Genomic DNA, 111703 nt, shown 5'->3' on the forward strand with positions numbered 1-111703 from the left:
CACCACGCGGAGCACCGTCGTCGTCATCGTCGTCGTCCCGCGCAGCCGACCCACCCACGCCGGTATCCACCCCACCACGCGGAGCACCGTCGTCGTCATCGTCGTCGTCCCGCGCAGCCGACCCACCCACGCCGGTATCCACCCCACCACGCGGAGCACCGTCGTCGTCGCCGTCGTCGTCCCCGCCGCCGTCGTCATCGTCGTCGTCGACCGCGGTGCTGGTGGTGTGGACGGCCGCCTGGGCGACCGACGCCTGAGCGGAGGTGGCGGTGAAGAGCGTGCCGATGGTGCCCAGGCCGAGTGTGACCGTGATGGCGAGCAGGACCCGCCTCAACGTCTGACCCATGTGAATGACCCTCCTGATGCCGGGCCGCGAGTTCTTCGCGACTGGTTTCAGAGTGGTTGGCGGCCGTTGGACCACCATGAGGTCGAGATGAAAGGACTCTCACCGCGACCGGCCCACGCGACAGCACTCGCCGCGAGCGGGTCCGTGCGCGAGGGCCCGTGCGCGAGGGCCCGTGCGCGAGGGCCCGTGCGCGAGGGCCCATGCGCGAGGGCCCGGGCGAGGCGGCACGGGCGACACCGGCGGCACCCGTGATCGCGGTATTCGTCCCCTCGGCGTGAAAGCATTCCTCACGTAGAAAGAGCGAGTGCTGTGGAGGCAGGAGTGGCTGACGAGTTCGACGTCATCGTGATCGGTGCCGGGCCGGCGGGCGAGAACGTGGTGGATCGGGCCGTACGCGGCGGCCTGACCGCGGCCATCGTCGAGGACCGGCTGGCCGGCGGCGAGTGCTCCTACTGGGCCTGTGTGCCGAGCAAGGCGCTGCTGCGACCGGTGGACCTGGCGGGCGAGGTGGCGCGGGTGCCCGGCCTGTCGCTCGGCGAGGTCGACGTGGCCAAGGTGCTGGCCCGCCGCGACGAGGCCGTCTCGAACTTCGACGACGCCGGCCAGGTGCGCTGGATCGAGAGCGTCCCCGCCGAGTTCGTACGGGGCCGCGGCCGCCTCGACGGCCCCAGGCGGGTGCGGGTGACCACGGCGGACGGCGGCGAACGCGTCCTGACCGCCCGCCAGGCCGTCGTGCTGGCCACGGGCAGCACCGCGGTCGTGCCGCCGGTGCCGGGCCTGGCCGAGGCGTCCCCGTGGACGAGCCACGAGGTGACCGCCGCGACCGCGGTACCCGAACGGCTTGTCATCCTCGGCGGCGGCGTGGTCGCCTGCGAGATGGCGCAGGCCATGCACGGGCTGGGCGCGCGGCAGACGACCGTCCTGGTACGCGGCGGCCGGCTGCTCAACCGCATGGAGCCGTTCGCGGGTGACCTGCTCGCCGAGTCGTTCGCCGACTCCGGCATCGACGTACGCACCCACACCGACCTCGTCAGGGTCGAGCGTCCCGAGCCCGGCGGGAAGGTCACCGCGCATCTGTCCGACGGCCCGCCGGTGGAGGCCGACGAGCTGCTGGTGGCCACCGGCCGCCGGTCCGCCACCCGCGACCTGGGGCTGGGCTCGGTGGGCCTGCCCGACGACGCCCCCGTCGAGGTGGACGACAGCATGCGCGCCACCGCGGTCGCCGACGGCTGGCTCTACGCGGTGGGCGACGTCAACGGGCGGGTGCTGCTGACGCACATGGGCAAGTACCAGGCCAGGGTCTGCGGTGACGTGATCGCCGCGCGGGCCAGGGGCGACGAGCTGCCCACGATGCGCGACCTGGCGGGCGGCTACGGTGCGCCGCAGGTCGTCTTCACCGACCCGCAGGTGTGCGCGGTCGGCCGTACGGAGGCGGTGGCCCGCGCCGAAGGCTTCCGGGTACGCGTCGTCGACTACGACATGGGCAAGGTCACCGGGGCGTACCTGCTGGGCGACGGCTACCGCGGCAAGGCCAGGGCCGTCGTGGACGAGGACAGGAAGGTGCTGCTCGGCGTCACGTTCGTGGGTCCGGGTGCGGCGGAGCTGCTGCACGCGGCCACGATCGCGGTGACCGCCGAGGTGCCGCTCGACCGGCTCTGGCACGCGGTGCCGTCGTTCCCGACGGTGAGCGAGATCTGGCTGCGGCTCCTGGAGGCGTACGGACTCTAGCGAGGTACGGCGGCGGACCTGGCCTGCGGCGAGGCTCAGACGGCCACAGGAAACGCGCGGGCGGCAGCGGCAGCGAGGGGGGGCAGGGGTCACTCGTCGAGCGGCGGGCCCTCGTCCTGATCCGGCCGCAGGCGCAGGTCGGCGGGCGTGTTGGTGCACGTCATGGGTGGCGCGGCCCCCGTCGGGCCGGAGGTGGCGGAGTCTCCGGCCTGCAGGGTCAGCTCCGCCACCGTCTGCTCGACGCTGTCGCGCAGCTCCACGTGCGACAGCAGGTCCGTGATCCGCAGCACCGACAGCAGGTGATCGGAGGGCCGGACGAGGATGATGCGTCCACTGCCCTCCTCCTCCATCCGCTGCATGACCGTGGCCAGCACCCCGATGATCGACGAGTCGTAGAAGTCCAGCTCGGCCAGGTCGAGGACGAGCACGGGACCCGCCGACCAGTTCCACACGGCGTCGATGCGGGCGCTGAAGCGGACGCGGCCGTCGTGATCGAGCACACCGCTCGCTCGGATGACCGTGCATTGCAGATGCCTGGTCGTCTCGATCAGCAAACCGCTCCTGCCCACATACACACCCTGCCCGGTGAGCGCGCTTTTCACGGTTGATCGCCATTTTTCCCGGCCCATTGGGCCGCGCCGTCCCCCCGTCTGCCGCGTGGTCCGCCGCTCAGGGCTCCAGCGCGGTGCCGTACTCCAGGATCGGGACGGCGTCCGGGCAGGGCGCCAGGAGCACCAGCAGCGGCGAGCCCGACGGGCCGGGCAGCTCCAGCTCGGTCACGTTGCCGCGGGTGACCTGCACCGGGGCCCCCATGTCCCCGTCCCGGACGCTGAGGACCCGGGCCACGGACGGCGCGGCCGAGTGCAGCAGCCTCCTGGTGGCGTGGCGCAGCCAGCGCAGCTCGCTGTTGACCCGCCGCCACGTCGCGGGGATCACGCTCACCGCCTCCGCCTTGGTGCCGAGGCGCAGCGCGAGGCGGCCGCTCGACCCGAACCGGTCCTTGAGCACCGGGTTGACCACGAACATGCCCGAGCGCAGGGCACGCGGGCCCTGCCGGTTGAGGTTGACCAGGCCGCCCGCGCTGATCAGCGAGTACAGCTCGCAGCGGGAGCCGTCGAGCGTGTCGGGGTCGTAGTCGACCGCCGGCGGCTCCTCGAACACGATCTTGTCCAGCCGGACCCCGGCCACGCCGTCGGGGGCGACGCGTCCCGACACGGCCGCGCGCAGCTCCTCGCTGACGCCGTCGCCCTCGGCGATGTCCAGCACCTCGACGCAGATCAGGCCGTCGTCGGGGATCTCCTCCGGGGTCAGGTCGAAGGCCACTCTGGCGTGCGTCCTCTTGCCGCGCAGCAGTACGCACTGGCGCAGCCGTCCCTGGGAGCGGACCTGGATGAACCGCGGCAGCGGCCCCACCTCGGCGCGCCCGGACTGCCACCCGCTCACCGACCGCTCGTCCGCCGACAGCGACACCTGCACCCGCAGCGCCCGCCCCTGCGCGGACACCTTGATCCCGGCCAGTCCCGACGACTCGAACCTGCCCACGATCTGACTGCCCCGGCGCAGGCCGTCGGTCACCTGCAGCGCGGACACCTGTCCGCTGGTCACGTGCACGGGCGGAATGACCGGAAGGATCACCTGGTCCAGGTCGGTGCCGGATCCTGAGCTGCTCATCGGACGCTCCTCCAGGGGGCGAGTACGGCGCCCGGCCCGTCCGGGTCGTCGAAGTCGAATCGGGTGAGCACGGGTTCGCGCCGCTCCCACATGCGGCCGACCGCGCTGAAGAGGGGGTCGCCGTCGCGTTCCACGTGGCGCAGGTTGACGGTGAGCGCGCGGGCGTAGTCGTCGCCGTGCTCCCAGTGGGGCAGGAGCTGGCTGGGCACGTCGGCGCCGCAGTGGCGCAGCCAGAGCCACAGCCGGGCGCGTTCGCGCTGTTCCTGGCCGAGCATGGACTCGCCCTTGCCGTGCCTGGCGACGGCCTCCTCCAGCAGCAGGCGGTGCTCCTCCGGCGAGCGCGGCACGTGTGCGGCGCCGCAGGCGCGGCCCTCCGACCAGCCGGCCTGGATGACCGGGATGCCGTAGGCGGGCAGATCGCTGTCGCCGAACGCGATGCCCACGTCGGCCATGCTCCACAGCAGGTTGGCGGACATCGTGCCGTTCACGCGCCTGATCCTGGGATGGGAGGTGGCGGGAACGGGGTCGTGGAAGAGCCAGTTCGCGCAGTCGTCGGCGACCGCGTACGCCGCCGTCAGCTCGAACAGCTCGTCGTCGCGCCCCGGCACGTGCCCGAAGACCGCGATCGTGGGACGGTCGGCGTCGATGCCCAGGCGGGCGCAGCCGTGGTGGCGGAGCTGGCGGCGTTCGGTGTCCGTACGGATCTGGTAGCCGCTCTTCGCCCGCCAGGCCACACGTTCCGCGCTGGGTCTGATGGCCTCCCGGTGCGGCCAGACGTACCGTTCGAAGAACGCGCCGACCTTGGCGGGCAGTTCCTCCTCGATCGAGCGCGGCCCCTGGTCGGGGAAGAGCGCGTACGCCTTCAGCGTCCCCGTGCCGTGCACGTGCACGACGGGGACCTCCCTGGGCACGGCGGGGTCGGCGCGGCTGGTGACGAGTGCGCGGGGCGGCACCTCGGGCAGGATGTCACCGGTGGCGCCGAACGCCTTGGCCAGTCGCGTCCACTCCGGCCGGGTCAGCGCCACCAGCCGGGCCCTGAGCAGGCCGCTGACCGCCCTGGCCACCAGCAGCGTACGCGCCACGACCCGCAGGTCCTCGTCGTACGTCTCCGCCACGACGCATCCGTCACCGCCGGGGCTGCCGCCCCAATAGGCCCTGGCGGCGGCGAGCAGCCGATCGACGCGCTCGCCATCCCCGATGCGACGCATAAAGCCCCTCCACCCAGGCGCAGGAAAAAATGCCCGGCTCGACGTTGCCAGATCGGCGCGTCACCACCGCGCGGCCGACACGGTCCTTTGCCGTGGCCTGGCGGAAACAGGGACGCCGGAGGGGACGGGGCCGCACTCGTCACACCCGTCTCTGGGGCCCCAAGCAGCACGAACCCGCCCCAAAACCCAGATTCAGCAAAAAACCCGGCACCACATCGAACAATCGCGTCCCACGAGACATCCAAGTTTTTACCCGGAGTACGTCATGCCCGGGTTTAGGATGCAGCCAATTGCCACGAGGGGGAGGGTCTACCACCATGGGTACCCGTTTGTCGAGTGTCGCGCGCCTGACTGCGGTCGCGACGGCGGCCGGTGTCGTGGCCGCCGCCATCGCGCTGCCCGCGGTCGGGGGTTCAGGAGCGATGTTCGTCTCGGCATCGGAAGAACTCGGCATCAAGCCCGAGGAACTCGTGGAGCCCCCGCTGGCCGAGCGCACGACGGTCCTCGACGCCAAGGGCAACGAGATCGCCTGGTTCTACGAGGAGTACCGCGAGAACGTCACGCTCGACCAGGTGGCCGAGGTCATGAAGACGGCCATCATCTCGATCGAGGACTACCGCTTCTACGAGCATGGCGCGATCGACATCGAGGGCACCATCCGCGCCCTGGCCAAGAACCTCTCCTCCGGCGGCATCGCCCAGGGCGGCTCCTCCATCACCCAGCAGTACGTCAAGCAGGTGCTGCTCAACTCGGCCACCACCGAGAAGGAGAAGAACGCCGCCCTCGAGGCCAGCTACGCCCGCAAGCTCAAGGAGCTGCGCTACGCGATGGCGGTTGAGGACAAGTACACCAAGGACGAGATCCTCGGGAAGTACCTGAACATCGCCTACTTCGGCGCCGGAGCCTACGGGGTGGAGGCGGCGGCCAAGCGCTTCTTCGGGGTCAGCGCGTCCGATCTGACGCTGGCGCAGGCCGCGACGCTGGCCGGCGCCGTGCAGGACCCCAACGCGACCGACCCCAACCTGGGCAAGGACCAGCAGAAGAAGCTGCTGTCGCGGCGCAACGTGGTGCTCAACCGGATGGCGGAGCTGAAGAAGATCACCCCGGAGCAGGCCACCGAGGCCAAGGCGGAGAAGCTCGGCTACAAGGGCACCGCGATCCCGGGCGGCTGCGGGACCAGCGAGGTGCCGTACTTCTGCATGTACGTACGCAACGAGGTGCTCAGCAACAAGGTCTTCGGCAAGACGGCCAAGGCCAGGAGCCAGTTCCTCAACCGGGGCGGCCTGACGATCCAGACCACCCTCGACCCGAAGATGCAGAAGGCCGCCGACAACGCCATCAAGAAGCACGTGTTCGCCTCCGACAACCCGGTCGCCTCCGAGGCCCTGGTGGAGCCGGGCACGGGCGCGATCAAGGCCATGGCCGCCAGCCGCAAGTACGGCAACAACAAGCGCAAGAAGGAGATGTCGTACAACGTCGTGGCCGACGCGGTGCACGGCGGCGGCGTCGGCTTCCAGGCGGGCTCGACGTTCAAGACGTTCACGCTGATCACGGCCCTCAAGGAGGGCATGAAGATCAACGACGGGTTCAGCGTCAGCAGCGGCTACCGGGCGCCGTACTACTCGACGTTCAAGAACTGCAAGGGCGAGAGCATCGGCGACCCCACCCACACCGTCACCAACGACGAGGGCGGCGGCGGCTTCAAGACGCTGGCCACCGGCACCTGGGGCTCGGTGAACACGTTCTTCATGGTGCTGGAGCAGAAGGTCGGCCTGTGCGACACGGTCAAGACCGCCAAGTCGCTGGGCATCGAGCGGTCCGACGGCCTGCCGCTGACCGAGTTCGAGACGTTCACGCTCGGCACCAACGAGATGGACCCGGTGACCGTCGCCAACGCGTACGCCACCATCGGCGCGCGTGGCAAGTACTGCGAGCCCATGGCCATCACCAAGATCACCGACCGTGACGGCAAGGTCAAGAACTACGAGCCCGAGTGCAAGCAGGCCCTCGACCCCGGGGTCGCCGACGCGGCGTCGAACATCCTGTCGGGCGTGTTCACCGAGGGCACGATGAGGAGCGTCGGCGGCATCGGCCGGCCGGCGGCGGGCAAGACGGGCACCACGGACGCGCAGGCCACCGCCTGGTTCGCGGGCTTCACCCCCGACCTGGCGGGCGCGGTCAGCATCGGCGACCCGCGCGGCGCGCAGGACTACAAGCTCAACAACATCACCATCGGCGGCCAGTACTACGGCTCGGTCTTCGGCGCCTCGATCCCCGGCCCGATCTGGAAGGACACCATGATCGCGGCGCTGAAGGGCACCCCGCCGAGCGAGTTCACCCCGGTGGACAGCTCCCGCTTCGGCGGCTGCGGCTCGGGCTGCCGGCCGGTGGTGCGGGTGCAGCCGGACAGCGGGGACGACGACTCCGACGGCCGGCTGGAGGACGCCGACATCGCGGACTTCGGCTGATCACGGGCGGGGAGGTTTTCCTGATCGTCGGATAAGACGAATCGGGCACGGAAATATGCCGTGATCCACCTCGGGAACGGCGGCTCCGCCCGCCGTCACCGCCCCTAGCTGAGCCGATGCCGAGCGCGGGCCGAACAGACAGGGAGTGCGTCCGCACAGCGGGACGCACTCCCTGCAAAGGCCCTATTAACAGCGCCGAAACATTGGTAACGTGGGAGCGCTCCCAGGATCTTTCCGTGAGGTGCCCCATGACCGAGCAGCCCACACTGGCACAGGTGGCGGCCGCTGCAGGGGTCTCCCCCGCGACCGCATCTCGAGTACTCACAGGCTCGGTGCGGGTCAGTACCTCGACCCGCCGCCAAGTCTACGACGCGGTGTCCCGCATGGGATACGTCCGGCAACGCGCACCCCGGGGAACGTCCGCCAAGACCATGGCCGACGGCGTCACGGCGGTGATCTGCGACCACCTCCCCCGGCTCTTCTCCGAGCCCTACTACGCCAGGCTCCTGTCCGCGGCCGGCGCGGTGATCAGCGAGCACGGCACGCACCTGATGGTGACCACCGTCACCCCCACCTCCGCCACGCTGCCCGCGCTGTCCGGCGCGGTGCTGATCGTGGGCGCGCGAGAGCGCCACCCCCTGGCGATCAAGTTGTCCACCTCGGGCGTGCCGGTGCGCAACATCGGCCGTCCGCCCCACGACCTCAGACTCCCGTACGCCGACGTCGACAACCTCGACGGCGGCCGGCAGGCGGCAGAACACCTCCTGCTGTCGGGCCGCCGCAACGTGGCCGCCATCGGGGGCCCGCCCTCCTTACCCGGCGCCCGTGACCGGCTGGAGGGCCTCGTACGCACCCTCCGGACGGCAGGCGCACCCGACGTACCGGTCGCGTACGGGGACTTCACCGCCGCCTCGGGCACCCACGCCATGCAGTGGCTGCTGCGCCACGCCCCTGGCCTGGACGCCGTCTTCGTGGCCTCCGACCTGATGGCGGCCGGCGCGATCCAGGCCCTGCGCAGGGCCGGGCGCAAGGTGCCGTCGGACGTCGCGGTGATCGGGTTCGACGACGCCCCGGTCGCCAGGCGCACCATCCCGGCCCTGACCACCGTCCGCCAGCCCGTCGAGGAGCTCGCCACGGTCGCCACCCGGCTGCTCCTGACGGGGGCCGCGGGGATCGACCCCGTCCTCCCCACGGAACTGGTCGTCCGTGAGTCGGCTTGAGTCCGGGGACGTCCTGGCCCGCAGGTATCTGTTGCTGGACCCGCTGGCCCGCGGGGGCATGTCGGTCATCTGGCGCGCCTTCGACCAGTCGCTGCACCGGATGATCGCGGTCAAGGTGCTCACGGCCTCGCTGCACACCGACCCGGGAGGGCGGGTCAGCGTGCGCAGCGAGGCCCGTGCGGCGGCCACGTTCCTGCATCCCGACTCGATCGACATCTACGACTACGGCGAGACCGTCACCACGAGCGGCGGCGTCGCGGCCTTCGTGGTGATGCCGCTGCTCGACGGCACGCCGCTGGCCGAGCGCGTCGAACAGGGCCCGCTGCCGTGGACGGAGGCCGCGGCCATCGCCCTGCGGCTGGCCAGGGTGCTGATGGCCGGGCACGCCCGCGGCCTGGTGCACAGGGACGTCACCGCGGAGAACGTGCTGCTCACCGCCGACGGCCCCAAGCTGCTCGACTTCGGCATCGCGGCCTGGGCGGGCGACCCCGACGACGACCGCGGCACCCCTCCCTACGTCGCCCCGGAACGGCTGCTCGGCGCGGCCACCCATCCCGCGGTGGACGTGTACGCGCTGGGCGTGCTGCTGCACACCATGCTCACCGGGCGCACGCCGTACCCGGAGACGACGTGGGAGGAGATCGAGGCGGCCCGCAGGACGGAGCCGCCTCCCCGTGTCCCCGGCGTGCCGTACGCGCTGGCCGCGCTCTGCCGCCGCTGCCTGGCGAACCGGCCGGAGGACCGTCCGACCGCCGCGCAGATCGTCTCGGCCCTGACCGCCGCGCTGGACACCGCGACGCTGGGCAGGAACGTGCGGCGCGGCATCACGGTGGCCGGGTCGGCGGTGCTCGCGCTGTCGGCCCTGCTGTGGTTCCAGCAGACGGCGGTGCCGCCGCAGCAGCCGGAGCGGACGGCCAAGCCCCCGCCGTCCCCCACGGCCACGGCCCGGCTGCTCGAAAGCTCCCCGGCGGCGAGCGCCACCGCCGGGCGAACGGTCGAGCAGACGGTCGAGCAGGCCGCCGCCGGGTTCCGTACCGTGCTGGAGGCCAGGACTCCGTGCGGCGCCACGGACGACGACGTCGTGCTCGACCTCAAGCAGGTGCTGGAGGCCGCCGTGTCGCCCAGGCGCGGCCCGCCGGAGTCGCGTACGGACGGCCTGCGCCGCAAGCTCTCCGACCGCCTGCGGGAGGGCCGGCTCGCCCCCGCCTGCCTGAGCGAGCTGCAGGCCAGGCTGGACGTCATCGAGGCGGCCATCCTGCGGGACTGACGACCGTGACCGAGATCGGCTGAAAGTTTCACCCGACGTTGTCGGATCGCGAACGGGCGTGGTTCAATGCGCAGGCCGGGCGGGCAGGTCGTGGGCAGGTTTCCTCTGTCGTCAGCGCAAGGGAATCCCCATGAGATCTTTCAAGTCGGCGGCGCTGACCGCCGTCCTCGTCCTGATCACAACCGTCTTGATGGTGCCCACGCAGGCGCAGGCCCACGGAGTGTCGATGTTCCCCGGCAGCCGTACGTTCCTGTGCTGGCAGGACGGCCTGCGTGAGAACGGCCAGATCCTGCCCTACAACCCCGCGTGCGCGGCCGCGGTCAACCAGAGCGGCGCGACTCCCCTGTACAACTGGTTCGCGGTGCTGCGCTCCGACGGCGCCGGCCGGACCACCGGATTCATCCCCGACGGCCAGCTCTGCAGCGGCGGCACCGGCGGGCCCTACGACTTCACGGCCTACAACGCGGTCCGCTCCGACTGGCCGCTGACCCACCTGACGTCCGGCACCGGCATCCAGATGCGGCACAGCAACTGGGCCGAGCACCCCGGCGCGTTCAACTACTACATCACCAAGAACGGCTGGAACCCCAACGGGCCGCTGAAGTGGTCCGACCTGGAGCCGTTCGGCAGCGTCACCAACCCACCCAAGTCCGGCGGCCCCGGCGGGCTCAACTACTACTACTGGAACGCCCAGCTCCCGTCCGGCAAGAGCGGGCGGCACCTGATCTTCACGCACTGGATCCGCGCCGACAGCAACGAGAACTTCTACAGTTGCTCCGACGTCGTCTTCGACGGCGGCAACGGCGAGGTGACCGGGGTCGGCCCCGGCGGCAGCACGCCCGGCCCCGACCCGACCGTCACCCCGACGAACCCGGCGCCCACCGGGGCCTGCACCGCCACCTGGAAGGCCACCGACACCGGCTGGGCCGGCCACTTCCAGGGCGAGGTGACCGTGAAGAACACGGGCACCGGCTCGCTCAACGGCTGGACGGTCAAGTGGAGCTACGGCGGCGGCCAGGGCTTCGAGGGCGCACCGTGGAACGGCGTGCTGTCGGCGCAACCTCCCGACGTGACGGTCAGGAACGCCACGTACAACGGGCAGCTCGCGCCGAACGCCACCACCTCGTTCGGGTTCAACGCCACCGGCTCGATCCCGAGCCCCGCGCCTGCCCTGACCTGCACCAGCCCGTGACCGGAACGCGTCGCGGACTCGTCGCGGCGACCATCACCCTGGCCGGGCTGAGCCTGGCCGGGGTGATGTTGTTCGCCCAGCCGTCCGCTGAGCTGGACGAGCAGCTCGCCGCCCAGGTGACCCTGATCCTGGAGCGGGCCTCCCCCGGCGAGCACCATGCACACGGGCACGGCTTCGACTCGCGCGCCGTGTGCGCCGTGGAGCCGTTCGGCACCGAGCCGCCGGACGCCGCCTCGCTGGTGGAGGTGGAGTGGGTGTACGCGCGGCACATGTGCGCGATCACCGGGGAGAGCACCGACTGGGCCGCCTCCGTACGCGCGTCGGGGCCGATCGCCGTCAAGCTCGGCATCCCGCCCCAGGTCGAGGTCCCGGAATCGGGCGCCGGCTACCCCGACCGGGTCAGGCGGCTGATCCCGGAGCGCTACCACCGGCAGGCGTTCGAGGACTTCCAGGACGACACGGCCATCGAAGCGGCCCGCCAACGCTTCGCCCTGGCGACCTCCTCCACCGCTCATTAGCCTCCCGACAACGGAAAACGGACGCGGCCGACTGGGGGAATCGGCCGCGTCCGTCCCATCCGGGCGGGGATGGTGTGGGGCAGGGCTTGCTGGTTTCCGGCCTCACCTCCTCATACGCACCCGGGCTCATACGCACCGGGATCGGGGGCGGTTCGGTTCTGGCGGGACTACGGGAAGAGGCGGCCGTACTCGGCGAGCGCGACGGCGACGTCCACCTGCGCCCAGAACCGGTGGTAGTTGAAGACCGGCGCCGGGCCCGTGCCCTTCAGGAAGGCGTCGACCTTCGGCCAGTCGGGGTCGTTCCGGTAGAAGGACCTGATCGAGATGAAGGTCGAGGCGGAGTTGATCGTGTCGCCGTTCGGCATGCGGCCGCTCCAGCCGGCGGGCACGTACACCGGGTCATCGACGCGGTTGTAGTCGGTCTTGGTCTCCGGCACCGACACGCCCTTGGCGTCGCGGTTGCGCCAGACGCCGTCGAGCAGCGCCTTGGCCGTGTCTCGCGCCTCGGCGTGGCCGGCCCTGGCCGCGTAGTACATCAGCGCCTTGGCGTACGAGCCGGCGACGCCCACGTCCTGCGTGTGGTCGGCGACGGTCACGTGCAGGCCGGGGTTGGCCGGCGGCATGCCCGTGGTCGCGTTGAAGTCGCCCGCGGGCTGGCCCGTCCACCGCAGGGTGGAGGGGATCTGGTAGCTGCCGTCGGAGCCGATCGTGGTGTTGTCCAGCGCCCACGTCACCCACTTGTCCAGCAGCGCCTTGGCGTCGGCGTTGCCGGTGGCGTAGTACAGCTCGGCCACCCGCTCCATCGTCCACGCCTGGAAGCCGAACCACTGGTTCGAGGGCGGGTCGTGGTAGACGGGCTGCCAGTCGTAGGTCATGCCGTGGAACTTCGGCAGCCCCGCGGGCGGTGTGGCGTAGTGGCCCTCCCAACTGTTGGTCGCGCCACCGGCGATGGCGCCCTCGGCCGACTGCAGCCACGTGTAGAACTGGAGCTGGCGGGTCAGGCTGGTGCTCCAGTCGGCGGCGCCGGTCGCGCTCCTGGGCTTCAGCTCGGCCACGTTGGCCAGCGCCCAGGCCGCGAACGGGTTCTGGTAGCCGGAGTGGTTGTGGCTGGAGCCGATCCGCCAGGCCCAGCCCGCGCTGGAGTCGGTCGCGCCGCCCCAGGCGTAATACCACGACAGCAGGTAGTTCGACGCGTCCTTGCCGGTGCCCGGCGCGCACGACGGGCTCGTGCAGCCGGGCTTCTTGAAGTACTTGTCGTACATCGCGTACCGCAGGTAGTCGCCCATCTTGGCGGCCTTGGCGACCGTGGCCGAGATCTGCGACTCCTTGCCCTGCGCCTTGGCCCAGGTCTGCGCCCAGTACGCCACCTGCACCGCGCGGGCGTCGGCGTCGGGGGCGTTGGTGTACTTCCACTGCCTGGCGTACGAGGAGTCCTTGATGAACAGGTCCAGGTAGCCGTTGGCGCCGCCGTGCCTGAAGGTGTCGCAGGACGGCTGCGGGATCGTCTCGAAGACCGACTCCTCCGGGCCGCGCTGGTAGGTGTTGATGTAGGCGGGTCTGGTGGTGCCGTCGCCGCAGCGGCCGAAGCCGTAGGTGTTGTCGACGTCGAGCAGCCAGTGCATGCCGTAGACGTCGCGGGTGCCGTACGCGCTCTGCAGCTCGGAGGCGATCGGGTCGGTGCCCACGCTGACGCCGGAGTCGATCTGCGTCGGGTAGCTGCTGATCGTGTTGTACTCGGCCGCGTACGTGGCCGGCTTCGAGGCGTTGTAGAACGAGTTCGTCGGCTGGTCGGCCGCGGCCGGGATGATGTACCTCTCCATCGAGGCCCACGCGTTGTTGAACTTCGTCCAGTCGCCGGTCACCTGCCCGTAGGTGGCCTCCAGCCACAGGTAGTAGCTGTAAGCCTCCGACGTGGTCTCGTGCCCGTGGTCCGGCGCCTCGACCATGAACGTCTCGATCGAGTGGTACGGCACCCCCTCGGGCGAGAAGTAGCCGTTGGCCGGGTCGTGGATCTCGTTGTAGAGCTCCACGAAGCGCCGGACGTACTCGTTGTCGCCGCCGACGTCGTTGTCCGCCTCGCTCGCGGTGACGTCCACCGGGGTGTAGCCGGTGGCGCTGACCCGGAAGACGGCCGAGCCGCTCGTCGTGTCGGCGTCCTCGGCCGCGGCCAGCGTCACGTTCTGCGCGGTGTTCCAGTTGGACGGCGTGAAGGTCCTGGTCGCGCCGCCCGAGACCGTGAGGTCGGCGTCACCGCTCGCGCGCGCGACGGAGACGGTCACGTTCGAGGAGGGCGCCTGTGACAGCTTGACCCCGAAGCTCGCGGTGCCCGCCTCCGGCACGGACAGCGTGGTCGGGCTGACCACGAGCGCCGGGCCGGTGCTCGGCGAGACCGTGATCCCGACCGGCGACGAGGTCGTGGCCAGGCCGGAGTTGTCGGTCGCCCTGGCGGTGATCGAGTAGCTGCCCGCCGCCACGTTCGCCCAGTTGTAGGCGTAGGGCGCCGAGGTGTCGGTGCCCAGCAGGGTGCTGCCCTGGTAGAAGTCGACCTTGGCGACGGTGCCGTCGGAGTCGGCGGCGTTCGCCGCGATCGGCACGGTGGCCGGGGCGGTGAACGTCTGGCCCGCGGTCGGCGAGGTCAGCGCCACGGTGGGCGCGGTGCCGGTGCCGGGGCCGCCACAGGCGACCCCGTTCACGCTGAACGCGGTCGGGCTGGGGTTGCTTCCCGTCCAGGTGCCGTTGAAGCCGATGCCGGCCGAGGCGCCGGTGGCCAGGCTGCCGTTCCACGGCATGTTGGTGGCCGTGACCCTGGTGCCCGACTGGCTCCAGTTCGCGCCCCAGCCGGTCGGGGTGTACTTCTGCGTGGTGGTCGGGAAGTCGAAGGCGAGCGACCACGAGGTCAGCGGGTCACCGGTGTTCTTGAGGGTGATGCTCGCGGTGAAACCGCCCGAGCCCGAGCCCCACTGGTTGGCCGCGTACGTCACGTCGCACGACACGGCCGCCTGGGCGGGTGCGGCCGACAGGGCCGTGGTCGCGCCCGCGACGAGGACGAGGGCCGTGGCCACGGCGAGCCGCCTCGACAAGCGCGTCAAGAGGATGGGAGGTCTGTGCTTCACGGGGTCTCCATGGGAGTAGGGGGTATGGGAGCGCTCCCACAGTGGATTGTGGGTGCGCTCCGGCGGATGTCAACGGAACGGCCGCCCGGCGGCCCTCGCGCTTCCCCTCACCAGGCTGCCCGGGATGAAAGTTTCATCCCCTTTCCAGGGCATTCGGCAAGCATGCGGAGCGACAGCCACCCCGCCGCCGCCCGCCCTCTGTACACGGCCGGGAGCACGGCTCACTATGGGAGCGCTCCCAGCCATCTAACACTGGAGATGATCGCCCGTGAGACTCCACCGCGGCCTCCGCACATGGGCCGTGACCATGACCGCCGCGAGTTGCGCGGCCCTGGGGCTCGTCGTCGGCCAGAGCACGGCCGCGAACGCCGCCGTCGCCTGCGACGTGACCTACACAGCCAACTCGTGGACGAGCAGCCCTGGTCAGGGCGGTTTCACCGCGAGCATCACCCTCAAGAACACCGGTGACCCGCTGACCTCGTGGTCGCTCGCCTTCGACTTCCCGACCACCACGCAGAAGTACACCCCGACCGGCTGGGGCGCCAACTGGAGCCAGTCGGGCACCCGCGTGACCGGCGCCAACATGCCCTACAACGGCAGCCTGGCCACCGGCGCCTCGGTCTCCATCGGCTTCAACGGCACCTGGACGGGCACCAACCCGAACCCGACGGCGTTCAGCGTCAACGGCACGAGCTGCGGCGGCACGAACCCGGGCACCCCGTCGGTGGTCACCTCCGCCAGCGCGGTCGCGGTGAACGAGGGCGGCACGGCCACCTTCACCGCCAGGCTCTCCGCCGCGCCCGGCGCGAACGTCACCGTCACCACCGCGCGCACCAGCGGCGACACCGACCTGACGGTCAGTTCCGGCGTCTCGCTCACCTTCACCCCGGCCAACTGGAACACCCCGCAGACCGTCACCCTGGCCGCCGCCCAGGACGCCGACACCACCGCGGGCACCGCCGCGTTCAGCGTCGGCGGCACCGGCGTCACCGGGGCCACGGTCACGGCGACCGAGGTGGACGACGACGCCACCGTGGAGCAGTCGCTCATCGTGACGCCGACCGCGGTCACCGTGCCCGAGGGCTCGACCGGCGCCTACACGGTGCGCCTGGCCGCGCAGCCGTCCGGGAACGTGACCGTCACCACCACGGCCGGCAGCGGCGACGCCGACCTCACCGTCTCCGCCGGGGGCGGCCTGACCTTCACCCCGGCCAACTGGAACACCCCCCAGACCGTCACCCTGGCCGCCGCCCAGGACTCCGACACGGCCAACGGCAGCCGTACGTTCACCGTCGCCTCCTCCGGCCTGACCTCGCGTACGGTCACCGCCACCGAGGCCGACGACGACGGCGGCACCAACCCGACCCACGTCGAGAACCCGTACGCGGGCGCCACCGGCTACGTCAACCCGAACTGGAGCGCCAAGGCCGCGGCCGAGCCCGGCGGCTCGGCGGTCGCCAACACCTCCACCGCCGTGTGGATGGACCGCATCGCCGCCATCGCCGGCACCTCCGGCGCCATGGGCCTGCGCGCCCACCTGGACGAGGCCGTCAGGCAGGACGCCGCCAACGGCGCCGCCCCCCTGACGATCCAGGTCGTCATCTACAACCTGCCCAACCGCGACTGCTCGGCCCTGGCCTCCAACGGCGAGCTGCTCATCTCCGAGAACGGCTTCAACCGCTACAAGGCCGAGTACATCGACCCGATCGCCGCCATCCTCCGCGGCTCGGCCTACGCCGGCCTGCGCATCGTCACGATCATCGAGCCCGACTCACTGCCGAACCTGGTCACCAACCTCAACGCCTTCGAGAAGTGCCGCGAGGCCAACGGCGCCGGCGGCTACCGCGACGGCGTCCGCTACGCGCTCAACCAGCTCCACGCCATCCCGAACGTCTACACCTACGTCGACGCCGCCCACCACGCCTGGCTCGGCTGGGACACGAACTTCACCCCGTCCGTGAACCTCTTCTACGAGACCGTCGCCGCCACCACCGCCGGTGTGGACAGCGTGGACGGCTTCATCGTCAACACCGCCAACTACTCGGCCACGACCGAGCCGTACTTCACGATCAACAGCACCGTGAACGGCCAGACGGTCCGCCAGTCCAAGTGGGTGGACTGGAACTACTACGTGGACGAGCAGACCTTCGCCACGGCCCTGCGCAACGCCCTGGTCGCCAAGGGCTTCCGCCAGGGGCTGGGCATGCTGATCGACACCTCGCGCAACGGCTGGGGCGGCAGCGCCCGCCCGGCGGGGCCGAGCACCTCGACGAACCTGGACGAGTTCGTCAACCAGTCACGCGTCGACCGCCGCATCCACGCGGGAAACTGGTGCAACCAGAACGGCGCGGGCCTGGGCACCCGGCCGACCGCCGCCCCGGCCGCCGGCTTCGACGCCTACGTGTGGATCAAGCCTCCCGGCGAGTCCGACGGCGCCAGCCGGGACATCCCGAACGACGAGGGCAAGAAGTTCGACCGGATGTGCGACCCGACGTACACCGGCAACAACCTCAACGGCAACAACATGTCGGGGGCGCTGGCCGACGCGCCGCTGTCGGGGCAGTGGTTCTCCGCCCAGTTCCGTCAGCTCCTGCAGAACGCCTACCCGCCCGTCAACTGAGACCCGTCAACTGAAACACCGTCAACTGAGACACCGTCAACTGAACGCCGCCGACCGTTGATCCAGACGGCCCGCTGAGACGCGGCCGGCCGGGGACCGCCTGACCCGAGTCCCCGGCCGGCCCGAGGGCCTGTGCAAGGCCGGTGCGAGGCCGGTGCGAGCAGGGTCAGCGGCGGGCGCGGCGCCACTCGGAGACGATCTCGTCCACGTCGAACGGCATCAGGTTGAGGGGCGGCCCCGACAGCCCGGTCCTGATCGCCTCGCGGATCCGGTGGTTGATCTCCTCCACGATCCGCCGCGCCTCGGCCTCCGACCGGGCCCCGCGCGCCTCGGCCAGCGCCTCCTCCGCGTCCTTGCGCAGGGCCAGCGTGGGCGGCAGGGGCATCGAGAGCCCCTCGCTCGCGATCTTCTGCTTGATCCACCACATCTCGTCGAGATGCCGATCGACCCCCGGCAGCGGCTGCCCCCTGCCCGGCAGGTCGTCGAACTCGCCCCGCTCCTCCGCCTCCCGGATCTGCCGGTCGATCCACGACTCGAAGGGCATGCCGACGGGCTTGCGCTCGGTCACGTACGGCTCCTCCTCACGCGAGGTTGTGGCTGGGCGCCACCGGGCCGCGCCACCCGAGCACGGCCTCGGTCATGCGTACGGACGCGACCGTCGCGGCCACGTCGTGCACGCGCAGGATGCGTGCGCCCTTGAGGACGGACACGACGTTGGCGGCGATCGTGCCCTCTTTCCGCTCCCCCTGGGGCCGCCCGAGCGTCTCCCCGATGAAGTCCTTGTTCGACAGCGCCACCAGGGTCGGGTATCCGATCGAGGTGATCTCCTCCAGCCGGCGCGTCAGCTCGAGGGAGTGGAAGGTGTTCTTGTTGAGGTCGTGCCCGGGGTCGATGATGATCCTGTCGGCGGCGATGCCCGACTCCAGCGCGTACGCGACCCGCTCGCGCAGGAACGCGGCCACGTCGGAGACCACGTCGGCGTAGCTGGGCCGGAAGACCCGCTGCCCTGGGCCGCCGAGGCTGTGGGTGACCACCACGCACACGCCCGCCTTGGCCGCGAACTCGGCCAGGCCCGGCTCGCGCAGGCCGTTGGTGTCGTTGATGACGTCAGCGCCGGCCTCGACGGCGGCCCGCGCCACCTCGGGCCGGTGGGTGTCGACCGAGATCACGGCGTCGGTGGCGGCCCTGACCCGGGCGATGACGGGCGCGACCCGGTCGATCTCCTCCGCCACCCCGATCCGCGCCTGGGCGGCGCTGAAGGCGAAGCCGCCGATGTCGACCCAGTCGGCGCCGTCGTCCACGGCCTTGGTGGCCGCCGCGACCGCGCTGTCGAGCTCGAACGTGCGGCCCTGGTCGTGGAAGGAGTTGGGTGTCCTGTTGACGATGGCCATGATGGCGACCTGGCGCTCGAAGTCGAACCGCCGCCGCCCGATGCGCCGGACGGGAGAGATGATCCCCGGGGAAAGATTTTCGCCGCTCAACGTAGTGATCCCCTTCCGTCCCTACGAGACTACCTGCCGCCCCGCCAGGTCAGACGGAGGGCCACGGGACGTTCGGGCGGCATCGGGCAGCACGGAGGGCTACGGCAGGGACTCACGGCGTCACGGCGTCAGGTGCGGCCGCCGATGCCGGTGGCGAACTCGCGTACCCGGCTGACCGGGCCGCGGTCGGGAGCCAGCGGCGGGGTGTCCATGCCTGCGCCCTCGTGCAGCCCGTCGAACAGTTCCCGCATGGCCTGCAGCGAGGAGTGCCGCGGCTGCCAGCCCAGCACCTCCCTCGCCCGCTCGACCTTCATCACCGGGATGCGCAGGACCAGCTCCAGCAGGCCGGGCGCGGCGGGCGCGAGCCGCAGGTGCCAGCCGGCGGCCATGGCCGCCCTGGCCAGCCCTCTCGGGACCGTCACCGTACGGGTGCCCAGCAGCGCGGCCAGGTCGGACGCGTCCAGCACGGGCTCGGCGGCGAGGTTGAACGCCCCGTGCACGGGCCTGGTGACGGCCAGCCGGTACGCCTCGGCCGCGTCGTCGGCGTGCAGCACCTGGAGGCGCAGCCCGGGGATGTCCGGCACGAAGGGGACCCGGCCCGTCCTGATGAGCCACCGCGGCACGAACGGCCCGCCGAACAGCCTGCGCTGCTCGGTCGCGGCCGCGCGCTGGAAGGTGAAGCCGGGCCGCATCCGCACGACCCTGATGTTCGGGTGATCGTGCTCGAAGACGTCCAGCACCCGCTCGACGTAGGCTTTCTCCCGCCCGTACGCGGCCCCCGGCCAGCCGTGCGTGGGCCAGCTCTCGTCCACCGGCCGGTCCTTGGGCCCGGGCGAATACGCCCCCACCGACGAGGCGTGGATCAACGCGGGCACCCCGGCCTCCGCCACCGCGCGGAAGACCCGCATGCTGCCCAGCACGTTGGCCCGCCAGGTGATCGCCGGGTCCCTGGCCGGCTGGAACAGCCAGGCGAGGTGCACCACCGCGTCGGCGCCGTCGAAGATGCGCGTCAGGTCGGCGGCCGCCACGTCGGCCTGCCGCCAGTCGGTGCGGTCGACCCGCCACCCGGGCAGCCGCCGGGCGACTCCCACGATCGACGTCACGTCATCGTCCGCGGCCAGCGCTCGCACCAGGCTGGTGCCCACATTTCCGGTGGCTCCCACCACAACGACTCTCATGGCTGCCCCGCTGCCCCCCGCCGGGACCGCGAAACCCGAGGTCAGCGCCGCTGGACCGGCACAACACCGCCGCGGCAGGACCTTCCGCCTAAACTGCGGCGCATGGAATCCATGCCCCTCACCCCAGAGGAAGAGGTCCGCTTCCAGCACTCCATGTCCGAGTGGCTGGCCAGGTCGCTGCTCGAGAACGGCTCGGTCCGTCTGGCCGCCGTCGACACGCCCGAGAAGCAGCGTCGTTTCCAGGAGGTGGCGCACCGGGTGAGCGAGGTGCTCCGGCGGCCTGTGATCACGATGGCCAGCAGCCACGGCATGACTTTCGAGCTCGGCGGCGAACAACTGCCTGCCCAGGAGCCATCCCCCATATCACCGCGATAGGGGCAATTTGCCACGACCACTCCTCGTATCCGTTCCCGTACGGTAGCGAAACCCCCCCAGTACGAGGAGAGTCCACGAATGCTCCCAAGAAAGGCCCTGACGGCCGGCCTGGCCCTGGCCGTCACGCTGATCGCCGTCCCGGCCGTCGCGCTCGCCGCCAAGGGCGCCGCGGCGCAGGGTGACACCGACGACAGCCTGTTCGCCGTGGCCAGGGCGAGTGCCACCGTCGCGGCCGACCCCCCGCCCGGCCTCGTCGAGGCGCTCTCGCGCGACCTCGGCGTCACCGGCGCGCAGGCCGAGGAGCGCCTGGTGAACGAGGCCGCCGCGGCCGGCGTCGAGCCCAGCCTCCGGGCCATGCTCGGCACGTCGTACGCCGGCACCTGGGTCACCGGCCCCACCTCCACCCCCGTCGCCGCCACCATCGACCCGTCGAAGGCGGCGCAGATCACGGCCGCCGGCGTCACGGCCCGCGTGGTCACCCGCTCCCTCGACCTGCTCGACCGGGTCAAGGCCACCCTCGACCAGGCGTCGGCCAAGGCCCCGAAAACCGCCCCCGTCTGGTACGTGGACGTCGTCGAGAACACCGTCGTCGTCCTCACCTCCACCCCCGCCAAGGCCACGGCCTGGGTCAAGGCCAGCGGCGCCGACACCTCGGCCGTCCGGGTCGTGCGCTCGGACGAGCGACCCGAGCTGTTCTACGACGTCCGCGGCGGCGACGCCTACTACATCGGCACCGGCTCACGCTGCTCGGTCGGGTTCTCGGTGACGCGGGCCGGTTCCCAGGGCGGCTTCGTGACCGCCGGCCACTGCGGCACCACGGGCGCGACCACGTCGGGCTCGAACCGGGTGGCCCAGGGCACGTTCCGCGGCTCGTCGTTCCCCGGCAACGACTACGCCTGGGTCGAGGTCAACACGCAGTGGACCCCGGTCGGCGTGGTCAACGGCTACAGCTCGGGCATCCTGCCCGTACGCGGCTCGACCGTGGCCCAGCCCGGCTCCTCGATCTGCCGCTCGGGCTCGACCACCCAGTGGCGCTGCGGCTCGGTGCAGCAGCTCAACACCAGCGTCACCTACCCGCAGGGCACGGTCAGCGGCGTGACCAGGACCAGCGTCTGCGCAGAGCCGGGCGACTCCGGCGGCTCGTTCATCTCGGGTGACCAGGCCCAGGGCGTCACCTCGGGCGGCTCGGGCAACTGCAGCTCGGGCGGCACGACGTACTTCCAGCCGGTCAACGAGATCCTCTCGACGTACGGGCTGACCCTGACCACCCAGGGCGGCGGGCCGACCGGTTCGCCGACCGTCTCCCCGACCGTGCCCGGCGGCACGTGGGCGCCGAACACCGCGTACGCGGCGGGCGCCACCGTCACCTACGGCGGCGCGTCGTACCGGTGCCTGCAGGGCCACACCTCGCAGACGGGCTGGGAGCCCCCCAACGTGCCGGCGCTCTGGCAGCAGGTCTAGCCAGGCCCAGAAACAGCCACAGGAAAGCCGATCGGCCCAGGCCGGAGAGCCCCTCTCCGGCCTGGGCCTGTTCGTGCCCGCTCGCCGGCTCTCGACCCCCCGCACGGCAACGCCTTCATGGCCGCCCCCAGGGCCGTGGGATCCCCGTGGCAAAAGAAAACTTGAGCCACAAAAGACACTTTACACGCTCCGTATTCAGTGAGTAACTAGGGGTAGTTCTCGACTGACAGGACGGAGCCGCGCGCATGCCGGTGGGCTTCACGCAGCATTCCCTTGGTTCGCGGATTGACGAACGACTGAGCGGTTTCCTGGAAACCTGGCGGAACCCCGTTTCCGACCCGGGCGTCGACGCGGCCTACGGGCTGCTGTCCGACTTCATCCTCGGCGGCGGCAAGCGGGTACGGCCGCAACTGTGCTACTGGGGCTGGCGCGGCGCCGGCGGGGACGACTGTGAGGAGATCATCAGCGCCGCCGCCGCCCTTGAGCTGTGTCACGCGGGCCTGCTGATCCACGACGACATCATGGACGGCAGCGACCTGCGCCGCGGGCAGCCCACCGTGCACCGCAGCCTGGCGGACCTGCACCACGGGGCGGGCGCCGAGGCGTTCGGCCGGGCCGGCGGCATCCTGCTCGGCACGCTCAGCCTGGCCTGGTCCGACACGTTACTGTCCGCGTGCGGGGTGGAGCCGCCGCGCCTGCGTGCCGCCCACCACCTCTTCGACGCCATGCGCACCGAGGTCATCAGCGGCCAGTACCTCGACGTCCTCAGCCAGCTCCGCTCGGGCGCGACCGAGGCCGAGGCGCTGACCGTGATCCGCTACAAGAGCGCGAAATACACCGTCGAGCGGCCCCTGCAGATCGGCGGCGCGCTGGCCGGCGCCTCGGCGGAGCTGCTCGACTCGTACTCCGGCTTCGGGGTGCCGCTCGGCGAGGCGTTCCAGTTGCGCGACGACGTGCTCGGCACGTTCGGCTCCACGCCGGAGACCGGCAAGTCCTCCCTCGACGACCTGCGCGAGGGCAAGCAGACAGTGATGTACGCGCACGCCGTGCAGCACGCCTCCCCCGTCCAGCGCGACCACCTGAAGACCTGGCACGGCAGCCCGGCGCTGACCGAGGAGCGCGCCGCCGAGCTGCGGCAGATCCTCGTCGAGACGGGGGCGCTGGCCAGGGTCGAGTCAATGATCGAAGACCGGGTGCGCGAGGCCGTGTCGGCCCTGGCCGAGGCACAGATCAAGCCCGAGGCCGCCACCGTGCTGGCGGCGATGGCCGACCAGCTCGCGCACCGCGACAGGTAAGGGGCTTCCCGATGAGACGGGTACTTCTCGCGGCCCCGCGCGGCTACTGCGCGGGCGTCGAACGCGCGATCGTCACGGTGGAGGAGGCGCTGAGACGCTTCGGCCCACCTGTCTACGTGCGAAAACAGATCGTTCACAACACCTTCGTGGTCGACGAGCTGACCAGGCGCGGCGCGCTCTTCGTCGACGAGCTCGACGAGGTGCCCGACGGCTCGCTGGTCGTCTTCTCCGCCCACGGCGTCTCGCCCGTGGTGAAGGGGGTGGCGGAGGAGCGCGGGCTGCGGACGATCGACGCCACCTGCCCGCTGGTCACCAAGGTCCACAAGGAGGCCGTACGGATGGCCGAGGCGGGCTACGAGATCGTCCTCATCGGCCACGCCGAGCACGAGGAGGTCGAGGGCACGCTGGGCGAGGCCCCCGACCGCATCCAGGTCATGGACCCGGCCAGGCCGGAGGAGCTGACCGCGGGCGGCGGCCGGATGAGCTGGCTGTCGCAGACCACGCTGGCCGTGGACGAGACCATGCAGGCGGTCGCCGAGCTGCGCAAACGCTTCCCCGACCTGATCGACCCGCCCAGCGACGACATCTGCTACGCCAGCCAGAACCGCCAGGAGGCGATCACCGCCATCGCGCCCCGGTGCGAGCTGGTCCTCGTCGTCGGCTCGGCCAACTCCTCCAACTCCCTGCGCCTGGTGGAGGTGGCGCTGAACGCCGGCGCGCGGGCGGCCCACCTGATCGACCGGGCCGCCGACGCCGACGAACGCTGGCTCGACGGGGTGGAGAGCGTCGGCGTCAGCTCCGGCGCCTCCGTGCCGGAACGGCTGGTCTCGGACCTGCTGGACTGGCTCGCCGGCCACGGATTCGCCGACGTGGAACCCGTCACCCTGACCGAGGAGACGCTGACCTTCTCCCTGCCACTCGAACTCCGAGCTTTCCGCAACCAAGGCTAGGCCCCACATCGAGATTGGTGGTGCACCACGATGACCGAAACGACCCACTCGACCGCCCCCGAGGACGCCAACGGCAACGGCCAGCTCAGCCTGAGCACCGATGCCGCCAAGCAGCTCTCCACCACGACCAAGACCCCGCCGCAGATGCAGGAGATCACCTCCCGCTGGCTGCTGCGGCTGCTGCCGTGGGTGCAGTGCTCCGGCGGCGTGTTCCGGGTCAACCGGCGGCTGACGTACACGCTGGGCGACGGACGGATCACTTTCAGCACCGCCGGTGCGGAGGTGCGGGTGATCCCGGCGGAGCTGACCGAGCTGCCCATGTTGCGCGGCTTCGACGACATGGAGGTGCTCGAAGCGCTGGCCGATCGCTTCACGCAGTTCGAGGTCCAGGCCGACCAGGAGATCGTCGCCGAGGGCGGCGAGGTGGACCGGCTCGTGCTGATCGCGCACGGCCGGGTGGTCAAGATCGCGCACGGCGCGTACGGGGACGACCAGAACCTCGGCGTGCTGGCCGACGGCGACTATCTCGGTGAGCAGGCCCTGGTCGACGGCGGGCAGTTCGCGTACACCGCCCGCGCCAAGACGGCCACCACCGTGCTGACGCTCTCCCGGCGGGACTTCGAGCAGATCGCCGAGCAGGCGCCGGCGCTGCGCGAGCACGTCGCGCGCTGGCGTACGAGCGGCGACCACGCCCAGAACGACTACGGCGAGGCCGCGATCAACCTGTCGGCCGGCCACGTCGGCGAGGCCGTGCTGCCCGGCACGTTCGTCGACTACGAGCAGAGCCCCCGCGAGTACGAGCTGAGCGTGGCCCAGACGGTCCTGCGCGTGCACAGCCGGGTCTCCGACCTGTACAACCAGCCGATGAGCCAGCTCGACCAGCAGCTCCGCCTCACGATCGAGGCCCTGCGCGAGCGCCAGGAGGACGAGCTGGTCAACAACCGGGAGTTCGGCCTGCTCCACAACGCCGACTTCGGCCAGCGCATCCGCACCCGCTCGGGCCCGCCCACCCCCGACGACCTCGACGACCTGCTGTCCACGGTGTGGAAGGAGCCCTCGTTCTTCCTGGCCCACCCGCAGGCCATCGCCGCGTTCGGGCGTGAGTGCAGCAAGCGCGGCATCTACCCGCAGTCGAGCGAGGTCAGCGGCCACCGGGTGCCCGCCTGGCGGGGCGTGCCGATCTTCCCCTGCAACAAGATCCCGGTCTCCGGCACGCGGACGACGTCGTTCCTGCTCATGCGCACCGGCCAGGAGAACCAGGGCGTCGTCGGCCTGCACCAGACCGGCATCCCCGATGAGTACCAGCCCAGCCTGTCGGTCCGTTTCATGAACATCAACGAGAAGGCCGTCATCTCCTACCTGGTCAGCGCCTACTACTCGGCGGCCGTCCTGGTGCCGGACGCGCTCGGCGTGCTGGAGGACGTCGAGCTCGGCAGGAACGGGTAACCGCGGCCCTCCCCGTCCGTCCGGCCCACAGGGATTGGTGGTGTTCATGTCAACGGAGTTCGACGAGCGGCTGAGTCTCGGCACCGGGGCGGCGCGCCTGCTCGCCACGACGACCAAGACGCCCCCGCAGATGCGGGAGATCTCGCCCCGCTGGCTGCTGCGGGTCCTGCCGTGGGTGGATCTGGCGGCGGGGGTCTACCGGGTGAACCGGCGGCTCACGTACCGGGTCGGCGGCGGCCGGGTGAGCTTCTCGAACTCCGGGGCTCTGGTCAGGGTCGTCCCGCCGAGCCTGACCGAGCTGCCGCCGCTGCACGGGCTCGAGGACGACCGCCTGCTCGACACCCTCGCCGGGCTGTTCGAGCAGCGGGAGTTCGACCGCGGCGACCCCATCGTCCGGGCCGGACGGCCGGCGGAGGAGCTGATCCTCATCGCGCACGGCAAGGTGACCAAGCTCCAGCCGGGCGAGTACGGCGACCCGCTCGTCCTCGGCTCGCTGGCCGGCGGCGACCACGCCGGCTCCGAGCCGCCCGACGAGGGCGAGGTGTGGCCGTACACGCTGGAGGCCGGCACCGCGTGCACGGTGCTGACCCTGCCGTGGGAGGTGATCCACGCGCTGGGCGACCGGTCGCCGGCACTGCGCGCCCGGCTCGACCTCCATCGGGCGCGCCGGGCGGCGCCGCAGAACAAGTGGGGCGAGGCCGCGATCGTCACCGCCGCCGGGCACCGGGGCGAGACGGTGCTGCCCGGCACGTTCGCCGACTACGACCCCGGGCCGCGCGAGTACGAGCTGGGCGCCTCACAGGCCGTGCTGCGCGTGCACACCCGGGTGAGCGACCTGTTCAACGGCCCGATGGACCAGAAGGAGGAGCAGCTCAGGCTGACCGTCGAGTCCGTACGCGAGTCGCAGGAACGCGAGCTGATCAACAACCGCGACTTCGGGCTGCTGCACCAGGCCGACCCCGGCCAGCGGATCCACACCCGGACGGGCCCGCCGGGCCCCGACGACCTCGACGAGTTGCTGTGCCGCAGGAAGAAGTCGCGCTACTTCCTGGCCCACCCGCGCCATCGCCGCCTTCCACCGCGAGTGCAGCGCCACGGGCGTCTACCCCGACAGCGCCGAGATCGGGGGCACCCGGGTGACGGCCTGGCGCGGGGTGCCCATCCTGCCCTGCGACAAGATCCCGATCAGCCGGGCGGGCACCACGTCGATCCTCGTCCTGCGTACGGGCGAGGACGACCAGGGCGTCGTCGGCCTGCGCCAGAGCGGCGTCCCCGGCGAGCGGGAGCCGGGCCTCAGCGTGAAGCTCACCGGCATCGACGCGAGGGCCGTGGCGTCGTACCTGGTCAGCGCCTACTACTCGGTCGCCGTGCTGGTGCCGGACGCGCTCGGGGTGCTGGCGGACGTCGAGGTGGCGCGCTGACCGTACACGTTGGAGGAGTGAGCATGACCCAGCCGTTCGAACTGCCGGACTTCTACCTGCCGTACCCGGCCCGGCTCAACCAGCATGTGGAAGAGGCTCGCGCGCACTCCAGGCAGTGGGCGCGCGACATGGGCATGCTCGAAGGTTCGGGGGTCTGGGAGGAGGCGGACCTCGACGCCCACGACTACGCGCTGTTGTGCGCCTACACCCATCCCGACTGCGACGGCACCGAGCTGAGCCTGATCACCGACTGGTACGTGTGGGTCTTCTTCTTCGACGACCACTTTCTGGAGGTCTTCAAACGCACCAGCGACCTGGGGGGCGGCAAGGAGTATCTGGGGCGGCTGGCCCGGTTCATGCCGATGGGCCACGACCTGACCATGCCCGAGCCGAACAACCCGGTGGAGGCGGGGCTGGCCGACCTGTGGCCGCGTACGGTGCCGGGCATGTCGCTCGACTGGCGGGCGCGCTTCGCGGAGAGCACGCGCAACCTGCTCGACGAGTCGCTCTGGGAGCTGGCCAACATCAACCGGGGCCGGGTCGCCAACCCGGTCGAGTACATCGAGATGCGCCGCAAGGTGGGCGGCGCCCCCTGGTCGGCCGGGCTCGTCGAGCACGCGGTGCGGGCCGAGGTGCCGGCCGGGATCGCGGGCACGCGGCCGATGCGGGTGCTGCGTGACTCCTTCGCCGACGCCGTGCACCTGCGCAACGACCTGTTCTCCTACGAGCGGGAGGTCGGGGACGAGGGTGAGCTGAGCAACGGCGTGCTGGTGCTGGAGAGGTTCCTCGGGTGTGACACGCAGGAGGCCGCGAACGCGGTCAACGACCTGCTGACCTCGCGGATGCAGCAGTTCGAGCACACGGCGGTGTTCGAGCTGGGGCCGCTGTTCCTGGAGCACGGCGTCGATCCGCTGAGCGCGGCCGGCGTGCTGCGGTATGTCAAGGGGCTGCAGGACTGGCAGTCGGGCGGGCACGAGTGGCACACGCGCTCCAGCCGGTACATGAACGCGCGGGCCAGGGCGGGCCGGCCGCTGGGCATGTCGTCGGTGGTGGACCTGCTGGGGGCCAAGCGGCTGCGCGGCTTCACACACGTGCCGTACCAGCGGGTGGGGCCGTCGCGGATCCCCGAGCTGTACGTGCCGTCCGACGTGCGGCTGTCACCCCACCTGGAGGCGGCCAGGCGCAACATCGTGGCCTGGTGCGGGGAGATGGGCCTCCTGGAGCCGCGGAGCGGGGTCGTCGGCTCGGCGGTGTGGGACGAGGCCAAGCTGGCCGACTTCGACTTCGCGCTGTGCGCGGCGGGCCTGCACCCGGACGCCTCGCCCGAGGAGCTGGACCTGGCCACGCTCTGGCTGACCTGGGGGACGTACGCGGACGACTACTTCCCGGTCGTCTTCGGCCGCTCGCGCAACCTGTCGGCGGCCAAGGTGGCGGTGGACCGGCTGGGGGCGTGCATGCCGCTCGACTGCTCGCCGGCGCCGCCCCCGGCCAGCGTGCTGGAGCGGGGGCTGGCCGACGTGTGGGCGCGTACGGCCGGGCCGATGCCGGTCGCCGCCCGGCGCAGGCTGCGGGCGACGGTCGAGGAGATGTGCGCGAGCTGGCTGTGGGAGCTGGCCAACGAGATCGCCGGCCACGTCCCCGACCCGGTGGACTACATGGAGATGCGCCGGCTGACCTTCGGGGCGCAGCTCACGATGAGCCTGAGCCGGTTGCGGCACACCAAGGGGATCCCGGAGGAGTTCTACGCGAGCGGGCCGGTGGTGGCGCTGGAGAACGCGATGAGCGACGGGGCGGTGCTGGTCAACGACGTCTACTCGTACCAGAAGGAGATCGAGTTCGGGGGCGAGGTGCACAACTGCGTGCTGGTGGTGCAGAGCTTCTTCGACTGCGACTATCCGGCGGCGCTCGACATCGTCAGGGACCTGCAGGTCTCGCGGGTGCGGCAGTTCGAGCACATCGTCGCGCACGAGCTGCCGATCGTCTGCGACGACTTCGGCCTCGACGGCGAGGCGCGCGGTGACGTGGCGGCGTTCGTGGCCGAGCTGCGCGACTGGCTGGCGGGCATCCACAACTGGCACCGCCACTGCTCCCGCTACGACGAGCCGTCACTGCTGCGCCACTACGCGCCGCGACCGTGGCGGCTGGGCGGGCCGACCGGCCTGGGCACCTCGGCCGCGATCGTGGAGCCTACAGCGGCACGTGGTGGACCGCCGGCTGGTAGAACCAGCCCATCATGCGCAACAACCTCCGCTGGTACGGCGTGACGTTGTGCAGCCGGATCCACCGCTGTGAGGGCGGCAGGGCGGGCATCACGAGCACACGCAGGCCCGAGACGTCGATGAAGGTCAGCTCGCCGGTGTCGACCACGATGTAGGTGCCCTGGCGGCAACTCGCCAGGGTGCTGGCCAGCATGGGGCTGTTGGTGGCGTCGATCTCGCCGGTCAGCGTGACGGCCGGCACGCCCGGCGCCGCCGCCATCGTGATCCGTAGCTGCTCGTCCTGGTAGAGCAGCCGCTCTGTGATACCCACGCTCCTCGCACCCCCCAACGCGCACTCCGGGGGTCGTATTGGCGTACTGCACTCGGCAGGGGATGACCGCTGGCGTACACACCGGGCGATTAACCCGAATTCAGGCTACACGAGGCATGTTCCACTATGTAATTTTCGCTGGGAAATGACCGAATTACGGGGAAATAATGGCGGGTAGCGCTTTCCGAACAGGCCGGCCATGCCCGCGCCGGCTGCGGACTTGACGCACACCGGCCTGCCCGGAGACGCGATCTACCGTGAGCAGAGGCTCATCGCACCCGTGCGCCGGCCAGGGAGGTGCTCCGGCAAGGTGCCGCCACGAGGGGCCGTGGCTGCCGGAACGCCGTCACGCATGGCGTACGGGCCGGGGGCGGGGGGCCGCCGCTTCAGTGACCGATCAGTTGTTGTCGCCCGTGCCCTTCTCGTTGTTGAGGACGTCCAGGTTGATGTCCTGGAGGTGCAGCGCCGTGAGGACGTCGATGTACTTCACGGAGTCGTTGAGGACGTCGTTGAGCAGCGTGGCGTCGTCGAGGAGGCTGAACTGGCTCAAGATCTGCTTGTCCTTGTTGAGGGCGTTGGGGCCGACGTCGGCCGAAGCGCTCGTGGCGGAGAACCCGAACAGGCAGCCCGCGATCGCTGCACCGGCAAGAATGCGACGCATCATTTCTACTTCTCCTTCGTCGGAATCGGCGCGGGATGCGCGTCATCGTGAATCACTCGCACAGGGCTGCGAGATTCCAGGAATAACAATCCCGTGGGCCGTCGGCGGGTCGCAACCCGGCTGTGCTAAGTCGAAGTCAAATGCGCGCCCCAATTCCTTGGCCGGTGAATCCCTACCAGTCCGGATATGTCCGAGTGGTACGGATTTGCCAGGGCGGGCATGACGGCATTTTTTCATCTTATGGCCATACGCGCTTCCGGCATGACCAAAGGGCGTTTTATCCCCATAGAGATGGAGGAAGGTAAGCAGGAGAAACGTCCTGGTGCGTGCCGCGGCGAGGCTGGGCGCGACGAGTCGAAGGAGCGCTGAATATGCCATGAATGGACTGAGGCCACTGCTGGTAATAGCGCTGTCGATCGCGATTCCGGGCACGTCCCATTCCACCGCCGCGGCGGCCGTGAATGGCTGTGGCCCGCGGATTTGCGCCCCGGGCTTCCTCGCGCGCACCGCGGCCGGCGCCATCGCGGCGCGGGCGGCGCTGGAGATGGTCGGGACACCGTACTCGTGGGGCGGGGGCGGGGTGCGGGGCCCCGGATACGGGATCGGGAAGGGGGCGAAGGTCTGGGGGTTCGACTGCTCGGGCCTGACGGAGTACGCGTGGGCGCGGGCGGGGGTGCGGATCGGCACGACCACGTACGAGCAGTGGCGTTCGGGCATCCGGATCGCCAAGGAACTCGTCGAGCCGGGGGACCTGGTCTTCTACGACAACGATCCGGCCACCGCAGGACCGGAGCACGTGGGCGTGGTGGTGGACTCCACCCGGATGGTGAACGCGCCGTACACGGGCCAGCTCGTCCGGGTGGAGCCGCTCGACCGGCGCACCTTCATGGGAGCGGTACGGCCGAGCGAGAGCGCGGCCAACGTCGATCCACCGGCGGAGGAGGGTGGGGGCCCGGTACACGATCGCGCGGCCCAGGTCGTCCTGCAGTGATCGACCCGAGCCGCGCGACGTCGAGATCTCGGTGCGCACCGAGCCCGTGCCGCGGATTCGCGAAATTCCGCGGCCCGCTCTTTTCGGTTCACCTCAAGGCACCAGGAAGAGGATCTTGGCCGGGCGGGCTTCCGTCATTGTCCGGAAGTCGCCGATCAGCTTCCTGCCTACGCCACGTGAGGAGTCGTCAGTTGTTGTCGCCCGTGTCTTCCTCGTTGTTCAGGATGTCGGCGTCGATGTCGTTCAGGTGCAGCAGGGTGAGGATGTCGACGTACTTGACCGAGTCGTTGAGGACGTCGTTCAGTGCGGTCAGGTCGTCCAGGATGCTGAACTGGCTCAGGATGCTCTGACCGCCGTTGTGCGGGTTGGGACCGACGTCGGCCGAGGCCGCGCCGGCGGAGAAGCCGAGGGCGGCGGCCGCGATTGCTGCACCGGCCAGAATGCGACGGATCATGTTTGCTTTCCTCCATGGATCGGCGCGGAAAACCCGACGCCATAGTCGTTTGTGCAGGGCTGTGAGGTGCCGGAAATAACAATCGCGGCAGGCAGCGGGAACCGCAACTCAGAAAGCCCTAATGGAGGTCAAGGAGACACCTCGGTTTCTTGGCACTCGGTTTTGCCGCAGTTAACCGACACCCGGTATATCGACCGCTCCGGCAAACTCTCGAAGCAGATTTGTTTTGGCTGGCCACGAGAATTGCCGCGCGGCCGTTCACCGCCGTATTGGCAATGATCACCCGAAACTTGAGAATCGCCGGTACACCTCTCGGCGTACCCGGACGGCCCTCCCGGGGCGGACGTACGGGCCGAACAAAGCAGCGAGGATGACCGCCGAGTTCCTTGATTAGGAGGTGAGCGGGATGCGTCCGCGTATCCGGAAGTCGATCGTGGTTATCCACGTCATCGCGTCGGTCGCGCTGCTCGGCGAGGTGTGGGGGCTGGTCGTGCTGAATACGTCGGCGGCCCTGACAAACGATCTGGAGCAGGCGCACGCGGCGTATCGCTTGATGCCGCCGCTGGTGTTCGCCGGTGGGATACCGCTGAGCCTCACCGCATTGATCACCGGCATCGCACTGGGGCTGAGCAGCCATTGGAGGCTGTTTCGCTATTACTGGACGGCGGGCAAGCTCGTACTCCTGGTGGCCGTGATCTGCGTCGGCATGTTCCTGTTCGATCCCGAGGGAATGGCCGCCGCGACGTCGTCCGGGCCGGTCGGCCCCGCGCCGCGGTGGGGGCAGGTGGCGGCGCTGGGCACGCAGATCGTCATGCTGGTGACGGCGACGACGCTGTCGGTCGTCAAGCCCCGCCGCAGAATCTTCAGGGCGCGCCGCGGGATCCGGCCCGCGCCCGCGGCCTGAAACACGCCCGGGGCCCGTCCCCTGGCGTACGCGGCCACAGGCGTTCGGTCACGGCCGGTCCCCGGCTGCTGCGGGCGGCCGCAGGCGTTCGGTGACGCCCGGTCCCCTGCTGCTGCGGGCGGCTATGGGCGGGTGGTCAGCCGGTCGAGGGCCGTGGAGAGCCGTCGGAGTGCCTCCAGGCAGTCGCGCGCGCCCTCGGCCCCCAGCTCCCCCACCAGCCGGTCGGCGAACTCCCGGTGGACGGGGGCGATCCTGGTGATCGCCTCCCGTCCCGCGTCCGTGGGCCGCAGCAGCTTGGCCCGCCGATGCGCCGGATTGGGACGGTATTCGGCCAGCCCCCGCTCCACCAGCAGGTCCGCGATCCGCTGCACCCCCTGACGCGTCATCCCCATGGCCCGCGCGATCCCGGCCACCGGCAGCGGCTCACCCGCGACGGCCCCGAGCACCTGCCACCAGGCGGCCGTCATCCCCGCCGGGCGCGCCAGCCCGTCCGCCACGTGCAGGAACTGCCCGTTCAGCCGGAAGGCCCCCAGCACCAGCCCCGACAGCAGCTCGGCACGCTCGCTCATGACAACACCTTGTCGTTTCGACAACATGCTGTCAATGCAATACCGTGCGAGGATAGTCGCATGGCAGAGATCGTCGGCGGAGGACGTCCGATCAACGACGCCGAACGGCGCGTGATCGCCTTTCTGCGAGACCACGCGCCCGCCGACTGGCTGCTGCTGCACAACGTCGAGGTCCCACGCGGCAACGACGTCTTCGAGGTCGACCTGATCGTGCTGACCGGCCACTCGCTCGTGGTCGTCGACGTCAAGGGCACCCGGGGGCGCATCGAGGTGTCGGGCACGCGCTGGTTCCCGCCGCGCAGGGAGGCGTTCGGGTCGCCGGTGACCAAGCTGCGGGGCACCGCCAAGGCGCTCAAGGGCCTGCTGGTGTCGAGGGCCACCCAGCTCGAACGCGTCTACGTCGACAGCCTCGTCGTGCTCACCTCGCCCGACGCCTCGCTGGTCGACCCGGTCGGCCGCGACATCGTCAACGTCACCTACCTGCCCCGCCTGCTGGCCACGCTGAGCGACGTCTCGCGGGTCAGGCGCGGGTGCAGCCCCGACGTGCGGCCCTACCTGACCGCGATACTCGACGCGCTCAACCAGACCGTACGCCGCAGCACGGCCCCGCCCAGGTTCGGCAACTGGGAGGTCGAGGAGCAGCTCGGCGGCGACTCCAAGGTGACCGAATACCGCGCGTTCAACGCCACGCTGCCGGGCAGCGAGACCGTGCTGCTGCGCGTCTACCAGGCCGACCCGCTGGCCGACCACGGCGCGCGGGCGGCCGAGCGGCACCGCATCGCCAACGCGTACCAGACGCTGGCCCGCATCCCGCCGCACCCGTGCGTGGTGCGCTCGCGCGACTTCTTCGCCATCGACGACGAGAGCCGGTTCGTGCTGGTGCTCGACGACGTGCACGGCGAGGCGCTGCACCTGGCGATGGGCAAGGGCGCCCCGCTGGGCGTGATCCAGGACCTGCTGCGCGGGCTGGCCCACGCCCACACCCACGGCGTGATCCACCGCGCGCTCACCCCGGCCTCCGTGCTGGTCACCGACGACGGGCACGCGGTGCTGACCGGGTTCGACTACGCCAAGCCGGGGCCGCGCGACTATACCGTGGCCCACGAACTGGGCAACGTGCTCGACGCCCACTACGTCGCGCCCGAGTGCCAGGAGCGCGCCGACCGCATGACGGCCGCCTCCGACGTCTACGCCGCCGGCGCCATCGCCTACCAGCTCCTCACCGGCCAGCTCCCGACCAGCGGCGACGCCCAGGGCCCCGACGTGCCCGAGGTCGTCCGCCGCATGCTCGACCACTCCCCGGCCAAGCGCCCCACGGCCGAACAGGCCCTTGAGGCGCTCAAGGACGTGCCGCTCCAGGAGTCGAGGCTCAAGCGGCTCGTCCGCCGCATAGTGTCCCGCTCATGACCACCCTGCGCCCCGTCCGCTCCGATCCGGCCTAGAGTCTCGAGCGCAGCGCGCTGGCGTGCCTGAGGTAGTCGAGGGCCAGCCCGGTACGCCCGGCCGAGCGGTGCAGCTCGCCCAGGAGCTGGACCGACGACGCCTCCCCGCTGCGGTCGCCCAGTTCCTGGAAGATCTCCAGCGACCGTTCGAGCCCGCTCGACGCCCTGACCAGGTCGCCGCGGGCGGCCTGTAACCCGGCCAGGCTCTGCAACGCGTACGCCCCGCAGTGCCGGTCCCCCAGCGACTCGAAGATCTCCAGGGCGTGCCGGTGGAACGACATCGCCTGGTGCAGGTGGCCCATCTGGACGCACACGCAGCCCTCCCGGTGCGCGTCCCCCAGCTCCTGGGCCAGCCGCATGGCCTGGCCGAGCGACTCCGACGCCTGCGCCAGGTCGCCCGACTTCAGGCACACCCGGCCGATGGCCTGGCGGGCATACGCCTCCCCGGGCTTGTCGCCGGTGGCCAGGAAGATCGCCAGGGCCTGCTCGAAATGGCCGAGCGAGCGCGCGTGACGGCCGCGGAACTGGCTGACCGCCCCCAGGCCGCAGATCGAGATGGCCTCGGCCCGCCTGTCGCCCAGCTCGCGGAAGATCCGGCGGGACTGGGTGAAGCCCTCGGCGGACTCCTCGTACCGGTCCTGGTAGAGGGCCACCTGGGCCAGGCCCCTGAGCATGGCGGCCTCGCCGTACCGGTCGCCGGCGGCGCGGGCGGCGGCCAGGGCGGCCGTGTGCGTACGCCGCCACGTGCCGAGACGGCAGTGCAGGTCGAGGCAGGGCACCATGGCGGCGGCCAGCCCCCACGCGGACTCGGCCAGCCCCAGCTCCGCCGCCACCTCCACGGCGCCGGCCAGCGTCTCGTGCTCGGCCTCGAACCAGCCGGCCGGGTCGGAGGTCAGCCGTTCGAGCATGTGGGCGGGCAGTGGCCGGCGCGGCGCCCCGGCGGCGGTGAGGCTGAACACGGTGGTGGGTAACCGGGCCAGGACGTGCTCGGTGGTCGCGGTCCACGCGGCCAGCACACGTCCGACGGCGGCCGGCCCGTCGGGGGCGCCCACGAGGCGGTCCACGGCGTGCCGGGCGATCAGGCCGGGCACCCGGTAGCGCGGCTGCCCGACCCGGTCGGTGCCGACCGACTCCAGCAGGTTGAGCTCCACCAGCAGATCCGTGACCTCGTCGGTGCCGGGCCGGCCGAGCGCCGCGTCGATCACCCAGCCCGGCTGCGCGGGCGGCCCGAGCAGCCCCAGCGCGCCCAGGGCGCGGGCGGCGTCGGGCGGCAGGCCCGCGTACCCCTGGTCCAGGCTGACCCGTACGTCCCGCAGCTCGCCCAGCCAGTCGTCCGCCAGCCGTTGCCGCAGCACCGACAGCGACCACCCGGGCCGCGCGGCCAGACGGGCGCCCGCGTTCCTGACGGCCAGCGGCAGCCCGTCGCACGCGGCCACGATCGCCAGCGCCGCCGCCCGCTCGCGCGCCACCCGGTCGTCGCCCGCGATACGGCCCAGCAGCGAGAGCGCCTCCTCCGCGGCGAGCCCGCCGAGCTGGACGCGTACCGCGCCGGGCAGCTCCGTGATGCGGCGGCGGCTGGTGACGAGCACGGCGCTGCCGTCGCCGGGCAACAGCGGGCGCACCTGCGCGTGGTCGCGGGCGTCGTCGAGCAGCACCAGCATGGGCCGCTCGGCCAGCAGCGAGCGCAGCAGCGCCGAGCGCTCGGCCACCGTCGACGGGGCGACCGCCACACCCAGCGCCCGCAACGCCTCGGCCAGCACGTCGCCCGGCTCCCGGTCGCCCAGCTCCAGGTAGAGCTGCCCCGCCGGGTACGCGGCGCGCAGCCCGTGCGCCACGTGCACGGCCAGCGCCGACTTGCCCGCCCCCGGCGGCCCCGAGATCACCGCCACGGCGAACGGTCTCGCGAGATCCGCCACGGCCTCGGCCCGGCCGGTGAAGTCGGGCAGGTCGGGCGGGAGCTGGCGGGGCACGACGGCCAACGTCTCGTCGGCGAGGATCAGCTCGTACGCGCCGCGCAGCTCGGCCCCCGGCTCGACGCCCAGCTCGTCCACGAGCCGGCAGCGTACGGCGGCGTAGGCGCGCAGGGCCTCGGCCTTCCTGCCGCCCCGGTGCAGGGTCAGCACCAGGCGGGCCCACAGGTCCTCCCGGTACGGGTGCTCGGCCAGCAGCCCGCGCAGCTCGCCGGCGGCGCCGTCGTGGTCGCCGACCGAGATCCGCCGCTCGATCAGCGCCTCGGCGGCACGCAGGCGTACCTCGTGGAGGGGTTCGAGACGGCGGTCCCAGACGGGGCTGCCGGGCAGGTCGCACAGGGGGGCGCCGCGCCACAGGGCCAGGGCCTCGGCGTACTGTCCCCGGTCGACCAGCTCCTCGAACGCCAGCAGGTCGAGCTCCTGGACGGTCACGTCGACCGCGTAGCCCGCGGGGTCGGACCGCAGCAGCTCGGCGCCCAGGTCGGAGCGGAGCGAGCTGACGTAGGTGCGCAGGTTGGCCTGCGCCGAGCGGGGCGGGCGGTGCGGCCAGACCACCTCGGCCAGCCGGTCGGCGCCCACCACGCGCCCGGCGTCGAGCAGCAGCGTGGCCAGCAGCAGGCGCGGCTTCCTGCCGGAGATCCGGACGGGACGCCCATGTCGGCGGACCTCGAACGGCCCGAGCACGTGGAAGGTGACCGTCATCCGCATCAGCTCCTCTACAGAGGCTGACAGCTCTTTGTATCGGTTCTGGACGATTCTTGTGCGGCTCACACGGACCCTGGTCTCAGAGATCCCACGGGAAAGGATCACCCGATGAAGCTCAGCGGAGCAATGGTCGCGGGCCTCGCATTGTTGTTCGGCCTCGGCATGACCCCAGCCGCCGCGGCCGACCCGGAACCGGAGTCGCCACAGGCGCAGATACTCGCGACGAACTTCCAGCTCCCCTTCCCCTGCGGCCAGTCGTGGACGGGAAACTCCAGCGCCAGCAGCGCGCACCAGTCGTGGGAGATCGACTTCAACCGGGGCAGCACCGCGGACGCCGACCTCGGCGACCCCGTGGTGGCCGCCGCCTCGGGCACGGTGGCCATCTCCGCGCACCAGGGCTCGGTGAACGGCTACGGCAACCTCGTCAAGATCGACCACGGGGGCGGCTGGACCACGTACTACGCCCACCTGAACGCCCGCTCGGTCAGCGCCGGGCAGTCGGTCTCCCAGGGCCAGCAGATCGGCACGGTCGGCAACACCAGCAAGCCGGGCAACAACATCTCGCCCCACCTCCACTACGAGGTACGGCTGGGCACCAGCTATCCGTCCAACGTCCAGAAGGCCGTCTTCAACGGCACCACCTTCGGCTACCCGCAGCAGACGCTGACCTCGCGGAACTGCGGCGGCTCCACCAACCCGTACACGCCGCAGGAGGTCTGCGGGTCGGGCTACAGCGTGATCGACTCGGCGGCGCTCGGCAGTGAGGGCACCGTCTACCTGCTCTTCAACAGCGCCAACGGCAACAACTGCGTCACGACGCTGAAGGCGAAGTCCCTCGGCACCGCCACCGCGACCAGTGCCTATCTGGAAGTGCAGGGCACCGCGAGAAAGACGGACTCGGGCAACTTCGGCTACTACGCGGGCCCGGTCGTCGCCCAGGCGTCAGGAACATGCGTCAAGTGGGGCGGCAAGGCCGGCGCCGCCGCTTATGACAGCCCGTTCGAGCACTGCGACTGACGCTCCCTGAGAGCACGACGAGGCCGGGCGGCGAGGGCCGCCCGGCCTACGTGCGCGTGATCGTGTCGAGGATGTCGATGAGGTAGAGCATCGGCCGCTCCCCGGGGGACGACGGCACCGCCACCCGGCTCCCGACCCGCCGCCCGGTCAGCGCGGCGAGCCACGCCGCCGGCACGGCCCCCTCCTCCAGCGTGAACGCGCTGGGCCCGCCCCTGCGGTACGAGGAGTCCACGACGGTCCTCGACGGCCAGGACGCGGCCACGTACTGGACGACCACCTTCGATCCGGCCGCGACCACCGGCCCCGACCCGTCGATCAGGGTGCGCGGCGGCGTGGCGGGCGCGAGGTCGGCCGGGATCGCCGGCAGCGTACGCCCGACCAGCCGGGCGTCGGGCGGATAGCCGCCCAGGATGTCGAACACGACCACCATGGTGTCCGCGGGCGAGACCCCGGCCGGCAGCGCGTTCGGCCCGAGCGCCTCGGCGGCCTGGCCGACCAGCATGACCCGGCTGCCCGCGGGCCGCCCGATGAGCGACTGCCGCCAGGTCTCCGACACCTGCCTGCCGTCGAAGACCACGGTGGTGGGCTGGTGACCGTCGTGGGTGCTCATGTACGGCCGGTTGCCCGACCAGCGCCGGATGTCGACGTCGGCGAGGACCACGTCGCCGGGCACCGTACGCCGCCCGCGGCCCACCGACAGCACCGTGATCTGCGGCGTACGCCCTGGTTGCCCCTTGGGAATGGAGACGATCGGCTTGCTGCCGAACCTCCCCGTGACGACGGGCCGCGTCGTGCCCTCCTCCGCCAGGCCGCACGAGGCGGCGAGCATGAGAAGGGCGGGCCAGAACAGACGCACGATTTCCTCCACGTCCGAATTCCTCGAGGTCCGATTCGTCGAAGGTCCGAATCCTCGAAGGTCCGAATCCGAAGGAGTCCTTGCCGGAAGTGGCAAAAGGAAAGCCTCGGCCCCCGCCATCTCACGACAAACTTGGAACGTGAGGCAGCGAAGCAAACGAACCGTCCGGCCCGGCAGGATCTTCACGACGACGGCGGGGGTGCTCCTGTGAGCAAACCCGGTCTGGCCCGCAGGGTCGCGGAGGTGGCCGAGGTCGCGCTGACCACCCGCAAATACGTGACGTTCATCGACGTGGTGACCGGCCTGCGCTGGCTGCACTCCAGGCACGTGGACCTCTGGCGGCAGGGCAGGGCGGCGACGCTGGCCGAGCTGGCGGCGGTCGACGAGGACCGCCTGCTCGCCACCGCCGGCCTGCTGCGCGACTGGGCGCGGGCCAAGGGGCTCAACCCGGTGGACACCCCCTACGTGGCCGGCACCCGCGACCGCCGCGAGCTGCGCTTCACGGCCGGGCACGCGCAGGAGCCGTTCCGGATCCACTGGCTCTCCCCCGACCTGAGCGAGGCCAGGGTGCGGCGGCTCACCGAGGCGCAGAGCAAGGCGCCCGACCTGGTGGCGGTGGCCCCGCTGGACGCCTGGACGTGCGCGTCGTGCGGCGACACCGGCCCTTACCTGATCATGGAGGACGACCAGCCGCACTGCCTGACCTGCGCGGACCTGGACCACCTGGTGTTCCTGCCGTCGGGGAACGCGGCGCTCAGCCGCCGCGCCAAGCAGGAGAGCGGCCTGTCGGCGGTGGTGGTGCGGTTCAACCGGCGGCGCAAGGTCTACCAGTGCCAGGGCCTGCTGGTGGAGGAGGCCGCGCTGGCCGCGGCCGAGGAGCGCTGCCTGGCCGACGAGGAGGTACGGCTGCGCCGCCGCGAACGCGACAGCGTCCGCAGGGCCGAGCAGGACGTCGAGTTCCAGGCCAGGATGGTGGCCGAGATCGCCCGGTTGTTCCCCGGCTGCCCCGAGCCGCGCGCCCGGGAGATCGCCGAGCACGCGGGCCAGCGCGGCAGCGGCCGGGTGGGCCGGTCGGCGGCGGCCAGGGCGCTCGACGAGAACGCCATCACGCTCGCCGTGATCGCCTCGATCCGGCACCTCGACACCGACTACGACCGCCTGCTGATGGCGGGCGTCCCGAGGATGGAGGTCCGCGACCGGATCAGGGACCGGATCGAGCACCGGCTCCAGGAGTTCCGCACCGCCCGCGGCTGAGGAGGAAGCCACCCGGGCCGTCGCGGCGACGACCCCAGCGCGACGGCCCCGAGCGACGGGCTCAGCGGGACGGGCTCAGGTGACGGCCAGGCGGGTGGCGTACTGCTCGTCCTTCCACAGCTCCTTGTCCAGCACCTCCAGCAGCGTGGTGGCGGCGGCGTGCACGTCGGCGTAGCGGATGTACAGCGGCGCGAAGCCGAAGCGCAGGATGTCGGGCGCGCGGAAGTCCCCGTGCACGCCGTGGTCGATCAGCGCCCGCATCACCGGATAGCCGTCGGGGTGGCGCAGGCTGACCTGGCTGCCCCTGGCGGCCGGGTCGGCGGGCGAGGCCAGCTCCAGCCTGTCGCCCACGAGGTCGACGAAGAGCGAGGTCAGGGCCATGCTCTTGGCTCGTACCAGCGGCATCGGCACCCGCTCCCAGATGTCCAGCGCCGCCTCCAGCGCCGCGAACGACAGCACGTGCGGCGTGCTGACCGCGAACCGCCTGACGCCCTCGGCCGGACGGAACCCGGGCTCGAACGCGAACGGCTCGGCGTGGCCGTACCAGCCGGACAGGACGTTCTCGGCGGCGGCCTGGTGGCGCGGGTTGACGTAGAGGAAGGCGGGCGCGCCTGGCCCGGCGTTCAGGTACTTGTAGGTGCATCCGACGGCGAAGTCCGCCTCCGAGACGTCCACCTCCATGGCGCCCACGCTGTGGCACAGGTCCCACACGATGAGCGCCCCGGCCGCGTGCGCCGCGGCGGTGACCGCGGGCACGTCCTGGCGGGCCCCGGTGCGGTAGTCGACCTCCGACAGCAGCACCACGGCCACGTCGTCGAAGCGTCCCTCGGCCAGGTCGCGCACCTCGTAGCCGCGCTCAGGGCCGCCGAGCAGCCCGGCCAGCCCCTGCGCCATGTAGTGGTCGGTGGGGAAGTTGCGCGCGTCGGAGACGATCACCCGGCGCTCGGGCCGCAGCTTGAGCGCCGCCGCCACGGCCTGGAAGACCGCGATCGAGGTCGTGTTGCCCACCACGACCTGGCCGGGGCCGGCGCCGATCAGCGGGGCCAGCCGGTCGCCGGTGGTGAGCGGCTGGTCGTACCAGCCGGAGTGGTTCCAGCCGCCGACGAGGTGCCTGCCCCACTCGTCCTCGACCGTCCGCCGCACCCGCTCCGCGGTACGGCGCGGTAACGCGCCGAGTGAGTTGCCGACGAGGTAGATCACCCCGTCCGGCAGCACGAACTCGTCCCTGAAGGCACGCAGGGGGTCCTCGGCGTCGAGGGCGAGGCACTGGTCGCGGTCCAAGGTCACTCCCGTCGTGGAGGGATGGTGGCTATTATCCGGTTTACGCCATTCTGGTACTGGCGGGCATACCAGTTCTGCACCGGATTGTGCTCGGCGTCCAGCCGGAACGTGCCACGCGGCCCCGCCAGCTCACCCACCTCGCCCAGCCGCCGCGTCAGGTCGCCGCCCCTGGACAGCGCCGCGTCGATGAGGCGCAGGGCGTCCCAGCCCTGCAGCGCGACCGCAGACGGGTTCGCGCCGGTCTTCGCCCACCACCGGGCGACGAAGGCGGCGTTGTCCGGGTTGTCCAGCGCGGGCGAGTACATGCCGACGCTCGTGATGCCCTCGGCGTCGGGCCCGACTGCCCGCAGCACGTCCTCGTCCGTGAGGCTCATGCAGCCCAGCAGCTCGATCTCGGCGTCGTAGCCGAGCTGCTTGTACGCCCTGGCGAACGCGACCGCCTCCCCACCCGCGTAGAAGGCGTACAGAAGCCCGGCCTGCGGCGGGATCTGCGCGAAGTACGGCTCCAGGTCCGTGATCGTGCCGGGCGGCGTGAGGATGCGCTTGAGCGGCTCGGCCCCGTAGCCCTCGGCGAAGCCCTTGAGTGCCTCGACGGCGGCCGTCTGGTCGGGGGCCATGAGCACCACTCCCGCAGGGCCGTAGCGTTCCGCGGCGTAGCGGCCGGCGGCCTGGCCCTGCTCGTGGTCGGTGTAGGAGACCCGGAAGACGTTCTGGCCGCCCAGCTCTCCGGCGCCGGCGCCCGCGACCACGACCGGCGTCGGGCCCGCCCCGACGATGCCCGGCGGCGGCCGGTCCGCCTCCTCCGCCACCGCCACCGCGACGGGCGAGGCGATCAGCCCGGTGAGCACGCTCACGCCCTCCTCGTCGATGAGCCTGCGCGCCGCCTCGCGCCCCTGCTCGGGGTTGCCCGCGTCGTCGGCCACGACCAGCTCGGCCGGCCGACCGCCTAACCGCCCGCCGTGGTCACCGAGGTAGAGGCGCATGGCGGCCTCCATGTCGTCGCCGAGCACGGCGTACACGCCGGTCTGCGAGATGATCGCGCCGATCCTGACCGGCAGCCCGTCCTGGCCGGACGGCGGCACCGACCCGCCGCATCCTGCGGCCATCAGCACCGCCAGCCCGACCACGGGCGCCCCAAGCACGCGCAGGCGCATGGGGAGGCTCCCTTCTCAGCCCAGGAACGCCTCGGCGTTGCCCGCGAGCAGCTTGGCGCGAGCCGTGGTGGACAGGAAACCGGCGTGCCGGATCAGATCACCCGAGGGTGACTCACCCAGCGGGTAGGGAAAGTCGCTGCCGAGCATCACGTGGTCCTCCCCGAGAGTGTCGACGAGCAGCCGCAGCGCGCGCTCGTCGAAGACGGCAGAGTCGACGCTGAACCTGCCGAGGTAGTGGGACGGCGGCCGTTCGGAGACGCCGACCAGGTCGTGCCTGCGGTGCCAGGCGTTCTCTAACCGGCCGAGCCAGAAGGCGAACGAGCCGCCGCCGTGCGCGAAGCAGATCCGCAGGGTGTCCGGCACGCGGTCGAACACGCCGCCGAGGATCATGGCCAGGATCGACAGGTGCGTCTCGGCCGGCATCCCGACCAGCCACTGCGCCATCCACCGCTCGACGCGCGGGCCCGCGGGCAGGTCCCACGGGTGCACGAAGACGGGAACGTTCCTGTCCGCGCAGTGCTGGAGGAACTCCACGACACCGGGGTCGTCGAGGTCGCGGTCGCCGACATGGTTGCCGATCTCCACGCCCCGGTGCCCGCCGTCCAGGCAGCGGTCCAGCTCGGCGCAGGCCAGGCCGGGGTCCTGCAGCGGCACCTGGCAGAACGGGATCAGCCGCTCGTCGCGGCACAGCTCCAGCGCCAGGTCGTTGAAGACCCGCGCGATCCGTACGCCCTGCGCGGCCGGCCGGTCGTAGCCGAAGAAGACCGGCGTGGGCGAGACCACCTGCCGGTCCACGCCGTCGTCGGCCATCCGCGCGAGCCGGACCTCCGGGTCCCAGCACTCGTCCTGGACCCGGCGGAAGTCCCGGTCGTCGACGAGGATCATGGCCTCGCGCTCCGACTCGACCCTCAGCCTGGGCGCCCCGGGCCAGCCCAGCTCGGGCCAGCCCTTGGGCACGTGATGCGTGTGGACGTCGATGACCATCTAGCCCTTGCCAGGATGCAGCGCGCCACATCGGCCACAGGTGCGGGCGCCCTCGTCGGCGTAGAACGCCTCGAAGACCGGCGGCAGGTCCTTGACGATGTCGCGGACCTGGAGCTCGACCTCGTGCACGAGGCCGCCGCACTCCGCGCAGTACCACTGGAACCTCTCCAGCTCGCCCTCGGGCCGGATGCGCTCGACCACCAGGCCCACCGACCCGGCCTCCGGCCGCTGCGGCGAGTGCGGCACGCGCGGCGGCAGCAGCCACATCTGGCCCTCGCGGATGTGCACGGTCCCGGGGCCGTCCTCGGTGACGACGTTGACGTGCATGTTGCCGCGTACCTGGTAGAACAGCTCCTCGTACGGGTCCACGTGGAAGTCGGTCCTGGAGTTGGGCCCGCCGACCACCATGACGATGAAGTCGTTCGCCCCCTCGAAGACCACCTTGTTGCCCACGGGCGGCTTGAGCAGGTGGGCGTGCTCGTCGATCCACTTGGTGAAGTCAATGGGGGGAATCATGATCGCTCCTGTGGGTGGTAGGCGACGGCCTGCATCTCGATGAGGAGGTGGGGATGCGGGAGCTGGTGCACCGCGACCGTGGTCCTGGTGGGCCCCTCCTCGTCGAAGAACTCCGCGTAGACCTCGTTATAGCCCCTGAAGTCATTCATGTTCACGAGATACGAGGTGATCTGGACGAGGTCGGCCAGCGAGCCGCCCGCGGCCTTGAGGATGTCGCCGATGTTCTCGATGACCGCCCTGGTCTGGGCGCGGATGTCCAGGTTCGTGGCGCCGTACTTGTCGACCTCGACGCCCACGAACGTGTCGTCGGGCCTGCGGCAGCTCGTGCCCGAGACGTACAGGAAGTCGCCTGCCCGCTTGACGTGCGGGAACCGCCCGCGCGGGGTGGCCTTGCCCGGCACCCGGATGCCCCTGGGTCTCACTTGCCGAACACCGCCCGCACGGAGCCCAGGCCCTCGATGCGCGCCTCGAACACGTCGCCGGGCTCCACGGGCGCCACCGGCCCGAGCGCGCCCGTCAGCACCACGTCACCGGCCCGCAGCGCGTGCTCGGAATGCCCGAGCCGGGTGGCGAGCCAGACGGCGGCGTTGAGCGGGTGGCCCAGGCACGCCGCGCCCGACCCGGTCGAGACCTCCAGCCCGCCCTGGCCGCCCTGGCCGTCCTGCCCGCCGCGCGTCATCGTCATCCCGGCGGCCCGGAGGTCGAGCCCGCGCAGCGACACCGGCGTGCCGCCCAGCACGAACGCCCCGGCCGAGGCGTTGTCGGCGATCGTGTCGGCCAGTGTGATGTCCCAGTCGAGGATCCGCGAGTCGGCGATCTCGATGGCCGGCAGGACGAAGTCGACCGCCCTGATCACGTCGGCCACCGTGAAGGGCCCGCCCAGCAGGTCCGCGCCGAACACGAGCGCGATCTCGGCCTCGACCTTCGGCTGCAGGAACCGGTCGAGCGGGATCGGCAGCCCGTCGCCGTAGGACATGTCCGCGAAGAGCATGCCGAAGTCGGGCTGGTCGATGCCCAGTCGCTGCTGTATCAGCGGGTTCGTGAGGCCGATCTTCCTGCCGACCGGACGCCGGCCCGCGCCGAGCGCCCGCCTCGTGTGGATCTCCTGTACGGCGTACCCGTCGGCCGCCGTGCTGACCAGGTCCCTGATCGGTGCGCATGGCCGCCCCGTACGAGCCGCCTCGGCCAGCCGGTCGGCGGCCTGGGCGCGGGCGTCCACTGCTTGGGACCACTCGTCATGCATCGGGTTGCTCCAGTTTGATGGTGATCGTGGTGGGTTCGGAGTAGAAGTCGAGCGACCGCGTGCCGCCCTCGCGGCCGATTCCCGACAGTTTCACACCGCCGAACGGAGTACGCAGGTCGCGCAGATACCAGGTGTTGACCCAGACGAGCCCGGCCTCCAGGCGCTGGGCCACCCGGTGGGCGCGGTCGAGGTTGGTCGTCCACAGCGTGGCGGCCAGGCCGTACTCGCTGCCGTTGGCCAGGTCGATCGCCTCGGCCTCGCTGTCGAACGGGGCGACGTGGCACACGGGACCGAAGATCTCCTCCCTGTTGAACCTTGACCACTCCGACAAGCCTGTCACTACTGTCGGTTCCACGAAATATCCGGAATCGCGGTGATCGCCGAACATCGGGACGCTGCCACCCGTGAGCACCTTGGCTCCCTCCGAGCGGGCCAAGGCGTAGTAGGAGAGCACCTTCTCGCGGTGTTCGGCGGAGATCATGGGCTGGAGCTGGATCTCCTGGGCGCGCGCGGCCAGGCGGGCGCAGAAGTCCTCGAAGATCGAGCGCTGGACGTACATCCGCTCGGTGCACAGGCACACCTGGCCGCCGTTGGTGAAGACCGACTTCACCGTGCCCTCCACGGCCCGGTCGACGTCGCAGTCGTCGAAGACCAGGCCCGCGTTCTTGCCGCCCAGCTCGAACGAGATCGGCTTGACCCGGTCGGCCACCGTCCGCATGATCGTCGTGCCGGTCTTCGTGGACCCGGTGAACGTCACGGCGTCGACCCCGGGATGCTCCACCAGGAGCTGGCCGGAGGCGCCGTACCCGAGGATGATGTTGACCACGCCGGGCGGGAGCCCCGCCTCGGCGCAGATCTCGGCGAACACGCAGGCCGAGCCGGGCGTGTGCTCCGACGGCTTGACGACGACGGTGTTCCCGGAGACGAGGGCGGGCGCGAGCTTCCAGGTCATCAGCAGGAACGGCAGGTTCCACGGGACGATCACCGCGACCACGCCGAGCGGCCTGCGTACGGTGTAGCTGAGCGTCCCCGACAGGTGGAAGGCGTCGTCGGGGCGCTGGGCGGCGATCTCGGCGAAGGCGCGGAAGTTCGCGATGCCACGGGGGATGTCGAGCGTACGCGTCTGGTCGAGCGGCTTGCCCGTGTCGGCGATCTCGGCCGCCACCAGGTCGTCGAAGCGGGCCTCGATGCCCTCGGCCAGGCGCCGCATCCACCCGGCGCGCTCGCCGACGGGCAGCGCCGCCCAGTCGCGGGCCGCCTCCCTGGCCGCGCGCACCGCGCGGTCGACCACCTCGGGATCGGCCTCGTGCGCCTGCCTGACCGTCGCGCCCGTCGCCGGGTCGTGCACCGGGAACACCTTTCCCGAGGCCACCGGCTGGCCACCGATGAAATGGGTCAGCACAACACTCTCCTCATCTCTCCCTCGCCTCTCGGTACAGGTTCGCCGTGCCGCTCGGAGACAACGCCGCTAGGGGACAGCAGAGTGTTCCGGGACACGGAACCCCCGATCGCATCGTCTCGCCGGAACGCGGCGCGCGCCATGCGCGATGCTGGTGGACATGCAGCCCCGAACAGATCGAATCACCGCCCATGACGGCTCTTTCGACGTACAGGTGTGGCTCCCCGACGCGGGGAGCGGGCCTGGCGTCCTCCTGATCCAGGAGATCTACGGTGTGGGCCCCTACATCGAGAAGGTGGCCCTCGACCTGGCCTCCCGTGGTTACGTGGTGGCCGCGCCCGACCTGTTCTGGCGCCTGCGGCCGCACTGGAAGGGCGAGCACACGCCCGAGGGCACGACCGCCTCGATCGAGCTGGCCCAGGGCTTCGACCTGGCGCAGGGCGTGGCCGACTGCGCGCTCACGGTGGACCACCTGCGGTCGCTGCCGGAGGTGAGCGGCGGCGTGGGGACGCTCGGCTTCTGCCTGGGCGGCTCGGTCGGCTACATGCTGGCCACGCAGGTCGAGCTGGAGGCGGTGCTGTCGTTCTACGGCTCGGCCGTGCCCGACGCGACCGGGCTGATGGACCGCATCGACGCGCCGCTCCTGCTGGTCTTCGGCGGCAGCGACCCCTTCATCCCGCGTGATCGGGTGGCCGTGGTCGAGCGGGCCGCCGAGGGCAGGTCGAACGTGGTCATGCACGTCGAGGAGAAGGCCGGGCACGCCTTCCACAACAGCGAGGCGCCGATGTTCCACCAGCCGGAGGCTGCGGAGCGTACATGGGAGGTGGCGCTGGCCTTCCTGGCGGAGCATCTGCCGCCCCGATAAGACCTGTCCGGACAGACATCTTCCAGTACCCCGGGGTCAATCGCCATCATGGCCAGATGTCGCGGACGTGGGAATTATGGGGAAACGTCATTATTGCTGGCACCTTTGCACTCCTCCTGTGCTTGCCGGCAATCTTGCTCCTCTCGCGTCACCGCGCTCGCGCCGGGCACCCGGCTCCCCTGCGCGCCTCGATCGGCGACATCGGCATCGTGGTGGGGACCGCCCCCTGGCTCTGGATGATCCTCACGCCCTCGGACGGCGCCGGCGGGGTCGGGCTGGTGCCGTTCGCCGACCTCCTCGACCTGCTCAACGCGCCGCCGGAGGCGGTCTTTGTGCAGGTCGGGGGCAATCTCCTGGTGTTCGCGGCGCTGGGGGCGCTGCTGCCCGTACGCAGTCGGGCGATGTCCTCGACGGCCCGGGTTGCGGCCCTCGCGGCGGCATTTTCGGTCGTGGTCGAGGTGCTCCAGTACGTACTCCGTCTGGGCCGTTTCTCCTCCGTGGACGACGTCCTCCTCAACACGGCAGGTGCCGTGATCTTCGCTTTGGTTACTCGCCGCTGGTGGGCCGGACGGATAGCGGTCGAGGCCGTTCCGCGATAACGGACCGCTAAAACATCGCCGAATTCACCACTCGGGCACGATCCTCTCAAAATCAGCCCGCGACCATCCCATCCTTCTGTGCGATCGTGGACAAGACGGGGCAAGTTCTCTGGAGACGCCACAACCTGGTTGGTGACAGAGGGTGATCAAAGTTGTCTGAATCCCCGGTACCCCACGAACCCCCTATCTATCGCCGCATCGCCGACGGCCTCCGCGCCCGGATTCTGTCCGGCGAACTGCGCGACGGGGACCGACTACCGGGCGAGAACGCGCTTATGGCCGAATACGCAATCGCACGAGCCACCGCCAGGCAGGCGCTTGCCGTACTGATCAACGAAGGGCTGGCGGTGCCCAAACGAGGTTCGGGGGTTTACGTGCGGCTGTTCAAACCGATACGCAGGCACGGCTCACGCCGCCTGTCACGAGAGCAGTGGGGTCAGGGCAGGGCCATCTGGGACGCCGACACCCGGGGCCGGCCCTTCACCGTGGACCGGGTGGAGGTGGCGTTGGAGCGAGCGACGGAGGAGGTGGCGGCCGTACTCGAGAGCGGCGAGGTGTGGGTGCGCCGCCGCCGCTACTCGGTGGACTCCAGACCCGTGCAACTGGCCACCTCCTACTTCCCCGCCCACCTGGTGGAGGGCAGCGCGATCACCCTCGCGGACACCGGGCCCGGCGGCGTCTACGCCAGGCTCGGCGACCTGGGCCTGCCCCCCGCCCACTTCACCGAGGAGGTACGCGCCCGCATGCCGGGGCCGCGCGAGAGCGGGCTGCTCGACCTGCCGGGGGGAACCCCGGTGATCGTGATCGCGCGGATCGCGTACACGTCGGGCGGGCTGCCGGTCGAGGTCAACGAGATGGTGCTGGACTCTGCGGCGTATGTACTCCAGTACGACTTCGACGCGTGATTCAAGGCGATCTGTCAAGCGATAGGTTGACCTGTCCATCACGATCATTGATTTCTCTAGAGAGGTGCCGCATCGTCTAAGGAGATGGAACCTCGCAGGGGTCCGGGAAAGGTGGACGCAGATGCCCTTCGACCGGCATCTTGCCGAGATCGCCCGGGAGTACCCCCACTGGACCATCTGGCGGAGCGACGCGGGCCGCTGGTGGGCCACGAGACACCATCCGCTCAGCGCGGCGCAGCGCGAGGCCGGATGTGCGATGACCATCGACGCGGACGACCCGGACGGCCTGCGCGACCAGCTCCGGGACCAGGAAAGACGGGCCGGTGAGCAGCACCCGTGGCAGACCGGCCCAGCACCTCAATGAGGCGGGTGGCGGAGCGTCCCGCCACCCGCCGACACGAGCAGCCCGGTGCCGGGTCCAGCGTCTCGGCGGCCCCGGCACCGGGCCACCAACTTGGGAGGGGCCACGAACGCGGAAGCCTCCGACCCTATCGGGGGCGGGGGCTTCCGCTCAGCGAGGCGTACGGGCTCGGCGAGGCGAACAGGCCCGGCGAGGCGTACGGGCTCGGCGATGCGTACGACGGATGCGTACAGTCGGGGGCATGTTGTTCGAGCGACGGCTGCGCGAGGGCATCGCCGACGGGTCCATCACCCTCGCCTTCAGACGCTGGAAGCGCGCCCAGGTCACGGCGGGCGGGCACTACCGGATGGGCGGCGGCCCGATGGCCGAGGTGATCTCGGTCGAGGTGACCTCGGCGGACGACGTGACCGAGGAGCAGGCCAGGGCGGCGGGCTACGCCGACCGCGCCGCGCTCCTGGCCGACCTCGACGCGCGGGGCTCCGACCCGATCCACCGCGTGGAGCTGCGGCTGCTCGACGGGCCGGACCCGCGTGACGCACTGGCGGCCGCCGCCGACCTGACGCCCGGCGACGTGGCCGCCCTCACCCGGAGGCTGGAGCGGATGGGGCCATGGGCCGTGCCCGCGCTGGAGCTGATCGCGCGCCGGCCGGGGGTACGGGCCGGCGACCTGGCGCCGGAGGCAGGGCAGGAGACGGCCCGGTTCAAGGCGAACGTCCGCAGGCTCAAGGCGCTCGGCCTGACGATCAGCCTCGACACCGGCTACCGCCTCTCGCCCAGGGGCGAGGCGTACCTGGCGGCCCGCCTCGCCTGACGGCGACCTGCTCTGCCCACGCCGCCTGCGCGTGCGCCGCGGACAGCGTGCTACCTACTTGGTGCTGCCTACTTGCGTGCTGCCTACTTGTGCGACTCCGACAGCCGGACGATGTGCACGTCGGTGTCGTCGGAGATGCCCGCGGGAGCGACGCCGGACGGTGCAGGCTCCTGCTGCGGCACCTCGTCCTCGACGATGATCCGTACGTCGTCCTGGGGGTCCTGGGGCGCCGGGACCGTGGCGGCCTCCTCCGGCAGCAGCGGACCCGCGTTCGACTCGCTGCGCATGAGGTCGCCGAGCACCGAGCCGATCTCCGTCAGCCGCCGCACCACCTCGGTGTGCGTGTTGGTCAGGTATTCCACCCGGCGCCCCGCCTGCTCGTCAAGGGCGGCGGTGCGCTGGTTGGCGGCGGCGAGCATGGAGTCGGACTCGTCGCGCGCCGCCGTCACGACCTGCTCGGCCTGGGCCGCGGCCGACTGCACGAGCTGCTCCGACTCCGTACGGGCCACGCCGAGCAGCCGCTCGGCCTCGGCCCGCGCCGCCGTCAGCGTGTCGTCGGACTCGGTGCGCGCGGCGGTGAGCTGCTCCTCGGCGTCGCTGCCCGCCTGGGCCAGCATGCCCTCGGCGGCCTGCGTGGCCTCGCTCACCCGCCGCTCGGCCTCGGCCTGGGCGGAGGTGAGGATCTTGTCGGAGGTCTCTCGGGAGGATGACATCAGGCGGTCGGCCTCGGACTTGGCCGCGTCGCGCACGCTGGCGGCCTCGGCCTCGGCGTCCTCGCGCTTGGCCGCGGCCTCCTCCTCGCCGAGGCGGAGGATCTGGGCGAGGCGGGGGCTGAGGTCCTCGTAGCTCTGGGGGGTCTCGACCATGCGCCGCCGGGCCTCGGCCAGCTCGACGCGGCCCTGCTCGGCCTGCTCGATGGCCCGTGCCAGCCGCTCCTCCAGATCCCTGATCTGGTTACGGGTGCGGATCATGTAGTCGTGGACCTGGCGGCGGTTGTAGCCGCGCATGACGACTTCGAAGGTGTCCTCTTGCATCAGGTCGGGAATGCTCTCGTGCTGGTTCATCATGGGGGTTACCTAAGGCTGGTTTGCGTGAGGCGGGGGAAAACTGCGGTTGGTGAGGATCTGGCGACGGGACGTCAGGAAACGACTTTCCTGCCATCTGCCCACGTCCGCAACCCGAACGCCATACCCCGAGCTGGAATTACGATGTCTCGAATGTACATAGCAGCGTTGGACAACGGGGCAATCCCGGACATACACCCCGAGGCGTTCGTGGCGCCGGGCGCCGTGGTGGTCGGCAACGTACGGGTGGGCCGGGCGTCCAGCATCTGGTACGGCTCCGTTCTGCGCGGGGACGACGAGCGGATCGAGATCGGCGAGGAGTGCAACGTACAGGATCTTTCCTGCCTGCATTCCGACCCGGGCGAGCCCGCGATCCTGGAAGACCGCGTCAGCCTGGGCCACAAGGCGATGGTCCACGGCGCCCACGTGGAGTCGGGCGCACTGATCGGCATCGGGGCGATCGTGCTGGGCGGCGCCCGCGTCGGAGCGGGCACGCTGGTCGCCGCCGGCGCGCTCGTCGGACCCGGCAAGAAGATCCCCGCGGGCGTGCTCGTCGCGGGCGTGCCCGGCAAGATCGTACGCGAGCTGACCGACGCCGACCGCGACTCCTTCGCCCGCACGCCGGACGGCTACATGGCCAAGGCGCTCAGGCACCGGCAGGCGTCATCGCTTTGATCAGCACCTCGTCCGAGACCGACGCGGTGTTGAGCGGATCGGCGTACTCCGGCAGCTCCGGCCTGAGGAACCGGACGAAGTCGACCGTCAGCTCAAGGTCGGGCGTGCCCCTGACCTGCTTGGCGTTGCCCTTGGCCGCGTCCTGCTTGAGCGTGCTGTAGCTGTCCCAGTCGGTGTAGGCCGTCACCCCCCACTGGAGCACGTCGGGCAGCGTGGACGGCCAGCGCCGGCCCACCTTCCACGCGCCGCCGTCCGCCTTGTAGAGCGCCACGAAGACGCGGCCCACCCGGGCCAGGGCCAGCTCCACCCAGCCGTTCTCGACGGCCAGCTCCTGCGGCTTGGAGCTGCCGTCCTGGGTGTACTTCACCTCGACCTGGCCGCTCTTGTCGCCGGTGCCGGTGGTGATCGACACCCAGTTGGGCCTGGCGTACGAGTTGGGCTGGCGGGCCATCAGGCCCCCGAGCGAGAACTTCCGCTTGGGCTTCGCGCCGCGCCTGCCCTCGACCTTGACCCTGGCGTGCATGAGGATGTCGCCGGCCAGTTCCTGGTACACGAAGGGCCCGCGGAAGCCGTCGAACCAGGCCGAGGTGTTGGGCTCCAGATAGAGCGAGCCCTTCACGGTCTTGTTCACGTCGAGCTTGGTGATCCTGTCGACGTCCTTCTCGGTCTGGCTGAGCCTGGTCCACATGGTCAGGTCGGCCGCGTCGTCGAACTCGGTGGAGGCCTCGCCCACCTCCCCGCCGGGCGTGGGCGGAACGGCGTTCTGTAGCGTGAGTACGCCGGGCCCGGAGGGCGTCGGCCGCGCCGACATAGCCGTACCGCAACCGGAGAGCACGCTCACGACCGCCAACGACCCCGCCACCTTCGCCCTCATAGCGGACATTCTGCCGTGAAATGCCGATGGATGATCCGAATGACCCCAGTACGATGACCGCCGTGCCACCCTGGGACGCGTTCACCGCCACCGAGGCGCAAGTCCGCGCCATGGTGGCGGACCCACGCTGGCAAGGGCTTTCCCTGCCCGATCGCGCCCACGTCCTGGCCGCCAGAATTCTTGTGACCCCAGATGGCGACCGGTGGCTCTTCGGCGCGCACGCGCGCTGGCACCTGTACGACCCGGCCGACGGCCACTGGCACCTCGCTCCGCCGCCCCGGGGCACGCGGGCCCGTGAGGTCGGCCACGCCGCCGCGGCGCTGCCCGACGCCGTCGTGCCGCACGGATACGACTTCCACGCCGAGCCGGGCTCCACGCAGGCGTTCATCGGTCCCGACGTGCCGGAGGTCCTCACCGAGCAGATCAGGTCGCTGGTGCGGTCGAGCGGGCGCAAGTCCGAGCTGGACTACCCGCTGACGGCGTTCGACGAGATCTTCGGCGGCGACGTCCCGAGCACGGTGGCGGCCGTCTGGGGGACGATCATGTGGTGCGCGTACGCGCCCGCCTTCGACGGCAACGAGCGGCTGATCACGATCTTCGGCGAATACCTGCGCCGCTCGCTGCCCGGCGACGAGTGGGTCCGCTGGCTGCCCGCACCGCCGCTGCGCGATCTCGTCACGCTCGTGGCCGAACGCCTGCGGGCGGGGCGCTCGCGGGAGGCGCTCAGGCTGGCGGCCGTCATGGCCGACACCGCGCAGATCCTGCTCCTCGACACCCGCTTCAGGCCGCGGGCGCTGGCGCTGCTCACGATGGTCGAGCCGGTGCTGCGCCGGCCGGGGCTCGACGACCCGTACGAGGACGACCAGGCGGTGCGGCGGGCGTGGCTGGAGCGCTGCCCCGCGCGCCTGTGCCGGGCCCTGCTGGTCGAGAACGACCCCGGGGCGCATTTCTCCCACACCGTGTACGACCTCGTGGACGCGCTGTCCTTCACGTCCGGCCCGAGGGAGGCGGCGGCCACGTTCCTGGCGGACCTGTCCGACTCCAAGGGGGCGCTGCCGGAGCGGCTGGACCACCGGCTGCGGATGGCGTACGACGAGTTGCACCGGGCCGGGCTCACCGGCACCTCCGCCGCCGAGTCGACGCAGCCCGAGGGCTTCGCGGTGCGTACGGGCGGCGTCTCCGTCGCGCCCGCGCCGATGATCGAGCCGGTGGTCGAAGTGGCGCCGCCGGACAGGGGGAGCGCGGCGGCGGTGCTGGGGGCCGCGTACGCCATGGGGCTGGCGTGGGGTCGGGTGTCGGGGGCCAGGGTGCCGGAGCGGGGCCTGGCCGGGCAGGCGGCGCTCGTACGCAGGATCGTCCACGAACGCGACGACCACCACTCGGGTCACACGTAAACCATTAATAACGATATTTCACCCTTACTCCTCCTATATCGTTCTAACACTTCAGATAACAGGGCATTCGCTGAATTGTGATCTCGGATTCGGGAAATGATCCCCCTGGGGCCCCCGAGGCGCCGAAAGGAATGACTCCGATGGGCCATGTCGCCGGAAGGGCCTCAGCCGTAACCTCGTAGAGGGTGTGGGCTGCGGAAGGAAGGACGACGCGGTGGGGCACGATGACCTGGACTCTCGGGTCCACGACCGTGTCGCGTTGGACGAGATTGCGCTCTACGCCGAGGTGCTCACCGCCGTGGCTGTCAGCGAGCGGCGGCTGACCTTGGACGAACTCGACGACGCGCTCGGATTGCGGACTTCGGCGAGCCGCTGAAGGACCGACTAACACGATTACTGGCCCCGGGGACCTAGTTCCCGGGGTTTCACATAACTAGTCAATCCGCGGACGGGCTATCCGACTTACGGATGAGCCTCATGGGCGATCCCGCGAGGAGCGCGGGCGGCATCCGCTAGGAACGCACGAGCCGCGCGATGGCCGCCGAGGCTTCCTTCACCTTCGCCTCGGCCTCGGGCCCGCCGGTGTTGATCGCATCGGCCACGCAGTGCGAGATGTGCTCCTCCAGCAGCCCCAGCGCCACCGCCTGAAGCGCCCGGGTCGCCGCGGAGACCTGGGTCAGCACGTCGATGCAGTAGGCGTCGTCATCGACCATGCGCTGCAGCCCTCTGATCTGCCCCTCGATTCGCCGCAGACGCGTGAGATAAGCCTGCTTGTCTCCGCTGTACCCATGCATGCTTCTACGGTACCCGTATTAGGTATGGCCGGCCGCGTCCAGCGCCCGCCGACGTGCGACGGGAGCGCTACGAAACCCTAGCGGAGACCGGCGATGAGCTTCTCCCACTGCTCGGCCACCTCGTCGGCCGAGTGCCGCACCGCCGTGTCACGCGCCCCGGCCGCGAGCGAGCGCCGCCTGCGCTCGTCGTCGATCAGGGCCAGCAGCGCCGCCGCGAAGAGCTGCAGGTCGGCGTCCGCCTCGGGCACCAGCACCCCGTTGTAGCCCGTCGCCACGAACTCCCTGGGCCCCCTGGCCCCCTCGAACGCCACCACGGGCACTCCGCACCCCATGGCCTCCAGCACCGTCATGCCCAGGTCCTCGCTGCGCGAGGTGTTGGCCACGATTGACGCCTTGGCGAACTCGCCCGCCAGGTCGGGCGTGGTGCCCATGAAGTAGACGTGGTTGTGCAGGTCGAGGTCGCGCACCAGGGCGCGCAGCCGCCGCTCCTCGGGGCCGCCGCCGTAGAGCCGCAGCCGCCAGTCGGGCCGCTTGTCCGCGACGATGGCGAACGCCCTGATCAGCCGGTCGTACGCCTTCACAGGCACCCAGCGCCCGCCCGCGGCCACGATCCGGTTGTCCATGCGCGAGCGCGGCCACGGGCCGCCCGGCAGCGCGTCGAGGACGCTGTGCACGACGGGCCCGCCGTCGAGGAGCTTGGCCCACTCCTCCTGGGCCGACTCCGTGGCCGTCACGACCGCGCTCAGACGCGGGTAGAAGCGTTTGACCGGCCCCGGCACGACCGGCCGGCCCCACTCACGGGCGATCTTGACGGTCTCGCGCGGCGCGTGCCTGGCCGCCTGGACCCCGATGCCCGGCCGGGTCGTGATCAGCACGTCGGACTTGAGGTTGCGCAGCACCCGCCACAGCGCCACCTCGGTGCGAACCTGCCCGCGCGGCAGCAGATGCCTGACCCCCGGCCGGGCGTCGACCACGCTGCGCATGACCACGTTGGGGCCGACCGGGAAGAACGGCTTCTCCTTCTGCCGCCTGACGCTGATCACTTCGACGTCGTGCCGTTCGGAGAGCGCGGTGGCCAGGTTCAGTGTGGCGCGTACGTCGCCGCGCATCGCGTACGCGGAGGCGAGGACCAGGCTGACCTTCATCCGCCGACCTCGATCCGCAACTCGTCGTCGGCGGTGTAGCAGGGCTTGACCAGCACGCCGTCGACCTTGGCCGACGGGTAGTGCAGCCGACGGCGCTTGCCGTCGACGTCGTCGAGCCGCGCGCCCAGCCGCAGCGCCGTGGGCACCCCCTCGACCTCGAGCGCGGGCTCCCACATGCCGGAGCCCGAGGCACCTTCGGGGTCGGCGGCCAGCACGTCGACGAGCGACACGGCCGCGTGGTAGCGCACCCCCTGCACGGTGGCCGTGGCCGACAGGTGGGCGCCGGTCTGCCTGCGGTCGAGGGTCAGCACGGCCTCGTGACGGGTGTCGTCGTCCTCCAGGCCGGTGTAGGCCAGCAGGCCCGTCACCTCGAAGCGGCCCTCCCTGAACCAGATGGCCCGCACCTCGGCCACCGGCTCGGCGTCGGAGACCTTCAGCGCCAGGAAGCCGTTGCGGGTGCGGTAGGCGCGGTAGGCGAGGGTGCGCTTGCACAGCGCGTACGCGTCGAGGTGGTCGAGCGAGAACCCCGGGTCGACGCTACGCAGCCTGCCGCGTCTGCCGTCGCGGCGCAGGTAGGCGTCCCATCGCCCGGTGGTCAGCTCGAGCGGGGCGAGCGAGATCGCGACCGTGGCCTCGCGCGCCCGCGTGCCTGGACTGCCGAGCAGCACGTCGCGTTCCACCCCCGTGGTGCGATGCCGGAGAACGAGTTCGGTGCCCTCTTCCAGTGGTTCGCCGATGGCCAGGCGCAGGGAGAGCACGTCGGCCAGGGTGACTTCGGCGTCAGTGACGACGACGCCCATGGCGAGCCCCCTCCCCGTCGAACAGAGCCATGCGACGTTGAGGTTACCGTGATTTTCCCGTTATGTGGATGCCGGATTTCGGTAAGGCATCTGTGTTGACGTGCGGATTCCTCCACAGCGAGTGTCAAGGAATCCGACAGCGTACAGTCAGGAAGCGCCCTTGACGGACTTGATCAGGAGCTGCGCCACGTCCACGACTTCGAGCGATTCCTTGGCCGCGCCGGTGTTCTTCTTCTCGTTGATCGCGTCGCCGAGCATCACCATGCAGAACGGGCACGCGGTGGAAACCGTGTCAGGATTCGTGGTCAGGGCCTCGTCCACGCGCTCGGTGTTGATGCGCTTGCCGATGCGCTCCTCCATCCACATGCGCGCGCCCCCCGCACCGCAGCAGAAGCCGCGGTCCTTGTGGCGGTGCATCTCCTGGGTCCGTACGCCGGGCACCTTCGACATGATGTCGCGGGGCTGGGAGTAGACCTTGTTGTGGCGGCCGAGGAAGCACGGGTCGTGGTAGGTGATCTTCTCCTCGATCGGCGTGACCGGGGTGAGCAGGCCCTCGTCCACCAGCCTCGCCAGCAACTGCGTGTGGTGCACGACCTCGTACGTGCCGCCGAGCTGCGGGTACTCGTTCGCGAGCGTGTTGAAGCAGTGGGGGCAGGTGGCCACGATCTTCTTGACGCCGGCCTCGTTGAGCGTCTCGATGTTCTGCTGGGCGAGCATGTTGAACAGGTATTCCATGCCCAGCCGGCGCGCGGGGTCACCGGTGCACGCCTCCATCGGGCCGAGCACCGCGAACTTCACGCCCGCGATGTGCAGCAGCTCGGCCACGGCCTTCGTGGTCTTCTTGGCCCGGTCTTCCAGAGCGCCCGCGCAGCCCACCCAGAACAGGTATTCGGCGTCCTCGGGCATCTTCTCCTCGACGACCTCGACCTCGAAGTCGAGTTCTTCGATCCAGTCGGCCCGCTTCGTCTCGGACATGCCCCACGGGTTGCCCTTGTTCTCCAGGTTCTTCACCATCACCCCCGCCTCGGACGGGAACGACGACTCCACCATCACCTGGTAGCGGCGCATGTCGAGGATGTGGTCGATGTGCTCGATGTCGACAGGGCACTGCTCGACGCAGGCGCCGCAGTTGGTGCACGACCACAGCACGTCGGGGTGGATGACCCCCTCCTCGCCGACCAGCGGCTTGTCCAGCAGCGCGAGCACGTCGGTGTCCTTGTGCTCGACGCCGTTCGCGGCCGCCAGCAGGTAGGGGGCCACCGCGAAGGCGTGGTCGCGCTGGTCGAGGATGAGCATCTTCGGCGACAGGGGCTTGTCGGTGTTCCACGCCGGGCACTGCGACTGGCAGCGGCCGCACTCCGTACAGGAGTAGAAGTCGAGGAAGCCCTTCCAGGTGGTGTCGGCGATCTTGCCGCGGCCGAGCCGCTCGGGGTCGAGGTCCTCGTCCTCGAAGTCGACCGGCTTGCCGTCCACGCGCAGCTCGGACGCGCCGCCGAGGCCGTCGGGACGGCGCGAGAAGAGCACGTTGAGCGGCGCGGTGAAGATGTGCAGGTGCTTGGAGTTCACCACGATGACCAGGAACACCAGCATGAAGCCGATGTGCAGGAGCAACGCGATCTCCTCCAGCACCGGGCTCGGCGGCAGCACGTCGCCCAGGGCCAGCGAGACGAACGCGCCCGAGGAGTACGGGAAGTTCCCGTTGGCCGCCGCCGCGCCCCTGGCCAGGAAGAGCGTCCAGATGATGTTGAAGATCATGAACAGGACGAGCCAGGCGCCGCCCAGGTGCGAGCCGGAGAAGCGCGAGTCGCGGCCGAGGGACTTGGGCGAGTTCTTGACCCGGATGACCGCGAAGGCGACCAGGCCGAGCAGACACGCCACGGCGATGAAGTCCTGGAGGAAGCCGAGCACGCCCCAGGTGCCGATGAGCGGGATGTGGAAGTCGGGGGTGCCGGTGACCGCCCCCTGGATGATCGCGCCGTACGCCTCGATGTAGACGGTCAGCAGGATGAAGAACGCCCACATGACGAAGAAGTGCGCGACGCCCGACGGCGTCCACTTGAGCAGCTTCTTCTGCCCGAACACCTCGACGAGCTGGGCCTTGATCTCATCGCCCACGTGCGTCCTGGCGTACTCGGTCCGTTCGGGCGCGGGTGGGCCCACGGTGGCGAGCTTGTACAGGAACATCACCCTGCGGCCGGCCACGGCGACCGCCAGAACGGTCATCACGAGCCCGATGACGGCTACCCAGAGCACGGGATCCTCCAAGAGATGACGATGGGTGTCAGCGTACGGTCACCCGCCGCGCAGGAATCTTCCCCAATCCTACCCACGAGTAACTTCGCTGGGTCACGCGCGACATACCCTAAGGTCACCGCCGTCTCCAGAACAATGCTCTATCCCGTGAAGTACCTCTGGATGGTCGGCGCCAGGATCTCCACCAGTTCGTCGCGCTCGGCGCTCGCCAGCGGCTCCAGCTCGAGCACGTAACGCGCCATGACCACGCCGAGCATCTGCGCGAAGGCCGCCTCCACCCGCAGGTGCGCCACGCCCAGCCGGTCGGCCACCTGGTGGAGCAGGGCCCGCGTGATGAACTCGCGGAACATCGCGGCCGCCTGGTCGTTGGTCATGGCCGAGCGGATCAGCGCCACCAACGGCGCGCGCGTCTCCTCGTCCGCGGTGACGCCCAGGACCAGCCGGACCAGCCGCTCCCCCACCTGCTCGCGCGGCCCCGTCAGCAGGGTCGGGATGATCGTCTGCGGGTCGACAGGAAGGCGCATGGCCTCGACGAACATGCCCTCCTTGGTGTCGAAGTAGTGGTGCACGAGGGCGGGGTCGACCTTGGCCTCCCTGGCGATGCCGCGCACGGTCGCCTTGTCGAACCCCTTCTCGGCGAACACCCTGCGCGCCGCCGTGAGGATCTCCCCGCGCGTGTCGGCCGAGCCGGGCCTGCGCCCCGGACGCCGCTTGTCGGCGGGCCCGCCCGTGTGCCCGGCCTCGCTCCCCGCGCGCACGCCGTTCGCGGCCCTGTCGTTCGCAACCCTGTCGTTCATGGCCCCGTCGCTCATGGACGCGCTCCGTGAAGTCGCCCGATCGTCCGGATGCCATGCGCCCGCGTCACCGGCCCACCGCCAGATAGACCCGCACGGGCACCGACAGCACGCCCTCGGGAAACGCCTGACGCAGCTCCGCCCGCCGCCGCTCGACCACCTCGTCGGCGCGCTCGCGCGACAGCGCCGCCATGTAGGAGTGGGAGCGCAGATCCAGCAGGAACTGCTCGATGCCGACCAACCTGGTCCAGGGGATCCAGCGCTCGGCGATCACCTCGAAGGCCGAGGCGATGGGCGGCACCGACCACTCCTCCACCGCCGGGCCCCAGTAGGCGGGCACCTCCTCCGCCAGCCGGGTCTCGTACGCGGCCAGCCAGTCGGCCTGCGCCGCGTGGTTGAGGTTCCAGCAGCCCGCGATCGCGCCCCCGGGCCGCAGCACCCGCCTGGCCTCGGAGATCGAGGTCGCCGGGTCGAGCCAGTGCCACGACTGCGCGTACGTCACCAGGTCGGCCACCCCGTCGGCCAGCGGCAGCGCGTTGCCGTCGCCCAGCACGGCCGCCACCGGCGTGCCCCGCTGGGCCGCCACCTTGGACACCAGCCGCGCCAGCATCGGCTCCCCCGGGTCGACCGCCACGACCCGCGCGCCGCGCGCCCTGAGCGCGCACGTCATGATGCCGGTGCCCGCGCCGACGTCGACCGTCGTGGCGCCGTCGAGCTCGATGCCCGACACCTCGCTCAGCGCGCGGTACACCTCGTCGGGGTAGCTCGGGCGGCCCTCGTCGTACGCGTCGGCCACGCGGTCGAACGACCTGCCGAGATCCTTGATCGGTCCTGTGCTCATGTGGATGCCGCCAGATGGAGCCGGGCGAAGGCGAGACCCTCCGCGAGATCGTCGATCCGCTCGGTGCGGCTGGCCGCCTTCCTGGTGTTGATCTCGAGGACCACCAGCCCCTTGTAGCCGGTGTTGGCCAGCCGCTCCAGCATCTGCGCGCACGGCTGGTTGCCCCTGCCGGGCACCAGGTGCTCGTCCTTGTTCGTGACACCGAGACCGTCGGCCAGGTGCAGGTGCGCGAGCCGGTCGCCCAGCTTCACGGCCATCTCCATGGCGTCGGAGCCCGACACGGCCGTGTGCGACAGGTCGAGCGTGACCTGCGGGAAGTCGTAGTCGATCGGGTTCCAGTCAGGTGAGTACGGGACCACGTCGTTGCCCCTGGCCCGCAGCGGGAACATGTTCTCCACCGCGAACGTGACGTCGGTCTCGTCACGCATCCTGGCCAGGCCGGTCTCGAAGTCGCGGGCGTACTCACGCTGCCAGCGGAAGGGCGGGTGGACCACGACCGTCGAGGCCCGCAGGCGTTCGGCCGCCTTCTGCGCCTTGACCAGCTTCGCCCACGGGTCGCGGCCCCACACCCGCTGCGTGACCAGCAGGCAGGGCGCGTGGATGGCCAGGACGGGCACCTCGTAGTGCTCGGAAAGCCGCTCGATCACGTCGATGTCCTGGCTCACCGGGTCGGCGCCGACCATGATCTCCACGCCGTCGTAGCCCAGGCGGGCGGCCAGCTCGAACGCGTCAGGAGTGCGTTCCGGATATACCGAAGCAGTGGACAATGCGATCTTCGCATTGGGCACGCGGATGACATCAGCCACGTAGCCAGCCTAAGCCGGAGAAGCCGTTCTGGCGCGGCAGGCCATGGCGGCGCAGCGTGCCAAGCCCCACGGGCCGCCCCGGCAACGGGCGCGGTCAGCGGGCGGAAGGCCCTAGCGTTGGGGCATGCCACGGATCGTCAAGGGCGCCGTCCCCAGCCCGAACATCTGGCACACGCCCCAGGTCTACGAGCTGGAAAACCGCGCCGTCGACCCCGAGGGCGCGGCCGACGCGGCGATGCGCGCCCTGCGCCCGTGGAAGGGCGCCACCGTGCTCGACATCGGCTGCGGCACCGGCTACCACCTGCCGGTCCTGGCCGCCGAGGCGGAGCGGGTGATCGGCGTCGAGCCGCACGGCGACCTGGCCGCGCTGGCCCGCCGCCGCTGCGCGGGCCTGGCGAACGTGACCGTGCACGCCGCCACCGCCCAGGACCTGCCGCTGCCCGACGCCGGGGTGGACGTGGCCGTCGCGCGGTGGGCGTACTTCTTCGGTCCCGGGTGCGAGCCGGGGCTGCGCGAGCTGTCCAGGGTCGTACGCCGCGGCGGGGCGGCCTTCGTCGTCGATCTCGACGCGACGCGGGGGGCGTTCGGCCGCTGGTTCTCGCGTACCGTGCCGGCGTACTCGGCGCGTGAGGTCGAGGCGTTCTGGGACCGCCAGGGCTGGCAGCGCCGGACCCTCGACCTCAGGATGGCCTTCGAGCGCCGGGCGGACCTGGAGGCGGTGCTGCGCATCGAGTTCGCGCCCGAGGTGGCCGAGCAGGCCATCGCCGAGACGCCGGGCCTGGAGCTGGCCTACCCCAACGTGCTGCGCTGGCGCTACTTCTGAGGCTTGACATTGACGCCGGTGTCAACGTCTACCGTGGGCGTATGCGCATCGGTGAGCTGGCGGAACGCACCGGGGTGAGCACCCGCTCGCTCCGCTACTACGAGCAGCACGGGCTGCTCAGCGCCCGCCGGGGGACCAACGGCTACCGCGACTACAGCGAGGACGACGTCAGGCTGGTCTCCGAGATCCGGGCCCTGCTCCAGATCGGCTTCACGCTGGCGGAGACCCGGCCGTTCGTGGACTGTCTGCGCCGGGGGCACAGCACCGGGGGCTCGTGCGCGGAGTCGGTCGAGGTCTACGAGCGCAAGCTCACCGAGATCGACCAGGAGATCCGCGTCCTGCTGGCCCGCCGCGCCGAGGTGGCCGCCCAGCTCGCCCAGTCCTGCCCAGGTTGCTTTGTGAGGGGATGAAGATGATCACGTTGACCACCGAGAACTACGAGGAGCAGGTGCTCAGGAACGACGAGCCGGTGCTGGTCGAGTTCTGGGCCGAGTGGTGCGGACCGTGCCGGATGGTGGGCCCGGTGCTGGAGCAGATCGAGGCCGAGCACGGCCTGAAGATCGGCAAGCTCAACACCGACGAAAATCCTGAGATCATGACCCGCTACGGGGTGATGGCCGTGCCGACGATGCTGTTGTTCGAGAACGGCGAGCCGGTCAAGCAGATCGTGGGCGCCAAGCCGAAGCGCATGCTGGTCTCGGAGCTCGGCCTGGCCTAGGAGCGCGTCCTGGCCTGGGAGCGCGGCCTGGGAGGCACGAGACCCGACGGCGTCCGGCGCTCGAAGATTGTCGGGGCCGGGCGCTAGCCTGCTCCACATGGCCAAGACTGCCCAGAAACCCGGATACCGCTGCGCCGAATGCGGCTGGCGCACCACCAAATGGGTGGGCAGGTGCGGCGAGTGCCAGGCGTGGGGCACGGTCGACGAAGAGGGCGCCCGCGGCGTCAACGTCGTCCAGGCCGGCGCCACCAGCGCGCCCGCCCTGCCGATCGGCCAGGTCAAGGCCGAGGTGGCGACCGCCCGCAGCACCGGCGTGGCCGAGCTCGACCGGGTGCTGGGCGGCGGTCTGGTGCCCGGCGCGGTGGTGCTGCTGGCCGGCGAGCCTGGCATCGGCAAGTCCACGCTGCTGCTGGAGGCCGCCGCGCGCATCGCCGAGCGGGCCACCGTCCTCTACGTGACGGGCGAGGAGTCGGCGGCCCAGGTGCGGCTGCGGGCCGACCGCATCGGCGCGATCCAGGACCAGCTCTACCTGGCGGCGGAGACCGAGCTGTCGGCCCTGGTGACCCACGTGGAGAAGGTCCAGCCCCGGCTGCTGGTGGTCGACTCGGTCCAGACGATCGGCTCCGCGCAGGCCACGGGCGTGCCCGGCGGGGTGACGCAGGTGCGCGAGGTGGCGGCCAACCTCGTACGCCTGGCCAAGGAGCGCAACCTGGCCACCGTCCTCGTCGGCCACGTCACCAAGGATGGCTCCATCGCGGGCCCCCGCACCCTTGAGCACCTGGTCGACGTGGTGCTCAACTTCGAGGGCGACCGCCACTCCCGGCTGCGGATGGTGCGCGCGATCAAAAACCGGTTCGGCCCCACCGACGAGATCGGCTGCTTCGACCTGCACGAGCGGGGCATCGAGGGCATCACCGACCCGAGCGGGCTGTTCGTCTCGCGGCGCAGCGAGCCGGTGCCCGGCACCTGCGTCACGGTCACCGTCGAGGGCACCCGCCCGCTGCCCGCCGAGGTGCAGGCCCTCGTCGCCCGCACCGAGGCCCAGCAGCCCCGGCGCACCTCCTCGGGCCTCGACACCTACCGCGTGCAGATGGTCCTCGCCGTGCTCGAGCGGCGGCTCAACGCCCGGCTCGGGGGCTGCGACGTGTTCACCGCGACGGTCGGCGGCATCAAGCTGGCCGATCCGGCCGTCGACCTGTCGGTCATGCTCGCCGTCGCCAGCGCCGCCGGCGACAAGCCGCTGCCCCCGGGGCTGGTGGCGCTGGGCGAGGTGGGCCTGGCGGGCGAGTTGCGCCCCGTGAAAGACGTGCGCAGGCGGCTGACCGAGGCGGCGCGGCTGGGCTTCAAGCGCGCCCTGGTGCCCGCCGGGTCGCTCGAAGAGGGCACCGGCAAGCGCCCCGGCCAGCGCGCGCTGGTGCCCGTGGGGCCGGTCGCGTTCGCGCCCGGCTTCGAGGTGGTGCAGGCGGAGAACGTCTGGGACGCTCTCACACACGTCACATAGCACGGCTAAGCTGAGGTGACCGATCGACACGGGGGTCAGGTGGATAGGAGTCCGGACGACCGGCGTCGCGAAGCCCTGGCCGCTGTGGCGCCGGGCACACCTCTGCGCGACGGCCTGGAGCGCATCCTGCGCGGGCAGACCGGCGGGCTGATCGTGCTCGGCTACAACAAGGTCGTCGAAGAGGTCTGCAGCGGCGGTTTCGAGCTCGACGTCGACTTCTCGGCCACCCTGCTGCGCGAGCTGGCCAAGATGGACGGCGCCATCGTGGTGAGCGGCGACGACAAGATCGTCCGTGCCGCCGTGCACCTCGTGCCCGATCCGTCCATCCCCACCGACGAGTCCGGCACCCGCCACCGCACCGCCCAGCGGGTGGCCCGCCAGACCGGCCTGCCGATCATCGCCATCAGCAAGTCCATGCGCATCATCGCCCTCTACCTCGACGGCATCCGCTACGTCCTGGAGGAGTCGGCGGCCATCCTGTCCAAGGCCAACCAGGCCCTGGCCACCCTCGAGCGCTACAAGCACCGCCTCGACGAGGTGTCCGGCACGCTGTCCGCCCTCGAGATCGAAGACCTGGTCACGGTCAGAGACGTGTCGGCCGTGGCGCAGCGCCTGGAGATGGTCCGCCGCATCTCCGACGAGATCAAGGGCTACGTGGTCGAGCTGGGCACCGACGGCCGTCTGCTCTCGCTGCAGCTCGACGAGCTGGTGGCCGGCGTCGACTCCGAGCGCGAGCTGGTCGTCCGCGACTATCTCCCGGCCCCGTCCGGCCGCCGCCAGAGGCGCCTGGTGGAGGCCCTGCACGGCCTCGACAAGCTGTCGAGCACCGACCTGCTCGACCTCACGGCCGTGGCCCGCGTCCTCGGCCACAGCGGCGCCGACCAGCTCGAGAGCCCGGTCAGCCCGCGCGGCTTCCGCCTGCTGGCCAAGGTGCCCCGCCTGCCCGCCACGGTGGTCGACCGGCTGGTCGACCACTTCGGCAGCCTGCAGAAGCTCCTGGCGGCCGGCATCGACGACCTGCAGGCGGTGGGGGGTGTGGGCGAGTCGCGGGCCCGCAGCGTCCGCGAGGGGCTCTCCCGCCTGGCCGAGTCCTCCATCCTCGAACGCTACGTCTGACCCTTTCCACACCTTCGGGGGCCGCTCAGCGGAGGTGGAAGATCCCCTTGTCGGTGCGCAGCTTCCCCATCCTGACCGTGGTCACGTAGGTCCCCGGAAGGGCCGTCGACGGAGTGGACCGGCAGTCGGAGCTGGACCGCCGACGGTCCCACTCCAGCGACCGCACGTACGGCACCCCGCGCTGCAGCTCCTTGACCTCGCTCCCCTCACCGCTCACGCAGTCGGCGGTGGACCAGATCCGGTCCGCCCCCGAGGTGATGCGGATCTCCATCGCGCGCGGCCCCACGTCGGCCGTGCACATCACCGGGCCCGTGTTCACCAACGTGACCAGGAAGCTGGGCCGGGAGTCGCCCGCGTAGATCTGCTCCCTGCCGCCTTGGAGGCTGAGCACGAGGTCGTCGTCCGCGCACGGCTCCCCTGGCCGCCTGGGACGCTCCTGGGGGGCCGCCTTGGGGGAGGGTGTGGGGGTCGGCGACGGGCTGGCCGTGCCCATGGCCAGCGTACGCAGCCCCGCCAGCAGGGGATCGGCGGAAGGCGTGGCGCCGACGCTCGGCGACGACTGGGCGCCGGACGTGCGCTTGGGCCCACTGCCCCCGCTGGAGCACGCCCACGCCACAACGGCCACCACGACGAGCACTGCCACCAGTACGCTCATCCGGCGCCGCCAGTAGATGTCACCGCCGTCACCACGCATCGTATCGGGGTCCATAGGCCAAGGATGGTGAGCGGGCGACGACGAAGAGTGACGACACGCCGAAGGGCGTCATCTCCGAATACGCTTGACCTTGTGGTTGAGCCGAACCTCCTGCACGCCCCCGTTCTGGACTGGTACGAGGACAACGCCCGGGACCTCCCCTGGCGGGCGACCGACGCGACCCCCTGGGGGGTGCTGGTCAGCGAGATCATGCTGCAGCAGACCCCTGTCGTACGCGTCCTGCCCGTCTGGCACGAGTGGATGGAACGCTGGCCCGCCCCCAAGGCCCTGGCCGCCGAGCAGCCCGGCGAGGCCGTACGCCACTGGGGCCGGCTCGGCTATCCGCGCCGGGCGCTACGCCTGCACGCCTGTGCCCGCGCCATCACCGACGAGCACGGCGGCGAGGTGCCCGCCGACCACGCGACCCTGCTGTCACTGCCCGGCATCGGCGAATACACCGCGGCCGCCGTGGCCAGCTTCGCCTACGGCGGGCGGCACGCCGTGCTCGACACCAACGTGCGGCGCGTGTTCGCCAGGTCGGTCCGCGCGGAGGAATACCCGCCGACCGCCACCTCGGCGACCGAGCGGCGGCTGGCGGAGAGCCTGCTGCCCGAGCTGGGCGCGGCCCGCTGGGGCGTGGCGGTGATGGAGCTGGGGGCGCTGGTGTGCACGGCACGCGCACCGCGCTGCGCCGACTGCCCGATCGCGCACGTGTGCGCCTGGCGCCTGGCGGGCAAGCCGCCGTACGAGGGCCCCGCGCGCAAGGGCCAGACTTACGCGGGCACCGACCGCCAGTGCCGGGGCCGCCTGCTGGAGGTGCTGCGCGCGGCCCACGGCCCCGTCCCCAAGGCGGCGCTCGACGCCGTGTGGGACGACGCGGTGCAGCGCGAACGCGCCCTCGACGGCCTGGTGGCCGACGGCCTGGCCGAGTCGCTCGACGACGGCACCTACCGCCTCCCCCACGCCTGAGAGCCCTGGCGGGCCCAGCCGCGCCACTCGGTCTCCCCCACGCCTCAGAGCCCTGGCGGGCCCGGCCGTGCCACTCGGCCTCACCCGCGCCTGAGGGCAGCCCGGCCAGCCCTGGCGGGCACGGCCGCTCACCCGCCTCCCCCACTCTTGAGGGCCCGGCTTCATCCTGGGTTAGCTCATCCAGGGCGGTACGAGCCGTTCGTCGTCCTTGGGGGCCAGGTCGCACGCGTCGGCCTCCGACACCCCGCCCGGGTTGTACACCCGCGCCCCGGCCCCGGCCACCACGACCGACACGAACCCGTGCTCGGCGTCGGCGAACATCTGCCGCCCGACGTCCGCGGGCAGCACCATCGTGTCGCCCGCGGCCACCTCATGCCGTTCGCCGCCCAGCTCGACCACCGCGGAGCCGGCGAGCCACGTCCACACCAGCTCCGCGTCGAACGCGTGCACCGGCCCCACCATCCCCGGCCTGGCCGCCACCCGCCACACGGCCGCCCCGGCCGCCCCCTGAGTCGGGGAGGCGAGGGTGGTCATGACCCCGTTGGGGGTCTCGGTCCTGCGCGCGTCCACCGCCTTGACAACCGGCATCTACGGCTCCTCTCACGCGATCCACGGCGGAACGCCGTAGTCGGCGCCGTCGGCGGCCAGCGCACGGGCACCGGCGGGCGCCGTGACGACGGCGGTGTAGCCGGTGGCGGGGTCGGCCAGGACCCGCCGCACCGTACGGGCCGGCATGACGACCGTGTCGCCGGCCGCGACTGCGTACGCCCGCCCGCCCAGCTCGACGGTCGCCGCACCGGCGACCCAGCTCCACACCTGCTCGCTGTCGAAGTCGTGCTCGGGCCCTACCGCGCCCGGCCGCGCCTCGACCTTCCACAGGGACCTGGAGGCCCCTCCCTGCGTCGGCGAGGCGAACGTCGTCATGACCCCGCCCGGCGTCTCCGAACGACGCGCTTCCACGTCACGTATGACGGCCATGCCGTCAACCCCCTAAGATAGGCAACTACGTTGTCCATATAGTTAACCAGGTTGTCTATCGTGTCAAGCCACGGCTTCGAGCTGCCCCTGCGGCTGCTGCTCGCGTTCCGGATGTTGATCGACGAACTGCATGCCGAGTTGGCCCGGCAGGGTCACCCCGACATGAGGCCCATGCACGGATTCGTCATGCAGGCCATCGGCCCGGACGGCACCACGGCCGTCGAACTGGGCCGTACGCTGGGCGTCTCCAAACAGGCCGCAGGCAAGACCATCGACACCCTCGAACGCGTCGGCTACGCCGAACGCACCACCGACCCACACGACACCAGGCGCAAGCTCGTCCGCCTCACCCCGTACGGGAGGGAAGCCCTCCACCTCTCGGCCCGCATCTTCGACACCCTGCGCGCCCGCTGGGCCGACGAACTGGGCGAGGAACGCCTCACCGCCCTGGAGTCGGACCTACGCACGATGACACCGGGCAACCCCTGGCGCCTGGACACACCGAGCTGGTTCACCAACCTCTGAACCCCAGCCCTCGGCGACAACCCCACCTCCGCACCGGGCCGCACTTGCCCGTTGCGACTTGAACTTGGCGTCGCCCGCCCCGCCGAGCGCCAGAGACGCGCCTACGAGGGCCGGAGACACGCCCATGAGCACCGGGACGCGCCAGCCGGGCACCCCGGAGGGCTTATGCGGCGAGTTGCAGCCCGAGGCTGGTCAGGTTCGTCCGTGCCCAGGCCAGCTCCTCGGCCAGCAGCGACACCAGCGCCCCCGGCCCCTTGGCCCGCCCCGGGACGGTCAGGTTGTGCGTCTCGACCTCGATGTGCGCGCTCCCGCTCACCGCGCCCGACAGCATGGCCGTCAACGTGTCCTGCAGCACCGCGCCCGTGCTGGGCGTCTCACCCGTGTGGTTGTGCACGTGGCCGAGCTTGACCACGGGCGCCCCGGCCTCGGCCAGCCCCTTCAGCGCCGCCCCGGGCTCCTCGGCCCCACAGGCGAGGTGGCAGGCGTCCAGGCAGACGCCCAGGTGCTCGGAGTCGATGCCGCCCACCCGCTCAAGCGCCTGCTCGGTGGTCTCAAGCACGCACCCTGGCCACGGCTCGAACCCGACCCTGATCGTCTTGCCGGTCGTGCTGTAGATGCCGCGCAACTCGCGGGCCAGCCGCTCCAGCCGCCGGGTGGCGATGGTGTGCAGGTCAGCGGGCCAGTCGCGGCGCCAGCCGATCGGGATCGTCGAGATGCTGCCGAACCGTACGTCCTCCGGCAGCAGGAACGCCAGGATCTTGGCCAGCGCCATGGTGTAGCGGTAACGCTCGGGCTTGGCCCAGTCGGGGCCGGGGACCTCCTGGTTGCGTCCGCCGGTGCCGTTGAGGCTGACGACCTCCAGGCCGCGCTCCTCCAGGGAGCGGCGCAGCCGTACGAGCTCGATGCGGTCGGCCGTGAGGTGGTCGGCCACGCTCGGGGACAGCCACAGCCCGATGCCCATGCGCTCCACGCCCAGCCGCTTGCGCACGGGGACCGCGTAGCGGGTCAGGTGCGCGATGAGGTTCTCCAGGTCCTCAGCGGGGTGGACGCCTGCGTTGTAGGCGAGGTGAACGAGCGTTCCGTCATCGTGACGCAGGCGCATCGGTTTCCTCCACGGCTTGCATTAGTGTTCCCGTCGCCCGCCTCGGACGTGCGAACCCTGTGAGCTTGCCTGCTTGCCGGTGGCGTGCGCGTCCGCCCTGAGTTGACTGTTTCCTACTCCCGAGGGAGCAGCCTCAGTTTAGGATCACGCTGTTGTGGCTCACGTGGATGAGACTGGCTTGCTCTACGGAGTGTAGTACTACTCGCCGTGGCGGGATACCCACCCATCCAACAATTGCGCAACGACGGCAACTTTCTCACTTCTCGGCCTCCGGCAAGTGCGAATTTCCCACGATGCCCGCGTACGCCGCCCAAACTTCCGGTCGACGACCACCACCCGGAGACCGGGCCCCGTGCCCGACCCCGGCGCGCCAGGCGCGCAGAAACCATCTCAGCCCCGCCCACAACCGACAGACGGCCACCACCCCGCCCAATGTCGCCGCAGCTCACCGAAGTCGGCACGCTCACGCCGGTTGTCATGACAATTGATCGTTGATCTTGTCATCACCAGAGCCCATCGCCTGATACGGGACAGCCGCGCCGGGGAGGCCGCCGAAGTCCTGCGCGTCGCGGCCGATGACAGCGACGCGTCGGGAGTTCGGTCGACTGCTGACCTTGCGCCGGGATCAGGCACTCTTCCGCCCGCATGAGCGCTGGGAGGCGGAAGAGCGCCTGATCCGTTCGGGCGGAGGCGATCCCGTGGCGGCCTGCGCCCTGATCAACCTGTACGCGACGGCCTCCGCCGAGATCCGTCAGGACTACGCCCCAGACTCGTGGGACCCCTGGGAGGAGGAGAAGGCCGCGCGGTTGGCGTACTGCCGGGATCGGGCAGTGGAGCCGTGCGACCGAGTTCTCGCCTCTGACCCACCGAACTGGACGGCGGCAAGCGCCATGGTCGCCTTCCTCTACGACGAGTGGAACTGGCATCAGGACCTGGACCACTGGGAGGATCCCGGGGAGGAAGAGGACGCGAGAAGCCGGGGCTTCAGGGTCGACGGTCAAGCGCTACGGCCACAACGCGACCGGCACGGACCCGCTGAGTCCCAGAAAAGGCCGTACCAGCCGGCGACGAAGCACCGACGTCCGGACGGGCCCCGACGACCGAGCGCTCCAAAGGCGTCAGAGGGATGTGCCCGATAATCGCCTGGTGAGCTGGGTGGCGAATGTCATGGTGTCGGTTGATGCGATGGACCGGCCCAACGTTGAGGCGTTCAGCGAGTGGTTGCGGGCCGAGGCTCCGCGGCGGGACCGGCCAGGAACGGGATGTGGGTTCCTGACCGAGACGACTGGCCAGGATTCGCAGTGGGGTGGTTGGAAGTTCCCCGAGTGCACCGTGTGGGCCAGGGCGCTCAACAACGCTGATCTGCCCGCGGTCCTTGATCGGGTCCAGGGCATCGCCTGGCGATGCCCGAACGCCGTCCAGGTGTTCCTGATGGATCAAGAGGAGTCGTTCTTTCGGGTGTGGATGCTGCGGGACGGCACGCTGCAGCAGTATGCGCCCACGCACCCCGACGAGGAGGATGAGGGCTTCTTCCCCGGCGACTACGGGTGATTTCGGTCAACTGTGTCGAGACAGTTTGGGCCCGTTAGGAGCTGGTGGCGCGGGCCTGCGACGGTGAGAGTGAACAGATCAACAATGGTGCAAGCGGCGATCACGCCGTTCCCCGGTCGGACCCCCGGGTGCCACCGGACCTGGCACAGCCTCCGCGGTGGCGAGAGTTGACCGGGAGTTCGGTGCTGTCCGGGGATCAATAGGTGAGCAGGTGCTGTCAGGTTCTGCAGTTGCCAGGAGGACTTGCTGTCCGCTCAGAACATTCCCTGGGGAACCTGCGCGGCGTCCGGCACCGGCTGGACGACATCCCAGTGCTCGACGATCTGCTCGTCGACCAGCCGCCAGATATCGACGACGGCGGTGCCGCGCGGGTCGTCGTCCGTGACCATGTGGTAGTGCATGACCACGTGATCGCCGTCGGCGATGACCCGTTTGAGGTCGAGCCGGGCGCGGGCCACGGGAGCCTCGGCGATGAACTCGATGAACGCCTCCCGCCCAGAGGGATTGCCCGGGCTGTGCTCGATGAAGTCCTCCGCCAAGAGGGTACGGAGCACGTCGATGTTCCCCGCCGCGAACTGGGTGAAGCCGTGGAGGGCGAGCTGCTTGTTGCGTGCGGCCTTGCTGTTGTCGCTCATGCGGGTCACCGTCCCAGCCGCCGCCCGCCCCTGTCGATTACATGGCATGTAATCGCGGTGATGGAGAGGCGGGGCGATAATCGCCGCATGATGCAGGACCGGCCGGTCGGTGAGCTGCTGCGCGAGTGGCGGCACCGCAGAGGGCTCAGCCAGTTGGATCTGGCGATTCAGGCGGAGGTGTCCGCCCGGCACGTCAGCTTCGTGGAGACGGGACGGACCATTCCCAGTAGCCCCATGGTGCTGCGTCTGGCCGAGCATCTGGGCGTGCCGTTGCGGGAACGCAACCGCCTGCTGGTCGCGGCCGGGCACGCGCCCGTCGTCCGGGAGCGGCCGCTGGAAGATCCGCACCTGGCCTCGGCGCGGAATGCCCTGGAGCAGATCCTGCGGGGGCACGAACCGTATCCGGCGCTCGCCGTGGACCGCCATTGGAACCTGTTGCTCGCCAACACCGCGATCGACGTCTTCCTGGAGGGCGTCGATCCGGCGTTGCTGCGGCCTCCGGTCAACATGATGCGGCTGGGCCTGCATCCGGGCGGGTTCGCGCCGCGGCTGCGCAACCTCGGGCAGGTCCGCGCGCACCTGTTGCCCCGGCTCGCCCGCCAGGTGGCGCAGGCCGGTGATGCGGAGTTGAGCGCGCTGTATGAAGAGCTGCTGTCCTACGGCCCCGACGACGATCCGCCGCCGCCCGATCCCGCCGACATCGCACTGCCCATCCGCATCTGTCATCGCGGCGCGGAGCTGTGTTTCATCAACACCATCACCACGTTCGGCGCCGCCTTCGACGTCACGCTGGAAGAGATCGCCGTCGAGGCGTACTTTCCCGCCGACGACGACACCGCCCGGTTCTTCCGGACGGAAGCCGCAGCACCTTCCGCATGAGAGTCTCCGGCATGTCCCGGCCATGCACGTCCACCCGTACCTGGCTCCGCAGGTGAAGCCGTACGCCGACCTGCGGCTTCCGAACCTGCGGGCTCCCAGGGTGGAAGGCGCGGCGAGCCGCCCCAACATGCGGAGAGCCCCTGTGTGAGGGTGAAAGACCTCACACGGGGGCTTCCGTCAGCCCGGACGGACTGGGCGTCAGTTCTGGATCGGGGCGGCGATCGCCGCCGCCGAGTCCGGGATCTTCGCGACGGACTCGCCCCTGAAGATGAACTTGGCGTTGTCGCCCTCGCCCTCCACCGTCACCTTCACGACCTGACCGGGCCGGAGCTCGCCGTAGAGGATCTTCTCCGACAGTGAGTCTTCCAGCTCCCGCTGGATCGTCCGGCGCAGCGGCCGGGCGCCCATGACCGGGTCGTAGCCGCGGTCGGCGAGCAGTTGCTTGGCCTCGGGCGAGACGTCGAGCCCCATGTCGCGGTCCTTCAGCCTGCCGTCGACCTGGGCGAGCATCAGATCCACGATCTTGATGATCTCGTTCGGCGTGAGCTGGTGGAAGACCACGATGTCGTCGACACGGTTGAGGAACTCGGGCCGGAAGTGCTGCTTGAGCTCCTCCTGGACCTTCGCCTTCATCCGCTCGTAGTTGGACTCGGTGTCGTTGGACTTCGCGAACCCGACCCCGATGCCCTTGGAGATGTCGCGGGTGCCGAGGTTGGTGGTCATGATGATGACCGTGTTCTTGAAGTCGACCACCCGGCCCTGGGCGTCGGTCAGGCGACCGTCTTCCAGGATCTGCAGCAGCGAGTTGAAGATGTCGGGGTGGGCCTTCTCGATCTCGTCGAACAGGACCACGGAGAACGGCTTGCGCCGCACCTTCTCGGTGAGCTGGCCGCCCTCCTCGTAGCCGACGTAGCCGGGAGGCGAGCCGAACAGCCTGGAGACGGTGTGCTTCTCCATGAACTCCGACATGTCCAGGCTGATCAGAGCGTCTTCGTCACCGAAGAGGAACTCCGCCAGAGCCTTGGACAGCTCGGTCTTGCCGACACCGGAGGGACCGGCGAAGATGAACGACCCACCGGGACGGCGCGGGTCCTTCAGACCGGCGCGGGTGCGCCGGATGGAGCGCGACAGACCCTTGATGGCGTCGTCCTGGCCGATGATCCGCTTGTGGAGCTCGTCCTCCATGCGGAGCAGGCGCTGCGACTCCTCCTCGGTCAGCTTGAAGACCGGGATGCCGGTGGCGGTCGCCAGGACCTCGGCGATGAGCTCCTGGGTGACCTCGGCCACGACGTCCATGTCGCCGGCCTTCCACTCCTTCTCCCGCCGCTCGCGCTTGAGCTGGAGCTGCTTCTCCTGGTCGCGGAGGGCAGCGGCCTTCTCGAAGTCCTGCGCGTCGATCGCGGACTCCTTGTCGCGGCGCACGTTGGCGATCTTCTCGTCGTACTCGCGCAGGTCGGGCGGGGCGGTCATCCTGCGGATGCGCATCCGGGACCCGGCCTCGTCGATGAGGTCGATCGCCTTGTCGGGAAGGTAGCGGTCGCTGATGTAGCGGTCGGCGAGCTGCGCGGCGGCCACCAGCGCGTCGTCGGTGATGGACACGCGGTGGTGCGCCTCGTAGCGGTCGCGCAGGCCCTTGAGGATCTCGATCGTGTGGCTGAGCGACGGCTCGGCCACCTGGATCGGCTGGAAGCGCCGCTCCAGCGCCGCGTCCTTCTCCAGGTATTTGCGGTATTCGTCGAGCGTGGTCGCGCCGATGGTCTGCAGCTCGCCGCGGGCCAGCATCGGCTTGAGGATGCTGGCGGCGTCGATCGCGCCCTCTGCCGCGCCCGCGCCCACGAGCGTGTGCAGCTCGTCGATGAACAGGATGATGTCGCCGCGGGTGCGGATCTCCTTGAGCACCTTCTTCAGGCGCTCTTCGAAGTCGCCGCGGTAGCGGGAGCCGGCGACCAGGGCGCCGAGGTCAAGCGTGTAGAGCTGCTTGTCCTTCAGCGTCTCGGGCACCTCGCCCCTGACGATCTTCTGGGACAGGCCCTCGACGACGGCGGTCTTGCCGACGCCAGGCTCGCCGATGAGAACGGGGTTGTTCTTGGTCCTCCGGGAGAGGACCTGCATGACCCGCTCGATCTCCTTCTCGCGGCCGATGACCGGGTCCAGCTTGCCCTCGCGGGCGGCCTGGGTCAGGTTGCGGCCGAACTGGTCGAGCACCAGGGACGTGGACGGGGCCGACTCCTGAGGGCCGCCCGCCGCGGCCGGCTCCTTGCCCTGGTAGCCGTGGAGCAACTGGATGACCTGCTGCCGCACACGGTTGAGATCAGCTCCAAGCTTGACCAGCACCTGAGCCGCCACACCTTCACCCTCACGGATGAGCCCGAGCAGGATGTGCTCGGTGCCGATGTAGTTGTGACCCAGTTGCAAAGCCTCACGGAGCGACAGCTCGAGGACCTTCTTGGCCCGCGGGGTGAACGGAATGTGCCCCGACGGAGCCGATTGGCCCTGGCCAATGATCTCCTCGACCTGCTGACGCACACCCTCAAGGCTGATGCCGAGGCTCTCCAGAGCCTTGGCGGCCACGCCCTCACCTTCGTGGATCAAGCCAAGAAGAATGTGCTCAGTGCCGATGTAGTTGTGGTTGAGCATCCTGGCCTCTTCTTGGGCCAAGACGACAACACGCCTCGCTCGGTCGGTGAACCTCTCGAACATCTCGTCGCTCCTCACAGAGCGGTCAGTCAGGCCGGTAAATCCGGTCCCGTCCTCCCGCATGCTAGCCCTGGCTCGGCGAACCGTGCCCACTGCCGCTGACACGCTCTATAGCAGAGACGTTCCCCGAGAGCAGGGCGTTCACCCTCCATCCAACTACTGTTCGGGGGTGACGTGTTCCCGATACGCCGCAAGCGAACGATGTTTGGGACGCTTCGCGGAAGCGGCTGAAAAGGCCACCCACGGCGTAGACGGATGCCTCAGGACACCGGGCTCGAAGCCGACGAGGGGACGCCACTTCGCCCGCGCATCTCAGATGCCACGTCCGTATCTGTTACGCAATCATCCTATGTGGTCACACGAGGCTTGGCCAAGCGACGGCGCTGCGCCCTGAGCACGACGCGGCACCCGCCGCGCGCCGCGCCTCGCACCCCGCGTCGGCCCGCGCTCCCGTACTGACGGTAATCGGTAATCCGCATCCGGTCAGCCGGGTTACCGAACCGCACCGCGCATCATGAGACGTACCTCGAGACCCTTGAGACACAGTCCATGAACGTTGCACGGCATTCGCCACCACCGCTTGCAGTTGCAGGTGCACGGCAATCGCAATCAGGCGCACTCACGAGACAGCCGGATTGTGCGCGGACGCATGGGGAAGAGAGATTGCGCGAGCGACGCTCATACTTGCGGCTTATGCCCGGCCCGCCGCCTCTCGGCGGGCGCGATATCAAGAGAGCCTACATATCCGGGGGCACCGGGTTTCATCGGCGGGACGCCAGTCGGGATCGCGCTTTGGCGTTACAGCGCGTGAAGGGGCACCGGGCTTAACCGTGCCGATGATTTTGCGATGGCGCGTTCCAGGGCCGGTTCCGTGACCGCTTACTAGGACCGCCATGCCCGTCCGCGGAGGGCTCGGCAATGCCGCCCCCGTACGGCAATGTGGACGACCGCCACGCCATGCGCCGGGGACGCGCGAATGAGGTATGCCCGCCCCGGGCGGCATTCGGCACGCACGCGGGCACGACGTCAACACAGACGCCATCACGGGCGCCATCGCAGACGTCATCCCGGGCGCCATCACGGGCGTCGTCGCATATGCGGGCGCCCGCCGGTGAAACGGCGCCACGGACGAGCCTGAACGCGCACGCCCAAAACGCCCGCATATGAGAGCCTCAGGAGACCGTCCTCCGGGGCGGCCCTGGTTTCGGGAGCACCCCAGAAACGATCATGCGCTTATGGCGGCCGCCGGGGTCCAAGGCGAGCATCATAAGCGCATGGTCGAGAGACGGCTCCTTAGTGAGCAGCTTCGTACTTCTCCACGACGGTGGAGGCGATGCGGCCGCGCTCGCTGACCGGCAGGCCGTGAGCCTTGGCCCACTGCCGGATCTCCGAGCTCTTCTCGCGGCTCATCGCACGGGTGCCGCCGCGACCGCGACGGCGCACGGCCACGGCTCCCGCCCTGCGCGCGTGCTGCACGAAAGGCGTGAGGGCGTCCCTCAGCTTCTTCGCGTTAAGGTCGCTGAGGTCAATCTCATAGGTGGAGCCGTCAATAGCGAAGCTGACCGTCTCATTGGCCTCGCCCCCATCGAGGTCATCGATGAGAATCTCCTGGATCTGCTTGGCCATGTACGCAATCCTTTCGCGGAGCATTGTTTCATTCGCCTGCCCAAACATATACCCGGAAAGGCGCTGAGACAATTCAGCGTACGGGGATTCGGCTGAGTCGCCGATCAGTTGTGGCTCTCGGGCTGATCCTCGCGGTTTCGACGGCCCCCCACAGCCTCGGACCGGACCAACTTCACTACGCCATAGATGAAGGCGCCGCCCACCACGGCCGGTGGGATGAGCGCTGACAATACGTCCGTTAGGGCTTCCATTCGGCCTCGCCTCCACGGCTTGCGGGGTTTCGGGGGCGCATTAAGCGCCTGGAGCGTCGCCACAGGGAGCCCTGGCCCCTCATGACACGCGGGCGACAACCACCCGTACCCGACCATAGCGGCACACAGATGCCCTGCGTGTCGCAGGGGCGCCAAGATCCGGCAACCCGGATGCCCCATAGCCTAATGCCAGTCTCTCCAGGCTCCTTACCGGATCATGCGAAAATTTTGCGAAAAGACATCGCCCCAGGTACGCCCGGCTCAGCGAAGATCTTTTACCACCCGCGTTCCGGCCAGTCTGTCGTGCGGCCCCGCTCGAGCGGCTTGTCCACCAGGATGAGCAGCCCCACCCCGAACAGCAGCATTCCGGTCAGGAGATTGACCACCGGAATGCCCATGAGCAACACCGGGGCGGGATAGACCAGGGCTCGTTTGAGCAGCGCCAGGGGCGCAAGACCGGCCGAGGCGAGGCGAATCCCCATGATCGCCTTACCGAAGGTACGGCCACGCCGGCAATGCGCCCGCCAGTCGTAGCCCGCATAACCCAGCCCGGCCACCAGCCACGCCAGCACGCCGGGCAGCCGCCCGTCGAACACGTCGAGCCCGCCGACGGTTCGGAAGGCGCCCCACAGCACGATGAACAGAATGTAATAGATGACCCCGAAGACGAGCGCTTCAATCAGCCGGGCGGCGAGTCGTTCCCACCATTCCGCGGATGGCCCGTCCAGCCGCGCCACCGCCCCGGCCATAACTCCACCTCACGTCGTCGACGGCGCCGATCACGAACCATTTTCGTACGGACCCGCGGGCAAAACACAGGGGCCGGCGGGAAGCCGGCCCCTGTGTTTGCGTCGTGACGGATTACTTGATCTTCACCACGACCGTGCCCGCGATCTTGTCCGCGAACGTCTGCTGCAGCGGCTTGTCCCAGAGCTGCGAGGCGCCGTTGAGCGCGTAGAACAGCCCGGCCAGGTACATCCCGAACGGGACCCCGTAGAGGAGGTAGACGCCAACTGTCACCACCGACCGCTTGAGCGCGGCATCAGTGGGAAGACCTGCCGGCGACATCATCGAGCCGACCTTGACGGTCTTGATGCCCATGACCATCTTGCCGACCGACTGGCCCTTCGCCTTGTGTAGTTGGAAGTCATAGACGATGTAGATGGCGCCGATGACCAACCCGATGACAAGGCTGACGAGGAAGGCGTTGAAGAGACCCGACGTGATGCCGGTGACGGAGTCGTAGCTTGGGCTCAGGACGCTGGTGAGCACGATGCTCACGACGGCCAGCACCACGCCGAAGATGACGCCGTCGATGATCCTGGCCACCAACCGCTGCCACCACTCCGCCAGCGGCGCAGGGGCCCCCGGAGGCTGTACGCCGACCGGCGCGCCGTAGCCCTGCTGCCCGTAGCCGGGCTGCTGGCCGTAACCGCCCTGGCCGTACGCCTGCGGCTGCCCGTAGGCGGCCTGGCCGTACTGCTGCTGGTCGCTGTAGCCGGCCTGCTGGCCGTACTGCTGCTGGTCGCCGTAGCCGGCCTGCTGGCCGTAGCCGGGTTGGGCGTAGCCGGGCTGCGACTGCTGCTGCTGGCCGTAGCCCTGCTGCTGGCCGTAGCCCTGCTGACCGTACTGCTGGCCCGACTGCGCCTGCTGGCCGTAGCCCTGCTGCCCGTGGTCGGGCTGGGACTGCGGCTGCTGACCGTACTGCTGGCCCGACTGGGGCTGCTGGCCGTAACCCTGCTGGCCGTAGCCCTGCTGCTGGCTGTAGTCGGGCTGGGACTGGGGCTGCTGGGCGTACTGCTGGCCGTAGTCGGGTTGCGACTGCTGCTGCTGGCCGTAGCCCTGCTGCCCGTACTGCGGCTGCTGGCCCGACTGGGGCTGCTGGCCGTAGCCGTACTGCTGCTGTTGCTGCTGACCGTAGCCCTGCTGGCCGTAGCCCTGGTCGTAACCCTGCTGCCCGTAGCCGGGCTGCGAGGGCTGCTGCTGGCCGTACTGCTGCTGACCGTATTGGGGCTGCTGCTGGCCGTAGCCGTGCTGCTGTTGCTGCTGTCCGTACTGGGGCTGCTGCCCATAGGCGTCGTCCGCCCGGTAGCCGATCACAGTCGCGTCCGGGTCGGGTTCGCCGGGGTGGCGGCCCGCGTTCTGCTGCCCGTACGGGGTGCCGGGTGCAGAATTCTCGCCGGATGGGTCCTGTGGATACGGCGGCTGTCCGGTACTCACCGTGTCACCTCGCTTCGAGTGCGCATGTGGCACGTGTCAGGACACATGCCTGTGCTGCCCAACGTATCGACATAGGTATCAACAATCACCTTTCCATCAGGTCAGGGTCCGCGTCACCCGATGTCAGATGGAGCAGCATGCGGGTGTTGCCCAGGGTGTTCGGTTTCACGTGTTCCAGGTCGAGGAACTCCGCCACGCCCTCGTCGTACGAGGCCAGGAGTTCGGCGTACACCTCTGGAGAGACCGGCGTGCCCTGTATAGGGCGAAAGCCGTGCCTCGCGAAGAAGTCGACCTCAAAAGTCAGACAGAATACACGTCGCAGACCCAGATCCGTCGCCTGCTGTATGAGCGCCGAGACGATCCGATGGCCGACGCCCTTGCCCCGGCACTCTGGATCCACGGCGACGGTGCGGACCTCGGCGAGGTCTTCCCAAAGCACGTGGAGCGCACCGCAGCCGACAACCTGCCCGCCCCGCTCTGCCACCCAGAACTCCTGTACGTCTTCGTACAGGGTCACCGTGGCCTTCTCCAGGAGCCGCGGACCGGCGCCCGCGTAGGTGTCGACGAGACGTCTGACCGAGCGCACGTCGGGCGTGCGGGCACGCCTGACCACCACCGCGGTCTCCGGCATCGTCAGTTCCGCCACCTGCTCCATGGCTCTCCAGGGTACAGATGTCATTACGGCTCAGCCCTAACTCCCATGTCTCGGCCTATCTTGTTACATCGGGTGGCCATGTGTGCACGAAACCCGCGTGCACCCTCGTTCCGGCGGAACCAACGGCAAAGAGGACATAAAGTCAGTTCGGCACGGTTGGGCACGAGATCACCTTGTGACCCTTCAGTTGTGAAACCTCTACAGACTCGGCAGTTCTGGTTGAGCCCGAACCTGGAGTGCATTAGTGTCCAGCGACGATGTTCGCCGCGTGTCGCAGGCGGCGAACCCGCCCAATCCCCGCAAGGGGAGCCGGGGACCCGCCGGTGACGTCCTCCCAGCGCCACCAACTGGGGTGAATCCGACCCGTTCGGTAGGGCTGCTCCGGCCCGAACCCGCCAGCTAACCCGGTAGGCGTCGACGAGAGGAGCTGGTTGGTGAAGCGCACGCTCAACCGCGGGAGGCAGTCGGCGGGCAAGCACGCCCGCCCTCGTGAACAGGCGCGGCGACCACGCCCCTTCGGTGTGGTAAGTGTCACAGTCGCCGCGTTCCTGATCGCCGTCCCCGTCGGCTCGGCGTCCGCCGACCCCAAGCCCTCGCTGCAGGACCTGGCCAAGCAGGTCGAGCAGATGCACACGGAGATCGAGACGCTGTCCGAGGACTACAACGGCCAGCGGGAGAAGCTCAAGGCCGCCAAGAAGACCGCCGACGCCGCACAGAAGACGCTGGCGACCAGTCAGGCCGATTTCGCGGCCAAGCGCGCCAAGGCCGCCCTGCTCGCCGAGAACGCCTACATCACCGGCGGGCTGAGCAGGGCACTGGCGTTCACCACCTCCGTCGACCCCGACACCTTCCTCGACAGCGCCGCCACCACGTACGTGCTGGAGCAGCAGCAGGGCGAGCAGGTCAACCAGGTGGCCAAGGCCAGGGAGGCCGCTGAGCGCGCCCAGGCCGGCGCCGAGACGCGCATCGAGGAGGTCGAGAAGCTCGTCGGCGACCTCGACTCCAAGCGCGACAAGATCACCAAACTCGTCACCAAGGTCGAGAGCAACCTGTTCAAGCGGGCCCTGGGCGAGGCGGGCCGGTCCGGCACGCGGGCCCAGCGCGTCAACCTGCCGATCGCGGGCGGCGGCAAGGCCGCGCAGGCCGCCCGCTGGGCACTCACGCAACAGCTCAAGCCGTACGTCTGGGGCGCGGAAGGGCCCAGCTCCTACGACTGCTCCGGCCTCGTCATGGCCGCCTACCAGAAGGTGGGCATCTCGCTGCCGCACTACACCGGCAGCCAGTGGACCGCGGGCAGGCACATCGACCGCTCCGAGCTGCGGCCAGGCGACCTGGTGTTCTTCTACAACGACCTGCACCACGTGGGCATCTACCTCGGCGGCGGCATGATGGTGCACGCGCCGCAGACCGGCGACGTCGTACGGATCGCCTCGATCGAGGGGCGTCCGTGGGCCGGTGCGGTACGCATCGCCGACTGAGCCCGGCATCGACCGGATCTCCCGTCGCTAGATCAACTGGCGGCGGGCCGCCCAGGCCACGGCCTCGATCGCCGTGGCCACGCCGATGCGGTCGCAGATGCCCCGCAGCCTTCGGCGTACCGTACGACCGCTGATATCCAGTCGTCTGCCCACCCGGTCTACCGTGACCCCCTTGGCCAGCTCCGCCAGCAGCGCCAGATCCGCATGGCTCAGCTCAACGCCTTCAGTGAGCACATCCATCGGGAGCCCTCCCCCCCAACAGCAGAACTTGGGCCTCTCGACCGGGCCCAAGTCGCTCCTCGCAGACGGTAAACGCATCGCGGAAAGGTCGTCAAGCATGACAATCGCCACTCTTGACGAGCACTATTGACATGATCCGAAATGTGTGACGTACTCGCGATATGTCGGCATCGATCGGTCCACGATGAGCGATCTCGTCGAGCCTTCCGCCGTTCCGGATCAGCCGTCGACGAGCCCGGCCGACGTCCTGGGTTTCGATCCGTTCGATCGGGAGTTTCTGCGCGATCCATATGCGCGCTACCGCGAGATGAGCGCTCGCGGCGCCCTCTTCCGTACGCCCGTCGGCCTGCTCGTCGCCACCACCCACGAGCTGTGCGCGACGCTGCTGCGCGACCCGCGCTTCGGCCGCGGCCCCGGCGGCGGGCCCGGCAGAGACCCAGGTCAGCCCGTTGAGTCGTTCCTGTGGATGGACCCGCCCGACCACACCAGGCTGCGCGCGCTGGTGAGCAGGGCCTTCACCCCACGCATGATCGAACGGCTGCGCCCGCGCGTCGAGGCGGTCACGGCCGGGCTGATCGACACGCTGCCCGAGGAGGCCGACCTCGTGGAAGGGCTGGCGTACCCGCTGCCGGTCACGGTGATCAGCGAGATGCTCGGAGTGCCTCAGGAGGACTCGGAGCGCTTCCGTGGCTGGAGCGAAATCCTGGCTCGCGGCCTTGACCCGATGCTTACAGACGACCTCGTATCGGAAACCGGGCGGGCCGGAAGGGAGTTTCGCGACTACTTCCGCGAACTCGCCGCGCTCAGGCGCCGCCGCCCCGGGGACGACCTCCTGAGCGCCCTGACCCAGGTGCGCGAGCTGACCGAGCCCGAACTGCTGGCCACCTGCGTGCTGCTGCTCGTGGCCGGGCACGAGACGACCGTCAACCTCATCGGCAACGGGGTGTTCCACCTGGTGCGGCACGGCCTGCTGGGGCACGCCGCGCAGCGGCCCAAGCAGGTCGTGGAGGAGGTGCTGAGGTACGACCCGCCCGTTCAGCTCACGTCGCGGGTGGCGCTGGAGGACGCGGAGCTGGGCGGCGTGGCGGTGCCCAAGGGCACGCCCGTGCTCGCCGTGATCGGCGCGGCCAATCGCGACCCTGCGGTCTTCCCCGACCCAGAACGCTTCGACGCGACCCGGGAGCCCGGCCGGCACTTCGCCTTCGGGCTCGGCATCCACTTCTGCCTGGGGGCCACGCTGGCCAGGATGGAGGGCGAGATCGCGCTGTCGGCGCTGGCCTCGGCGGCGCCCGGGCTGGAGCTGGCCGTCGCGGCGCCGCCGTACAAGGCGAACGTGGTGCTGCGCGGGCCGGCCCGCCTGCCCGTCAGGCTGCGGCGGGCCGGCGCCCGTGTCACTGCGTCGGCTTGACCAGCGGGAAGAGGATCGTCTCGCGGATGTTCTTGCCGGTGAAGGCCATGATCATCCGGTCGATGCCGGCGCCCATGCCTCCGGTGGGCGGCATGGCGTATTCCAGCGCCTGCAGGAAGTCCTCGTCGAGCTGCATGGCCTCCACGTCGCCGCCGGCGGCCAGCAGGGACTGCTCGACCAGCCGCCGCCGCTGCTCGATCGGGTCGTTCAGCTCGGAGTAGGCGGTGCCCAGCTCGGTGCCGAACCCGATCAGGTCCCACTTCTCGGTCAGCAGCGGGTCGTCGCGGTGGTTGCGGGCCAGCGGCGAGGTCTCCAGCGGATAGTCCATGACGAACGTGGGCTGCACGAGCGTGTGCTCCACCAGCACCTCGAACAGCTCCTGCACCAGCTTGCCCGCGCCCCACTTCGGATCCCAGTGGATCTCGCGCCGGTCGGCCAGCTTGCGCAGCTCTTCCAGGGTGGTGGCGGTGGTGATCTCTTCGCCCACCGCCCGCGACACCGCGTCGTAGAGCGTGATGCGCGGCCACTCGGCGAGGCCCAGGTCGATCTCGGTGCCCTCGTGCACGACCACCGTGGTGTCCAGCGCGGCCACGACGGCCTTCTGGTACATGCGCTGGGTCAGGTCGGCCATGTCGTTGTAGTCGAGGTAGGTGCCGTACGCCTCGATCATCGTGAACTCGGGGTTGTGCGTGGAGTCGGCGCCCTCGTTGCGGAAGTTGCGGTTGATCTCGAAGACCTTCTCGATGCCGCCCACCACGAGCCGCTTGAGGTAGAGCTCGATCGCGATGCGGAGGTAGAGCTCCATGTCGTAGGCGTTGATGTGGGTCCTGAACGGCCGGGCCGCGGCGCCGCCGTGGATCGGCTGCAACATCGGCGTCTCGACCTCGAGGTAGCCCTCCTCGTGCCAGAAGTCGCGCACCGCGCGCACCGTCGCGCTACGGACCCGGGCCATCGTCCTGGCGTCGTCGTTGACGATGAGGTCGACGTAGCGCTGGCGCACCCGCGCCTCGGGGTCGGTGAGGCCCACGTGCTTCTCCGGCAGCGGGCGCAGGCACTTGGCGGTGATCTGCCAGGAGTCGGCCAGGATCGACAGCTCGCCCCGGCGCGAGGTGATGACCTCGCCTACCACGCCCACGTGGTCGCCCAGGTCGACCTCGCGCTTCCAGCTCGCCAGGGACTCCTCGCCCACCTTGTCGAGCGAGATCATGACCTGGAGGTCGGCGCCGCCGTCGCGCAGCGTGGCGAAGCAGAGCTTGCCGCCCACGCGGTTGAGCATGACGCGCCCCGCGACCCCGACCTTGTCACCGGTCGCGGTGTCGGGCTCCAGGCCCTGGTATTTCTCCCTGACCTCGGCGTTGGTCGCCGTGCGTGGGAAGGTCACCGGGTAAGGGTCGACGCCTTCGCTGCGAAGGCGGTCGAGCTTCTCCCTCCGGATGCGCATCTGCTCGGGAAGTTCGTCGCTCACACCATCAAAGGGTAGGGGATATGGCGAACTGCAAGGGCTCGTCGGCTCTCTGCAGGGTCGCTGCAAGAGTCCTCGATTACCAATGTCCCACGAGCTCAGGGGGGAGCCGGCAGGGAGCCGGCCCACAGGGGAGCTCAGGGAGATGAGATGTTCAAGAAGATCGCGACCGGCTTACTCGCCGCAGCCGCCGCCACCGCCGTCGCCCTCTCGCTTCCGTCGGCCGCCGGCGCCACCACCTCGTCCGACTCCGACGACTACTCCGAGTACTGGGGCCCCGTCTACGCCAAGCAGTACCTCGCCAAGGCGCAGGGCTGGGTCGGCGTCAACTGGGACCACGACGGCGAGTCGAACGAGGTCACGGTCAACGGCCGGCTGTACGACCGGGACAACCGCACCTACAAGCAGGGTGGCAAGTGCGCGTACGTGAAGTTCGAGGCCAGCGACTTCGACCACGACTGGTCCCCGGTCTACTCCAAGAAGTACTGCGGCTACCCCGGCTACAAGAAGTTCTCCTTCCAGGAGCACGACGTCTTCAGCCTGCGGGTGAAGGTGTGCCAGATCGGCCAGTACAGCAACTACCCGACCAAGTGCGGCCCCTGGGAGTACCTCTACACCGCCGAGAGCGAGTGACCCAGGACGATGGCGAGCGGCTCCCGCGGCGGCGGGGGCCGCTCATCCGCGTGCGCCGCACACCTCATGGGCCGCTACGAGGCGTTCCGGTGGTAGACCAGTCGCAGGCCGATGAGGGTCAGCCACGGCTCGTGCACGTCGATCGAGCGCGACTCGCCCACCACCAGCGCCGCGTGCCCGCCGGTGGCCACCACGGTCACCTCGTCGGGGTCGTCGGCCAGCTCGGCGGCCATGCGCTCGACGATGCCGTCCACCTGGCCCGCGAAGCCGTAGATGATGCCGGCCTGCAGCGCCTCGACGGTGTTCTTGGCGATCACCGAGCGCGGCCTGACCAGCTCCACCTTGTGGAGTTGCGCGCCCGCGGCGGCCAGCGCGTCCACGGAGATCTCGATGCCGGGGGCGGTGACCGCGCCGACGTACTCGCCCTTGGCGGAGACCGCGTCGAACGAGGTCGCGGTGCCGAAGTCGACGATCACGCAGGGGCCGCCGTACTGGTCGATGGCGGCCAGCGCGTTGACGATGCGGTCGCTGCCGACCTCTTTGGGGTTGTCCATGCGTACGGGCACCCCGGTGCGGATGCCCGGCTCCACGATCACCGCGGTCACGTCGCCGTAGTAGCGGCGGCACATCTCGCGCATCTCGTTGAGCACGCTCGGCACGGTGGAGCAGATGGCGATGCCGTCGATGTCGGCCCCCTTGAGCAGCGGCGACTGTGCCAGCAGCCCCTGGAGGACGACCGCGATCTCGTCGGCGGTGCGGCGGGCGTCGGTGGCCAGCCGCCAGTGCTCGATGACGTCCTCGCCTTCGAAGAGCCCCAGCACCGTGTGCGTGTTGCCGACGTCGATCGTGAGCAGCATCAATTACCCCCGCAGATCCAGTGCGATGTCCAGGGCCGGCGCTGAGTGCGTCAGCGATCCCACCGCCAGGTAGTCAACGCCAGTTTCCGCCACATCACGGGCCGATTCCAAGGTCAATCCCCCGCTCGCCTCAAGCGCAACCCTGTTTTTCGCCCGATTTTTCACGACATGTACGGCACGCTTCGTCTCCTCGACCGTGAAGTTGTCGAGCAAGATCAACTCGGCCCCTTCGTCCAGAACGGGATCGAGCTGGTCGAGCCGGTCGATCTCCACCTCGATCGGCAGGTCAGGACAGCGCTCCCTGACCGCCCTGAACGCCTCGGCCACCCCTCCCGCGGCCACCACGTGGTTGTCCTTGATCAGGGCGGCGTCCGACAGCGACATCCGGTGGTTGACCCCGCCGCCGCAGCGCACCGCGTACTTCTCCAGCGCCCGCAGCCCCGGCAGCGTCTTACGGCTGTCGCGGACGCGCGCCCGTGTGCCGCTGATCGCCTCGACCCAGCGGCCGGTCAGCGTGGCCACCCCGGACAGGTGCGTGAGCAGGTTGAGCGCGGTCCGCTCGGCGGTCAGCAGGGCCCGCACCGGGCCCTCGACGGTCATCAGCACGTCACCCGCCGCGACCCGCTCGCCGTCCTTGGCCCGCCGCTCGGCCCTGGCCGCCCCCAGCCGGACGAACACCGCCTCGGCCACCGCGAGCCCGGCCACGACGCCGCCCTTGCGGGCCACCACGTCGGCCACAGAACGCCGCCCGGCCGGGATCGTGGCCTGGCTCGTCACGTCACCGGCCTCCTGCAGGTCCTCCTCCAGCGCGCGGTCGATGAGCGCGTCCACCTCGGCCGGATCCAGCCCGGCGGCCGTCAGCTCCTGCGCCAGTCGCGGCGGCATCGCGTCGCCGTGGGGTGTGTACGTCATGCGAAGGCCCTCCTCCGTCAGGGTCACGTCCAGGTGGCCCAGCCATTCGTTGTCGTCGCGCAGGTCGTGGTCCTCGCGCCAGTGTGAGCCGCGCGTCTCCAGCCGGGCCGCCGCCGCGCCGGTGAGCACGGTGGCGACGGTGAGCAGGTTCGTGGCCTCCCACGACTCCGTGCACGCGGGCACCTCGACCGGGGTCCAGCGGGCGTCGCGCAGCGCCCGCGCGGTGTCGGTCAGCGACTCGCGGCTGCGCAGCACGCTCGCCCCCGTGCTCATGTGGGCCTGGATCCTGGGCCTGACCCTCGGGTCCACCAGCCCCTCCACCGCCTCGCCCAGGACCGGCGCACCGGGCGACGGGCGTGCCGCGTGGATGTCCGCCGCGATGCGCTCGGCGAAGACGAGCCCTTCGAGCAGGGAGTTGGAGGCCAGCCGGTTCGCGCCGTGCACGCCGGTGCAGGCGACCTCGCCGCAGGCGTACAGGCCCTCGATCGAGGTACGGCCGCGCAGGTCCGTACGGACGCCGCCGCTGGCGTAGTGGGCGGCCGGCGCGACCGGGATCGGCTGCGTGACCGGGTCGACGCCGTGCTCGCGGCAGATCGCGTAGATCGTGGGGAAGCGGGACTCCCACGTGTCGCGCCCGAAGTGACGGCCGTCGAGGAACATGTGGTCGTGCCCGGTCTCGCGCATCCTGCGCACGATGGCCTTGGCCACGACGTCGCGCGGCGCCAGGTCGGCCAGCTCGTGCACGCCGGCCATGAACCGCTCGCCCTCGTGGTCGACCAGGAACGCCCCCTCCCCCCTGACCGCCTCGGAGATCAGCGGCTGGCGGCCCGTCGAGCCCGCCCCGAGCCACAGCACGGTCGGGTGGAACTGGACGAACTCGAGATCGCGCACCACCGCCCCCGCCCTGAGCGCGAGGGCCACGCCGTCGCCGGTGGAGACCACGGGATTGGTGGTGGCGGAGTAGACCTGGCCCATGCCGCCGGTGGCCAGCACCACGGCCCTGGCGTGCACCGCGCCCACGCCGTCGCGCGCGCCCTCGCCCATGACGTGCAGGGTCACGCCCCTGGCCCGGCCCTCGGCGTCCTTGAGCAGGTCGAGCACCAGGGCGTGCTCGATCACCTCGATCGCGCCGGCGCGCACCGCCTCGACGAGCGCCCGCTGCACCTCGGCGCCGGTGGCGTCACCGCCGGCGTGCACGATGCGCCGCCGCCGGTGCCCGCCCTCGCGGGTGAGCTGCAGCTCCCCGTCGGGCGTACGGTCGAAGCGGGCGCCGCGGGCCATGAGCCGCCGCAGCGCGCCCGGCCCCTCGGTCACCAGCGTGCGCACCGCCCGTACGTCGCACAGCCCCACCCCGGCGACCAGCGTGTCGTTCAGGTGCTCGTCGGCGGTGTCGCGCGGGTCGAGCACGGCCGCGATGCCGCCCTGCGCCCAGCGGGTGGAGCCCGAGGACAGCACGTCCTTGGTGACGACCAGGACCTTGGCCGACGGCTCCAGTTCGGCGTAGCGCAGGGCCGCGGTCAGGCCGGCGATGCCGGAGCCCACGACGACCACGTCCGCCTCGACGGTCCAGCCGGGCGCCGGAGCGGTCAGACGCAGGGGAATCGCCGGTGCACTCATCGGGGGTCTCCTCACTGAGGCGATTTCGTCAACATGACGATAACGCCTGGCGCGGCGCGAACATGCCCCGGGGTGTCCGGTGCCGAGCGCCCCGCGGTCGGGCGCCCTGCGGTGCGGCACTTCAGGCGGTGCGGCGCGCCCGGCGGTGCGGCGCCTCAGGCGGGATTCAGGGTGAGGGTGACGTTGTCGATCAGGCGCGTGCCGCCCACCCTCGCGGCCACCGCGAGCACGGCCACGCCCTCGAAGTCGTCGCCGACCTCCGTGAACGTGGCCGGGTCGACCAGGGCCAGGTAGTCGACGCCGAGGTCTGCCCCGGCCGCGTCGAGCACCTCCTGGGCCGCCGCCCTGATCGTGGCCGCGGTGAACTGGGCCGCCCCCGTACGCAGGGCCCGCGAGAGCGCCAGCGCCACCCGCCGGTCGTCCTCGGAGAGGTAGCGGTTGCGGCTCGACAGGGCCAGGCCGTCGGGCTCGCGTACGGTGGGCACGCCCACGATCTCGATCGGCAGGTCGAGGTCGGTGACCATGCGGCGGATGAGGGCGAGCTGCTGGGCGTCCTTCTGGCCGAAGACCGCCAGGTCGGGACGTACCAGGTTGAACAGCTTGAGCACCACCGTCAGCACGCCGTCGAAGTGGCCCGGCCGGAACACGCCCTCGACCCTGGCGCCCATCTCGCCCGAGGAGATGCCGACCTGGCGGTCGAGCGCGTACATGTCCTCGGCCGCGGGGTGGAACACCACGTCCACACCCTCGGCCCGGCAAGCGTCCAGATCGGCGTCAAATGTACGGGGATAGCGTGAAAAATCCTCGTTAGGGGTGAACTGCAGGGGGTTGACGAAAACGCTCACCACGACCTGGTCGGCGCGGACCCGAGCCTGCCTGATCAGCGACATGTGGCCCTCGTGGAGCGCGCCCATGGTCGGCACCAGCGCCACCGTTCCAGCACGACGCGCCTTGACCAGGTCTTCCCGGTTCCTGGCGACGATCAGATCCATAACTGCCCTCCGAACGCGACGGTCAGGTCCATATATTGCCCCCCAGCGCATCGAGCAGCCGCTCCGCCTCCTCCGGTTTGAGCAGCCCCGCGGCCAGCGCCCGGTCGGCGGTGAGCCGGGCGAGCGCGATGTAGGCGTCGGCGGCCTCGGGGGCCGCCAGGATCAGCGCGTCCACGTGCTTGCGCACGGTGCCGGCGTCACCGCGTACGACGGGGCCGGTCAGCCCCGCGATGCCGAGCCGCAGCACGTTGTCGAGCGCCGCGCCGAGCAGCGGGCCCAGCATCCGGCCCGGGTGCTCGACGCCGATGCCCCGCAGCAGGTCGGACGACTCGGCGATGAGCGTGACCATGTGGTTGGCCGCCCCCGCCAGGGCCGCGTGGTAGAGCGGGCGGTCGGCGTCGGCGATCCACACCGGCTCACCGCCCATCTCGATCACCAGGGCCTCGGCGACGGGCCGCAGCAGGTCCGGAGCCGTGACTCCGTAGGAGATGCCGGTGAGCTTGTTGAGGTCGTCGTCGCGGCCCGTGAACGTCATCACCGGGTGCAGCGCGAGCGGCAACGCCCCGGCCTGGGCCGCCGGATCGAGCACCGACAGCCCGTACGCCCCACTGGTGTGCACCAGCATCTTGCCCTTGAGGTCGGCCCCCGTGCGGGCCAGCCCGTTGACGAGGTCGGGCAGCGCGTCGTCGGGCACCGTGAGCAGAATGAGCTGGGCCGCCGCCACCACCTCGTCGGGCCGGGACGGGGTGACGCCGAGCCGCTCGGCCGCCCATCGCTGCGAGTTGTCCGACACCCCGCTGGCGGCCACGACCCGGTGCCCGGCCTGCGCCAGCGCGGCGCCGAGGGCCGAGCCGACCTTGCCCGCCCCGAGCACACCGACGGCCAGCCGTGCCGGGCGATCGCCTGCGTCCATCACGTCTCACCTCTGTAGAACGCGAATGAGAGCCCCACGGAGCGGACCGCCGCCGTGGGTCTCGGTCAGGCACGATTATGCGGCGGCGGCTCGCTGACGCGGTCATCTCGTCCGTATGGCATCGCCGAACAGAGTAACGGCCTCTCGGAGCGGTGAGCGTGACTGGTGTTTTGCCGCGCGTTGAGTTAACGACAAAAGCGACAAGGGCACACAAAGAGTGCACCCCCTGTCGGAAGAGATGAGGAGAGGGGTTCATCGCAAAGGCAGCGGGCGCCGAGTCCCTGATCGAGACCCGACGCCCGCACGATGTGACCTCTTGGAGGTGCGCCGGCTGGTCGCCCGCCGACTGACCAGCCGGGAGACGAGCCCGGGCCGGCCTGCGCCGGTCCGGGCTCTTTCGTTGCTCAGTGGTGGCTGGGTGCGTAGGCCCCAGCGCCTCCCTTGCAGCCCGCGACCGCGACGCCGATGACGGGGACAGCGTTGCCGCAGACGTTGATCGGGGCGACGATCGGGATGTGGAGTTGGTTGCCGGAGATCACGCCACCGGTGCCGTTGGTGATGTCGGCGTGCGCCGGGGCAGCCAGCGACATCATCGCGACTGCTCCGGTGACGACCATGACCTTCTTCAGCACGAGGGCTCCTCTCAGTTTTGCGGCTCGGACCGCTGGGGTGCTTTGTTCGTGAGCGACCGGCCCCGCCAATTGGGGGTTGGCGCAACGCAATCACTCGCTGACAATGTGTAAACGTTACCGCAAGTTGGCGACTTACGGTAGTCATTTGGTAACGATGCGTGTCGCCCGGAAGTCGTGAGATAGTCCTGGGCATGTGGCTCACCTGGCGCGCCGCAATGGAGCGCGCGCTGTACGGCGACCAAGGTTTTTACCTCCGCGAACGCCCGTCGGGCCACTTCCGCACCTCGGTCAGCGCCTCGTCAGCCTTCGCCGGCGCGGTGCTGTCGCTGCTCGCGGAGGTGGACGCGGAGCTGGGCGAACCCGGCGCGCTCGACCTGGTGGACATCGGCGCGGGCGAGGGCGCGCTGGTCACCCAGGTGCTCGAGGCCGCCGGGCCCCGGCTGCGCGACCGGCTGCGCGTCACGGCCGTCGACCTCTCCCCCAGGCCGGAGGGGCTGCCCGAGCGGATCGCATGGTCCGGCACCCTGCCCGGCGAGATCACCGGGCTGGCCATCGCCAACGAGTGGCTCGACAACGTGCCGCTCGACGTGGCCGAGCAGACCCTCGACGGGCCTCGGCTGGTCATGGTCGACATGCGTACGGGCGAGGAACGCCTCGGCGACCCCCTCCCGCCCGCCGATCGCGAGTGGGTGGAGCGGTGGTGGCCGTTGTGCCGGGTCGGGTGCCGCGCCGAGATCGGCCGCCCTCGTGACGAGGCGTGGGCCTCGGTCCTCATGCGCCTGACCAGCGGCCGGGCGATCGCCGTCGACTATGCACACCCTGTGGACAACCGGCCGCTGCACGGCACGCTGACCGGTTACCGCGACGGTGCGGTGGTGGTCCCCGTACCCGACGGGAGCTGCGACATCACGGCGCACGTCGCGCTCGACGCGTGCGCCGAGGCGGGGCGGGAGGCCGGTGCGATATCCACAGGCTTGTCCACACAGCGCGAGGTGCTGCGGCGGCTGGGGCTCACCGGCACGCGTCCGCCCCTCGACCAGGCCCGCAGTGACCCGCGCGGCTATCTACGGGCCCTGGCGCGGGCCTCGGAGGAGGCCGAGCTGATCGACGCGTCGGGGCTGGGCGGCTTCGGCTGGCTCGTCCAGACCAAGTGAGCCCGCCGGGACCCGCGGGCGGACGACGCGGCGGAACAGGTCGCGGGATTCAGGCGGCGGCGGTCAGGTCCAGCGACTGGAGGCCGCGGATGACGAATCCCGGCTTCCACGACGGCTCCTCGCGCGGCTCCAGCGTCCCCGCCCGGTCCAGCAGCGCGCCGAACGACTCCATCAGCTCGATGCGGGCCAGCGGCGCGCCCAGACAGAAGTGGATCCCGGCGCCGAACGAGATGTGCGGGTTGTCGGTACGCCCCACGTCCAGCCGGTCGGGGTCCTCGAACACCGCCTCGTCCCGGTTGGCCGAGCCGAAGAGCAGGGCCACCTCCGAGCCGCGCGGGATCCGCACGCCGTGCACCTCGATGTCCTCCAGCACCCAGCGCTCGAACATCTGCAGCGGCGTGTCCCAGCGCATCAGCTCCTCCACGGCCATGGGCAGCAGGGAACGGTCGGCGCGCAGCCGGGCCAGCTCGGCCGGGTTCCTGAACAGCGACCACCAGCCGTTGCCCGTCACGTTCACGGTGGCCTCGTGACCGGCGTTGAGCAGCAGGACGCAGGTGCCGACGAGTTCGTCCTCGGTCAGCTCGTCGATCCGGGTGAGCGCGCTGATCAGGTCCTCGCCGGGGGCGCGGCGGCGCTGGGCGGCCAGGGACTTGAGGTAGCCGGCGAACTCCGACGCCGCGCGTACGGCGGTGTGCTGGGCCTCGGGGGCCGGGTTCAGCTCGTACATGCCGCAGATGTCGGCCGACCAGGGGCGCAGCAGGTGGCGGTCGTGGTCGGGGATGCCGAGCATCTCGGCGATGACGGTCACCGGGAGCGGCTCGGCCACCTCGGCGATCAGATCACCGCCGCCCTTGTCCACGTACGCCTCCACCAGGCCCTCGGCGACGGCCCGGACGCGGGGGCGCAGCGACTCGACCATGCGCGGCGTGAACGCCTTGGAGACCAGCCGGCGCAACCGGGTGTGCACCGGCGGCTCCACGTCGAGCATGCCCGCCCTGATCACGCGCCAGAACGGCTCCTGGAACTCGGGATCCGGCGGCCGGCCGAACTCCTCGTGCGTGGCCACGTGCAGGTACGAGCGGCCCAGCCGGCGATCTCTGAGCAGCGCGTTCACGTCGGCGTGGCGCGCGATCAGCCACTGGCCCGTCGGCTCGAAGTAGCTGACGGGCGCCGCACGCCTCAACTCGTCGTACACCCGATACGGGTACGCCACGAAATCCGGATTCCAAGGATCAAAGCCCACTATTGCATCTTAGGAGGATGCTCCTTTGGTCTCGGGAACCTCCTCCGGCTGCTGCTTCGCGTTCCTGCCCCGCATCCGGATGTTGAGCAGTTCCACGATGACCGAGAACGCCATCGCGAAGTAGATGTAGCCCTTCGGGATGTGCTGCTCGAGGCCCTCGGCCACCAGCACCACACCGATCAGCACCAGGAACGACAGCGCCAGCATCTTGATGCTCGGGTGGGTGTCCACGAACCTGCTGATCGGCCCGGAGGCGAACAGCATCACCAGCACCGACACCACGACGGCCGCGATCATCACGCCCAGCTCGTCCACCATGCCGACGGCGGTGATGACGGAGTCGAGCGAGAAGACGATGTCCAGCACCATGATCTGCGCGATCACGGAGGCGAAGGAGGCGGCGGCGGCGTTCCTGCCGTTCTTGCCGTGCGGGGCCTCCATGCTGTGGTGGATCTCCGTGACGCTCTTGCCCAGCAGGAACAGGCCGCCGAGCAGCAGGATCAGGTCGCGTCCCGATATCTCGTGACCGAGGACCTCGAACAGCGGCTCGGTGAGCTGCACCACCCAGGACAGGCCCAGCAGCAAGAGCAGGCGGCTGATCAGGGCCGCGGCCAGACCGAGCACCCGTGCCCGGTCCCGTTGTTCGGGTGGCAGCTTTCCGGCGAGGATGGAGATGAAGATGATGTTGTCGATCCCCAGCACGATCTCCAGGGCGACCAGGGTGAAGAAGCCGATCCAGATCTGTGGATCGGCCACCCAGTCCAGCATCGGGGGTACCTCCATGACTCGGGGCTGACGGGGGTTTCCCGGTAGCAACGAGCCAGGGGCCTCATTAGTTCGCGAAAAATCATGATTCCTGCGGGAGCGCCGAACGGCGGGCGACCTGCGGTCCCGACAACCGCCACGGCATCCGCCAAAACCCGTGCGGCGGGCTGCCGCTGTGGCATCCGTCACGGGCGTCTTCGGGGTGGGAGTGTTATGCGGAGGTTTGTTCTTGGTATAGTCCGCTCGTAGGTCATGAGCGCCAGCGTCAAGCCCCGGCTAGCTGGCCGGCAACCCTCGCGTCCGCGGCGGGGTGCCCCGGGTGAAGACCAGGTCCGCCACGAGGTGTGGCGGGCAAGCGCGGGCTCCGTGGCACTTCCTGGGGTCCGATGACCCCGAGGAGCTTCGCCGTGTCCACACTGACGATCTTCAACTCCACCTCTTCCGCCGAGGCGGACGCGTCCGCGTCCTCGACGAGCCGGCCGATCCCCGCCGTGCTGGGCGCCGACCTCGAGGTGCCGGTCAAGGGCGGCCGGCTGGTCGGGTACGCCAACCTCGACTACGCCGCCAGCGCGCCCTGTCTGGAGCCGGTCAGCGCCGCCGTCACCGCCGCGCTCCCGGCCTACTCCAGCGTCCACCGCGGCGCCGGCTACGCCTCGCAGCTCACCACCGCCCGGTACGAGCAGGCCCGCCACACGGTCAGGGCGTTCGTCGGCGCCCGCCCCGACGACGCCGTGATCTTCACCCGCAACACCACCGACGCCACGAACCTGCTGGCCGGCTGCCTGCCCACGGGCACCACCACCGTGGTCTTCGACACCGAGCACCACGCCTCCCTGCTGCCCTGGCCCGACGCGGTCCGCTTGGCGCCGCCCGCCTTCCCCGGCGAGGCCGTACGCGCCGCCGACGAGGCGCTGGCCGGGATCGACGGGCCCAAGCTGCTCGTCGTCACCGCCGCCTCGAACGTCACCGGCGAGCTGTGGCCCATCGCCGCCCTGGCCCACATCGCGCACCGGCACGGGGCCCGCATCCTGGTGGACGCGGCGCAGCTCGTACCGCATCGGCCGGTCAACCTGACCGCGCTCGACCTCGACTACGTGGCCTTCTCCGGGCACAAGCTGTACGCCCCCTTCGGCGCGGGCGCGCTGGTCGGGCGGCGTGACTGGCTGACCGGCGGGGAGCCGTACCTCAAGGGGGGCGGCGCGGTGCGCTCGGTCGGCGAGGACGTCGAGTGGCACGACGACCCCGAGCCGCGGCACGAGGCGGGCACCCCCAACGTGCTGGGCGCCATCGCCCTGGCCGCCGCCTGCGACGCGCTGACCGCCACCGGCTGGACCGAGTTGGTACGCGAGGAGGAGCGGCTGATCGACCGTCTGCGCTCGGGCCTGGCCTCGATCGCGGGCGTACGCGAGCTGTCCCTGTGGGGGGACGATCACCCGCGGGTCGGCATCGTGTCGTTCACCGTGGCCGGGTACTCGGCCCGTGAGGTGGCCGAGGTGCTGTCCGGCGAGCACGGGATCGGGGTGCGCGACGGGAAGTTCTGCGCGCACCCGTTCGTCCGGCACCTGCTGGGCGCCTCCGACGGCGGCTGCGAGGACGACACCGCCTCCGCGGTACGGGCCTCGATCGGCATCGGCAGCACGCAGGAGCACGTGGACCGGCTCATCGAGGCGGTGCGAAACCTGGTCGCCCGCTGACGGCGAACGGCTCGGCGGCTCGACGGCTCGACGGCTCGACGATTCAGCGGCCCAGGCGGCTCAGCGGTTCGGCGGCTTGTGGTGCTGGGGCGGCTCGTCGGCCACGAGGGCGTCGATCTCCCTCATGTCCTCGTCGTCGAGCCTGCGCGAGGCAGGCGCGGCGGGCTGCCTGGGCACGTCCGGCCGCCTCCCGTGCGTCGTGGCCCCGGCGGCCGTGTCGTCTCCCCGCGCCGTTCCGCCCGCGGCGGTCCCGCCCGCGGCGTACGCTCCCGGCGGGTACACGACCGGCTCCTCCCCCTCGGCGGCCCGACGTTCGGAACGCCTGCGGAACATCCGGGCGAAGATGCCGTCCACCCCGATACGCCCACCGCCCAACGCCAGGAACAGCAGGCAGAGCGCGCCCAGCGCCCCGGTCAGCTCCCAGCCGCCGTTCTCGACCATGACGCCCTTGCCCCCGTGCACGAAAGCGATCGCACCGAGCATGGCCAACAGCAACAACAGCGCCACCGGGCGCACCAGCAACCCCAGGATCAACAGGACGCCGCCCACGACCTCGACGAGGGTCGTGTACCCGGCGGTCAGCTCGGGCATCGGGATCCCCATGTCCCTGAAGTCCCGCGAGGTGACGCTCTGACCGCCCTGCCACTTCTGCCAGCCGTGGGCCACGAAGATCACGCCCGTCGCGATCCGCGCGATCAAACCCGCGACATCATAAACAACTCTCTTCATGGTGTTTCCTCCCCCGTTCCCGGCTATTACTCCCCGTGTCCGGCTTCGGGATGCGTTTCCCTACCATCTCTTGACCATCCCCCGCGCTGGCTCGCCACCGCGGGCGGTGGCAGCATTGCCATATGACGGAACGTGTGGTCGGAATCGGCGCGGGCGCGAAAGAGCTGGCCACCGAGGACATGATTCTCAACATCGGCCCCCAGCACCCGTCCACCCACGGGGTGCTCAGGCTCCGGCTGACGCTCGACGGCGAGCGCATCGCCACCGCCGAGCCGATCATCGGCTACATGCACCGGGGCGCGGAGAAGTTGTTCGAGGTGCGCGACTACCGTCAGATCATCATGCTCGCCAACCGGCACGACTGGCTCTCCGGCTTCGCGAACGAGCTGGGCGTGGTCATCGCCGCCGAGCGGCTGCTGGGCATGGAGCCGCCGGTGCGGGCCGTGTGGGCGCGTACGCTGCTGGCCGAGCTGAACCGGGTGCTCAACCACCTGATGTTCCTCGGCTCCTACCCGCTCGAACTGGGCGCGATGACGCCGCTGTTCTACGCCTTCAACGAACGCGAGCGCGTCCAGGCCGTCATGGAGGAGATCTCCGGCGGGCGCATGCACTACATGTTCAACCGGGTCGGCGGGCTCAAGGAGGACCTGCCGCTCGGCTGGCTCGACCGGGTGTCGGAGACCGTCGCGGAGACCCGGCGCAGGGTGCCCGACATCGAGAACCTCATCCTGCACAACGAGATCTTCATCGCCCGCACCAAGGGGGTGGGCGTGCTCACCCGTGAGCAGATCATGCAGTACGGCGTCAGCGGCCCCATCGCCCGCGCCTCCGGGGTGGACTTCGACCTGCGGCGCGACGATCCGTACCTGGCCTATCCCGAGTTGCCGGTGACGGTCGTCACGCGCGACGCCGGCGACTGCCACGCCCGCTTCGCGGTCCTGCTCGACCAGCTCAAGGTCTCGCTCGACCTGGCCGACGCCTGCGTCGAACGGCTGCGCTCGCTGCCGCCCGGCCCGATCAACCAGCGGCTGCCGAAGGTGCTCAAGGTGCCGGAGGGCCACACGTACGCGTGGACGGAGAACCCACTCGGCATCAACGGCTACTATCTGGTCTCCAAGGGGGACAAAACGCCGTGGCGGCTCAAGCTGCGCTCGGCTTCCTACAGCAACATCCAGGTACTGCGCGAGATGCTCCCCGGGCACCTCGTGGCCGACATGGTGGCCATTCTGGGCTCCATGTTCTTCGTGGTGGGGGACATCGACCGGTGAAAGCGGGGGAACGCGACAAATACGTCGACTGGCTGCGCGCACTGAGCCTGGTCGTCGTGGTGGTGTGGCACTGGGCCTTCACGATCCTGCAGTGGAAGCCGCACGGCCCCGAGGCCACCAGCCCGCTGGGCTTCACCTCCGGGCTGTGGATCCTGACCTGGCTGCTGCAGGTGCTGCCGCTGTTCTTCTACGTCGGCGGGCACGTGCACCTGCTGTCCTGGCAGCGGGCCAAGGAGAGCGGGGTGGGCATCGGGGCGTTCGTGCTGCGGCGCATGCGGGCGCTGGCATTACCGGCACTGTTCCTGTGCGGGGTGTGGATCATCATCGGCGCGGTGGTGACGTCCACCTTCCACGTGGACTGGATGTGGCGGGTGGTGGTGCTGGTGCTCAGCCCGCTGTGGTTCCTGGCCGTCTACCTGATGCTGATCGCGTTGCTGCCGGTCGCGCTGTGGCTGCACCGGCGCTACGACGTACTGGCCCTGATCTGGCTCGCCGGCGCGGCCCTGGTGGTCGACGTCGTACGTTTCCGCTACGGCATCGAGGGCGTCGGCTGGTTCAACATGATCATCGTCTGGGGGCTGGCCCACCAGGCCGGGTTCTTCTACGACCGGGTCGTGGCGCTGCCCAGGCGCTACGACTTCGCCCTGCTGTGGACGGGGTTGTTCGCCCTGATCGGGCTCGTCTACTCGGGCATCTACCCGGGCTCGATGGTCGGGGTGCCCGGTGACAAGTGGTCGAACATGGCGCCGCCCACGTTCGTGATCGTGGCGCTGCTGCTGTTCCAGATCGGGCTGGTGGAGGTGCTGCGCCCGGCCATGGAACGGGTGCTGGCGCGGCCGCGCTGGGCCAGGGCGAACGACTTCATCAACCGGTACTCACTGCCGCTGTTCCTGTTCCACACCACCGGGATGGCGATCGCGCTGGGGCTGTCGTGGTGGTTGTTCGGCACCCTGGGCGACAAGATCCCGCCCGACCTCAAATGGTGGCTGGAGCGGCCGATCGCCATCATCGGCCCCCTCATCTGCACGGCTCCCGTCATCTACCTCTTCGGCCGCCGCACTCCCGCGCGGCGGACGCGGGACACGGAAGTCGGCGGGTCCATCAGCTCGAGGCATGGCTGACCGGGAGCGGGACGACGGGCACTAGTCGCGCTTGTCACGCTTGTCGTGCTCGTCGCGCTCCTTGGGGATGCGGCAGGAGTGCTCCAGATAGAGGGCGGCGCAGACCAGCGCGACACATGACACGAACGAGCCCGCCGCCACGAAGAACTCGCCACGCGGCGTCGCCCTGTCGAGCATCTGCGCCGTGTAGAGGGCGAACCCGGCGAAGATGCCGCCGAACAGCGCCCCCGCGTACGCCGACGCCTTCGCCAGCGCCGCCAGCCGGGCCACCGACAGCGGCTCCACCGGCTTGGTGCCCGGCTTGCGGGCGATCCTCGCCTTGGTCGCCCAGCCGCTGTACGCCTCACCGAGGGCCAGCAGCAGCACCGTGGGGATCGCGGTCCACGGCATGACCGGCAGACCCGAGTAGACCGGCCTGATCGCCACCCAGGTCAGCAGGGCCACGACGACGACGATGCCGACCAGGGGGCCGGGGTGGGTGGGTTTCAATCGGGCCTCTGCAGCTTCAGGTCGGGGCGCAGGTGTATCCCCTGCCTGTCGAGCCCTTCCAGCAACTCCGACACCAGGCCGCGCCCGGGAACCACACCCTCGGGGTCGGCCATGGACCAGGGCACGAGCACGAACGCGCGCTCGTGGCACCGGGGGTGCGGCAGCGTGAGGTCGGGGTCGTCGCAGACGGTCTCGCCCACCACGATCAGGTCGATGTCGAGGGTACGCGGCCCCCAGTGCTCCACGCGTACGCGGCCGAAGGCGTTCTCCACGCCCTGCGCCCGCTCCAGCAGCGTACGCGGCTCCAGTGTGGTCTCGGCGACCACGATCGCGTTGAGGTAGGGGCGCTGCCCGCCGGGCCCGCCCACCGGCGCGGTCTCGTAGACGGGCGACGCCTTGACGAACTCGAGCCCGGGGGCGTCGAACAGGGTGTCCACGGCCTCCTGCAGCGTACGGAAGCGGTGGCCCAGGTTGCTGCCGAGAGAGAGCACGACCTTCATCCGCGGCTCCGCTCGATGGTCACGATCACGTCGTCGAACGGCAGCGGGATCGGCGCCGCCGGCTTGTGCACGCTCACCTCGACCTTGTGCACCAACTCGCTGGCCAGGCACACGTCGGCCAGGCGCTGCGCGAGCGTCTCGATCAGCTCGACCGGCTCGCCCGCCACCACCTCGGTCAGCGCCTGCGCCAGCTCCCCGTAGTGGACGGTCTTGGTCAGGTCGTCGCCGGCCGCGGCCGGGGCGGTGTCGAGGAACAGCGTCGCGTCCACCACGAACTCCTGGCCCAGCTCCCGCTCGGCGGCGAGCACACCGTGCCGGCCGCGGGCGCGCAGGCCCTTGAGAGCGATGCGATCAAGGCTCAAGCTCGCTGTCCTCCTCCTCTTCGTCGTCTCCCTGGAGCACCGGCGAGCCGTGGTGCATCCACAGCCGCCAGCCCTGCGGGGAGCGGATGTAGACGTTGCTGGCCACCACCTTGCCCGCGGCGAAGCTGGCCTCACCCTCCTCCCCCGCGGTCAGGATGTTCTCCACACAGGTGAGGACCGCCACGTCACCCAGCACGGTCGTGCTGACGTCGGTCAGCACGAACTGGATGTAGGTGGTGTTGGCCATGATCAGGGCCCACGACCGCAGCACCTCGGACCGGCCGGTCAGCATCGTCCAGCCCGGATGGACGCAGCTCACCTGGTCGTCGGGGGAGTCTTCGGCCCAGATCTCGGTCATCTTGTCGAGATCGCCGCTCTCGATCGCGGCGTAGAACTCCTGGTTGACCGTCTCGATGGCGGCGGTGTCGACGCTCATGTGCCAGCTCCGGCTCTCTTCCATGCGGCGGCCACGCGCACGGCATCGGCGTTGGGACCTACCTCGTGCACGCGTACGCACCAGGCTCCGGCGTGCGCGGCCAGCGCGGTCACGGCGAGCGTGGCGTCGTCGCTGCGGCTGAACGGCCGCGGCGTGCCGTCGGGACCGGCCAGCAGCCGGCCCAGGAAACGTTTGCGGGAAGCCCCGATGAGCAGGGGATAGCCCAGCTCGGCCAGGCGCGGGATGCCGGCCATCAGGGCCCAGTTGTGCTCGGCGTTCTTGGCGAAGCCGAGGCCGGGGTCGAGCACGATCTGCTCCTCCGCGACGCCTTCGGCCAGCACCAGGTCGACCCGCTTGGCCAGCTCTTCACACACCTCGGTGACCACGTCGGCGTAGACCGCGCGGGAGTACATGTCGTGGCTGTGCCCGCGCCAGTGCATCACGACGTACGGGACGCCGGTCGCGGCGACCACGCGGGGCATCTCGGGGTCGGCCAGGCCGCCGCTCACGTCGTTGACGAGCTGCGCGCCTGCCTCGACGGCGGCCTTGGCGACCTCGGCGCGCATGGTGTCGACGCTGACCGGCACCCCCTCGGCGTGCAGCGCCCTGATCACCGGGACGACCCTGGCCAGCTCTTCCTCCAGCGACACCCTGGCCGCGCCGGGACGGGTGGACTCGCCGCCCACGTCGACCAGGTCGGCGCCCTCCCGTACCAGGTCAAGGCCGTGCTGGATGGCGATCGCCGGGTCGAACCACAGCCCGCCGTCGGAGAACGAGTCGGGTGTCACATTGACCACACCCATGACGAGGCACCGCTCCGCACCTCCCGGCACGTTGATGGGCACGCTAGTCATGGGCCAAGCCTAGGCGCTTCCCCACACCTGCTGACATCGTGGGTACCCCGTTCGGTCTTCGGCGGCGTCTGCGGCGGGCACGTGGACGGGGCTCTTCAGCGGCCGCCCAGGATGAGCGCCATGGCCTCGGAGCGGGTCTTGTCGCTGGTGCGGAAGTCGCCGCGGACGGCCGAGGTGACCGTCTTGGCGCCCGGCTTGCGTACGCCGCGCATCGTCATGCACAGGTGCTCGGCCTCGACGACCACGATGACCCCGCGGGGCTCCAGGACCCGCATGAGCGAGTCGGCGATCTGGGAGGTCATGCGCTCCTGCACCTGGGGGCGGCGGGCGAAGATGTCGACCAGGCGGGCCAGCTTGGACAAGCCGGTGATCTGGCCCCTCTCGTTGGGGATGTAGCCCACGTGGGCCAGCCCGTGGAACGGGACGAGGTGGTGCTCGCAGTTGGAGTAGACCTCGATGTCGCGGACGAGCACCATCTCGTCGTGATCGACGTCGAAGACCTTGTTGAGCACGTCTTCCGGCGCCTGGCCGAGCCCGGAATACTGCTCGGCCATGGCGCGGGCGACCCGGGCGGGGGTCTCGATCAGGCCGTCACGGTCGGGATCCTCGCCGATGGCGTAGAGGATCTCGCGTACGGCCTTCTCGATCCGCCCGAAGTCGACGTCGTGCTGTGTCACGCACTGTCCCCTGACGGCAGCGCGTCCTGGTGACCCGAGGTGAGCGAGCCGTTGGCCGACTGCTCCTTCGGCGTCAGGATCGGCGGACGGTCGGAGGGCAGCCGCTTGCCGTAGCCCGCGTAGGACGGGCGGTGCGCCTTGATGACCACCGGGGCGAAGATCTGCAGCACCTGATCGCGGGAGAGGGTCTCCTTCTCCATGAGCTCCAGCACCAGGTTGTCGAGCACGTCGCGGTATTCGACCAGGATGTCCCATGCCTGGTCGTGCGCCGTCTCGATCATCCGGCGGACCTCCTCGTCGATCGTGGAGGCGATCTTCTCGGAGTAGTCGCGCTCGTGGCCCATCTCGCGGCCCAGGAAGACCTCGGCCTGCCCGCTGCCGAACTTACGGGCGCCGAGCTGCTCGCTCATGCCGTATTCGGTCACCATGCGGCGGGCGACGGCCGTGGCCTTCTCGATGTCGTTGGAGGCACCGGTGGTGGGCTCGTGGAAGACGAGCTCCTCCGCCGCGCGACCGCCGAGCAGCATCGCGAGCTGGTCCATCATCTCCGACCTGGTGGCCAGGAACTTGTCCTCCATCGGCAGCGTCATCGTGTAGCCGAGCGCTCGCCCACGGGACAGGATCGTGATCTTGTGGACCGGGTCGGAGTTGGGCAGCGCGTGCGCCACCAGCGCGTGACCGCCCTCGTGGTAGGCGATCATCTTCTTCTCCTTGTCGGACATGACCCGCGTCTTGCGCTCGGGCCCTGCCATGACACGGTCGATCGACTCCTCGAGGACGTCCATCGTGATCAGCTTCTGGTCGGCCCGCGCGGTGAGCAGGGCCGCCTCGTTGATCACGTTGGCCAGGTCGGCGCCGGTGAACCCGGGGGTGCGGCGGGCGATGACGTCGAGGTCGACGTCGGGCGCGAACGGCTTGCCGCGGCCGTGCACCTTGAGGATGCCCTTGCGGCCCTCGAGGTCGGGACGGTCGACGGTGACCTGCCGGTCGAACCGGCCTGGACGCAGCAGCGCCGGGTCGAGGATGTCGGGCCGGTTGGTCGCGGCGATGAGGATCACGCCGCCCTTGACGTCGAAGCCGTCCATCTCGACGAGCAACTGGTTGAGCGTCTGCTCGCGCTCGTCGTGACCGCCGCCCAGGCCGGCCCCGCGGTGGCGGCCGACGGCGTCGATCTCGTCGATGAAGATGATCGCCGGGGCGTTGGCCTTCGCCTGCTCGAACAGGTCGCGAACGCGCGAGGCGCCGACGCCGACGAACATCTCGACGAAGTCGGAACCGGAGATCGAGTAGAACGGCACGCCGGCCTCACCGGCGACGGCACGGGCCAGCAGCGTCTTGCCGGTGCCGGGCGGGCCGTAGAGCAGCACGCCCTTGGGGATCTTGGCGCCGATCGCCTGGAACTTGGCCGGGGCCTGCAGGAACTCCTTGATCTCCTGGAGCTCCTCGATGGCCTCGTCGGCGCCCGCGACGTCGGCGAAGGTGGTCTTGGGGGTGTCTTTCGTGATGAGCTTGGCCTTCGACTTGCCGAAGTTCATCACCCGCGAGCCGCCGCCCTGCATCTGGTTCATGATGAACAGGAAGATCAGCACGATGATGACGATCGGCAGGAGGCTCACGAGCAGGCTCAGCAGGACGTTTTCCTGCGGCACCTCGGTCGTGAAGCTCTTGGTCTTGCCCGCGTCGACCTGAGCCTGCAGCTCATCGGTCAGCTTGCTGCCGTAGCCCGTGACCCAGTCGGACTGGATGAGCTTGGTCGGGGTGTCGCCGGGCTTGACCGGGACCGGGTTGACCAGCGTCACCTCGATCCGGTTGTCCTTGTCGACAATCTTGGCGTTGCTGACGTTTCCGGCGCGAATCTGCTGAAGGACCAAGGACGTGTCGGCCGATTTGTAGTTTCCGCCGCCACTCCACAACTGGGTGACGAGGAGGAGCAGCACGACGATGCCCAGGATCCACAGCAGTGGCCCACGTGTAAATCGCTTGAGATCCATCCGATGCGGAACCCCTTGCGGGCCCGTCCCTTCCTGACCATGGCCTGGAACCCCGGGCACGCCCGGGGCCGCGGCATCCGACCGCGACTTCTGACTACCCGAAGGGGACGCGCGGTCACCCTCCCGGAGTCTGAAGGTACACCGGCAGAGCGCACGGAGGGACCCGCCCGCTACACCGGTCTTGCCCTATCAACGTACGTCACGATGCGCGATGTTCCCGGCCATGGCGGAGAGTGCTACTTGTAAACGTGCGGGGCGAGCGTGCCGATGAAGGGAAGGTTGCGGTAGCGCTCGGCATAGTCGAGCCCATAACCGATGACGAACTCGCTGGGAATGTCGAAGCCCACGTATTTCACGTCGATCGGCACCTTCACCGCGTCGGGTTTGCGCAGCGCGGTGCAGATCTCCAGGGACGCGGGATTGCGCGACTTCAGGTTTTCCAGCAGCCAGTGCAGGGTCAGGCCGGAGTCGATGATGTCCTCGACGATCAGCACGTGACGATTCAGGATGTCGGTGTCGAGGTCTTTCAGCACGCGTACGACACCGGACGACTTGGTGCCCGCGCCGTAAGACGACACCGCCATCCAGTCCATCTGCACCGGCACGTGCAACGCCCTGGCCAGGTCGGCCATCACCATGACGGCGCCCTTCAGCACGCCCACGAGCAGGAGCTCCTCGCCCGCGTAATCCTCGTCTATCCGCCCGGCAAGCTCTTTGATCTTGGCCTGGAGCTCGTCCTCGGGAATGAGCACTTTTTCCAGGTCATTGCCCATGTCGGCAGCGTCCACCTGTGGTTCCTTACGGGATGGGACTGATGGCGAATATCAGGGTGCCATACCGGCGGATCGCGGACAGACCCCCGGGCAGGTCCACGGCTTTCTGCCCGCGCCAGTGCGTGACCAGCCGGTCCACGGCCAGTACGTGGCCTGCGGACAGGGCTCCGGACGGCGCACCGGCGACGATCGCCGCGCGCCGCAGCACCCGCCGCCTGACGGCGTCGGGCAGCTTCTCCACTTCGGCCACCGAGAGCCGTACCGACGCGCCGATATCGCTAAGAGCGCAATCCTGGTACGCCGATTCGGCCCACTGATCGAGGGCGTCCGCGTCCTGTCGCGCCAGCGCGGCCGTCCTCGCGAGCGCCTCGGCCACTCCGGGGCCCAGTTCCTCCTCCAGCACGGGCAGCACCCTCCGGCGCACGCGCACTCTCGTGTAGCGGGAGTCCTCGTTGTGCGGGTCGTCCCACGGGGTGAGCCCCTGGGCCCGGCAGGCGGCCACGGTGGTGGACCGGGGGAGGCCGAGCAGCGGCCGCCGATAGCGGCCGGCGACGGGCGCCATGCCCGACAACGACCGCGGGCCGCTGCCCCTGGCCAGGCCGAGCAGCACGGTCTCGGCCTGGTCGTCACGGGTGTGGCCGAGCAGCACGACCTCCGCTCCCAGCCGGTCGGCGGCCCGCGCGAGCGCCGCGTACCTGGCCTCGCGCGCCGCCGCCTCCGGACCGCCCGCCGTGCCCACCGCGACGGTGAGCACCTCGGCAGGGGTCAGGCCCAGCTCGATCGCCAGGGCGGCCACGGTCTGGGCCCGCCGGTCCGAGCCTGGCTGGAGCTGGTGGTCGACGGTCAGGAGCCCGGCGCGCAGGCGCATGCGGGGCGCGACGAAGGCCAGCGCGGCGGCCAGGGCCAGCGAGTCGGCCCCGCCGCTGCAGGCGGCCAGCACCAGCGCGCCCTCGGGGACGTCGGCCAGCGCCTCCCGCACGGCGCGGCGGACGTCGGCTACGGCTGGCTGAGGGCCCACGGGTGCCATTGTCGCGGCTCGCCCCGCCCCACCGCCAACACCCGGGCTCCCGGGTGGTCAGGCGGGTGGTCAGGCGGGGAGGGCGGGGGTGCCGATCACGCGGCGGACCCAGGCGTCCGGGTCGGCGATCTCGGGGGTCGTCGGCAGGGTCTCGGGCGACGTCCAGACCTTGTTGAAGCCGTCCATGCCCACGCGGTCGACCACGGTCCGCACGAACGCCGACCCCTCCGCGTACTGCTTCATCTTGACCTCGATGCCCAGCAGCCGCCGCACCGTGCGGTCGAGGCGGGAGCCGCCCTCGCGGCGCTGGGCGAACTTGGCGCGGATGTCGGCCACCGAGGGCACCACGGACGGGCCCACCGCGTCCATGACGTAGTCGCCGTGGCCCTCCACGAGGGTCATCACGGCGGTCAGACGGTCGAGGATCTCCTTCTGGCCCGGCGACTGGATGGCGTCGATCAGGTTGCCCTCGCCGCCGCGCACCACGTCGGCCACCGTGTCGGCGGCGTTGCGCAGGCGTTCGAGCAGGGTGGGCAGGTCGAGGTCGGAGGCGAGCAGGAACTCGGTCATCTGCGAGCGCACGTATTCGCGCAGCCACGTCACGCCCGTGAACTGCACCCGGTGCGTCTCCTCGTGGAGGCAGACCCAGAGGCGGAAGTCGTGGGGGTGGACGCCCATCTCGCGCTCGGCGTGGACGATGTTGGGCGCGACGAGGGTCAGCCGCCCCGCCGCCTCCTGCCCCGTGGGGTCGGGAGGGAGGAACAGCTCGTACTGCCCCAGCACGCGGGAGGCGAGGAAGGCCAGCACGGCCCCGACCTCGACGCCCGTGATGCGCGAGCCCACGGCCGTGACGATGGCCGGCGGCTGGTTGGGGCCGCTGCCCATGCGCTGCGTGAGCGGCTCGAGCACCACGCGGAAGCCCTCGACGTTCGCCTTGATCCAGCCGGGCCGGTCGACGATGGTCGCCGGCTGCGGCGCGGTCTCCGTGTGGATCTTGGTGAACTGGCGCACGTGGCCCTCGGCCTCACGCGACAGGGTGCGGAGCTCGGTGACGGCCGCTCTGGCCTCCTCCCGGCTCACCTGAGGGCCGGGGCGCACCAGGCGCGTGCCGGTCGTGACGGCCAGATCCCAGTCGATCACCTGCATAACGTCCACCGTACGTGGTTCTCGCCGGGGCCGCGAAGGACCGCCGTCAAGAACGCGCGACGATGGCGGCCAGCCGGTCGAGCACGGGCTCGGCGTTGACCGGCACCCGGTCGGCCATGAACGCGAACGTGACCAGCCGCCCGTCCTTCGTGGTCGCCATGCCGGCCAGCGTGTTGATGTTGTTGAGCGTGCCGGTCTTGGCGCGTACGAGGCCGACCTGGTCCCTGCTGTCGCTGCCGGTGAAGCGCCGGCCGTTGCCCAGCGTGCCGGAGAAGCCGGCGATCGGCATGCCAGTGGCGACGGCGTGCAGGTCGGGGCGGTTCGCGGCACTGGCCAGGGCGAGGGTCCTGGCCAGCGCCTCCGGGCTGATGCGGTTGCGGATCGACAGGCCGCTGCCGTCGGAGAGCGCGATGTCCTGGGTGACCCCGAGGCGCCGCAGCACCTCGACCACGGCCTTGGTGGCGCCCGCGAACGACGGCTCCTGGCCCTCCTTGATCGCGACGTGCCTGATCAGGGCCTCGGCAAGGTCGTTGTCGCTGCGGGTGAGCGTGTGCTCGACGAGGGCGTAGAGGGGGGCCGAGTCGACCTTGCCCAGCTCGGCGGCGCCCGCTGGGGCCTTGGCCGGGCGTACGGACTTGGCGACCGAGATGCCCTGCCTGCCCAGGAGCTTGGCGAAGGCGTCGGCGGCGAACTGGGGCGGGTCGGCCACCCGGGGGCTGCGGAACTCGGGGTCCTGGCGGCCCTCGTCGATGGTGAGGGCGTAGACGGGGGCCACCTCGCCGTCGGGGATGTAGTTCGGCTTCCAGCCGGCGGCCTTGGGCGTGCCGGTGAAGAGCGAGGTGTCGTACGAGAGGGTGACCTTGCGCACGCCCTTGGACTTGAGCGTGGCCGCCGTACGGGCCGCCAGGGTGGCCAGGGACGCCTGCTTCGGATAGTCCCCCTGCTTGGCCTCCGGGCCCGCCAGAAGGGGGTCTCCGCCGCCGACGAGGACCACCGTGCCCGGCTTGGCGCCCTGGACGGTACGGGTGGACAGGCGGGTGTCGGGGCCGAGCGCGGCCAGGGCCGCGGTGCACGAGACGATCTTGGTGGTCGAGGCGGGGGTGACGGCGGTGCCGGGGTTCGAGGCGAAGATTTGCTCACCGGTGACCGTGTCGAGGACGACCGCTCCCACCCGGCCGCCCAGCGCTTGGTCACCCAGCGCGCTGGCCAACTGTTTCGTCAAAGTACCCTTAGTCGGGAGAGGACCGTCTCCTGACGTCGCCGAAAGCTGGGCCAGCACAGGCCCCGAGGTGACCACGGGGATGGGGGGAGAGCCTTCCGCCGGAGACGCCGTCGGCTCGGTCGGTGACGACCCGCTCGTCAGCGCTCCCAGGCTGAAATCGGTGGTCACCGCGTAAACGCCGGTGACGATCGTCAGGGCTTGGAGCACGGCGAGGGTGGTCAGCATCACCAACCGGTCGCGCCGCGCCACGTCGCCTGCCCTTTCTCTGTGTTCGCTTACGAGACATTAATGCCCAACCGGGGGTGCCCGGGGGCCTGAGCGGAGGAACCGCGGTGGAGTTCGACGTTGTCGTTGAGATTCCCAAGGGGCAACGGAACAAGTACGAAGTGGACCATGAGACGGGAAAGATCAGGCTTGACCGGCTCCTGTTCACCTCCACGCAGTATCCCGCCGACTACGGCTTCATCGAGCACACCCTCGGCGAGGACGGCGACCCGCTCGACGCCCTCGTGCTGCTGCAGGAGCCGACGTTCCCTGGCTGCTACATCACGTGCCGGGCGGTGGGGATGTTCCGGATGACCGACGAGAAGGGCGGCGACGACAAGGTGCTCTGCGTGCCGTCCACCGACCCTCGCATGCACCACATCCAGGACATCCATCACGTGTCGGAGTTCGACCGGCTGGAGATCCAGCACTTCTTCGAGGTCTACAAGGACCTCGAGCCGGGCAAGTCCGTCGAGGGCGCCAACTGGGTGGGCCGCATCGAGGCCGAGGCCGAGATCGAGCGCTCGTTCCGTCGGGCCAAGGAGCAGGGCCACCATTAGGGGTCCGCTTCAGCGGGGCCTGGTGGCGCCCACCAGGTCCCCGCGCCAGATCGAGGCCACCCGCACCACGTCTCCGGTCTGCGGCGCGTGCACCATCTGGCCGCGCCCGACGTAGATCCCCACGTGGTGGATCGTCCCGGGGTCGCTGCTGATGTGCCCGAAGAAGAGCAGGTCGCCGCGGCGTAGCTGGTCCAGCGGCACGTGCGGGCCCGAGGTCCACTGCGTGCCGGTCCAGTGGTCGAGCCGCACCCCGACCCGTTCCCAGGCCCGCATGGTCAGGCCCGAGCAGTCGTAGGTCCGCGGGCCGGCGGCGGCCCACACGTACGGCTTGCCGAGCTGCGTCAGCGCCCAGTTCGCGGCCAGGTCGCCCATCGCGGAGCCGCCCGCGACCAGTCCGGCCGTCGCCGCCGCGCGCTGCCTGGCCAGCAGCACCGCCCGGGTGCGGGCCGCGTCCACCTGGCGCTCCAGGCTGTCCTTGCGCGCCACCAGCTCCCTGGTGTCGCGGCGTTGCCCGGCCACCGCCGCCTCGGCGGCGAGCTTGGCCTGGCGGGCGCGTTCCGAGGCTTCCTGCTGGGCGGCGTAGGCCCACTCGGCCTGGGTACGCAGGATCGTCTCGACCTCCTGGGCGTCGCGCACCCGGCGCAGGAACGCCGCCCGCTCGTCCCGCAGGTGCCCGAGCACCCCCGCGCGGTGCAGGAACCCGTCCGTGCCGCCCCGGTCGACGATCATGCCCACGAACGGCTTCAACGAGCCCAGCCCGCCGTAGCTCTCGGTCGCCAGCAGCGCCGCGTCCTGCCTGGCCCGCTCCACCTCCACGGCCGCCGCCGCCAGCCTGACCTGGGCCTGCGCGTGCGCCTGCTCGGCCTGCCGCAGGCGGACGACCTCCCCGTTGTACGCCTCCACCAGCCGCTCCACCGCGGCGGCCAGCTCGTTCAGCCTGGACTGGGCGGTGACCAGCTCGGCCGTCGTGCGGCTGAGGTCGTGCGACCGCTCGCGTACGGTCTGGCGGGCCTTCTCGACCTCGCGCGAGGACGGCCCGTCCGGGTCGGCCGCCACCGGGGGACACATGATCGCGACCAGGCACGTCGATAGGAGGCCGGCCCGGAATGCGCGCATAGGTCCCCCTGGAAACAAATGACTACTCTATGCACACAGTTCCCGGCAATTCACTCACGTAACGTGATCAATCGAGGTGGGAGTCCATTTTGGGGGGACCGGTCGCCGGGCGGCGGTTCCTTGGGGAGAAGCTGCGGCGGGACTGGGGATCTCTTGGCAGGGACCAGCCCGGCGACCGGCAGGGCTCAGCCCGGCGACGCCGAAGGGCTGACCGAGGGCTGCTCCGTCGGCGTGGGGGCGACCGTCTCGGACGGGGTGGCGGTCGGCATGGGCGTGGCGGTCTTGGTGGGCGCCGAGGTGGGCGCCGAGGTGGGCGCGGGCGTCGGCGCCTGTGTCGGCGCGTGCGTCGGAGTGGGCCAGGGCGTACGC

At 70.4% G+C, this 111703-nt stretch carries 105 protein-coding genes, 2 pseudogenes and 2 riboswitches (1 of these 109 running past the window's edge); of the genes and pseudogenes, 44 read left to right on the forward strand and 63 right to left on the reverse strand.

The window, feature by feature from the left end:
* Window positions 1–424, reverse strand: a pseudogene (locus tag ACZ6S0_RS40005) (hypothetical protein); the annotation flags it as partial.
* 243 nt (window positions 425–667) lie between these two features.
* Between ACZ6S0_RS40005 and ACZ6S0_RS40010 the strand changes: the two are divergent.
* Window positions 668–2074, forward strand: a complete 1407-nt coding sequence (locus ACZ6S0_RS40010) for a dihydrolipoyl dehydrogenase family protein (RefSeq protein ID WP_465924546.1) — start codon at window positions 668–670, stop codon at window positions 2072–2074.
* A gap of 89 nt (window positions 2075–2163) precedes the next feature.
* Here ACZ6S0_RS40010 and ACZ6S0_RS40015 read toward each other — a convergent pair whose 3' ends face one another.
* The 3 genes from ACZ6S0_RS40015 to ACZ6S0_RS40025 all read right to left on the reverse strand — a co-directional run bounded on the left by ACZ6S0_RS40015 (window position 2164) and on the right by ACZ6S0_RS40025 (window position 4953).
* Entirely contained in the window at window positions 2164–2628 is a 465-nt protein-coding gene (locus tag ACZ6S0_RS40015) for an STAS domain-containing protein (protein ID WP_465924547.1), read from the reverse strand.
* Between the two features lie 115 nt (window positions 2629–2743).
* A complete protein-coding gene (locus ACZ6S0_RS40020; protein WP_465924548.1) occupies window positions 2744–3745 on the reverse strand; it encodes a hypothetical protein in 1002 nt (333 codons plus the stop codon).
* Entirely contained in the window at window positions 3742–4953 is a 1212-nt protein-coding gene (locus ACZ6S0_RS40025; RefSeq protein WP_465924549.1) for a hypothetical protein, read from the reverse strand. The genes ACZ6S0_RS40020 and ACZ6S0_RS40025 overlap by 4 nt, the downstream gene beginning before the upstream one ends.
* Before the next feature lie 317 nt (window positions 4954–5270).
* On the opposite strand from ACZ6S0_RS40025, the gene ACZ6S0_RS40030 reads away from it, so the two are divergent.
* From ACZ6S0_RS40030 to ACZ6S0_RS40050, 5 genes are all read left to right on the forward strand, one after another.
* The gene (locus ACZ6S0_RS40030; protein WP_465924550.1) at window positions 5271–7421 is read left to right on the forward strand and encodes a transglycosylase domain-containing protein; all 2151 of its coding nucleotides are present in this window, start codon (window positions 5271–5273) and stop codon (window positions 7419–7421) included.
* Between the two features lie 248 nt (window positions 7422–7669).
* Window positions 7670–8641: a LacI family DNA-binding transcriptional regulator gene (locus ACZ6S0_RS40035; protein WP_344888798.1), complete on the forward strand. Its 972-nt coding sequence runs from the start codon at window positions 7670–7672 to the stop codon at window positions 8639–8641.
* Window positions 8628–9908 (forward strand): serine/threonine-protein kinase, encoded by a 1281-nt coding sequence (locus ACZ6S0_RS40040; RefSeq protein WP_465924551.1) that lies wholly within the window; start codon window positions 8628–8630, stop codon window positions 9906–9908. The genes ACZ6S0_RS40035 and ACZ6S0_RS40040 overlap by 14 nt, the downstream gene beginning before the upstream one ends.
* 130 nt (window positions 9909–10038) lie before the next feature.
* Entirely contained in the window at window positions 10039–11100 is a 1062-nt protein-coding gene (locus ACZ6S0_RS40045; protein ID WP_465924552.1) for a lytic polysaccharide monooxygenase, read from the forward strand.
* Entirely contained in the window at window positions 11097–11618 is a 522-nt protein-coding gene (locus ACZ6S0_RS40050; protein ID WP_465924553.1) for a hypothetical protein, read from the forward strand. Before ACZ6S0_RS40045 ends, ACZ6S0_RS40050 begins: the two co-directional genes overlap by 4 nt.
* Window positions 11619–11785: 167 nt before the next feature.
* Here the strand turns inward: ACZ6S0_RS40050 and ACZ6S0_RS40055 are convergent, their stop codons facing one another.
* On the reverse strand, window positions 11786–14731 hold the full coding sequence (locus tag ACZ6S0_RS40055) for a glycoside hydrolase family 48 protein (RefSeq protein WP_465924554.1): 2946 nt from the start codon (window positions 14729–14731) through the stop codon (window positions 11786–11788).
* Window positions 14732–15038: 307 nt separating this feature from the next.
* On the opposite strand from ACZ6S0_RS40055, the gene ACZ6S0_RS40060 reads away from it, so the two are divergent.
* Window positions 15039–17351, forward strand: a complete 2313-nt coding sequence (locus tag ACZ6S0_RS40060) for a glycoside hydrolase family 6 protein (RefSeq protein WP_465924555.1) — start codon at window positions 15039–15041, stop codon at window positions 17349–17351.
* Between the two features lie 166 nt (window positions 17352–17517).
* Here ACZ6S0_RS40060 and ACZ6S0_RS40065 read toward each other — a convergent pair whose 3' ends face one another.
* The 3 genes from ACZ6S0_RS40065 to ACZ6S0_RS40075 form a co-directional block, all read right to left on the reverse strand.
* Window positions 17518–17919, reverse strand: coding sequence for a DnaJ family domain-containing protein (locus tag ACZ6S0_RS40065; protein ID WP_465924556.1), 402 nt, complete (start codon window positions 17917–17919; stop codon window positions 17518–17520).
* Between the two features lie 13 nt (window positions 17920–17932).
* On the reverse strand, window positions 17933–18832 hold the full coding sequence (gene folP, locus ACZ6S0_RS40070) for a dihydropteroate synthase (protein WP_465924557.1): 900 nt from the start codon (window positions 18830–18832) through the stop codon (window positions 17933–17935).
* Window positions 18833–18960: 128 nt separating this feature from the next.
* Window positions 18961–20010: an NAD-dependent epimerase/dehydratase family protein gene (locus ACZ6S0_RS40075; protein ID WP_465924558.1), complete on the reverse strand. Its 1050-nt coding sequence runs from the start codon at window positions 20008–20010 to the stop codon at window positions 18961–18963.
* Window positions 20011–20112: 102 nt separating this feature from the next.
* Here ACZ6S0_RS40075 and ACZ6S0_RS40080 point away from each other — a divergent pair, with 102 nt between their 5' ends.
* The 7 genes and pseudogenes from ACZ6S0_RS40080 to ACZ6S0_RS40110 all read left to right on the forward strand — a co-directional run bounded on the left by ACZ6S0_RS40080 (window position 20113) and on the right by ACZ6S0_RS40110 (window position 29222).
* On the forward strand, window positions 20113–20385 hold the full coding sequence (locus ACZ6S0_RS40080) for a hypothetical protein (RefSeq protein ID WP_465924559.1): 273 nt from the start codon (window positions 20113–20115) through the stop codon (window positions 20383–20385).
* A gap of 78 nt (window positions 20386–20463) precedes the next feature.
* Complete coding sequence (locus ACZ6S0_RS40085; RefSeq protein ID WP_465924560.1) at window positions 20464–21846, forward strand: carbohydrate-binding protein; 1383 nt, start codon at window positions 20464–20466, stop codon at window positions 21844–21846.
* Window positions 21847–22091: 245 nt separating this feature from the next.
* Window positions 22092–23141, forward strand: a complete 1050-nt coding sequence (locus ACZ6S0_RS40090) for a polyprenyl synthetase family protein (RefSeq protein WP_465924561.1) — start codon at window positions 22092–22094, stop codon at window positions 23139–23141.
* A gap of 11 nt (window positions 23142–23152) precedes the next feature.
* A complete protein-coding gene (locus ACZ6S0_RS40095) occupies window positions 23153–24091 on the forward strand; it encodes a 4-hydroxy-3-methylbut-2-enyl diphosphate reductase (RefSeq protein WP_465924562.1) in 939 nt (312 codons plus the stop codon).
* Window positions 24092–24121: 30 nt separating this feature from the next.
* On the forward strand, window positions 24122–25537 hold the full coding sequence (locus tag ACZ6S0_RS40100; RefSeq protein WP_465924563.1) for a family 2B encapsulin nanocompartment shell protein: 1416 nt from the start codon (window positions 24122–24124) through the stop codon (window positions 25535–25537).
* 46 nt (window positions 25538–25583) lie between these two features.
* Window positions 25584–26958: pseudogene (locus ACZ6S0_RS40105) on the forward strand (family 2B encapsulin nanocompartment shell protein).
* Window positions 26959–27092: 134 nt separating this feature from the next.
* The gene (locus ACZ6S0_RS40110; RefSeq protein ID WP_465924656.1) at window positions 27093–29222 is read left to right on the forward strand and encodes a terpene synthase family protein; all 2130 of its coding nucleotides are present in this window, start codon (window positions 27093–27095) and stop codon (window positions 29220–29222) included.
* Here ACZ6S0_RS40110 and ACZ6S0_RS40115 read toward each other — a convergent pair.
* Window positions 29146–29487, reverse strand: a complete 342-nt coding sequence (locus tag ACZ6S0_RS40115) for an STAS domain-containing protein (protein ID WP_465924564.1) — start codon at window positions 29485–29487, stop codon at window positions 29146–29148. The two genes, ACZ6S0_RS40110 and ACZ6S0_RS40115, sit on opposite strands and share 77 nt — an antisense overlap.
* 397 nt (window positions 29488–29884) lie before the next feature.
* Window positions 29885–30151 (reverse strand): hypothetical protein, encoded by a 267-nt coding sequence (locus ACZ6S0_RS40120; protein WP_465924565.1) that lies wholly within the window; start codon window positions 30149–30151, stop codon window positions 29885–29887.
* A 183-nt stretch (window positions 30152–30334) separates the two neighbouring features.
* Here ACZ6S0_RS40120 and ACZ6S0_RS40125 point away from each other — a divergent pair, with 183 nt between their 5' ends.
* A complete protein-coding gene (locus tag ACZ6S0_RS40125) occupies window positions 30335–30517 on the forward strand; it encodes a hypothetical protein (protein ID WP_465924566.1) in 183 nt (60 codons plus the stop codon).
* Between the two features lie 7 nt (window positions 30518–30524).
* Window positions 30525–31139, forward strand: coding sequence for a C40 family peptidase (locus ACZ6S0_RS40130; RefSeq protein WP_465924567.1), 615 nt, complete (start codon window positions 30525–30527; stop codon window positions 31137–31139).
* 187 nt (window positions 31140–31326) lie between these two features.
* On the opposite strand, the gene ACZ6S0_RS40135 is transcribed toward ACZ6S0_RS40130, so the two are convergent.
* Entirely contained in the window at window positions 31327–31593 is a 267-nt protein-coding gene (locus ACZ6S0_RS40135; RefSeq protein WP_465924568.1) for a hypothetical protein, read from the reverse strand.
* 406 nt (window positions 31594–31999) lie between these two features.
* Between ACZ6S0_RS40135 and ACZ6S0_RS40140 the strand changes: the two genes are divergently transcribed.
* Window positions 32000–32497, forward strand: coding sequence for a hypothetical protein (locus ACZ6S0_RS40140; protein ID WP_465924569.1), 498 nt, complete (start codon window positions 32000–32002; stop codon window positions 32495–32497).
* Window positions 32498–32619: 122 nt separating this feature from the next.
* On the opposite strand, the gene ACZ6S0_RS40145 is transcribed toward ACZ6S0_RS40140, so the two are convergent.
* Window positions 32620–33066, reverse strand: coding sequence for a MarR family winged helix-turn-helix transcriptional regulator (locus ACZ6S0_RS40145; protein ID WP_465924570.1), 447 nt, complete (start codon window positions 33064–33066; stop codon window positions 32620–32622).
* Between the two features lie 60 nt (window positions 33067–33126).
* Between ACZ6S0_RS40145 and mads6 the strand changes: the two genes are divergently transcribed.
* Window positions 33127–34473: a methylation-associated defense system protein kinase MAD6 gene (gene mads6, locus ACZ6S0_RS40150; protein WP_465924571.1), complete on the forward strand. Its 1347-nt coding sequence runs from the start codon at window positions 33127–33129 to the stop codon at window positions 34471–34473.
* Window positions 34474–34504: 31 nt separating this feature from the next.
* Here the strand turns inward: mads6 and ACZ6S0_RS40155 are convergent, their stop codons facing one another.
* Window positions 34505–37180, reverse strand: a complete 2676-nt coding sequence (locus ACZ6S0_RS40155) for an AfsR/SARP family transcriptional regulator (RefSeq protein ID WP_465924572.1) — start codon at window positions 37178–37180, stop codon at window positions 34505–34507.
* A gap of 111 nt (window positions 37181–37291) precedes the next feature.
* Between ACZ6S0_RS40155 and ACZ6S0_RS40160 the strand changes: the two genes are divergently transcribed.
* On the forward strand, window positions 37292–38200 hold the full coding sequence (locus tag ACZ6S0_RS40160; RefSeq protein ID WP_465924573.1) for a M23 family metallopeptidase: 909 nt from the start codon (window positions 37292–37294) through the stop codon (window positions 38198–38200).
* 46 nt (window positions 38201–38246) lie between these two features.
* Here the strand turns inward: ACZ6S0_RS40160 and ACZ6S0_RS40165 are convergent, their stop codons facing one another.
* On the reverse strand, window positions 38247–39056 hold the full coding sequence (locus ACZ6S0_RS40165; protein WP_465924574.1) for an FKBP-type peptidyl-prolyl cis-trans isomerase: 810 nt from the start codon (window positions 39054–39056) through the stop codon (window positions 38247–38249).
* Window positions 39057–39263: 207 nt separating this feature from the next.
* On the opposite strand from ACZ6S0_RS40165, the gene ACZ6S0_RS40170 reads away from it, so the two are divergent.
* Window positions 39264–40310 carry a DUF2293 domain-containing protein gene (locus tag ACZ6S0_RS40170; protein ID WP_465924575.1) on the forward strand — a complete coding sequence of 349 codons (1047 nt, stop codon included), beginning with the start codon at window positions 39264–39266 and terminating at the stop codon, window positions 40308–40310.
* 75 nt (window positions 40311–40385) lie between these two features.
* Here ACZ6S0_RS40170 and kynU read toward each other — a convergent pair whose 3' ends face one another.
* The 7 genes from kynU to ACZ6S0_RS40205 are packed head-to-tail and all read right to left on the reverse strand — an operon-like array spanning window position 40386 to window position 46890.
* The gene (gene kynU, locus ACZ6S0_RS40175) at window positions 40386–41597 is read right to left on the reverse strand and encodes a kynureninase (RefSeq protein ID WP_465924576.1); all 1212 of its coding nucleotides are present in this window, start codon (window positions 41595–41597) and stop codon (window positions 40386–40388) included.
* Window positions 41594–42745 (reverse strand): ABC transporter substrate-binding protein, encoded by a 1152-nt coding sequence (locus ACZ6S0_RS40180; protein ID WP_465924577.1) that lies wholly within the window; start codon window positions 42743–42745, stop codon window positions 41594–41596. Before ACZ6S0_RS40180 ends, kynU begins: the two co-directional genes overlap by 4 nt.
* A gap of 15 nt (window positions 42746–42760) precedes the next feature.
* Window positions 42761–43729 (reverse strand): amidohydrolase family protein, encoded by a 969-nt coding sequence (locus tag ACZ6S0_RS40185; protein WP_465924578.1) that lies wholly within the window; start codon window positions 43727–43729, stop codon window positions 42761–42763.
* Window positions 43730–44245 carry a 3-hydroxyanthranilate 3,4-dioxygenase gene (locus tag ACZ6S0_RS40190; RefSeq protein ID WP_465924579.1) on the reverse strand — a complete coding sequence of 172 codons (516 nt, stop codon included), beginning with the start codon at window positions 44243–44245 and terminating at the stop codon, window positions 43730–43732.
* Window positions 44242–44667, reverse strand: coding sequence for a RidA family protein (locus ACZ6S0_RS40195; RefSeq protein WP_465924580.1), 426 nt, complete (start codon window positions 44665–44667; stop codon window positions 44242–44244). The genes ACZ6S0_RS40190 and ACZ6S0_RS40195 overlap by 4 nt, the downstream gene beginning before the upstream one ends.
* The gene (locus ACZ6S0_RS40200; RefSeq protein ID WP_465924581.1) at window positions 44664–45488 is read right to left on the reverse strand and encodes a 2-keto-4-pentenoate hydratase; all 825 of its coding nucleotides are present in this window, start codon (window positions 45486–45488) and stop codon (window positions 44664–44666) included. Before ACZ6S0_RS40200 ends, ACZ6S0_RS40195 begins: the two co-directional genes overlap by 4 nt.
* Window positions 45481–46890 (reverse strand): aldehyde dehydrogenase family protein, encoded by a 1410-nt coding sequence (locus tag ACZ6S0_RS40205; RefSeq protein ID WP_465924582.1) that lies wholly within the window; start codon window positions 46888–46890, stop codon window positions 45481–45483. The genes ACZ6S0_RS40200 and ACZ6S0_RS40205 overlap by 8 nt, the downstream gene beginning before the upstream one ends.
* Window positions 46891–47047: 157 nt before the next feature.
* Between ACZ6S0_RS40205 and ACZ6S0_RS40210 the strand changes: the two genes are divergently transcribed.
* From ACZ6S0_RS40210 to ACZ6S0_RS40230, 5 genes are all read left to right on the forward strand, one after another.
* The gene (locus tag ACZ6S0_RS40210) at window positions 47048–47752 is read left to right on the forward strand and encodes a dienelactone hydrolase family protein (protein WP_465924583.1); all 705 of its coding nucleotides are present in this window, start codon (window positions 47048–47050) and stop codon (window positions 47750–47752) included.
* A 56-nt stretch (window positions 47753–47808) separates the two neighbouring features.
* Window positions 47809–48351, forward strand: coding sequence for a VanZ family protein (locus ACZ6S0_RS40215; protein WP_465924584.1), 543 nt, complete (start codon window positions 47809–47811; stop codon window positions 48349–48351).
* Window positions 48352–48503: 152 nt separating this feature from the next.
* Complete coding sequence (locus ACZ6S0_RS40220; RefSeq protein WP_465924585.1) at window positions 48504–49256, forward strand: GntR family transcriptional regulator; 753 nt, start codon at window positions 48504–48506, stop codon at window positions 49254–49256.
* Between the two features lie 121 nt (window positions 49257–49377).
* On the forward strand, window positions 49378–49620 hold the full coding sequence (locus tag ACZ6S0_RS40225) for a hypothetical protein (RefSeq protein WP_465924586.1): 243 nt from the start codon (window positions 49378–49380) through the stop codon (window positions 49618–49620).
* 238 nt (window positions 49621–49858) lie between these two features.
* Window positions 49859–50428: an ASCH domain-containing protein gene (locus tag ACZ6S0_RS40230; RefSeq protein WP_465924587.1), complete on the forward strand. Its 570-nt coding sequence runs from the start codon at window positions 49859–49861 to the stop codon at window positions 50426–50428.
* An 83-nt stretch (window positions 50429–50511) separates the two neighbouring features.
* Here the strand turns inward: ACZ6S0_RS40230 and ACZ6S0_RS40235 are convergent, their stop codons facing one another.
* The gene (locus ACZ6S0_RS40235) at window positions 50512–51495 is read right to left on the reverse strand and encodes a hypothetical protein (RefSeq protein ID WP_465924588.1); all 984 of its coding nucleotides are present in this window, start codon (window positions 51493–51495) and stop codon (window positions 50512–50514) included.
* Window positions 51496–51645: 150 nt separating this feature from the next.
* On the opposite strand from ACZ6S0_RS40235, the gene ACZ6S0_RS40240 reads away from it, so the two are divergent.
* Window positions 51646–52167: a gamma carbonic anhydrase family protein gene (locus ACZ6S0_RS40240; RefSeq protein WP_465924589.1), complete on the forward strand. Its 522-nt coding sequence runs from the start codon at window positions 51646–51648 to the stop codon at window positions 52165–52167.
* Here the strand turns inward: ACZ6S0_RS40240 and ACZ6S0_RS40245 are convergent.
* Window positions 52139–53041, reverse strand: a complete 903-nt coding sequence (locus tag ACZ6S0_RS40245; RefSeq protein WP_465924590.1) for a DUF1349 domain-containing protein — start codon at window positions 53039–53041, stop codon at window positions 52139–52141. The two genes, ACZ6S0_RS40240 and ACZ6S0_RS40245, sit on opposite strands and share 29 nt — an antisense overlap.
* Window positions 53042–53094: 53 nt before the next feature.
* Between ACZ6S0_RS40245 and ACZ6S0_RS40250 the strand changes: the two genes are divergently transcribed.
* A complete protein-coding gene (locus tag ACZ6S0_RS40250) occupies window positions 53095–54435 on the forward strand; it encodes a hypothetical protein (RefSeq protein WP_465924591.1) in 1341 nt (446 codons plus the stop codon).
* A gap of 512 nt (window positions 54436–54947) precedes the next feature.
* Here ACZ6S0_RS40250 and ACZ6S0_RS40255 read toward each other — a convergent pair.
* The 7 genes from ACZ6S0_RS40255 to ACZ6S0_RS40285 all read right to left on the reverse strand — a co-directional run bounded on the left by ACZ6S0_RS40255 (window position 54948) and on the right by ACZ6S0_RS40285 (window position 61868).
* Window positions 54948–55229, reverse strand: a complete 282-nt coding sequence (locus ACZ6S0_RS40255; RefSeq protein ID WP_080044376.1) for a metal-sensitive transcriptional regulator — start codon at window positions 55227–55229, stop codon at window positions 54948–54950.
* A 77-nt stretch (window positions 55230–55306) separates the two neighbouring features.
* Window positions 55307–56374 carry a glycosyltransferase gene (locus ACZ6S0_RS40260; protein ID WP_465924592.1) on the reverse strand — a complete coding sequence of 356 codons (1068 nt, stop codon included), beginning with the start codon at window positions 56372–56374 and terminating at the stop codon, window positions 55307–55309.
* The gene (locus ACZ6S0_RS40265; protein WP_465924593.1) at window positions 56371–57174 is read right to left on the reverse strand and encodes a hypothetical protein; all 804 of its coding nucleotides are present in this window, start codon (window positions 57172–57174) and stop codon (window positions 56371–56373) included. Before ACZ6S0_RS40265 ends, ACZ6S0_RS40260 begins: the two co-directional genes overlap by 4 nt.
* A gap of 147 nt (window positions 57175–57321) precedes the next feature.
* Entirely contained in the window at window positions 57322–59427 is a 2106-nt protein-coding gene (locus tag ACZ6S0_RS40270) for a (Fe-S)-binding protein (RefSeq protein WP_465924594.1), read from the reverse strand.
* A gap of 140 nt (window positions 59428–59567) precedes the next feature.
* Complete coding sequence (locus ACZ6S0_RS40275) at window positions 59568–60239, reverse strand: TetR/AcrR family transcriptional regulator (protein WP_465924595.1); 672 nt, start codon at window positions 60237–60239, stop codon at window positions 59568–59570.
* 49 nt (window positions 60240–60288) lie between these two features.
* Window positions 60289–61062 (reverse strand): class I SAM-dependent methyltransferase, encoded by a 774-nt coding sequence (locus ACZ6S0_RS40280; protein WP_465924596.1) that lies wholly within the window; start codon window positions 61060–61062, stop codon window positions 60289–60291.
* Entirely contained in the window at window positions 61059–61868 is an 810-nt protein-coding gene (locus tag ACZ6S0_RS40285; protein ID WP_465924597.1) for a sugar phosphate isomerase/epimerase family protein, read from the reverse strand. The genes ACZ6S0_RS40280 and ACZ6S0_RS40285 overlap by 4 nt, the downstream gene beginning before the upstream one ends.
* Before the next feature lie 124 nt (window positions 61869–61992).
* Between ACZ6S0_RS40285 and ACZ6S0_RS40290 the strand changes: the two genes are divergently transcribed.
* The 5 genes from ACZ6S0_RS40290 (at window position 61993) to disA (ending at window position 66026) form a co-directional block, all read left to right on the forward strand.
* On the forward strand, window positions 61993–62691 hold the full coding sequence (locus ACZ6S0_RS40290; protein WP_465924598.1) for a class I SAM-dependent methyltransferase: 699 nt from the start codon (window positions 61993–61995) through the stop codon (window positions 62689–62691).
* A gap of 41 nt (window positions 62692–62732) precedes the next feature.
* Window positions 62733–63101, forward strand: coding sequence for a MerR family transcriptional regulator (locus tag ACZ6S0_RS40295; protein WP_465924599.1), 369 nt, complete (start codon window positions 62733–62735; stop codon window positions 63099–63101).
* A 2-nt stretch (window positions 63102–63103) separates the two neighbouring features.
* Window positions 63104–63409 (forward strand): thioredoxin, encoded by a 306-nt coding sequence (trxA, locus tag ACZ6S0_RS40300; RefSeq protein WP_465924600.1) that lies wholly within the window; start codon window positions 63104–63106, stop codon window positions 63407–63409.
* 97 nt (window positions 63410–63506) lie between these two features.
* Entirely contained in the window at window positions 63507–64910 is a 1404-nt protein-coding gene (radA, locus tag ACZ6S0_RS40305) for a DNA repair protein RadA (protein ID WP_344888639.1), read from the forward strand.
* A gap of 39 nt (window positions 64911–64949) precedes the next feature.
* Window positions 64950–66026 (forward strand): DNA integrity scanning diadenylate cyclase DisA, encoded by a 1077-nt coding sequence (disA, locus tag ACZ6S0_RS40310; RefSeq protein WP_465924601.1) that lies wholly within the window; start codon window positions 64950–64952, stop codon window positions 66024–66026.
* A 25-nt stretch (window positions 66027–66051) separates the two neighbouring features.
* Here disA and ACZ6S0_RS40315 read toward each other — a convergent pair whose 3' ends face one another.
* On the reverse strand, window positions 66052–66735 hold the full coding sequence (locus ACZ6S0_RS40315) for a hypothetical protein (protein ID WP_465924602.1): 684 nt from the start codon (window positions 66733–66735) through the stop codon (window positions 66052–66054).
* A gap of 78 nt (window positions 66736–66813) precedes the next feature.
* Between ACZ6S0_RS40315 and ACZ6S0_RS40320 the strand changes: the two genes are divergently transcribed.
* A complete protein-coding gene (locus ACZ6S0_RS40320; protein ID WP_465924603.1) occupies window positions 66814–67689 on the forward strand; it encodes an HhH-GPD family protein in 876 nt (291 codons plus the stop codon).
* Between the two features lie 171 nt (window positions 67690–67860).
* Here ACZ6S0_RS40320 and ACZ6S0_RS40325 read toward each other — a convergent pair whose 3' ends face one another.
* Both ACZ6S0_RS40325 and ACZ6S0_RS40330 read right to left on the reverse strand, forming a co-directional pair.
* Window positions 67861–68277, reverse strand: coding sequence for a cupin domain-containing protein (locus ACZ6S0_RS40325; protein ID WP_465924604.1), 417 nt, complete (start codon window positions 68275–68277; stop codon window positions 67861–67863).
* Window positions 68278–68289: 12 nt separating this feature from the next.
* Window positions 68290–68667 (reverse strand): cupin domain-containing protein, encoded by a 378-nt coding sequence (locus ACZ6S0_RS40330; RefSeq protein ID WP_465924605.1) that lies wholly within the window; start codon window positions 68665–68667, stop codon window positions 68290–68292.
* 60 nt (window positions 68668–68727) lie between these two features.
* Between ACZ6S0_RS40330 and ACZ6S0_RS40335 the strand changes: the two genes are divergently transcribed.
* The gene (locus ACZ6S0_RS40335) at window positions 68728–69192 is read left to right on the forward strand and encodes a MarR family winged helix-turn-helix transcriptional regulator (RefSeq protein ID WP_465924657.1); all 465 of its coding nucleotides are present in this window, start codon (window positions 68728–68730) and stop codon (window positions 69190–69192) included.
* A 163-nt stretch (window positions 69193–69355) separates the two neighbouring features.
* Here ACZ6S0_RS40335 and ACZ6S0_RS40340 read toward each other — a convergent pair whose 3' ends face one another.
* Window positions 69356–70294, reverse strand: coding sequence for a sugar phosphate isomerase/epimerase family protein (locus ACZ6S0_RS40340; protein WP_465924606.1), 939 nt, complete (start codon window positions 70292–70294; stop codon window positions 69356–69358).
* 1146 nt (window positions 70295–71440) lie between these two features.
* On the opposite strand from ACZ6S0_RS40340, the gene ACZ6S0_RS40345 reads away from it, so the two are divergent.
* Window positions 71441–71845 carry a hypothetical protein gene (locus ACZ6S0_RS40345; protein WP_465924607.1) on the forward strand — a complete coding sequence of 135 codons (405 nt, stop codon included), beginning with the start codon at window positions 71441–71443 and terminating at the stop codon, window positions 71843–71845.
* Window positions 71846–72099: 254 nt separating this feature from the next.
* On the opposite strand, the gene ACZ6S0_RS40350 is transcribed toward ACZ6S0_RS40345, so the two are convergent.
* Window positions 72100–72480, reverse strand: a complete 381-nt coding sequence (locus tag ACZ6S0_RS40350) for a nuclear transport factor 2 family protein (RefSeq protein WP_465924608.1) — start codon at window positions 72478–72480, stop codon at window positions 72100–72102.
* An 87-nt stretch (window positions 72481–72567) separates the two neighbouring features.
* On the opposite strand from ACZ6S0_RS40350, the gene ACZ6S0_RS40355 reads away from it, so the two are divergent.
* Window positions 72568–73359, forward strand: a complete 792-nt coding sequence (locus ACZ6S0_RS40355; RefSeq protein ID WP_465924609.1) for a helix-turn-helix domain-containing protein — start codon at window positions 72568–72570, stop codon at window positions 73357–73359.
* 198 nt (window positions 73360–73557) lie between these two features.
* Here ACZ6S0_RS40355 and ACZ6S0_RS40360 read toward each other — a convergent pair whose 3' ends face one another.
* The 5 genes from ACZ6S0_RS40360 to ACZ6S0_RS40380 all read right to left on the reverse strand — a co-directional run bounded on the left by ACZ6S0_RS40360 (window position 73558) and on the right by ACZ6S0_RS40380 (window position 80808).
* On the reverse strand, window positions 73558–76059 hold the full coding sequence (locus ACZ6S0_RS40360; protein WP_344888608.1) for an ATP-dependent Clp protease ATP-binding subunit: 2502 nt from the start codon (window positions 76057–76059) through the stop codon (window positions 73558–73560).
* A gap of 1290 nt (window positions 76060–77349) precedes the next feature.
* Window positions 77350–77682, reverse strand: a complete 333-nt coding sequence (locus ACZ6S0_RS40365; RefSeq protein ID WP_465924610.1) for a histone-like nucleoid-structuring protein Lsr2 — start codon at window positions 77680–77682, stop codon at window positions 77350–77352.
* Between the two features lie 526 nt (window positions 77683–78208).
* Window positions 78209–78682, reverse strand: coding sequence for an RDD family protein (locus ACZ6S0_RS40370; RefSeq protein WP_465924611.1), 474 nt, complete (start codon window positions 78680–78682; stop codon window positions 78209–78211).
* Between the two features lie 112 nt (window positions 78683–78794).
* Entirely contained in the window at window positions 78795–80153 is a 1359-nt protein-coding gene (locus ACZ6S0_RS40375) for an RDD family protein (protein WP_465924612.1), read from the reverse strand.
* An 85-nt stretch (window positions 80154–80238) separates the two neighbouring features.
* A complete protein-coding gene (locus ACZ6S0_RS40380) occupies window positions 80239–80808 on the reverse strand; it encodes an amino-acid N-acetyltransferase (protein WP_344888598.1) in 570 nt (189 codons plus the stop codon).
* A 277-nt stretch (window positions 80809–81085) separates the two neighbouring features.
* A riboswitch (cyclic di-AMP (ydaO/yuaA leader) is annotated at window positions 81086–81237 on the forward strand.
* 92 nt (window positions 81238–81329) lie between these two features.
* Between ACZ6S0_RS40380 and ACZ6S0_RS40385 the strand changes: the two genes are divergently transcribed.
* Window positions 81330–82286 (forward strand): C40 family peptidase, encoded by a 957-nt coding sequence (locus tag ACZ6S0_RS40385; protein WP_465924613.1) that lies wholly within the window; start codon window positions 81330–81332, stop codon window positions 82284–82286.
* A 27-nt stretch (window positions 82287–82313) separates the two neighbouring features.
* Here ACZ6S0_RS40385 and ACZ6S0_RS40390 read toward each other — a convergent pair whose 3' ends face one another.
* On the reverse strand, window positions 82314–82526 hold the full coding sequence (locus tag ACZ6S0_RS40390) for a LuxR C-terminal-related transcriptional regulator (protein ID WP_043615366.1): 213 nt from the start codon (window positions 82524–82526) through the stop codon (window positions 82314–82316).
* A gap of 184 nt (window positions 82527–82710) precedes the next feature.
* On the opposite strand from ACZ6S0_RS40390, the gene ACZ6S0_RS40395 reads away from it, so the two are divergent.
* Window positions 82711–83934, forward strand: coding sequence for a cytochrome P450 (locus ACZ6S0_RS40395; protein WP_465924614.1), 1224 nt, complete (start codon window positions 82711–82713; stop codon window positions 83932–83934).
* On the opposite strand, the gene lysX is transcribed toward ACZ6S0_RS40395, so the two are convergent.
* Window positions 83918–85375, reverse strand: a complete 1458-nt coding sequence (lysX, locus tag ACZ6S0_RS40400) for a bifunctional lysylphosphatidylglycerol synthetase/lysine--tRNA ligase LysX (RefSeq protein ID WP_465924658.1) — start codon at window positions 85373–85375, stop codon at window positions 83918–83920. The two genes, ACZ6S0_RS40395 and lysX, sit on opposite strands and share 17 nt — an antisense overlap.
* A 171-nt stretch (window positions 85376–85546) precedes the next feature.
* Between lysX and ACZ6S0_RS40405 the strand changes: the two genes are divergently transcribed.
* On the forward strand, window positions 85547–86029 hold the full coding sequence (locus ACZ6S0_RS40405; RefSeq protein WP_465924615.1) for a hypothetical protein: 483 nt from the start codon (window positions 85547–85549) through the stop codon (window positions 86027–86029).
* Window positions 86030–86103: 74 nt separating this feature from the next.
* Here ACZ6S0_RS40405 and ACZ6S0_RS40410 read toward each other — a convergent pair whose 3' ends face one another.
* From ACZ6S0_RS40410 to ACZ6S0_RS40430, 5 genes are all read right to left on the reverse strand, one after another.
* Window positions 86104–86886 carry a type III pantothenate kinase gene (locus tag ACZ6S0_RS40410; protein ID WP_465924616.1) on the reverse strand — a complete coding sequence of 261 codons (783 nt, stop codon included), beginning with the start codon at window positions 86884–86886 and terminating at the stop codon, window positions 86104–86106.
* Between the two features lie 3 nt (window positions 86887–86889).
* Window positions 86890–89415: an L-aspartate oxidase gene (locus tag ACZ6S0_RS40415; RefSeq protein ID WP_465924617.1), complete on the reverse strand. Its 2526-nt coding sequence runs from the start codon at window positions 89413–89415 to the stop codon at window positions 86890–86892.
* Between the two features lie 155 nt (window positions 89416–89570).
* A complete protein-coding gene (panC, locus tag ACZ6S0_RS40420; protein WP_465924618.1) occupies window positions 89571–90407 on the reverse strand; it encodes a pantoate--beta-alanine ligase in 837 nt (278 codons plus the stop codon).
* A 22-nt stretch (window positions 90408–90429) separates the two neighbouring features.
* Window positions 90430–91320 carry a Rossmann-like and DUF2520 domain-containing protein gene (locus ACZ6S0_RS40425; protein ID WP_344888577.1) on the reverse strand — a complete coding sequence of 297 codons (891 nt, stop codon included), beginning with the start codon at window positions 91318–91320 and terminating at the stop codon, window positions 90430–90432.
* A 404-nt stretch (window positions 91321–91724) separates the two neighbouring features.
* On the reverse strand, window positions 91725–91952 hold the full coding sequence (locus ACZ6S0_RS40430; RefSeq protein ID WP_465924619.1) for a chaplin family protein: 228 nt from the start codon (window positions 91950–91952) through the stop codon (window positions 91725–91727).
* A 191-nt stretch (window positions 91953–92143) separates the two neighbouring features.
* Between ACZ6S0_RS40430 and ACZ6S0_RS40435 the strand changes: the two genes are divergently transcribed.
* Complete coding sequence (locus tag ACZ6S0_RS40435) at window positions 92144–93106, forward strand: SAM-dependent methyltransferase (RefSeq protein WP_465924620.1); 963 nt, start codon at window positions 92144–92146, stop codon at window positions 93104–93106.
* A 49-nt stretch (window positions 93107–93155) separates the two neighbouring features.
* On the opposite strand, the gene ACZ6S0_RS40440 is transcribed toward ACZ6S0_RS40435, so the two are convergent.
* Window positions 93156–94319 carry a cytochrome P450 gene (locus ACZ6S0_RS40440; protein ID WP_465924621.1) on the reverse strand — a complete coding sequence of 388 codons (1164 nt, stop codon included), beginning with the start codon at window positions 94317–94319 and terminating at the stop codon, window positions 93156–93158.
* 39 nt (window positions 94320–94358) lie between these two features.
* Window positions 94359–95117, reverse strand: coding sequence for a TerC family protein (locus ACZ6S0_RS40445; RefSeq protein WP_465924622.1), 759 nt, complete (start codon window positions 95115–95117; stop codon window positions 94359–94361).
* Window positions 95118–95362: 245 nt separating this feature from the next.
* A riboswitch (SAM riboswitch) is annotated at window positions 95363–95478 on the forward strand.
* A 43-nt stretch (window positions 95479–95521) separates the two neighbouring features.
* On the opposite strand from ACZ6S0_RS40445, the gene ACZ6S0_RS40450 reads away from it, so the two are divergent.
* Window positions 95522–96808, forward strand: coding sequence for an aminotransferase class V-fold PLP-dependent enzyme (locus ACZ6S0_RS40450; protein ID WP_465924623.1), 1287 nt, complete (start codon window positions 95522–95524; stop codon window positions 96806–96808).
* A 60-nt stretch (window positions 96809–96868) separates the two neighbouring features.
* Here ACZ6S0_RS40450 and ACZ6S0_RS40455 read toward each other — a convergent pair whose 3' ends face one another.
* Complete coding sequence (locus ACZ6S0_RS40455) at window positions 96869–97537, reverse strand: DoxX family protein (RefSeq protein WP_465924624.1); 669 nt, start codon at window positions 97535–97537, stop codon at window positions 96869–96871.
* A 122-nt stretch (window positions 97538–97659) separates the two neighbouring features.
* Between ACZ6S0_RS40455 and ACZ6S0_RS40460 the strand changes: the two genes are divergently transcribed.
* Entirely contained in the window at window positions 97660–98805 is a 1146-nt protein-coding gene (locus ACZ6S0_RS40460; RefSeq protein ID WP_465924625.1) for an NADH-quinone oxidoreductase subunit D, read from the forward strand.
* Window positions 98802–99926 carry an acyltransferase family protein gene (locus ACZ6S0_RS40465; protein ID WP_465924626.1) on the forward strand — a complete coding sequence of 375 codons (1125 nt, stop codon included), beginning with the start codon at window positions 98802–98804 and terminating at the stop codon, window positions 99924–99926. Before ACZ6S0_RS40460 ends, ACZ6S0_RS40465 begins: the two co-directional genes overlap by 4 nt.
* Before the next feature lie 21 nt (window positions 99927–99947).
* On the opposite strand, the gene ACZ6S0_RS40470 is transcribed toward ACZ6S0_RS40465, so the two are convergent.
* From ACZ6S0_RS40470 to dacB, 11 genes are all read right to left on the reverse strand, one after another.
* Entirely contained in the window at window positions 99948–100415 is a 468-nt protein-coding gene (locus ACZ6S0_RS40470; RefSeq protein ID WP_465924627.1) for a DUF3180 domain-containing protein, read from the reverse strand.
* Window positions 100412–100915: a 2-amino-4-hydroxy-6-hydroxymethyldihydropteridine diphosphokinase gene (folK, locus tag ACZ6S0_RS40475; RefSeq protein ID WP_465924628.1), complete on the reverse strand. Its 504-nt coding sequence runs from the start codon at window positions 100913–100915 to the stop codon at window positions 100412–100414. The genes ACZ6S0_RS40470 and folK overlap by 4 nt, the downstream gene beginning before the upstream one ends.
* On the reverse strand, window positions 100912–101277 hold the full coding sequence (gene folB / locus ACZ6S0_RS40480) for a dihydroneopterin aldolase (RefSeq protein ID WP_465924629.1): 366 nt from the start codon (window positions 101275–101277) through the stop codon (window positions 100912–100914). Before folB ends, folK begins: the two co-directional genes overlap by 4 nt.
* Entirely contained in the window at window positions 101267–101713 is a 447-nt protein-coding gene (locus ACZ6S0_RS40485; RefSeq protein WP_465924630.1) for a nuclear transport factor 2 family protein, read from the reverse strand. The genes folB and ACZ6S0_RS40485 overlap by 11 nt, the downstream gene beginning before the upstream one ends.
* Window positions 101710–102567: a dihydropteroate synthase gene (gene folP / locus ACZ6S0_RS40490; RefSeq protein WP_465924631.1), complete on the reverse strand. Its 858-nt coding sequence runs from the start codon at window positions 102565–102567 to the stop codon at window positions 101710–101712. Before folP (ACZ6S0_RS40490) ends, ACZ6S0_RS40485 begins: the two co-directional genes overlap by 4 nt.
* A 95-nt stretch (window positions 102568–102662) precedes the next feature.
* Window positions 102663–103244 carry a GTP cyclohydrolase I FolE gene (folE, locus tag ACZ6S0_RS40495; RefSeq protein WP_465924632.1) on the reverse strand — a complete coding sequence of 194 codons (582 nt, stop codon included), beginning with the start codon at window positions 103242–103244 and terminating at the stop codon, window positions 102663–102665.
* Complete coding sequence (ftsH, locus tag ACZ6S0_RS40500) at window positions 103241–105235, reverse strand: ATP-dependent zinc metalloprotease FtsH (RefSeq protein WP_465924633.1); 1995 nt, start codon at window positions 105233–105235, stop codon at window positions 103241–103243. The genes folE and ftsH overlap by 4 nt, the downstream gene beginning before the upstream one ends.
* A gap of 236 nt (window positions 105236–105471) precedes the next feature.
* Window positions 105472–106023, reverse strand: a complete 552-nt coding sequence (hpt, locus tag ACZ6S0_RS40505) for a hypoxanthine phosphoribosyltransferase (RefSeq protein ID WP_344888532.1) — start codon at window positions 106021–106023, stop codon at window positions 105472–105474.
* Window positions 106024–106033: 10 nt separating this feature from the next.
* Window positions 106034–107035, reverse strand: coding sequence for a tRNA lysidine(34) synthetase TilS (gene tilS, locus ACZ6S0_RS40510; RefSeq protein WP_465924634.1), 1002 nt, complete (start codon window positions 107033–107035; stop codon window positions 106034–106036).
* Between the two features lie 60 nt (window positions 107036–107095).
* On the reverse strand, window positions 107096–108172 hold the full coding sequence (locus ACZ6S0_RS40515) for a zinc-dependent metalloprotease (protein ID WP_344888526.1): 1077 nt from the start codon (window positions 108170–108172) through the stop codon (window positions 107096–107098).
* Between the two features lie 46 nt (window positions 108173–108218).
* A complete protein-coding gene (gene dacB, locus ACZ6S0_RS40520) occupies window positions 108219–109394 on the reverse strand; it encodes a D-alanyl-D-alanine carboxypeptidase/D-alanyl-D-alanine endopeptidase (protein WP_465924635.1) in 1176 nt (391 codons plus the stop codon).
* A gap of 332 nt (window positions 109395–109726) precedes the next feature.
* Between dacB and ACZ6S0_RS40525 the strand changes: the two genes are divergently transcribed.
* Window positions 109727–110218 (forward strand): inorganic diphosphatase, encoded by a 492-nt coding sequence (locus ACZ6S0_RS40525; protein ID WP_344888520.1) that lies wholly within the window; start codon window positions 109727–109729, stop codon window positions 110216–110218.
* A 9-nt stretch (window positions 110219–110227) separates the two neighbouring features.
* On the opposite strand, the gene ACZ6S0_RS40530 is transcribed toward ACZ6S0_RS40525, so the two are convergent.
* Both ACZ6S0_RS40530 and ACZ6S0_RS40535 read right to left on the reverse strand, forming a co-directional pair.
* Window positions 110228–111334: a C40 family peptidase gene (locus ACZ6S0_RS40530; protein ID WP_465924636.1), complete on the reverse strand. Its 1107-nt coding sequence runs from the start codon at window positions 111332–111334 to the stop codon at window positions 110228–110230.
* A 185-nt stretch (window positions 111335–111519) separates the two neighbouring features.
* Window positions 111520–111703, reverse strand: the end of a protein-coding gene (locus tag ACZ6S0_RS40535; RefSeq protein WP_465924637.1) for an RNA polymerase sigma factor. Its footprint extends 1283 nt past the window's final position; only the last 184 of its 1467 coding nucleotides appear in the window; its start codon lies off the right edge, out of view; the stop codon is at window positions 111520–111522.

It is taken from the genome of Nonomuraea sp. NPDC051298 (assembly GCF_055586305.1).

What these genes read in the sequence shown, in the direction of transcription:
- ACZ6S0_RS40020 (WP_465924548.1), bottom strand. Translation starts at nt 3,745, where the DNA reads ATGAGCAGCTCAGGATCCGGCACCGACCTGGACCAGGTGATCCTTCCG.
- ACZ6S0_RS40025 (WP_465924549.1), bottom strand. Translation starts at nt 4,953, where the DNA reads ATGCGTCGCATCGGGGATGGCGAGCGCGTCGATCGGCTGCTCGCCGCC.
- ACZ6S0_RS40030 (WP_465924550.1), top strand. Translation starts at nt 5,271, where the DNA reads ATGGGTACCCGTTTGTCGAGTGTCGCGCGCCTGACTGCGGTCGCGACG.
- ACZ6S0_RS40035 (WP_344888798.1), top strand. Translation starts at nt 7,670, where the DNA reads ATGACCGAGCAGCCCACACTGGCACAGGTGGCGGCCGCTGCAGGGGTC.
- ACZ6S0_RS40045 (WP_465924552.1), top strand. Translation starts at nt 10,039, where the DNA reads ATGAGATCTTTCAAGTCGGCGGCGCTGACCGCCGTCCTCGTCCTGATC.
- ACZ6S0_RS40060 (WP_465924555.1), top strand. Translation starts at nt 15,039, where the DNA reads ATGACCGCCGCGAGTTGCGCGGCCCTGGGGCTCGTCGTCGGCCAGAGC.
- ACZ6S0_RS40075 (WP_465924558.1), bottom strand. Translation starts at nt 20,010, where the DNA reads ATGAGAGTCGTTGTGGTGGGAGCCACCGGAAATGTGGGCACCAGCCTG.
- ACZ6S0_RS40080 (WP_465924559.1), top strand. Translation starts at nt 20,113, where the DNA reads ATGGAATCCATGCCCCTCACCCCAGAGGAAGAGGTCCGCTTCCAGCAC.
- ACZ6S0_RS40085 (WP_465924560.1), top strand. Translation starts at nt 20,464, where the DNA reads ATGCTCCCAAGAAAGGCCCTGACGGCCGGCCTGGCCCTGGCCGTCACG.
- ACZ6S0_RS40090 (WP_465924561.1), top strand. Translation starts at nt 22,092, where the DNA reads ATGCCGGTGGGCTTCACGCAGCATTCCCTTGGTTCGCGGATTGACGAA.
- ACZ6S0_RS40095 (WP_465924562.1), top strand. Translation starts at nt 23,153, where the DNA reads ATGAGACGGGTACTTCTCGCGGCCCCGCGCGGCTACTGCGCGGGCGTC.
- ACZ6S0_RS40100 (WP_465924563.1), top strand. Translation starts at nt 24,122, where the DNA reads ATGACCGAAACGACCCACTCGACCGCCCCCGAGGACGCCAACGGCAAC.
- ACZ6S0_RS40110 (WP_465924656.1), top strand. Translation starts at nt 27,093, where the DNA reads ATGCTCGAAGGTTCGGGGGTCTGGGAGGAGGCGGACCTCGACGCCCAC.
- ACZ6S0_RS40120 (WP_465924565.1), bottom strand. Translation starts at nt 30,151, where the DNA reads ATGATGCGTCGCATTCTTGCCGGTGCAGCGATCGCGGGCTGCCTGTTC.
- ACZ6S0_RS40125 (WP_465924566.1), top strand. Translation starts at nt 30,335, where the DNA reads ATGTCCGAGTGGTACGGATTTGCCAGGGCGGGCATGACGGCATTTTTT.
- ACZ6S0_RS40130 (WP_465924567.1), top strand. Translation starts at nt 30,525, where the DNA reads ATGAATGGACTGAGGCCACTGCTGGTAATAGCGCTGTCGATCGCGATT.
- ACZ6S0_RS40135 (WP_465924568.1), bottom strand. Translation starts at nt 31,593, where the DNA reads ATGATCCGTCGCATTCTGGCCGGTGCAGCAATCGCGGCCGCCGCCCTC.
- ACZ6S0_RS40140 (WP_465924569.1), top strand. Translation starts at nt 32,000, where the DNA reads ATGCGTCCGCGTATCCGGAAGTCGATCGTGGTTATCCACGTCATCGCG.
- ACZ6S0_RS40145 (WP_465924570.1), bottom strand. Translation starts at nt 33,066, where the DNA reads ATGAGCGAGCGTGCCGAGCTGCTGTCGGGGCTGGTGCTGGGGGCCTTC.
- mads6 (WP_465924571.1), top strand. Translation starts at nt 33,127, where the DNA reads ATGGCAGAGATCGTCGGCGGAGGACGTCCGATCAACGACGCCGAACGG.
- ACZ6S0_RS40155 (WP_465924572.1), bottom strand. Translation starts at nt 37,180, where the DNA reads ATGACGGTCACCTTCCACGTGCTCGGGCCGTTCGAGGTCCGCCGACAT.
- ACZ6S0_RS40160 (WP_465924573.1), top strand. Translation starts at nt 37,292, where the DNA reads ATGAAGCTCAGCGGAGCAATGGTCGCGGGCCTCGCATTGTTGTTCGGC.
- ACZ6S0_RS40180 (WP_465924577.1), bottom strand. Translation starts at nt 42,745, where the DNA reads ATGCGCCTGCGCGTGCTTGGGGCGCCCGTGGTCGGGCTGGCGGTGCTG.
- ACZ6S0_RS40185 (WP_465924578.1), bottom strand. Translation starts at nt 43,729, where the DNA reads ATGGTCATCGACGTCCACACGCATCACGTGCCCAAGGGCTGGCCCGAG.
- ACZ6S0_RS40190 (WP_465924579.1), bottom strand. Translation starts at nt 44,245, where the DNA reads ATGATTCCCCCCATTGACTTCACCAAGTGGATCGACGAGCACGCCCAC.
- ACZ6S0_RS40200 (WP_465924581.1), bottom strand. Translation starts at nt 45,488, where the DNA reads ATGCATGACGAGTGGTCCCAAGCAGTGGACGCCCGCGCCCAGGCCGCC.
- ACZ6S0_RS40210 (WP_465924583.1), top strand. Translation starts at nt 47,048, where the DNA reads ATGCAGCCCCGAACAGATCGAATCACCGCCCATGACGGCTCTTTCGAC.
- ACZ6S0_RS40215 (WP_465924584.1), top strand. Translation starts at nt 47,809, where the DNA reads ATGTCGCGGACGTGGGAATTATGGGGAAACGTCATTATTGCTGGCACC.
- ACZ6S0_RS40225 (WP_465924586.1), top strand. Translation starts at nt 49,378, where the DNA reads ATGCCCTTCGACCGGCATCTTGCCGAGATCGCCCGGGAGTACCCCCAC.
- ACZ6S0_RS40230 (WP_465924587.1), top strand. Translation starts at nt 49,859, where the DNA reads ATGTTGTTCGAGCGACGGCTGCGCGAGGGCATCGCCGACGGGTCCATC.
- ACZ6S0_RS40235 (WP_465924588.1), bottom strand. Translation starts at nt 51,495, where the DNA reads ATGATGAACCAGCACGAGAGCATTCCCGACCTGATGCAAGAGGACACC.
- ACZ6S0_RS40240 (WP_465924589.1), top strand. Translation starts at nt 51,646, where the DNA reads ATGTACATAGCAGCGTTGGACAACGGGGCAATCCCGGACATACACCCC.
- ACZ6S0_RS40245 (WP_465924590.1), bottom strand. Translation starts at nt 53,041, where the DNA reads ATGAGGGCGAAGGTGGCGGGGTCGTTGGCGGTCGTGAGCGTGCTCTCC.
- ACZ6S0_RS40250 (WP_465924591.1), top strand. Translation starts at nt 53,095, where the DNA reads ATGACCGCCGTGCCACCCTGGGACGCGTTCACCGCCACCGAGGCGCAA.
- ACZ6S0_RS40255 (WP_080044376.1), bottom strand. Translation starts at nt 55,229, where the DNA reads ATGCATGGGTACAGCGGAGACAAGCAGGCTTATCTCACGCGTCTGCGG.
- ACZ6S0_RS40260 (WP_465924592.1), bottom strand. Translation starts at nt 56,374, where the DNA reads ATGAAGGTCAGCCTGGTCCTCGCCTCCGCGTACGCGATGCGCGGCGAC.
- ACZ6S0_RS40265 (WP_465924593.1), bottom strand. Translation starts at nt 57,174, where the DNA reads ATGGGCGTCGTCGTCACTGACGCCGAAGTCACCCTGGCCGACGTGCTC.
- ACZ6S0_RS40275 (WP_465924595.1), bottom strand. Translation starts at nt 60,239, where the DNA reads ATGAGCGACGGGGCCATGAACGACAGGGTTGCGAACGACAGGGCCGCG.
- ACZ6S0_RS40280 (WP_465924596.1), bottom strand. Translation starts at nt 61,062, where the DNA reads ATGAGCACAGGACCGATCAAGGATCTCGGCAGGTCGTTCGACCGCGTG.
- ACZ6S0_RS40290 (WP_465924598.1), top strand. Translation starts at nt 61,993, where the DNA reads ATGCCACGGATCGTCAAGGGCGCCGTCCCCAGCCCGAACATCTGGCAC.
- ACZ6S0_RS40295 (WP_465924599.1), top strand. Translation starts at nt 62,733, where the DNA reads ATGCGCATCGGTGAGCTGGCGGAACGCACCGGGGTGAGCACCCGCTCG.
- trxA (WP_465924600.1), top strand. Translation starts at nt 63,104, where the DNA reads ATGATCACGTTGACCACCGAGAACTACGAGGAGCAGGTGCTCAGGAAC.
- radA (WP_344888639.1), top strand. Translation starts at nt 63,507, where the DNA reads ATGGCCAAGACTGCCCAGAAACCCGGATACCGCTGCGCCGAATGCGGC.
- ACZ6S0_RS40315 (WP_465924602.1), bottom strand. Translation starts at nt 66,735, where the DNA reads ATGGACCCCGATACGATGCGTGGTGACGGCGGTGACATCTACTGGCGG.
- ACZ6S0_RS40325 (WP_465924604.1), bottom strand. Translation starts at nt 68,277, where the DNA reads ATGCCGGTTGTCAAGGCGGTGGACGCGCGCAGGACCGAGACCCCCAAC.
- ACZ6S0_RS40330 (WP_465924605.1), bottom strand. Translation starts at nt 68,667, where the DNA reads ATGGCCGTCATACGTGACGTGGAAGCGCGTCGTTCGGAGACGCCGGGC.
- ACZ6S0_RS40340 (WP_465924606.1), bottom strand. Translation starts at nt 70,294, where the DNA reads ATGCGCCTGCGTCACGATGACGGAACGCTCGTTCACCTCGCCTACAAC.
- ACZ6S0_RS40350 (WP_465924608.1), bottom strand. Translation starts at nt 72,480, where the DNA reads ATGAGCGACAACAGCAAGGCCGCACGCAACAAGCAGCTCGCCCTCCAC.
- ACZ6S0_RS40355 (WP_465924609.1), top strand. Translation starts at nt 72,568, where the DNA reads ATGATGCAGGACCGGCCGGTCGGTGAGCTGCTGCGCGAGTGGCGGCAC.
- ACZ6S0_RS40360 (WP_344888608.1), bottom strand. Translation starts at nt 76,059, where the DNA reads ATGTTCGAGAGGTTCACCGACCGAGCGAGGCGTGTTGTCGTCTTGGCC.
- ACZ6S0_RS40365 (WP_465924610.1), bottom strand. Translation starts at nt 77,682, where the DNA reads ATGGCCAAGCAGATCCAGGAGATTCTCATCGATGACCTCGATGGGGGC.
- ACZ6S0_RS40370 (WP_465924611.1), bottom strand. Translation starts at nt 78,682, where the DNA reads ATGGCCGGGGCGGTGGCGCGGCTGGACGGGCCATCCGCGGAATGGTGG.
- ACZ6S0_RS40380 (WP_344888598.1), bottom strand. Translation starts at nt 80,808, where the DNA reads ATGGAGCAGGTGGCGGAACTGACGATGCCGGAGACCGCGGTGGTGGTC.
- ACZ6S0_RS40390 (WP_043615366.1), bottom strand. Translation starts at nt 82,526, where the DNA reads ATGGATGTGCTCACTGAAGGCGTTGAGCTGAGCCATGCGGATCTGGCG.
- ACZ6S0_RS40395 (WP_465924614.1), top strand. Translation starts at nt 82,711, where the DNA reads ATGAGCGATCTCGTCGAGCCTTCCGCCGTTCCGGATCAGCCGTCGACG.
- lysX (WP_465924658.1), bottom strand. Translation starts at nt 85,375, where the DNA reads ATGCGCATCCGGAGGGAGAAGCTCGACCGCCTTCGCAGCGAAGGCGTC.
- ACZ6S0_RS40405 (WP_465924615.1), top strand. Translation starts at nt 85,547, where the DNA reads ATGTTCAAGAAGATCGCGACCGGCTTACTCGCCGCAGCCGCCGCCACC.
- ACZ6S0_RS40410 (WP_465924616.1), bottom strand. Translation starts at nt 86,886, where the DNA reads ATGCTGCTCACGATCGACGTCGGCAACACGCACACGGTGCTGGGGCTC.
- ACZ6S0_RS40415 (WP_465924617.1), bottom strand. Translation starts at nt 89,415, where the DNA reads ATGAGTGCACCGGCGATTCCCCTGCGTCTGACCGCTCCGGCGCCCGGC.
- panC (WP_465924618.1), bottom strand. Translation starts at nt 90,407, where the DNA reads ATGGATCTGATCGTCGCCAGGAACCGGGAAGACCTGGTCAAGGCGCGT.
- ACZ6S0_RS40425 (WP_344888577.1), bottom strand. Translation starts at nt 91,320, where the DNA reads ATGGACGCAGGCGATCGCCCGGCACGGCTGGCCGTCGGTGTGCTCGGG.
- ACZ6S0_RS40435 (WP_465924620.1), top strand. Translation starts at nt 92,144, where the DNA reads ATGTGGCTCACCTGGCGCGCCGCAATGGAGCGCGCGCTGTACGGCGAC.
- ACZ6S0_RS40445 (WP_465924622.1), bottom strand. Translation starts at nt 95,117, where the DNA reads ATGCTGGACTGGGTGGCCGATCCACAGATCTGGATCGGCTTCTTCACC.
- ACZ6S0_RS40455 (WP_465924624.1), bottom strand. Translation starts at nt 97,537, where the DNA reads ATGAAGAGAGTTGTTTATGATGTCGCGGGTTTGATCGCGCGGATCGCG.
- ACZ6S0_RS40460 (WP_465924625.1), top strand. Translation starts at nt 97,660, where the DNA reads ATGACGGAACGTGTGGTCGGAATCGGCGCGGGCGCGAAAGAGCTGGCC.
- folK (WP_465924628.1), bottom strand. Translation starts at nt 100,915, where the DNA reads ATGAAGGTCGTGCTCTCTCTCGGCAGCAACCTGGGCCACCGCTTCCGT.
- ACZ6S0_RS40485 (WP_465924630.1), bottom strand. Translation starts at nt 101,713, where the DNA reads ATGAGCGTCGACACCGCCGCCATCGAGACGGTCAACCAGGAGTTCTAC.
- folP (WP_465924631.1), bottom strand. Translation starts at nt 102,567, where the DNA reads ATGACTAGCGTGCCCATCAACGTGCCGGGAGGTGCGGAGCGGTGCCTC.
- ftsH (WP_465924633.1), bottom strand. Translation starts at nt 105,235, where the DNA reads ATGGATCTCAAGCGATTTACACGTGGGCCACTGCTGTGGATCCTGGGC.
- tilS (WP_465924634.1), bottom strand. Translation starts at nt 107,035, where the DNA reads ATGGCACCCGTGGGCCCTCAGCCAGCCGTAGCCGACGTCCGCCGCGCC.
- ACZ6S0_RS40515 (WP_344888526.1), bottom strand. Translation starts at nt 108,172, where the DNA reads ATGCAGGTGATCGACTGGGATCTGGCCGTCACGACCGGCACGCGCCTG.
- ACZ6S0_RS40530 (WP_465924636.1), bottom strand. Translation starts at nt 111,334, where the DNA reads ATGCGCGCATTCCGGGCCGGCCTCCTATCGACGTGCCTGGTCGCGATC.